This is a genomic window from Cellulomonas sp. URHD0024 (genome assembly GCF_000426185.1).
Taxonomy (GTDB): Bacteria; Actinomycetota; Actinomycetes; order Actinomycetales; family Cellulomonadaceae; genus Cellulomonas.
The window spans coordinates 1,741-116,113 of record NZ_KE384505.1; the positions used below are offsets into that span (position 1 = coordinate 1,741).

At 71.9% G+C, this 114,373-nt stretch carries 107 protein-coding genes, 1 tRNA gene and 1 pseudogene (1 of these 109 cut by a window edge); 52 read left to right on the forward strand and 57 right to left on the reverse strand.

Annotated elements, in window-relative coordinates; translation table 11 throughout:
• From I847_RS27470 to I847_RS0116225, 4 genes and pseudogenes are all read right to left on the reverse strand, one after another.
• Positions 1–184: pseudogene (locus I847_RS27470) on the reverse strand (hypothetical protein); the annotation flags it as partial.
• Between the two features lie 454 nt (positions 185–638).
• Positions 639–1,037 carry an Imm7 family immunity protein gene (locus tag I847_RS0116215; RefSeq protein WP_028050521.1) on the reverse strand — a complete coding sequence of 133 codons (399 nt, stop codon included), beginning with the start codon at positions 1,035–1,037 and terminating at the stop codon, positions 639–641.
• A 65-nt stretch (positions 1,038–1,102) separates the two neighbouring features.
• Entirely contained in the window at positions 1,103–2,047 is a 945-nt protein-coding gene (locus I847_RS24305) for a YhjD/YihY/BrkB family envelope integrity protein (RefSeq protein ID WP_051274996.1), read from the reverse strand.
• Complete coding sequence (locus I847_RS0116225; RefSeq protein WP_028050522.1) at positions 2,044–3,000, reverse strand: alpha/beta hydrolase; 957 nt, start codon at positions 2,998–3,000, stop codon at positions 2,044–2,046. The genes I847_RS24305 and I847_RS0116225 overlap by 4 nt, the downstream gene beginning before the upstream one ends.
• Before the next feature lie 52 nt (positions 3,001–3,052).
• On the opposite strand from I847_RS0116225, the gene I847_RS0116230 reads away from it, so the two are divergent.
• From I847_RS0116230 to clpB, 3 genes are all read left to right on the forward strand, one after another.
• Complete coding sequence (locus I847_RS0116230; RefSeq protein ID WP_028050523.1) at positions 3,053–3,565, forward strand: RNA polymerase sigma factor; 513 nt, start codon at positions 3,053–3,055, stop codon at positions 3,563–3,565.
• Entirely contained in the window at positions 3,562–4,050 is a 489-nt protein-coding gene (locus tag I847_RS0116235; RefSeq protein ID WP_028050524.1) for a hypothetical protein, read from the forward strand. Before I847_RS0116230 ends, I847_RS0116235 begins: the two co-directional genes overlap by 4 nt.
• A gap of 76 nt (positions 4,051–4,126) precedes the next feature.
• Entirely contained in the window at positions 4,127–6,724 is a 2,598-nt protein-coding gene (clpB, locus tag I847_RS0116240; RefSeq protein ID WP_028050525.1) for an ATP-dependent chaperone ClpB, read from the forward strand.
• 58 nt (positions 6,725–6,782) lie between these two features.
• Here clpB and I847_RS0116245 read toward each other — a convergent pair whose 3' ends face one another.
• Positions 6,783–8,555: a glycoside hydrolase family 3 protein gene (locus tag I847_RS0116245; protein ID WP_028050526.1), complete on the reverse strand. Its 1,773-nt coding sequence runs from the start codon at positions 8,553–8,555 to the stop codon at positions 6,783–6,785.
• A gap of 149 nt (positions 8,556–8,704) precedes the next feature.
• On the opposite strand from I847_RS0116245, the gene I847_RS24310 reads away from it, so the two are divergent.
• Complete coding sequence (locus I847_RS24310) at positions 8,705–9,322, forward strand: TetR/AcrR family transcriptional regulator (protein ID WP_034610765.1); 618 nt, start codon at positions 8,705–8,707, stop codon at positions 9,320–9,322.
• A 114-nt stretch (positions 9,323–9,436) separates the two neighbouring features.
• Here I847_RS24310 and I847_RS0116255 read toward each other — a convergent pair whose 3' ends face one another.
• The 4 genes from I847_RS0116255 to I847_RS0116270 all read right to left on the reverse strand — a co-directional run bounded on the left by I847_RS0116255 (position 9,437) and on the right by I847_RS0116270 (position 14,525).
• Positions 9,437–11,662, reverse strand: a complete 2,226-nt coding sequence (locus I847_RS0116255; RefSeq protein WP_034610955.1) for a glycoside hydrolase family 3 N-terminal domain-containing protein — start codon at positions 11,660–11,662, stop codon at positions 9,437–9,439.
• An 85-nt stretch (positions 11,663–11,747) separates the two neighbouring features.
• Positions 11,748–12,335: a DUF4190 domain-containing protein gene (locus tag I847_RS0116260; RefSeq protein WP_231384255.1), complete on the reverse strand. Its 588-nt coding sequence runs from the start codon at positions 12,333–12,335 to the stop codon at positions 11,748–11,750.
• Positions 12,336–12,409: 74 nt separating this feature from the next.
• Positions 12,410–13,666, reverse strand: a complete 1,257-nt coding sequence (locus tag I847_RS25870) for a DUF4190 domain-containing protein (protein WP_155856195.1) — start codon at positions 13,664–13,666, stop codon at positions 12,410–12,412.
• 67 nt (positions 13,667–13,733) lie between these two features.
• Positions 13,734–14,525 (reverse strand): exodeoxyribonuclease III, encoded by a 792-nt coding sequence (locus I847_RS0116270; RefSeq protein ID WP_028050529.1) that lies wholly within the window; start codon positions 14,523–14,525, stop codon positions 13,734–13,736.
• Positions 14,526–14,712: 187 nt separating this feature from the next.
• On the opposite strand from I847_RS0116270, the gene I847_RS0116275 reads away from it, so the two are divergent.
• Positions 14,713–15,468, forward strand: coding sequence for an SDR family NAD(P)-dependent oxidoreductase (locus I847_RS0116275; RefSeq protein WP_028050530.1), 756 nt, complete (start codon positions 14,713–14,715; stop codon positions 15,466–15,468).
• 1 nt (position 15,469) lies between these two features.
• On the opposite strand, the gene I847_RS24320 is transcribed toward I847_RS0116275, so the two are convergent.
• From I847_RS24320 to I847_RS0116300, 5 genes are all read right to left on the reverse strand, one after another.
• Positions 15,470–16,090: a TetR/AcrR family transcriptional regulator gene (locus I847_RS24320; RefSeq protein ID WP_051274999.1), complete on the reverse strand. Its 621-nt coding sequence runs from the start codon at positions 16,088–16,090 to the stop codon at positions 15,470–15,472.
• Between the two features lie 103 nt (positions 16,091–16,193).
• Positions 16,194–16,610 carry a hypothetical protein gene (locus I847_RS0116285; protein WP_028050531.1) on the reverse strand — a complete coding sequence of 139 codons (417 nt, stop codon included), beginning with the start codon at positions 16,608–16,610 and terminating at the stop codon, positions 16,194–16,196.
• A 171-nt stretch (positions 16,611–16,781) separates the two neighbouring features.
• Positions 16,782–18,305 carry a glycerol kinase GlpK gene (gene glpK, locus I847_RS0116290; RefSeq protein WP_028050532.1) on the reverse strand — a complete coding sequence of 508 codons (1,524 nt, stop codon included), beginning with the start codon at positions 18,303–18,305 and terminating at the stop codon, positions 16,782–16,784.
• 103 nt (positions 18,306–18,408) lie between these two features.
• The gene (locus I847_RS0116295) at positions 18,409–19,170 is read right to left on the reverse strand and encodes an MIP/aquaporin family protein (RefSeq protein ID WP_028050533.1); all 762 of its coding nucleotides are present in this window, start codon (positions 19,168–19,170) and stop codon (positions 18,409–18,411) included.
• Between the two features lie 73 nt (positions 19,171–19,243).
• Positions 19,244–21,064: a glycerol-3-phosphate dehydrogenase/oxidase gene (locus tag I847_RS0116300; RefSeq protein ID WP_028050534.1), complete on the reverse strand. Its 1,821-nt coding sequence runs from the start codon at positions 21,062–21,064 to the stop codon at positions 19,244–19,246.
• Between the two features lie 148 nt (positions 21,065–21,212).
• Between I847_RS0116300 and I847_RS0116305 the strand changes: the two genes are divergently transcribed.
• The 3 genes from I847_RS0116305 to I847_RS0116315 all read left to right on the forward strand — a co-directional run bounded on the left by I847_RS0116305 (position 21,213) and on the right by I847_RS0116315 (position 23,438).
• The gene (locus I847_RS0116305) at positions 21,213–22,202 is read left to right on the forward strand and encodes a sugar-binding transcriptional regulator (RefSeq protein ID WP_028050535.1); all 990 of its coding nucleotides are present in this window, start codon (positions 21,213–21,215) and stop codon (positions 22,200–22,202) included.
• A 162-nt stretch (positions 22,203–22,364) separates the two neighbouring features.
• Positions 22,365–22,877, forward strand: coding sequence for a MarR family winged helix-turn-helix transcriptional regulator (locus I847_RS24325; protein ID WP_051275000.1), 513 nt, complete (start codon positions 22,365–22,367; stop codon positions 22,875–22,877).
• Between the two features lie 51 nt (positions 22,878–22,928).
• Positions 22,929–23,438, forward strand: coding sequence for an amino-acid N-acetyltransferase (locus I847_RS0116315; protein WP_028050536.1), 510 nt, complete (start codon positions 22,929–22,931; stop codon positions 23,436–23,438).
• A gap of 64 nt (positions 23,439–23,502) precedes the next feature.
• Here I847_RS0116315 and I847_RS0116320 read toward each other — a convergent pair whose 3' ends face one another.
• Positions 23,503–24,405 carry an A/G-specific adenine glycosylase gene (locus I847_RS0116320; protein ID WP_028050537.1) on the reverse strand — a complete coding sequence of 301 codons (903 nt, stop codon included), beginning with the start codon at positions 24,403–24,405 and terminating at the stop codon, positions 23,503–23,505.
• Between the two features lie 156 nt (positions 24,406–24,561).
• Here I847_RS0116320 and I847_RS0116330 point away from each other — a divergent pair, with 156 nt between their 5' ends.
• On the forward strand, positions 24,562–25,197 hold the full coding sequence (locus I847_RS0116330; protein WP_028050538.1) for a hypothetical protein: 636 nt from the start codon (positions 24,562–24,564) through the stop codon (positions 25,195–25,197).
• 27 nt (positions 25,198–25,224) lie between these two features.
• On the opposite strand, the gene disA is transcribed toward I847_RS0116330, so the two are convergent.
• Entirely contained in the window at positions 25,225–26,301 is a 1,077-nt protein-coding gene (gene disA, locus I847_RS0116335; RefSeq protein WP_028050539.1) for a DNA integrity scanning diadenylate cyclase DisA, read from the reverse strand.
• A gap of 217 nt (positions 26,302–26,518) precedes the next feature.
• On the opposite strand from disA, the gene I847_RS0116340 reads away from it, so the two are divergent.
• The 6 genes from I847_RS0116340 to I847_RS0116365 all read left to right on the forward strand — a co-directional run bounded on the left by I847_RS0116340 (position 26,519) and on the right by I847_RS0116365 (position 33,094).
• Positions 26,519–27,670, forward strand: a complete 1,152-nt coding sequence (locus I847_RS0116340; protein WP_028050540.1) for an ROK family transcriptional regulator — start codon at positions 26,519–26,521, stop codon at positions 27,668–27,670.
• 79 nt (positions 27,671–27,749) lie between these two features.
• Positions 27,750–29,087, forward strand: coding sequence for an ABC transporter substrate-binding protein (locus I847_RS0116345; RefSeq protein ID WP_028050541.1), 1,338 nt, complete (start codon positions 27,750–27,752; stop codon positions 29,085–29,087).
• Positions 29,088–29,092: 5 nt separating this feature from the next.
• A complete protein-coding gene (locus tag I847_RS27200; RefSeq protein WP_034610769.1) occupies positions 29,093–30,028 on the forward strand; it encodes a carbohydrate ABC transporter permease in 936 nt (311 codons plus the stop codon).
• Positions 30,029–30,057: 29 nt separating this feature from the next.
• The gene (locus I847_RS27205; RefSeq protein WP_231384256.1) at positions 30,058–30,858 is read left to right on the forward strand and encodes a carbohydrate ABC transporter permease; all 801 of its coding nucleotides are present in this window, start codon (positions 30,058–30,060) and stop codon (positions 30,856–30,858) included.
• The gene (locus I847_RS0116360; protein WP_028050544.1) at positions 30,855–32,120 is read left to right on the forward strand and encodes a 6-phospho-beta-glucosidase; all 1,266 of its coding nucleotides are present in this window, start codon (positions 30,855–30,857) and stop codon (positions 32,118–32,120) included. The genes I847_RS27205 and I847_RS0116360 overlap by 4 nt, the downstream gene beginning before the upstream one ends.
• The gene (locus I847_RS0116365; RefSeq protein WP_034610963.1) at positions 32,117–33,094 is read left to right on the forward strand and encodes an N-acetylglucosamine kinase; all 978 of its coding nucleotides are present in this window, start codon (positions 32,117–32,119) and stop codon (positions 33,092–33,094) included. Before I847_RS0116360 ends, I847_RS0116365 begins: the two co-directional genes overlap by 4 nt.
• 3 nt (positions 33,095–33,097) lie before the next feature.
• Here the strand turns inward: I847_RS0116365 and I847_RS24330 are convergent, their stop codons facing one another.
• A complete protein-coding gene (locus I847_RS24330; RefSeq protein ID WP_034610771.1) occupies positions 33,098–33,466 on the reverse strand; it encodes a hypothetical protein in 369 nt (122 codons plus the stop codon).
• A gap of 122 nt (positions 33,467–33,588) precedes the next feature.
• Between I847_RS24330 and I847_RS0116375 the strand changes: the two genes are divergently transcribed.
• The 4 genes from I847_RS0116375 to I847_RS0116390 are packed head-to-tail and all read left to right on the forward strand — an operon-like array spanning position 33,589 to position 35,957.
• Positions 33,589–34,548 (forward strand): NAD(P)-dependent alcohol dehydrogenase, encoded by a 960-nt coding sequence (locus tag I847_RS0116375; RefSeq protein ID WP_028050546.1) that lies wholly within the window; start codon positions 33,589–33,591, stop codon positions 34,546–34,548.
• Positions 34,545–35,000 carry a hypothetical protein gene (locus I847_RS0116380; protein WP_231384257.1) on the forward strand — a complete coding sequence of 152 codons (456 nt, stop codon included), beginning with the start codon at positions 34,545–34,547 and terminating at the stop codon, positions 34,998–35,000. Before I847_RS0116375 ends, I847_RS0116380 begins: the two co-directional genes overlap by 4 nt.
• Entirely contained in the window at positions 34,994–35,221 is a 228-nt protein-coding gene (locus I847_RS0116385; RefSeq protein ID WP_028050548.1) for a helix-turn-helix transcriptional regulator, read from the forward strand. Before I847_RS0116380 ends, I847_RS0116385 begins: the two co-directional genes overlap by 7 nt.
• Position 35,222: 1 nt before the next feature.
• Complete coding sequence (locus I847_RS0116390; protein ID WP_028050549.1) at positions 35,223–35,957, forward strand: DUF4386 domain-containing protein; 735 nt, start codon at positions 35,223–35,225, stop codon at positions 35,955–35,957.
• Positions 35,958–35,984: 27 nt separating this feature from the next.
• On the opposite strand, the gene I847_RS0116395 is transcribed toward I847_RS0116390, so the two are convergent.
• Positions 35,985–36,734 carry a guanylate kinase gene (locus I847_RS0116395; protein WP_196804599.1) on the reverse strand — a complete coding sequence of 250 codons (750 nt, stop codon included), beginning with the start codon at positions 36,732–36,734 and terminating at the stop codon, positions 35,985–35,987.
• A 129-nt stretch (positions 36,735–36,863) separates the two neighbouring features.
• Positions 36,864–38,288: a DNA repair protein RadA gene (gene radA, locus I847_RS0116400; RefSeq protein ID WP_028050551.1), complete on the reverse strand. Its 1,425-nt coding sequence runs from the start codon at positions 38,286–38,288 to the stop codon at positions 36,864–36,866.
• Positions 38,289–38,478: 190 nt separating this feature from the next.
• Between radA and I847_RS26870 the strand changes: the two genes are divergently transcribed.
• Positions 38,479–39,393, forward strand: coding sequence for a hypothetical protein (locus I847_RS26870; RefSeq protein ID WP_155856196.1), 915 nt, complete (start codon positions 38,479–38,481; stop codon positions 39,391–39,393).
• Positions 39,394–39,415: 22 nt separating this feature from the next.
• Here the strand turns inward: I847_RS26870 and I847_RS0116415 are convergent, their stop codons facing one another.
• Positions 39,416–39,781, reverse strand: a complete 366-nt coding sequence (locus tag I847_RS0116415; RefSeq protein ID WP_028050554.1) for a GntR family transcriptional regulator — start codon at positions 39,779–39,781, stop codon at positions 39,416–39,418.
• Complete coding sequence (locus I847_RS0116420; RefSeq protein ID WP_028050555.1) at positions 39,778–40,608, reverse strand: hypothetical protein; 831 nt, start codon at positions 40,606–40,608, stop codon at positions 39,778–39,780. The genes I847_RS0116415 and I847_RS0116420 overlap by 4 nt, the downstream gene beginning before the upstream one ends.
• Positions 40,609–40,656: 48 nt before the next feature.
• On the opposite strand from I847_RS0116420, the gene I847_RS0116425 reads away from it, so the two are divergent.
• Positions 40,657–41,235, forward strand: a complete 579-nt coding sequence (locus tag I847_RS0116425; RefSeq protein WP_155856197.1) for a hypothetical protein — start codon at positions 40,657–40,659, stop codon at positions 41,233–41,235.
• Between the two features lie 50 nt (positions 41,236–41,285).
• Here I847_RS0116425 and I847_RS0116430 read toward each other — a convergent pair whose 3' ends face one another.
• From I847_RS0116430 to I847_RS0116455, 6 genes are all read right to left on the reverse strand, one after another.
• Positions 41,286–43,352, reverse strand: a complete 2,067-nt coding sequence (locus I847_RS0116430) for a glycosyltransferase family 39 protein (RefSeq protein WP_051275001.1) — start codon at positions 43,350–43,352, stop codon at positions 41,286–41,288.
• Positions 43,349–44,608 (reverse strand): bifunctional glycosyltransferase family 2/GtrA family protein, encoded by a 1,260-nt coding sequence (locus I847_RS0116435; RefSeq protein WP_051275002.1) that lies wholly within the window; start codon positions 44,606–44,608, stop codon positions 43,349–43,351. The genes I847_RS0116430 and I847_RS0116435 overlap by 4 nt, the downstream gene beginning before the upstream one ends.
• Before the next feature lie 150 nt (positions 44,609–44,758).
• Positions 44,759–45,139: a VOC family protein gene (locus tag I847_RS0116440; RefSeq protein WP_028050559.1), complete on the reverse strand. Its 381-nt coding sequence runs from the start codon at positions 45,137–45,139 to the stop codon at positions 44,759–44,761.
• 64 nt (positions 45,140–45,203) lie between these two features.
• Positions 45,204–46,838 carry a cell wall metabolism sensor histidine kinase WalK gene (locus tag I847_RS24340; protein ID WP_081681058.1) on the reverse strand — a complete coding sequence of 545 codons (1,635 nt, stop codon included), beginning with the start codon at positions 46,836–46,838 and terminating at the stop codon, positions 45,204–45,206.
• The gene (locus I847_RS0116450; RefSeq protein ID WP_304412692.1) at positions 46,838–47,575 is read right to left on the reverse strand and encodes a response regulator transcription factor; all 738 of its coding nucleotides are present in this window, start codon (positions 47,573–47,575) and stop codon (positions 46,838–46,840) included. Before I847_RS0116450 ends, I847_RS24340 begins: the two co-directional genes overlap by 1 nt.
• Before the next feature lie 67 nt (positions 47,576–47,642).
• Positions 47,643–48,296: a TetR/AcrR family transcriptional regulator gene (locus I847_RS0116455; RefSeq protein ID WP_028050561.1), complete on the reverse strand. Its 654-nt coding sequence runs from the start codon at positions 48,294–48,296 to the stop codon at positions 47,643–47,645.
• Positions 48,297–48,397: 101 nt separating this feature from the next.
• Between I847_RS0116455 and I847_RS0116460 the strand changes: the two genes are divergently transcribed.
• The 6 genes from I847_RS0116460 to I847_RS24350 all read left to right on the forward strand — a co-directional run bounded on the left by I847_RS0116460 (position 48,398) and on the right by I847_RS24350 (position 57,239).
• A complete protein-coding gene (locus tag I847_RS0116460; protein ID WP_028050562.1) occupies positions 48,398–50,956 on the forward strand; it encodes a beta-glucosidase in 2,559 nt (852 codons plus the stop codon).
• Between the two features lie 120 nt (positions 50,957–51,076).
• The gene (locus I847_RS0116465) at positions 51,077–52,762 is read left to right on the forward strand and encodes an ABC transporter substrate-binding protein (RefSeq protein WP_028050563.1); all 1,686 of its coding nucleotides are present in this window, start codon (positions 51,077–51,079) and stop codon (positions 52,760–52,762) included.
• Positions 52,763–52,914: 152 nt separating this feature from the next.
• Positions 52,915–54,078, forward strand: coding sequence for an ABC transporter ATP-binding protein (locus I847_RS0116470; protein ID WP_028050564.1), 1,164 nt, complete (start codon positions 52,915–52,917; stop codon positions 54,076–54,078).
• The gene (locus I847_RS0116475; RefSeq protein WP_028050565.1) at positions 54,075–55,055 is read left to right on the forward strand and encodes an ABC transporter permease; all 981 of its coding nucleotides are present in this window, start codon (positions 54,075–54,077) and stop codon (positions 55,053–55,055) included. Before I847_RS0116470 ends, I847_RS0116475 begins: the two co-directional genes overlap by 4 nt.
• Before the next feature lies 1 nt (position 55,056).
• The gene (locus tag I847_RS24345) at positions 55,057–56,136 is read left to right on the forward strand and encodes an ABC transporter permease (RefSeq protein ID WP_051275003.1); all 1,080 of its coding nucleotides are present in this window, start codon (positions 55,057–55,059) and stop codon (positions 56,134–56,136) included.
• Positions 56,133–57,239 (forward strand): ABC transporter ATP-binding protein, encoded by a 1,107-nt coding sequence (locus tag I847_RS24350; protein WP_034610780.1) that lies wholly within the window; start codon positions 56,133–56,135, stop codon positions 57,237–57,239. Before I847_RS24345 ends, I847_RS24350 begins: the two co-directional genes overlap by 4 nt.
• Before the next feature lie 222 nt (positions 57,240–57,461).
• Here I847_RS24350 and I847_RS0116495 read toward each other — a convergent pair whose 3' ends face one another.
• Positions 57,462–58,040, reverse strand: coding sequence for a helix-turn-helix domain-containing protein (locus I847_RS0116495; RefSeq protein ID WP_028050567.1), 579 nt, complete (start codon positions 58,038–58,040; stop codon positions 57,462–57,464).
• A gap of 173 nt (positions 58,041–58,213) precedes the next feature.
• Between I847_RS0116495 and I847_RS0116500 the strand changes: the two genes are divergently transcribed.
• The 10 genes from I847_RS0116500 (at position 58,214) to I847_RS0116545 (ending at position 68,887) form a co-directional block, all read left to right on the forward strand.
• Entirely contained in the window at positions 58,214–58,612 is a 399-nt protein-coding gene (locus I847_RS0116500) for a hypothetical protein (protein WP_028050568.1), read from the forward strand.
• Between the two features lie 46 nt (positions 58,613–58,658).
• Positions 58,659–59,627: a phosphatase PAP2 family protein gene (locus tag I847_RS0116505; protein WP_231384259.1), complete on the forward strand. Its 969-nt coding sequence runs from the start codon at positions 58,659–58,661 to the stop codon at positions 59,625–59,627.
• A 138-nt stretch (positions 59,628–59,765) separates the two neighbouring features.
• Positions 59,766–62,492: a type I DNA topoisomerase gene (gene topA / locus I847_RS0116510; protein WP_028050570.1), complete on the forward strand. Its 2,727-nt coding sequence runs from the start codon at positions 59,766–59,768 to the stop codon at positions 62,490–62,492.
• 45 nt (positions 62,493–62,537) lie between these two features.
• Positions 62,538–63,542, forward strand: coding sequence for a Gfo/Idh/MocA family protein (locus I847_RS0116515; protein ID WP_028050571.1), 1,005 nt, complete (start codon positions 62,538–62,540; stop codon positions 63,540–63,542).
• 47 nt (positions 63,543–63,589) lie between these two features.
• Positions 63,590–64,258 carry a dTMP kinase gene (gene tmk / locus I847_RS24355; RefSeq protein WP_034610976.1) on the forward strand — a complete coding sequence of 223 codons (669 nt, stop codon included), beginning with the start codon at positions 63,590–63,592 and terminating at the stop codon, positions 64,256–64,258.
• Positions 64,255–65,394, forward strand: coding sequence for a DNA polymerase III subunit delta' (locus I847_RS0116525; protein ID WP_028050572.1), 1,140 nt, complete (start codon positions 64,255–64,257; stop codon positions 65,392–65,394). The genes tmk and I847_RS0116525 overlap by 4 nt, the downstream gene beginning before the upstream one ends.
• A gap of 83 nt (positions 65,395–65,477) precedes the next feature.
• Complete coding sequence (locus I847_RS0116530; RefSeq protein WP_034610782.1) at positions 65,478–67,055, forward strand: alpha/beta hydrolase; 1,578 nt, start codon at positions 65,478–65,480, stop codon at positions 67,053–67,055.
• A 47-nt stretch (positions 67,056–67,102) separates the two neighbouring features.
• Positions 67,103–67,603 (forward strand): hypothetical protein, encoded by a 501-nt coding sequence (locus I847_RS24360; protein WP_051275004.1) that lies wholly within the window; start codon positions 67,103–67,105, stop codon positions 67,601–67,603.
• A gap of 74 nt (positions 67,604–67,677) precedes the next feature.
• Positions 67,678–67,750, forward strand: a tRNA-Thr gene (locus tag I847_RS0116540).
• A gap of 312 nt (positions 67,751–68,062) precedes the next feature.
• Complete coding sequence (locus I847_RS0116545) at positions 68,063–68,887, forward strand: VOC family protein (RefSeq protein ID WP_028050574.1); 825 nt, start codon at positions 68,063–68,065, stop codon at positions 68,885–68,887.
• Between the two features lie 52 nt (positions 68,888–68,939).
• Here the strand turns inward: I847_RS0116545 and I847_RS0116550 are convergent, their stop codons facing one another.
• The 4 genes from I847_RS0116550 to I847_RS0116565 are packed head-to-tail and all read right to left on the reverse strand — an operon-like array spanning position 68,940 to position 76,498.
• Positions 68,940–71,681 carry an FtsX-like permease family protein gene (locus I847_RS0116550; protein WP_028050575.1) on the reverse strand — a complete coding sequence of 914 codons (2,742 nt, stop codon included), beginning with the start codon at positions 71,679–71,681 and terminating at the stop codon, positions 68,940–68,942.
• Positions 71,678–74,851: a hypothetical protein gene (locus tag I847_RS24365; protein ID WP_051275005.1), complete on the reverse strand. Its 3,174-nt coding sequence runs from the start codon at positions 74,849–74,851 to the stop codon at positions 71,678–71,680. Before I847_RS24365 ends, I847_RS0116550 begins: the two co-directional genes overlap by 4 nt.
• A complete protein-coding gene (locus I847_RS0116560) occupies positions 74,844–75,569 on the reverse strand; it encodes an ABC transporter ATP-binding protein (RefSeq protein ID WP_155856233.1) in 726 nt (241 codons plus the stop codon). Before I847_RS0116560 ends, I847_RS24365 begins: the two co-directional genes overlap by 8 nt.
• Positions 75,570–75,589: 20 nt before the next feature.
• On the reverse strand, positions 75,590–76,498 hold the full coding sequence (locus I847_RS0116565) for an ABC transporter ATP-binding protein (protein ID WP_028050577.1): 909 nt from the start codon (positions 76,496–76,498) through the stop codon (positions 75,590–75,592).
• A 151-nt stretch (positions 76,499–76,649) separates the two neighbouring features.
• Between I847_RS0116565 and I847_RS0116570 the strand changes: the two genes are divergently transcribed.
• Positions 76,650–77,300: a DUF4203 domain-containing protein gene (locus I847_RS0116570; protein WP_028050578.1), complete on the forward strand. Its 651-nt coding sequence runs from the start codon at positions 76,650–76,652 to the stop codon at positions 77,298–77,300.
• Between the two features lie 3 nt (positions 77,301–77,303).
• On the opposite strand, the gene I847_RS25880 is transcribed toward I847_RS0116570, so the two are convergent.
• The 4 genes from I847_RS25880 to I847_RS0116590 form a co-directional block, all read right to left on the reverse strand.
• Entirely contained in the window at positions 77,304–77,852 is a 549-nt protein-coding gene (locus tag I847_RS25880) for a hypothetical protein (RefSeq protein WP_051275006.1), read from the reverse strand.
• 38 nt (positions 77,853–77,890) lie between these two features.
• Positions 77,891–78,703: an ABC transporter permease gene (locus I847_RS0116580; RefSeq protein ID WP_028050579.1), complete on the reverse strand. Its 813-nt coding sequence runs from the start codon at positions 78,701–78,703 to the stop codon at positions 77,891–77,893.
• On the reverse strand, positions 78,703–79,659 hold the full coding sequence (locus I847_RS0116585) for an ABC transporter ATP-binding protein (protein WP_034610784.1): 957 nt from the start codon (positions 79,657–79,659) through the stop codon (positions 78,703–78,705). Before I847_RS0116585 ends, I847_RS0116580 begins: the two co-directional genes overlap by 1 nt.
• Positions 79,660–79,807: 148 nt before the next feature.
• Positions 79,808–81,295, reverse strand: coding sequence for an MFS transporter (locus tag I847_RS0116590; RefSeq protein ID WP_028050581.1), 1,488 nt, complete (start codon positions 81,293–81,295; stop codon positions 79,808–79,810).
• Between the two features lie 110 nt (positions 81,296–81,405).
• Between I847_RS0116590 and I847_RS0116595 the strand changes: the two genes are divergently transcribed.
• A complete protein-coding gene (locus I847_RS0116595; protein ID WP_028050582.1) occupies positions 81,406–82,032 on the forward strand; it encodes a TetR/AcrR family transcriptional regulator in 627 nt (208 codons plus the stop codon).
• A 15-nt stretch (positions 82,033–82,047) separates the two neighbouring features.
• Here I847_RS0116595 and I847_RS0116600 read toward each other — a convergent pair whose 3' ends face one another.
• The 4 genes from I847_RS0116600 to I847_RS24380 are packed head-to-tail and all read right to left on the reverse strand — an operon-like array spanning position 82,048 to position 84,580.
• Positions 82,048–83,169 carry a HAMP domain-containing sensor histidine kinase gene (locus I847_RS0116600; RefSeq protein WP_028050583.1) on the reverse strand — a complete coding sequence of 374 codons (1,122 nt, stop codon included), beginning with the start codon at positions 83,167–83,169 and terminating at the stop codon, positions 82,048–82,050.
• Positions 83,166–83,846: a response regulator transcription factor gene (locus I847_RS0116605; RefSeq protein ID WP_028050584.1), complete on the reverse strand. Its 681-nt coding sequence runs from the start codon at positions 83,844–83,846 to the stop codon at positions 83,166–83,168. Before I847_RS0116605 ends, I847_RS0116600 begins: the two co-directional genes overlap by 4 nt.
• A gap of 18 nt (positions 83,847–83,864) precedes the next feature.
• Entirely contained in the window at positions 83,865–84,164 is a 300-nt protein-coding gene (locus tag I847_RS0116610) for a hypothetical protein (protein ID WP_028050585.1), read from the reverse strand.
• A complete protein-coding gene (locus I847_RS24380) occupies positions 84,161–84,580 on the reverse strand; it encodes a hypothetical protein (protein ID WP_051275007.1) in 420 nt (139 codons plus the stop codon). The genes I847_RS0116610 and I847_RS24380 overlap by 4 nt, the downstream gene beginning before the upstream one ends.
• Positions 84,581–84,747: 167 nt before the next feature.
• Between I847_RS24380 and I847_RS0116620 the strand changes: the two genes are divergently transcribed.
• The gene (locus tag I847_RS0116620) at positions 84,748–85,194 is read left to right on the forward strand and encodes a hypothetical protein (RefSeq protein ID WP_028050586.1); all 447 of its coding nucleotides are present in this window, start codon (positions 84,748–84,750) and stop codon (positions 85,192–85,194) included.
• Positions 85,195–85,262: 68 nt separating this feature from the next.
• Positions 85,263–85,739 (forward strand): excalibur calcium-binding domain-containing protein, encoded by a 477-nt coding sequence (locus tag I847_RS27210; RefSeq protein ID WP_028050587.1) that lies wholly within the window; start codon positions 85,263–85,265, stop codon positions 85,737–85,739.
• 43 nt (positions 85,740–85,782) lie between these two features.
• Here I847_RS27210 and I847_RS0116630 read toward each other — a convergent pair whose 3' ends face one another.
• A complete protein-coding gene (locus tag I847_RS0116630; protein ID WP_028050588.1) occupies positions 85,783–86,961 on the reverse strand; it encodes an RtcB family protein in 1,179 nt (392 codons plus the stop codon).
• A 60-nt stretch (positions 86,962–87,021) separates the two neighbouring features.
• On the opposite strand from I847_RS0116630, the gene I847_RS0116635 reads away from it, so the two are divergent.
• Positions 87,022–87,324, forward strand: coding sequence for a hypothetical protein (locus tag I847_RS0116635; RefSeq protein WP_028050589.1), 303 nt, complete (start codon positions 87,022–87,024; stop codon positions 87,322–87,324).
• A 7-nt stretch (positions 87,325–87,331) separates the two neighbouring features.
• Here the strand turns inward: I847_RS0116635 and I847_RS0116640 are convergent, their stop codons facing one another.
• The 10 genes from I847_RS0116640 to I847_RS0116685 form a co-directional block, all read right to left on the reverse strand.
• Positions 87,332–87,805, reverse strand: coding sequence for a hypothetical protein (locus I847_RS0116640; protein ID WP_028050590.1), 474 nt, complete (start codon positions 87,803–87,805; stop codon positions 87,332–87,334).
• Between the two features lie 125 nt (positions 87,806–87,930).
• Positions 87,931–89,250 (reverse strand): hypothetical protein, encoded by a 1,320-nt coding sequence (locus I847_RS0116645; protein ID WP_028050591.1) that lies wholly within the window; start codon positions 89,248–89,250, stop codon positions 87,931–87,933.
• On the reverse strand, positions 89,247–89,990 hold the full coding sequence (locus tag I847_RS24390) for an ABC transporter ATP-binding protein (protein WP_051275008.1): 744 nt from the start codon (positions 89,988–89,990) through the stop codon (positions 89,247–89,249). Before I847_RS24390 ends, I847_RS0116645 begins: the two co-directional genes overlap by 4 nt.
• A gap of 5 nt (positions 89,991–89,995) precedes the next feature.
• Entirely contained in the window at positions 89,996–90,388 is a 393-nt protein-coding gene (locus I847_RS0116655; RefSeq protein WP_028050592.1) for a hypothetical protein, read from the reverse strand.
• 387 nt (positions 90,389–90,775) lie between these two features.
• Positions 90,776–91,204, reverse strand: coding sequence for a YdeI/OmpD-associated family protein (locus I847_RS0116660; protein WP_028050593.1), 429 nt, complete (start codon positions 91,202–91,204; stop codon positions 90,776–90,778).
• 10 nt (positions 91,205–91,214) lie between these two features.
• On the reverse strand, positions 91,215–91,916 hold the full coding sequence (locus I847_RS0116665; protein ID WP_051275009.1) for a DUF5701 family protein: 702 nt from the start codon (positions 91,914–91,916) through the stop codon (positions 91,215–91,217).
• A gap of 119 nt (positions 91,917–92,035) precedes the next feature.
• Positions 92,036–92,758 carry a hypothetical protein gene (locus I847_RS0116670; RefSeq protein ID WP_034610787.1) on the reverse strand — a complete coding sequence of 241 codons (723 nt, stop codon included), beginning with the start codon at positions 92,756–92,758 and terminating at the stop codon, positions 92,036–92,038.
• A 30-nt stretch (positions 92,759–92,788) separates the two neighbouring features.
• The gene (locus I847_RS0116675; RefSeq protein WP_155856198.1) at positions 92,789–93,373 is read right to left on the reverse strand and encodes a hypothetical protein; all 585 of its coding nucleotides are present in this window, start codon (positions 93,371–93,373) and stop codon (positions 92,789–92,791) included.
• A 72-nt stretch (positions 93,374–93,445) separates the two neighbouring features.
• Positions 93,446–94,087 (reverse strand): helix-turn-helix transcriptional regulator, encoded by a 642-nt coding sequence (locus I847_RS25890; RefSeq protein ID WP_155856199.1) that lies wholly within the window; start codon positions 94,085–94,087, stop codon positions 93,446–93,448.
• Between the two features lie 132 nt (positions 94,088–94,219).
• Positions 94,220–95,305 (reverse strand): hypothetical protein, encoded by a 1,086-nt coding sequence (locus tag I847_RS0116685; protein WP_028050598.1) that lies wholly within the window; start codon positions 95,303–95,305, stop codon positions 94,220–94,222.
• Between I847_RS0116685 and I847_RS24400 the strand changes: the two genes are divergently transcribed.
• Both I847_RS24400 and I847_RS25895 read left to right on the forward strand, forming a co-directional pair.
• A complete protein-coding gene (locus tag I847_RS24400) occupies positions 95,304–96,182 on the forward strand; it encodes an alpha/beta hydrolase (protein ID WP_051275010.1) in 879 nt (292 codons plus the stop codon). The two genes, I847_RS0116685 and I847_RS24400, sit on opposite strands and share 2 nt — an antisense overlap.
• Before the next feature lie 83 nt (positions 96,183–96,265).
• Positions 96,266–97,360 carry a D-alanyl-D-alanine carboxypeptidase family protein gene (locus I847_RS25895; protein ID WP_051275011.1) on the forward strand — a complete coding sequence of 365 codons (1,095 nt, stop codon included), beginning with the start codon at positions 96,266–96,268 and terminating at the stop codon, positions 97,358–97,360.
• A gap of 25 nt (positions 97,361–97,385) precedes the next feature.
• Here I847_RS25895 and I847_RS24410 read toward each other — a convergent pair whose 3' ends face one another.
• From I847_RS24410 to I847_RS27620, 3 genes are read right to left on the reverse strand one after another with little or no spacing between them, the layout of a single operon-like run.
• The gene (locus tag I847_RS24410) at positions 97,386–98,849 is read right to left on the reverse strand and encodes an MFS transporter (RefSeq protein WP_034610790.1); all 1,464 of its coding nucleotides are present in this window, start codon (positions 98,847–98,849) and stop codon (positions 97,386–97,388) included.
• Positions 98,833–99,903: a DNA polymerase domain-containing protein gene (locus I847_RS0116705; RefSeq protein ID WP_028050599.1), complete on the reverse strand. Its 1,071-nt coding sequence runs from the start codon at positions 99,901–99,903 to the stop codon at positions 98,833–98,835. Before I847_RS0116705 ends, I847_RS24410 begins: the two co-directional genes overlap by 17 nt.
• A 33-nt stretch (positions 99,904–99,936) precedes the next feature.
• Entirely contained in the window at positions 99,937–102,834 is a 2,898-nt protein-coding gene (locus tag I847_RS27620) for a helix-turn-helix transcriptional regulator (RefSeq protein WP_028050600.1), read from the reverse strand.
• 376 nt (positions 102,835–103,210) lie between these two features.
• On the opposite strand from I847_RS27620, the gene I847_RS0116715 reads away from it, so the two are divergent.
• The 7 genes from I847_RS0116715 to I847_RS24420 all read left to right on the forward strand — a co-directional run bounded on the left by I847_RS0116715 (position 103,211) and on the right by I847_RS24420 (position 110,234).
• Entirely contained in the window at positions 103,211–103,576 is a 366-nt protein-coding gene (locus I847_RS0116715) for a VOC family protein (protein WP_028050601.1), read from the forward strand.
• A gap of 102 nt (positions 103,577–103,678) precedes the next feature.
• Positions 103,679–104,119 (forward strand): ATP-binding protein, encoded by a 441-nt coding sequence (locus I847_RS0116720; RefSeq protein WP_028050602.1) that lies wholly within the window; start codon positions 103,679–103,681, stop codon positions 104,117–104,119.
• Positions 104,120–104,318: 199 nt separating this feature from the next.
• A complete protein-coding gene (locus I847_RS0116725) occupies positions 104,319–105,764 on the forward strand; it encodes a chromosome partitioning protein (protein ID WP_028050603.1) in 1,446 nt (481 codons plus the stop codon).
• Between the two features lie 121 nt (positions 105,765–105,885).
• Positions 105,886–106,572 carry an RNA polymerase sigma factor gene (locus I847_RS24415; protein ID WP_231384260.1) on the forward strand — a complete coding sequence of 229 codons (687 nt, stop codon included), beginning with the start codon at positions 105,886–105,888 and terminating at the stop codon, positions 106,570–106,572.
• A 69-nt stretch (positions 106,573–106,641) separates the two neighbouring features.
• Entirely contained in the window at positions 106,642–108,183 is a 1,542-nt protein-coding gene (locus I847_RS0116735) for a hypothetical protein (protein ID WP_028050604.1), read from the forward strand.
• A gap of 333 nt (positions 108,184–108,516) precedes the next feature.
• Positions 108,517–109,470, forward strand: coding sequence for a 5'-3' exonuclease (locus I847_RS0116740; protein ID WP_081681067.1), 954 nt, complete (start codon positions 108,517–108,519; stop codon positions 109,468–109,470).
• 203 nt (positions 109,471–109,673) lie between these two features.
• A complete protein-coding gene (locus I847_RS24420) occupies positions 109,674–110,234 on the forward strand; it encodes a DoxX family protein (protein WP_081681068.1) in 561 nt (186 codons plus the stop codon).
• A gap of 125 nt (positions 110,235–110,359) precedes the next feature.
• Here the strand turns inward: I847_RS24420 and I847_RS26880 are convergent, their stop codons facing one another.
• Positions 110,360–110,875: a hypothetical protein gene (locus I847_RS26880; protein WP_155856200.1), complete on the reverse strand. Its 516-nt coding sequence runs from the start codon at positions 110,873–110,875 to the stop codon at positions 110,360–110,362.
• A 124-nt stretch (positions 110,876–110,999) separates the two neighbouring features.
• Between I847_RS26880 and I847_RS24425 the strand changes: the two genes are divergently transcribed.
• A complete protein-coding gene (locus I847_RS24425; RefSeq protein ID WP_051275088.1) occupies positions 111,000–111,545 on the forward strand; it encodes a ribonuclease H in 546 nt (181 codons plus the stop codon).
• A 2-nt stretch (positions 111,546–111,547) separates the two neighbouring features.
• Here the strand turns inward: I847_RS24425 and I847_RS0116760 are convergent, their stop codons facing one another.
• Both I847_RS0116760 and I847_RS27625 read right to left on the reverse strand, forming a co-directional pair.
• Complete coding sequence (locus tag I847_RS0116760) at positions 111,548–112,054, reverse strand: DUF3806 domain-containing protein (protein ID WP_028050607.1); 507 nt, start codon at positions 112,052–112,054, stop codon at positions 111,548–111,550.
• Positions 112,055–112,160: 106 nt separating this feature from the next.
• Positions 112,161–114,373 carry the 3' portion of a S8 family serine peptidase gene (locus tag I847_RS27625; protein WP_028050608.1) on the reverse strand. It continues 1,951 nt past the right edge of the window, so 2,213 of the gene's 4,164 nt are visible here — the last part of the coding sequence; the start codon falls outside the window, past its right edge; its stop codon occupies positions 112,161–112,163.

The window sequence follows — 114,373 nt, forward strand, 5'->3', positions numbered from 1 at the left end:
CCGGGAACTTCGGCGGCTCCGTACCGGCCACCGGGAACTCCGGCAGCACCACATCGGCCACCGGGAACTCCGGCGGCTGCGTACCGGCCACCGGGGACTGGGCCGGCCCCGGTGGGGTCGCCGGGGGCGGGGGCGTGGGCGTCGCCGTGGGCGTGGGCGGGGTCGCGGCGCGGTGCAGGCGCACCTCGGTCGGACGGGAGGCTCGACGCGGTCGCGGCGCGCAGTCTGCACGACGTGGGGGACGCCGTGGTGTCGCGTTCTCGTCGTCCATCGTCGCCACCCCCTCTTGTCCTGGCCGAGCGTCCGTTCGAACAAGTGTACGATCGAGCACCGACACGCCACCGTCCACCAGCACGATCTGTGGACAGCAACCCAGCACGGCCTTCGGAGAACGCAGCACGGCCCTGCGGACAACCCGGCATGGCCGGTGGGGAAGGCAGGCAGGGTGGAGATGCAGGAGTGACAAGCCACGCAGAGGCCGCCGCCAAGCCGCTAGTCAGTGCAGGCGATCGACGCGATCCACACGGCCCGCCAAGCGGTTCCGAGCGGCCTGGCAGGCGCAGATCCGGCGTCGTCTGCTAGGCGAGGACGCCCGCCTACGCACAGCGAGGACGAGGCACGGACCTGCGGCTGTGCCGTCACTCGAAGTCGTCTTCGACCTCGCCTACATGGGGAGAAAGCAACGAATCGGGGTGTGGCGTGACGGCACCGCGCTTCATTACCCACGTGACCCAGCGGTTCTGCTCGCCCGGGGCCTCGTCGTCGTGGACATGGAGGACGCCGTAGGACCACGGGGCAGCGGCCGCGATGTCTCGAAAGGCGGCGATCACGGATTCCTGTCGGTGATTGCGAAAGCCCGCCAGCCACAGGTGGTACGAGCCGTTGACCACCCGCAGGTCGGCGACCTGAAGCTCGTTGCGGACGGGAGGCAGTGCGGCCGCAACTGCGTCGTAGCCGCGCTGGGTCAGGCAGTAGCAGTCCTCGGTGTCCTCGTCGAGCGAGTCGAGCACGGTGGCCCAGCCGTGATATTCGAACATGCGCCGAGTGTCGCAGCCTGAGGTAACCGAGGGGTGCCAGCACGCACTGCCGAGGCGCGAGCCCGCTAGCTGATCCCGCCCCAACGGCGCCACGCGTCGGCACTCAGGTTGGGGACGTTGGCGTCCTCGGGCGAGGGCCCCCGCACCAGGCGCCCGAGGACCCCTTCATCCTGCGCGCAGGCGCGGCCGACCACCGTCGCGAGGACGATGCCGAAGCTGAGCACGAACAGCCAGCTGATGTAGGTGAAGACGAGGCCCAGCACACCGAACTCCTCGGCGCCGGTGGTGAGCACGATCGGCAGGTAGATCCTGCCCACGCCGGCGAGCGCCGTCAGCGCGATCGACGTGAGGGCACCGGTGAATGCGAGGGCCCGCAGCGAGATCGTGGCGCGCATGAGTACCCACGGGACATAGGTCCAGACGACGAACCAGATGCCGAGCCGGATCGCCACCTCGAGCGCGGTTCCCGCCGGTCGGTCGGCGAGGATGTTCTGGGTGAGCGCGAGGAGCGCGATCGCGACCATCACCGCGGCGATCGTCGCGATCCAGCGCCAGGCGGTGCGCAGGGGCGGCTTGGGCACCCGCCAGATCTTCAGGTACATGCGCTCGAGCGCGCGCGAGTACGCGGTCGCGCTGAAGAAGGCGACGAGGAAGCCGAAGAACCCGACGCTGCTCGTCACCGTCGCCGAGTCCGGCAGGCTCCCGGCGAGCGTCGCCAGCACGTCGTCGGTCAGGCCGATCGCGTCGCCCAGGGTGCTGGCGAAGCTGTCCTTGTGAGGGCGCAGTGCGGTGACGACGATCATGATCGGCACCACGGACGTGAAGGCCTGGGCAGCGAGCGTCATGGCGCGGTCGAACGGCTCGATCGCCGTGGTACCGGTGACGATCCGGTCGATCAGGGTGCCCAGGGGTGTTCCGCGCATCCCGGCCCAGACTCTCTGGGCGCGGATCTTCAGCCGTGCGGCCAGGCGGAGCGCACGCAGCTTCCAGCGGTCGGACCGCGACGTCACGACAGTCGGGCGTCGAGGAAGGCGAGGACCTGTGAGGTGTAGAAGTCGCGTGCGGGGGCGGGGGACAGGGCCAGGTCGTGAGCACCGCCAGGAACCTCGACGAAGGTGACGTCCGCACCGAGCAGGGGCGCACGATCCTTGATCTGCTGGACATCGAGCACGGAGTCGGTGGTGAGCAGGTCCGCGTGCCAGCGCGTATCGGGTCCTGACCGGTCGGATGCGAGCACCAGGACGGGCACGTCGATGGACAGCCCCGCCGCGACCCTCTTGTGGCCCCGTCGGACGGTGCGGCCAAGCCCGGCCCGTGCCGGGAACCCGCCGTGCGGCTTCCACGCCAGGTCGAACTCCCACTCGCCGCCGGACTCGTGGTGCAGGGCCTCCGTGTAGTGCCGGCTCAGCCTGCCGACGACGAGCTGCGGGGCGAGCTTTCCGACGACGTCGATCACCGAGGTCAGCACGGTCCGCTCGAACCAGTTCCCCCGCAGGTCCAGCCACGGACTGTTGAGCACGAGCGCGTCGATCCGCCCCTTCCCTGCGCGGGCGTCGGCCCACAACGAGGTGACGAGGCCGCCCATCGAGTGGCCGAGCAGCACGACCTGCTCGTGGTCCGACCGCAGGAGTGCGATCGACGCGTCGATCTCCTCGGCGTAGACCGCGAGGCTCGTCGTGAAGTTGACGGGCCTGCCTTCCTGGATGGACCGCCCGAAGTCGCGCAGGTCGAGCGCGTACAGGTCGTAGCCGGCGTCCGCGAGCGCGTGCGCGAACCCGGTCTGGAAGAAGTAGTCGACGAACCCGTGGACGTAGAGCACGGCCCGGCGTGGGGTCGGCCCGTCCGGGACGCGGTGCACGAGCGTGGCGACCGGCCCGGGCGTGCGCCCGTCGGGCCGCAGCTCCAGGGTCCGGGCCGTCCAGCCGTCTCCGAGGACGTCCGGGTGCTCCTGCGGCGAGGTCATGGCTGATGGTGCCACGCCGGTCGCGTGAACTGCCTCACATCATGGGCACTGCGTGCCGATCAGAACGGGTATGGACGCGCGCACCGACCGGGACCTCTGGTTGTCAGAGGATCGAGACGACGCGTCCGCGTTCGGGACGCTCTACGACAGGCACCACGAGGCGGTCCACCTCTACTGCTTCCGCCTGACCGGGTCCTGGGTCGCGGCTGAGGACCTGCTGCTCGCGACGTTCGTGCAGGTGTGGCGCCGACGGGCCGACCTGACACCGGCCGAGGAGAGCGCGCTGCCGATCCTGCTGCACCTGGCGACCACCACCATGTCCCGCGGGCGACGGCTGATCCCCACGCAGCGGTCCGCCCAGGACAAGGGTGAGGCGGCCATGGGCGACGTGCTTCGTCGGATCGCACACGTGCGGGGCCGGCAGCGGGAGATCCTCGAGCTGCATACGTTCGGCCGGCTGTCGGACGCCCAGATCGCGCACCTGCTCAGCATCCAGGAGTCGTCGGTCCGCTGGTCGTTGGACCGCACGCGGGGCCCGCTCGAGGAGCCGGTGATCTCGTCGTGATCGACCTGCCGGAGGCTCGTGCACTGACCGCGGAAGAGAACCTGGCGGTGCGCGAGCAGCTGATGGCGATCATGCTCGCCGACCCGCCCCTGAGTGAGTCGCGGACGACCCGGCGACGCACGAGGCCGCTCGTCGCCGGCGCCCTGCTGGTGTGCCTCCTGGTCGGCGTGGGGCTGGCCGCCGCGGTGGCGATCACCTTCACCGCGGCTGGGCAGAGCGACTCGGCCGCGGTGGTCGTCGGCTCCGACATGCCCGACGTCCTCTACGGCGGGCGCCGCATCACGCAGGATGACCTCGTGGCACTGACCAAGGTCGGCCTCGGCACGTTCACCGTGGCCGACGTCGACACCCAGCGCGACCTGCACGCCACCCGCGCGTTCGACACGCTTCAGGAGCTCGACGCGTACTCGGCGGCCTACGTCGCCTGGCAGAAGGCGAAGGCCGACGGCGAGCGCGTCGAGGCGTGGGGCACGCTCCACCCGTAGGCACCACAGAGTTGAGCGGAATAGACTCAACTTTCGACGTGGTTGCAACAGACGTCTCGACTCATCAGGAGGTCATGTGGACGCCAAGTTCACCACCCGGTCCCAGGAGGCCCTGGGCGACGCCATCCAGTCCGCCTCGGCAGCCGGCAACCCGCAGCTCGAGCCCGTGCACCTGCTCGCTGCTCTGCTCGGGCAGCAGGGCGGCGTGGCCAACGGCCTGCTCGACGCGGTCGGCGCCGACCGCGCGGTGCTCGGCCGCTCCGTGCGCGGCATGCTCGTCAACCTGCCCAAGGCCAGCGGCTCCTCCATGGCGCAGCCGTCGGCCTCGCGTGCGATGTCCACCGCCCTGGAGGCCGCCTCGTCCGAGGCCCGTGCCCTGGGCGACGACTTCGTCTCCACCGAGCACCTGCTGCTCGGCCTGGCCACCGGGCAGTCCGGTGTCGCCGACGCCCTGCGGGCGCAGGGCGCGTCCCGCGAGGCGCTCGCGGCCGCTCTGCCGACCGTCCGCGGCGCCGCACGCGTCACCACGCCGAACCCGGAGGGCACCTACAAGGCCCTCGAGAAGTACGGCGTCGACCTGACGCAGCTCGCGCGCGACGGCAAGCTCGACCCGGTCATCGGCCGCGACTCGGAGATCCGTCGCGTCGTGCAGGTGCTGTCCCGCCGCACCAAGAACAACCCCGTCCTCATCGGCGAGCCCGGCGTCGGCAAGACCGCGGTCGTCGAAGGGCTGGCCCAGCGCATCGTCGCGGGGGACGTGCCCGAGAGCCTGCGCGGCAAGAAGCTCGTCGCGCTGGACCTGGCCGCGATGGTGGCCGGCGCCAAGTACCGCGGTGAGTTCGAGGAGCGCCTGAAGGCCGTCCTCGAGGAGATCACCGGGTCCAACGGTGAGGTCGTCACCTTCATCGACGAGATCCACACGGTCGTCGGTGCGGGCGCCGGCGGCGAGGGTGCGATGGACGCGGGCAACATGCTCAAGCCCATGCTGGCCCGAGGCGAGCTCCGGCTGGTCGGTGCCACGACGCTCGACGAGTACCGCGAGCGCATCGAGAAGGACCCCGCCCTGGAACGGCGGTTCCAGCAGGTGTTCGTCGGCGAGCCGTCCGTGGAGGACACCGTCGCGATCCTGCGCGGGCTCAAGGAGCGCTACGAGGCGCACCACAAGGTCACGATCGCCGACTCCGCGCTCGTCGCGGCGGCCGCCCTGTCCGACCGGTACATCACCGGCCGTCAGCTCCCGGACAAGGCCATCGACCTCGTCGACGAGGCGGCCTCGCGGTTGCGGATGGAGCTGGACTCGTCGCCGATCGAGGTGGACGAGCTGCAGCGCGCCGTCACGCGCCTGGAGATGGAGGAGGTCGTGCTGTCCGAGTCCGACGACCCTGCGTCGAAGGACCGGCTGGCGAAGCTGCGCAAGGACCTGGCCGACCGGCGCGAGGACCTCGCGTCGCTGACGGCCCGGTGGGAGAAGGAGAAGGCCGGCCACAACCTCGTCGGCGACCTGAAGGCGAAGCTCGATGCGCTGCGCACCGACGCCGAGCGGCTGCTGCTCGAGGGCGAGAACGAGAAGGCCGCCCGGATCCTGTACGGCGAGATCCCGGCGCTGCAGGCGTCGATCAGCGCGGCAGAGGCCTCGGAACAGGCCGGGGAGGTCGTCGACGACGGCCCGCCGATGATCGCGGACCGGGTCGGTCCCGACGAGGTCGCCGACGTCGTCTCGCAGTGGACCGGCATCCCCGCGGGTCGGCTGCTGGAGGCCGAGCAGGCCAAGCTCCTGCGCATGGAGGAGGTGCTGGGCGAGCGGCTGATCGGGCAGAAGAAGGCCGTCGCCGCGGTGTCCGACGCCGTCCGACGGGCTCGCGCCGGAATCTCCGACCCGGACCGACCCACCGGAAGCTTCCTGTTCCTCGGGCCGACCGGCGTGGGCAAGACCGAGCTGGCCAAGGCGCTCGCGGACTTCCTGTTCGACGACGAGCGCGCCATGGTCCGCATCGACATGTCCGAGTACTCCGAGAAGCACTCGGTCGCACGGCTCGTCGGCGCCCCTCCCGGGTACGTCGGCTACGAGGAGGGCGGTCAGCTCACGGAGGCCGTGCGGCGCCGTCCGTACTCGGTCGTGCTTCTTGACGAGGTCGAGAAGGCCCACCCGGAGGTCTTCGACCTGCTGCTGCAGGTGCTCGACGACGGTCGGCTGACCGACGGGCAGGGGCGGACGGTCGACTTCCGGAACGTGATCCTCGTGATGACGTCGAACCTGGGTTCCCAGTACCTCGTCGACCCGCTCCTGAGCGACCGCGACAAGCGCGACGCCGTCATGGGTGCGGTGCGGACGGCGTTCAAGCCGGAGCTGCTCAACCGGCTCGACGACGTGGTCCTGTTCGACCCGCTCTCGCTCGACGAGATCGGGCACATCGTCGGCCTGCAGGTGGAGTCCCTGGCTCGTCGGCTGGCGGACCGCCGGTTGACGCTCGACGTGTCGCCGGCCGCGGCCGAGTGGCTGGCGCTCGAGGGCTACGACCCGGCCTACGGTGCGCGGCCGCTGCGCCGGCTGGTGCAGCGCGAGATCGGCGACCGACTCGCCAAGCGCCTGCTGGCGGGAGAGATCGCCGACGGGGACACTGTCATGGTCGACCGCGGCGAGCAGGGTCTCGCCGTCACGTCGCGCCGGTCGTAGGGGTCCTCCTACGCCGAAGGCCCGGCCCACCTGACGGGGGCCGGGCCTTCGCGCGTGCTCAGAGGGTCAGGCCGTGCCCGAACCTGAACAGCGGGTCCGCCGTGTCGAACGGGACGTCCTCTCGCGACGCCTCGACGGCCGCCATCGACCGCGGCAGGTCGAACGGCAGGCGCCCTCGGGACACCCCGGGGATGCTGAGGGCGTCGAGCAGCGGCGCGTCCGCGGCACCGAAGTCCACGACGACGGCGGCGGCCGTGTCCACGAACGGCGTGAGGATCGCGGGTCGGTCGAGGTAGATCTCGACGATCGTCGGCACCTGCGCGCAGATCGCGTTGACCCGGTCGACCTCGGACGCCGGGAAGTCGAGCGAGCCGGCGTGGAACAACGCCTCGAACCCGTTGGACCGCTGCTCCCAGGGCGCCTTGAGCCGCAGGATCGCGACGTCCGCGTCGGCCGGGTCGTCCACGACGGTGCCGTGTCGGGAGACGTCGACACCCTCGGCGTAGATCCGCTGGCCGGCCCGCAGCGGCAGGACGCCGCCGTTGGTCAGCACCGTGATGCTGGCCGCCTGGGCAGCGAGGCCCGCGGCGACGAACGTCGGCTGGCCGACGATGGTCGAGGCGGCCTCGACGTCGACGTACCGGCGCTCGTCGAAGAGCCCCAGGACGAACTTCTCCCGCAGCAGTCGACGGACCGAGACGTCGATGCGCTCCTCCGATACGCGGCCGCTGCGCACCAGGGCCACGACGACCTCGGGGCATGACTCGCCGCCAAGCTGGTCGACGCCGGCGTCGAGGATCATCGCGACGCGGTCCTCGACGGACAGGTCCTCGACACCCCAGGCCCGGGCCGGGAACGGGGCGCCGAAGATCTCGGAGTCCGTCACCAGGCCCCAGTCGGTGCAGACGATCCCGTCGAAGCCGAGCTCGCCGCGCAGGAGCCCCTGGATGATCGGCGTGTTGAAGCCGAAACCGACCTCGGGCACGCCTTCGAGGCCGATCGGCATGCCGTAGTACGGCATCATCTGCCGCGTCCCGGCTCGGAGCAGCTCCTTGAACGGCTCCAGGTGCTCCTCGAAGCGTCCGCCCGGGTAGACCTGCTCGCGGCCGTACGGGAAGTGCAGGTCCTCGCCGTCCTTCTGCGGCCCGCCGCCGGGGAAGTGCTTGGTCATCGTCGAGACGCTGTCCGGACCGAACGTGCCGCCCGCGAGCTCGCCCGTGCCCTGGAAGCCGTGCACGTACGCGGCCCCCATGCGTCCCGTGAGCGAGGCGTCCTCCCCGAACGTGCCGTTGGCCCGGGCCCAGCGCGGCTCGGTGGCCAGGTCGACCTGCGGGTGCAGCGCCGTGCGCAGGCCGACGGCCAGGTACTCCTGGCGCGCGATGTCGGCGTGCTGCTCCATGAGCCGCTCGTCGCGGGTGGCGGCCAGCCCCAGCGTCTCGGGCCACTGGCTGAAGGGGCCGGAGAGCAGCGAGGCCGCGGGGTTGTCGGTGAAGGCGTGCCGCGGGTCGGTCGCGACGGTGACCGGGATGCCGAGGCGGGTCCGCGCTGCCAGCTCCTGCAGGAGGTTGTGCCACCGCGCCATCTCCCGCGGCTCGCTCGGCACGCTCAGCACGTTGAAGTGCGTCATGTGCTTGACGGCCAGGTACTCGTCCGTGGACGGCGTGCCGAACCTGTTCTGGGCGTCGGCCAGCGCGCCGCCCTCGCCGATCGTGATCATCCCCTGGAACATCTGCCCGGCCTTCTCCTCCAGCGTCATGCGCTCGAGGAGGTCCTCGACCCGGTCGTCGAGCGTGCGGGCCGTGTCGAAGTAGGGCTCGTCCGCGGGGGTCATGATGCGGTCGCTTCTGCTCGGGTCGGCTCCTGTGAGACGGACATGCGTCGACTCCTGTGTCGGACGGGGTCGGCGGTTGGATCCCGACCATGCGGTAAGGCCAGGTTACCACCTGGTCGGGATTCGCGAACGGTGCGATCCTGTCCGTCATGACGACCACCACCGGTGCGCGCGGCAGCTACGCCAAGGGCCGCGCGACGCGCGAGGAGATCCTCGACTCCGCGATGCAGCTGTTCGGAGAGGTCGGCTACAACACCGCGTCGCTGCGTGAGGTCTCCGCTCGCGTCGGCATCTCGCACCCCGGCCTGCTGCACCACTTCCCCAGCAAGGCCGCGCTGCTGGAGGCCGTGCTCGTTCGTCGCGACGAGATCGACGGTGCCGCGCTCCAGGCCGACCTCGACGCGGGGATGGACTTCTTCGACGCCCTGGTCCGGATCGTCGAACGCAACGCCGCCCGACCCGGGATCGTCGAGCTCTTCGCGACCCTCTCCGCCGAGGCCACGTCCGCCGAGCACCCGGCGCACCGCTACTTCCAGGACCGCTACCGGGCGATCGTCGCCAACGCGGTCGGTGCCTTCGAGCAGCGGCGCGACGAGGGCCGGCTCCAGGAGGGCGTCGAGCCCGCCACGGCCGCACGACTCCTCGTGGCCGTGATGGACGGCCTGCAGGTCCAGTTCCTCCTGGAGAGCGACACCCCGCAGACCCGCGTCGACATGGCCGCCGCACTCCGCCAACAGATCACGGCGCTCGTCCGGCCGAAGCCCTGACCGCCACCTCAGCACCCGCCCGGCCCGCGAGTTCGTGCGTCTGAGCTGAGTTCGTACGTTGGAACGCACGAACTCGACTCAGACGCACGAACTCGGCGACAGGTGGGGGCGAGGTCAGCCGGCGGCGACCTTGGCGACCAGGGCGTCCAGCTCCTGGAGGGTGAAGTCCGTCATGCCGAAGGTGACCAGGACCTTGGCGGGCATGGACGCCAGCATCGCCTGCACCGTCTCGTCCGTGGGCGGCATGTCGTCGGGCAGCGTCAGCACGCTCTGCAGGAGCGGACCTCCGACCGGGTGCGCGAACCACTCGGCGATCGTCGACATCGCCGTGAGCTCGCCCCACAGCGGGTCGCCCTCGACCTGGAGGGACACGGAGCCGCGGATGTCGCGCGACGAGGCGCCGACCTCGACGACGAACTCGCCGCCCTCGACGACCCAACGGTGCAGACCCGGGTGCCAGTAGGACAGGTCGCGACGAGTGAGCTCGAAGGTCAGCGTGCGTGACTCGCCGGGTGCCAGCGACGCCTTGCCGAAGGCCTTGAGCTCGCGGGTGGGCCGCAGCACGGAGGACTCGGGGTCGCGGACGTAGACCTGCACCACCTCGGCGCCCGCCACCGGGCCGGTGTTGGTGACGGTCACGGACACCGACGTCTCGGTGGCGCTGATGTCGTCGTAGGCGAACGTCGTGTACGACAGGCCGTGCCCGAACGGGAACGCCACGTCCATCGCGCGGGTGTCGTACCAGCGGTAGCCCACGAGCACGCCCTCGCCGTAGCGCACGTGCCCCACCTCGCCCGGGAAGTTGCCGAACGCCGGGGTGTCCTCGATGCGGTGCGGGATGGTCTCGGTCAGCTTGCCGGACGGGGTGCGCACGCCGCGCAGCAGGTCGGCGACGGCCGAGCCGCCCGCCTGGCCACCCAGCCAGGTCTCGAGGATCGCCGGCGCGAGGTGCTGCCAGTCGCTGACCGCGACGGCCGACCCGTTGGCCAGCACGACGACGACGCGCGGGTTGGCCGCCGCGATGGCGCGCAGCGCGGCCACCTGGTTGTCGGGCAGCCCGAGCCGGGGACGGTCATAGCCCTCGGACTCGTCGGGAGCGGGCAGGCCGAGGAAGAGCACGACGGTCTGCGCCGAGCCCGCGAGGTCGACCGCCTCTGCGAGCAGCGCGTCGTCGTCACCGGTCGGCCCGCCGGCGATCGTGAAGCCCGGAGCGAAGGGGACGTCGGAGCCGAGAGACGACAGGGCGTCGTCGAGCTTGGTCGGGTTCACCTGCGACGAGCCCGCGCCCTGGTAGCGCGGCGTGCGCGCGAACTCCCCGATCACGGCGAAGGGCCCGGTCAGCGGCAGCAGGGGGGTGTCCTTGACCGGCTCGTTCTTGAGCAGCACGGACCCGGCGGCGGCGGCCTCCCGGGCGAGCGCGTGGTGGGCGTCGACGTCGAAGGTCCCGCCCTCGGCGAGCGTTGGCTGCGAGCGCTCGATCAGGCGGAGCACGCGGCGCACGGCGACGTCGAGCACGGCCTCGTCGAGCGACCCGTCCCGGACCGCTGCCACGACAGCCTCGTCGGAACCCGCACCCGACGCCGGCATCTGCAGGTCCAGCCCCGCCGCGAGGGCCGGCACCCGGTCGTGCACGGCACCCCAGTCCGACACGACGAGCCCCTCGAAGGCCCACTCGTCGCGCAGCAGCTCGGTGAGCAGCCAGTGGTGCTCGGAGGCGTAGGTGCCGTTGAGCCTGTTGTAGGCGCACATCACGGTCCACGGCTGGGCCTGCGTGACGACCCGCTCGAAGGCCGGCAGGTAGATCTCCCGCAACGTCCGCTCGTCGATGTCCGCCGAGACACGCATGCGGTCGGACTCCTGGTTGTTCGCCGCGAAGTGCTTGAGCGACGTGCCGACTCCCTGGCTCTGGATGCCGCCGACCATCGCGGTGGCGAGCTCGCCCGCGACCACCGGGTCCTCGGAGACGTACTCGAAGTTGCGCCCGCACAGCGGGGTGCGCTTGATGTTGACCCCCGGCCCGAGCAGCACGGCGACGCCGTTGGCGCGCGTCTCGCGGCCGAGCGCCTCGCCCACCCGGCGCACGAGGTCGACGTCCCACGACGAGCCGAGCGCGGCGGCGGGCGGGAAGCAGGTGGCGGGGACCGAGCTGCCGAGACCGAGGTGGTCGGCGGTCTCGGCCTGCTTGCGCAAGCCGTGCGGTCCGTCGGCGACCATGATGGCCGGGACACCCACGCGCTCGACCGGCTCCGTGTGCCAGAAGTCGGAGCCCGACGTCAGCGACGCCTTCTCCTCGAGGGTGAGCTGAGCCAGGACGTGCTCGACGTCGAAGACCTGCGTCATCGCGGGCATTCCCTTGTGCGGGTTTATCGGTACAGAGCGGTGGTGTGTGACCGACAGTAGCCCGTTCCCTACCAGGTGGTAAGGGTCAGGAGACCGTGGCGGTGTCGTCCAGGAACGAGCCGGTGACGCTGCCGCCCTCGACGACGGCCAGGCACAGGCCGATTCTGTCGCCGCGCGCCCACGACTGCTCGGTGGGGGACCACGCCACGCTGGTGACGCCCTCGTCGACCTCGCTCTGGTCCAGCACGCACGAGCGCGCCACCCGGGCGTCGGCGGCCCGCTGACCCGGCCAGACGGCGTCGCCGGAGAACTCGTAGACCGTGACCACCTGGGCGGCGTGCGGGTCCGCGCACGGGACCACACGGACCGTGTCGACACTCCCGTCCGACGGCAGCGTGGCCACGCAGTTGCCGGTGACCAGCTGCCCGGCGTGCGCGTCGCGTGCGGAGCCCACATCGGCGGGCAGTGGCCGCGTCCCGACGGCGGTCAGCGCCACGACCGTGACTCCGGCCACAAGAGCGAGGGTCGCGACGACACCCAGCACACCACCCGCGATCGCCATTCCCTTTCCGCGGGTACGCCGACGCGCGATCCGTCGCAGCGCGAGCACGGCGAGCACGAGGGCGACTGGTCCTACGAGCAGGATCCCGGCGACGAGCGACCAGATCGCCAACGGTTCGACCTTGGCGCGCGGCGGCGACCAGCCCGCCGCGTAGTAGGGCTCCGGGTAGCCGTACGCGTCGGCGCTCAGGTCGCGCTCTCCTTGCTCACGGTCAGCGTGTGCGTCACGGCCGAACCTGTCAGCAGGTCCGAGTACGTGAAGAACGTGCAGTACGCGCCGTCGCCGCCCGCCTCGCTGAAGTCGTCGGGGTGCGGCATGTACACGTCGAGCTCGCCGTAGGCGTCGTAGTCGGCCGGAAGCATCAGCGAGGCCTGGGCGACGCACTCGTCCCAGGCCGCATCCCACACCGGGTCGTCGGCGGTGGCGTGAAGACTCGGGGGGCCGGACAGCGGGGTGATCGCGAGAACTTCGCCTCCGTGCCCGACGGTGCAGTCCACCACCGACGTGTCGCTCATGTCCGGCTGGGTGGCGTAGAAGTCGAGGCAGTCGCCCGTGCGAAGGTCGGTGCGCAACGTGTAGCCCGGCGAGGTGTCGTCGGTCAACCCGTCCCTGCTACCGCCGTTCGTGGTCCCCGACGAGTACACGCCCCTGTCGTCGGACGTGTCGAGCGCGCCCGAGAAGGCTGCGATGAACAACGCCGCGATCGCGAGCATGTAGACGGTGCCGATCGCACCGACGACGACCCCGGCGACCGCCATGCCGCGTCCCTGCTTGCCGTTGGCACGGATCCGCCGGAGGGCGGCGATCCCGAGCCCGAGCCCGACCGGGTAGGTGACCCCGCTGAGGATGCCCACCAGGCTGGTCACCAGCGACGCGATGGCGAGTGGTTCGGTGAGGACGGGCTGCTGGTACCCCTGGCCGTACGAGGCCTGCCCGTAGGGCGTCTGACCGTAGGGCGTCTGGCCGTACGGCGGTGCCTGGCCGTAGGCGGGCGACTGGCCGTAGGTCGATGCCTGGCCATAGGGCGACGCCTGGCCGTAGGGCGATGCCTGGCCGTAGGCGGGCGCTTGGCCGTAGGGCGATGCCTGGCCGTAGGCGGGCGCTTGGCCGTAGGGCGAAGCCTGGCCGTAGACGGGCACCTGGCCCGGGGCTGAGCCCGACGACGGCGAACCGTATGACGGCACCGGTGCGCCCGGAGCAGCCATCGCGTCCGAGACCGGCGGGGCGAACGGGTTGCCCGCCGCGTTCTGCCGGTCAGCGGGCCGAGGGTCCGGAGTGCCGTACACGGGAGCCGGCTTCGGCGACGAGTACGGCGACGGGGGTGGAAGCACGGCCTCGTACCCGCTCGGCGGTGGAGGGACGGGGCCGTGGGCGCTCCCGTGACCGCCTGGTGTGGTGTACGGGTCGGGCAGCGGAGCCGGCCCCCCAGGCTCGTTGCTCATGCGCGCAACCTAGTGCAGACCGCCTCGGACGTCATCGATCTGCCCACAGATCACCCGCATGCGACGGTCACTCGGCGATCTCGAGCACGACGGGCACGTGGTCGGACGGTGCCTTGCCCTTGCGCTCGTTGCGTTCGATGCGCACACCGGTCACCCGGGCGGCCAGTGCCGGGGTCGCGTAGGTCAGGTCGATGCGCATGCCCTCGTTCCGCGGGAACCGCAGCTGCTGGTAGTCCCAGTACGTATAGGTGTGCTCGGAGGGAAGGTGGACGCGGGACACCTCGGTGTACCCGGCGTGCGCGATGGAGGCGAACGCCTCGCGCTCCGCAGGCGTCACGTGCGTGCGGCCGGCGAACCGGGCCATGTCCCAGACATCGGTGTCCAGCGGGGCGATGTTCCAGTCGCCGACGAGGGCGACCTGCGCCGACGGATCCGCCTCCAGCCAGGCACCTGCGGCGTCGCGGAGCCTCCCGAGCCAGTCGAGCTTGTAGACGAAGTGGGGGTCGTCGACCTCGCGTCCGTTGGGGACGTACAGGCTCCACAGCCGTACGCCGCCGCAGGTGGCGCCGAGGGCGCGGGCCTCCGCGGCGGCCGGGTCGCCCCACGTGGGCATCCCGGGGAACCCGACCTCGACGTCCTCGATCCCCACCTTGGAGACGATCGCGACGCCGTTCCACTGGCTGAACCCGCTGGTGGCCACCTCGTAGCCCAGGGCCTCGAACGCCTCGCGCGGGAACTGCTCGTCCTTGCACTTCGTCTCCTGCAACGCGAGGACCTCGACCCCCGTGCGTTCGAGGAAGGCGACGGCGCGGTCGGTGCGGGCTCGGATCGAGTTGATGTTCCAGGTGGCCAGACGCATGGGGCAGGACGCTACCCGGCTCCGCCGACATGTGGGCCGACGGGATGAATCCGCCGCAGATCGGAGCGGAAACGGCCGAAAACCCACCACAACGGACGAACGACTGTTGAGCGGGACGAACCGGTCCCGTACGGTGCGGTTCCGACGGATCCTGGACCCTCGACCAGGCCGCGAACCGGGAGGTCTGGTGCTCGACGGACTCGCTGGCCGACGTGCCCTGGTCACGGGCGGTGCCGCTGGGATCGGCCGCGCGGTCGCGCTGATGCTCGCCCGGGCAGGCGCCGATGTCGCGGTCACGCACCTGGCCCACGACGCGACCGACGTCGTCGCCGGCATCAAGGAGGCAGGCAGCGCCGGCTCGGCCTTCCAGGTGGACCTGCGACACAGCTGGGACGTCGACGAGGTGGTGGCTGCTGCGGCCGAGTCGCTCGGTGGCGGCATCGACATCCTGGTCAACAACGTCGGTGGGCTGGTCGAGCGGCGGACGCTCGCGACGATGGACGACGCCCACTGGCACGGCGCGCTCGACCTCAACCTGTCCTCCACGTTCTACACCACCCGTGCGGCGCTGAAGGTGATGCCCGACGGCGGTCGGATCATCTCGGTCGGCGCGCAGGCCGCCCACAGCGGTGGGGGCACGGGCATGGTCGCCTACACGACCGCGAAGGCGGCGCTCGAGGGTTTCTCCCGGGCGCTCGCGCGTGAGCTCGGACCACGCGGCATCACGGTCAACGTCGTCGCGCCAGGGTTCGTCGCCGGCACACCGCTGCACGCGGCCCACACCCCAGAACCGGCGCAGCGCGCAGCGGTCGCGGCAACGCCGATCGGTCGTGCCGGCGCCGTGGACGATGTCGCCGAGGCGGTCCGCTACCTGGCGTCCGACGGTGCAGCATTCGTGACGGGCGCGGTGCTCGACGTGAACGGCGGCGCCTGGTTCTCGTAGCTCAGCCGTAGGCGTCGTGCGTGTGGTCGACGGGCACCGGCATCGTCCGCCCGGTGACCTGGGACCACGCCCAGCGTGCTGCGTCCTCGGGGGGTGGCAGCGGGTCCATCTCGAGCCAGGCGCCGAACACGGCCATCACCATCCCGGACACCCCGGCGGCGAAGACGTCGAGCGGGATGTCGGCCTGGGTCGGCACCGTGCCCTGCGCCCGCATCGACTCGAGCGCCAGCCCACGGAAGCGTTCGTGCAGCCGGCTCACGGCGACCATCGACCCGTGCGTCCCGAGCGCGTCGCGGTAGAGCTCGGCGTTCTTCGCGAGCAGACCGGCGTAGCGCACCAACGCGGGCGGTGGCTGGTCGGCAGGCGCGTCGGGGGTCACCGGGTCGCTCTCCATCCCGTACTGCGTCGCCTGCATGTCGAGGGCGTCGGCCAGCAACGTGTCCGTGTCGGGGTAGTGCTGGTAGAAGGTGCTGCGGTTGACGGTGGCGCGGTCCGTGACGTCGGCGACGGTGATCTCCGTGAAGGCCCTCTCGCGAGCGAGCGCCAGGAGTGCGTCCTGGAGCAGCCTGCGCGTGCGCAGCACCCGTGGGTCCACCCGTGCACGGCCGTCATCGCCCGTCATGCGATCCACTGTAGCTACGGGACGCCTGGCGGCTTCGGTCCACATGCCGAGAAGACGTGGTTCGCGACGACGCCCGAACCCGCGGTCCCGGGGACGGCGGGCGTCACGCCTTGTCGCCGGACCGCGCTCGGCGTTCGAGCTGGGCCCCGATCCTCGGGTCGGTCTGCAGGGCCAGCAGCCAGCGTGGGCGCAGGAACCTCGGGAGCCAGCAGAGTCCGACGAGCCCGACCAGCCCGCAGATCGCCCCGAGAACCGCTGCCACGGCGCCCAGCGTCGAGGGCAGCGGAGCGGAGGCCACGCCGAGCAGGAGGGCGGCGCCGAGCCACCCGACGGCGAGGACCGTGTACTGGGTGACGAACGTGTGCTGCCGGACGTTGCGTGGGTCGGCCATCCACCAGCGGTAGCCGCGGTAGTGCGCGATGCCGATCGCGAGCAGGATCGCACCGAGGATCGCCCCGGCCACCCCCGTGGGCAGGGTGAGACCGGTCGGGTCCGCCGAGCTCGTGATCCGGACGAGCATGTGGTCCCCTCACCGTCACGTTGGTCGGGTCGAGGCACACCCTACGCACGCGGCGAGACCCGGGCTGTCCCCTCCGACCGCCCGGGTCTCGTCGTGACGGGCGGGCTGCAGGGGCCCGGCTCCGTCCCTGCTGTGGCCGTGCTCCCGCACACGGCCGCAGCTCAGCTCCTCTCAGACGACGTCCTCGTCCATCCAGTCGAAGGTCTTGGTGACGGCCTTCTTCCAGAGCCGGTACTGGCGGTCGCGCTCGCCGTCGTCCATGTTCGGCTCCCAGCGCTTGTCCTCGGCCCAGTTGTCGATGACGTCCTGCTCGCCGTTCCAGAAGCCGACGGCGATGCCCGCCGCGTAGGCGGCGCCGAGCGCGGTGGTCTCCGCGACCTTCGGCCGCACCACGGTCACACCGAGGATGTCGGCCTGGAACTGCATGAGCGTCTCGTTGGCGATCATGCCGCCGTCCACCTTGAGCTCGGTCAGCTCGACGCCCGAGTCGGCGTTCATCGCGTCCAGGACCTCACGGGTCTGGAACGCGGTGGCCTCGAGCGCCGCACGCGCGATGTGGCCCTTGTTGACGTATCGCGTCATGCCGACCAGGGCGCCGCGGGCGTCGGAACGCCAGTAGGGCGCGAACAGGCCGGAGAACGCGGGCACGAAGTAGACGCCGCCGTTGTCCTCGACCGTCGCAGCGAGCGTCTCCACCTCGGGTGCCGACGAGATCAGGCCGAGGTTGTCGCGGAGCCACTGGACCAGCGATCCCGAGACGGCGATCGAGCCCTCGAGCGCGTAGACGGTCGGCTGGTCGCCGATCTTGTAGCAGACGGTCGTGAGCAGGCCGTTCTTCGACGGGACCGGCGACGTCCCCGTGTTGATGAGCATGAAGTTGCCGGTGCCGTACGTGTTCTTGGCCATGCCGACCTCGAAGCAGGCCTGCCCGAAGGTCGCTGCCTGCTGGTCTCCGAGGATGCCGGCGATCGGCACCCCGGGCACCATCCCGCCCTCGCGTCCGTGCCCGTAGACCTCGGACGACGAGCGGATCTCCGGGAGCATCGACAGCGGGATGCCCATGTCGTTGGCGATGTCCTCGTTCCACGTGAGGGTGTCGAGGTTCATCAGCATGGTGCGTGAGGCGTTCGTCGGGTCGGTGACGTGCACACCGCCGTCGACGCCGCCGGTCATGTTCCAGAGCACCCACGAGTCGGTGTTGCCGAACGCGAGGTCACCGGCCTCGGCCTTGGCGCGGGCGCCCTCGACGTTGTCGAGGATCCACTTGATCTTCGGGCCCGAGAAGTAGGTCGCCAGCGGCAGGCCGACCTTGTCCTTGTACCGGTCCGCGCCGCCGCCGAGAGCCCCCAGCTCGTCGGCGATCTTCTGCGTGCGCGTGTCCTGCCAGACGATCGCGTTGTAGACGGGCTTGCCGGTGGTGCGGTCCCACACGACCGCCGTCTCGCGCTGGTTGGTGATGCCGACCGCGGCGATGTCCTTGTAGGTCAGGTTGGCGCGGGTCAGCGCGAGGCCGACCACCTCGCGGGTGTTCTTCCAGATCTCCTCCGCGTCGTGCTCGACCCAGCCCGCACGCGGGAAGATCTGCTCGTGCTCGATCTGGCCGGACTCGACGATCTGCCCGGAGTGGTCGAAGACGATGGCCCGGGAGCTCGTGGTGCCTTGGTCGATGGCGAGGATGTACTGGGTGTCGGGCATGGTGGGGATTCCTCCGAAGGTCGTGCGGGGTGCGAGGTGGAGGCCCGGACGACGCCGACCAGGGGGCCAGTGGCGCCGTCCGGGCGCTTGTGGATGACCGAGGTCAGAGGTTGATCGGGAACACGACGTAGGCCTTCGCCAGCAGACCGGCGAGGACTCCGCCGACGATCGGGCCGAGGACCGGGACCCAGGCGTAGCTCCAGTCGCTCGAGCCCTTGCCCCTGATGGGCAGCAGCGCGTGCGCGATTCGAGGACCGAGGTCACGAGCCGGGTTGATCGCGTAGCCGGTCGGGCCACCGAGGCTGGCACCGATGCCGACCACGAGGAACGCGACCGGTAGTGGACCGAGCTGCGCGGGGTTCCTGCCGAAGGAGAGGATCACGAACACGAGCACGAAGGTCGCGATGACCTCGGTGACGAAGTTCCAGGCGTAGGAGCGGATCGCGGGGCCGGTGGAGAAGACGGCGAGCTTGGTTGCGCCCGGGGCGTCCTCGTCGAAGTGCTTCTTGTACGCGAGGTAAGCGATCACGGCGCCGATCAGGGCGCCGACCATCTGAGCGCCGATGTAGGCGAGCGTGTTCCCCGTGTCGACAGGTATGCCACCGGAGCCGTCCTTCGACGGATTCACGAAGTAGTCCTGGCCGCTCGCCACGATGCCCAACGTCACTGCAGGGTTCAGTGCCGCGCCGGACTTGAAGGCTGCGAAGACGCCCGCCATGACGGCGAAGCCCCATCCGAAGTTGATGAGGAGCCAGCCACCGTCGAAACCCTTGTTCCTCGGGAGGATGACGTTTGCTACGACACCGGCACCCAAGAGGACCAGCAGCCCGGTTCCGATCACCTCGGACCAGAAGGCATCTGTCATTGTGTAGTCCACAGTCGACCCTTTCTGACGGACGTCGTTGTCACGTTCACCTCGCGGAGGACCGCGAGGAGTCTCAGGTCCCGACGGGACCGGATGAGCCCCTGCCCGCGGGCGAGCCGGGCTTGGTGCCCGCCCCGACCTTGTCCTTGGCGTCCTCGACGGACAGCATCGGCGCGAGGTCCGCCGCGCGTAGTCGAACCTTCTCGGCGGAGACGTCGTCGGTCTCCTGGGCGGCCGCGTCCTCGGCCTCCGCCCGGGCGACGTACGCGGCGATCTCACGGCTGCGGGTCGCGTCGTCCCAGCCCAGGACAGGTCCGACGAGGTCCGCGATCTCGTCCAGGGCGCCGACTCCCTTGTCGGCCTGCTCGTAGTTGAGCCGGGTCCGGTGCATGAGGACGTCGTCCAGGTGGAGCGCGCCCTCGTGGCTGGCCGCGTAGACGATCTCGGCCCGGATGTACGCGTCGGCGTTCGCCAGCGGCTCCGCGAGCGACGGGTCGTCGTCGACCAGGTCGATCAGCTCGCCGATCAGCGAGCCGTAGCGGTGCAGCAGGTGGTCCATCCGGGGCCGGCTCCAGCCGTACTTCTGCCCGATCGCCCGCGCCTGCCGCTGGAACACCACCAGGCCCTCGGCGCCCACGAGCGGGAGGTCGTTGGTGATCGACGGCAGCGTCGTGGCCCGCGACCCGATCGCGAAGTCGACCGCGTCCTTGGCCATCACGCGGTACGTCGTCAGCTTGCCGCCGGCGATGACGGTGAATCCTGGTGCGGGCGAGGCGACCGTGTGCTCTCGGGACACCTTCGCGCTCGTCGTGCCGGCCTTGACCTGCGGCTGCAGCAGCGGCCGCAGCCCCGCCCAGGTGCCGATGATGTCCTCGCGCGTGATCGGCCGGGACAGGACCGCGTTGGCGTGCTCGATCACGTAGTCGATGTCGGCGCTCGTCGCGACGGGGTGCGTCAGCTCCTGGACCCACGGGGTGTCGGTGGTGCCGATCACCCAGTACCGGGACCACGGGATGATGAACAGCACCGACTTCTCGGTCTGCAGGATCAGGCCGACCTCGCCGGCGATGCGGCTGCGCGGCACCACGATATGGATGCCCTTGCTCGCCAGCACCCGCAGACCGCCCTCGGAACCGGCCAGCGACTCGGTCTGCTCGGTCCACACGCCGGTCGCGTTGATGACGTGCCGGGCGCGCACGTCGATGTGGTCGCCCGTCTCCAGGTCCACCACCTCGGCGCCGGTGACCGCTCCGCCGGTCGTCGTCTGCAGCGCGTGGACCTGCGTGCGGCTCGCGGCGCGCGCACCGTAGGAGACCGCGGTGCGGACGAGGGTCTCGACGAGGCGGGCGTCGTCGACGGCGGCGTCCCAGTAGCGGACCGCGCCGATCGCCGCGTCGTGCCGCAGGTCCGGGAACAGCCGCTCCATGCCCTTGCGGGTCAGGTGCCGGTGGATCGGGAGGGCGCGCTTGGCGCCGTTGACGGAGGCGAGCGTGTCGTAGAGCGCGACACCGGCGCCGACGTAGGCCCGTTCCCAGATGCGGTTCTCGAGCGGGTACAGGAAGCTGACCGGCTTGACGAGGTGCGGGGCCAGGTGGTTGATCAGCAGGTCGCGTTCGGTGAGCGCCTCGCGGACCAGGTGGAAGTCGAGCATCTGCAGGTACCGCAGGCCGCCGTGCACGAGCTTGCTCGACCGGCTCGACGTGCCGCTGGCCCAGTCCTGCGCCTCGACGATCGCGGTGGACAGTCCGCGACTGACCGCGTCCAGCGCGATCCCGGCCCCGGTGACGCCGCCTCCGATCACGAGCACGTCGAGCTCGTTCCCGCGCTCGGCACTCGCGCGTAGAGCGTCGAGTGCGTCCTGTCGTGCCTGGGCCGTCAACGGCGCTGTTCGCATAAAGGTTGCCCCTTGATTCAGTGCTGCGGATCTTCGTCGTCCCGTTCGCCCGTTTCGGGGCACTTGGCTATGGTCATCACGAGGCGAACGAACGCGCAACCGGGCTGCACATATGTGCAGATCTCGTTGGCGGGCGGGAGGGGGTCGGATGTACGTCGAACGCGAGCAGGACGTTCTCCGCGCTGCGTCCATGTATTACCTCCAGGACATCAAGATGGAGGTCATCGCGCGCCACCTGGGCACGTCACGGTCCACCGTCTCGCGGCTCATCAAGCGCGCACGGGAGTCCGGCCTGGTGGAGATCACGCTGCGCCCGGCGAGCACCCGTGCACCGGGGCTCGGGCGCACGATCGCGGCGACGTTCGGCATCGAGACCTATGTGGTCTCGGTCCCGGACTCCGCCAGCCACATCGAGCGGCTCGACCAGGTCTCCATCACGGCGGCGCGGCTGCTGTCGTCGTGGTTCGACTCCGACATGGTGCTCGGCGTGGCGTGGGGGACCACGCTGGCCTCGGTGTCCCGCTACCTGGCCCCGAAGCCCACGCGCGGCTCCGCGGTCGTGCAGCTGAACGGCGCCGCCAACATGCGCACCAGCGGCATCGAGTACGCGAGCGACCTCATCTCGACGTTCGGCACCGCGTTCGCGGCGGCCGTGCACCACTTCTCCGTGCCCGCGTTCTTCGACTACCCGGACACCAAGGCGGCGATGTGGCGCGAGCGTTCGGTGCGCCGCGTGCTCGACATGCAACGACGTGCGGACATCGCCGTGTTCTCCGTCGGGGCGGTCGCCGGTGCGGTCCCGTCGCACGTGTACTCGGCCGGCTACCTCGACGACGCGGACGTGAAGAACCTGCACGACGAGGGTGTCGTCGGCGACGTGTGCACCGTCTTTCTGCGTGCGGACGGTTCCTGGCAGGACGTGCACCTGAACGAACGGGCCACCGGTCCCACCCCGGTCGAGCTCCAACGCATCCCGCGGCGCGTGTGCGTCGTCGCCGGTGACAACAAGGTGGCACCGCTGCTGGCGGCACTGCGCGCCGGGGTGGTCAGCGACCTCGTCGTCGACGAGATCACGGCCACGGGACTGCTCGAGGCAGCGGAACCGCCGCACCGGCGTCGGGCTCGAGCACGGAATTAGCCCGCGGTGTGAGGAAAAAGTTCGGCTCTTGGACTACCTGGTCAGCCCGGCATCAGGGAGTATCAAGGCCTACGCAGGGGGCGTGGGTGCCGCCGGACGTCGTCGGCACCCGTAAGGACGGGTCCCCCATGACGGAGCGGCCCCGACGACCGATGGGGACGCGTGACCGAGGACAGTCTGACCGGCACTACTTCGGGCCTGGCGCCCACCGAGCTGCGATACCTGGTCCTGGCGACGCAGCGAGAAGGACACCGGCTGTTCGCCCGGCTGCTCGCGGACACCGGGCTCACCCCGTCGCAGTCCGAGATCGTCGTGGTCCTCGCCGAGTTCGGACCGCTGAGCCTGCGCGACCTCGGCGGCATGATCGTCTGCGAGGCCGGGAGCCCGAGCCGCGTCGTCGACGCGCTCGTACAGCGCGGGCTCGTCGCGAGGAAGCCGGATCCACGCGACCGTCGTGCGGTCCTGCTCGACCTGACGGCGAGGGCCCGCGAGCTGGTGCCCACGTTGCACGAGGTCGAGAGCGAGATGGATGCTGCGACCGCCGACAGGCTCGACCCGGAGCAGCGCGTCCTGCTCGCGGCCGTGCTGCGCAGCTTCCTGGACGGCACGCGCGACGGCCTGGCCCTGGACCGCAGGTTCGCCGCGTGGCGGTCCGCGCCGCCCGCCATTTCCTGAGCCGTCCGGCCTGAGACGTCCGGCCAGCCGGTGAACGTCTACCCTCTCCACGTGCCTTCCGACATCCGCGTCCGCTCGGCGCTGCCCGCCGACGTGCGTGCCATCCGTTCCCTCGTCGAGCCGTACGCCGAGCAGCGGATCCTGCTGGCCAAGGAGTGGGTCGGCTACTACGAGGCCGTGCAGGAGTTCCTCGTCGCGGAGGCCCTCTCCGACGGTTCGGTCGTCGGCTGCGGAGCGCTGCACGTCATGTGGCAGGACCTGGCCGAGATCCGCACCCTGGCAGCCTCGCGCGACTGGCGCGGTGCCGGCGTCGGGCACGCGCTCCTCGACGGGCTGCTGCAACGCGCCCGCGACCTCGGCCTGCGCCGCGTGTTCTGCCTGACCTTCGAGGTCGCGTTCTTCGAGGCGCACGGGTTCCACGTGATCGAGGGGACGCCCGTCACGCCCGACGTCTACCTCGAGCTGCTGCGCTCGCACGACGACGGGGTCGCCGAGTTCCTGGACCTCGCGCGCGTGAAGCCGAACACCCTGGGCAACACCCGCATGCTCATCGAGCTCTGACCCGCTTCCCTCCAGACAACGTCCGCACTCGTGTGGCCCCTGACGCCCACGAGCGCGGACGTCGTCAGTGGGGGAGGCAGTAGGTGGGCTCCGCGTCGTCGCTGAGTGGGGGGATCTTCGCGACGAGGCCGTCGGTCAGCAGGGACTCCAGGCAGCGGGTCAGCTGGATGGCGTCCGGCCACACGGCGGCCACCGCCTGGGCCGGGACCGGGCCGATCGCCTCGCGCAGCAGGGCCATCACGCGGCCGCGCACCTGGCGGTCGGTTCCGACGAAACCCTGGGTCCTGCGTCGGGCGGCGTGCTCGTCCGCAGGCCGACCTGCCGCGTACCAGGCGCAGAGGTCCACGACCGGGCACGTGTCGCAGCGCGGCGCGCGGGCCGTGCACACGAGCGCGCCCAGCTCCATCGACGCGGCGGCCCAGCGCGCTGCCGTCGCGTCGTCGGCGGGCGCGTACGCGTCCGCGAGCCGCACCTCGGCGGCCGACTGGGTGGGGCCGGGGAGCGCCACCCCTTCCGCGCTGCGCGCCAGGACGCGTCGCACGTTGGTGTCCAGCACGACCGAGCGGCGCCCGAACGCGAACGCCCGGACCGCGGCGGCGGTGTACGACCCGACGCCGGGGAGTGCCATGAGCTCCGGTTCCGACGAGGGCACGACCCCGCCGTGCCGCTCGACGACCACCCGCGCGCACTCCTGGAGCCGCAGCGCGCGACGGGGGTAGCCGAGCCGGTCCCACGCGCGCAGCACGTCGCCGGTCGGTGCGTCGGCGAGGTCCCGCGGCAAGGGCCATCGGGACATCCACGCACGCCAGGCGGGCTCGACCCGCGCGACCGGCGTCTGCTGGAGCATGACCTCGCTGACCAGGACGCCCCACGGGTTGCGGTCGGGCGCACGCCACGGAAGGTCGCGCGCGTGCACGTCGAACCAGTCCAGGATCGGCTCGCGCAGCTCGGCGGGGGAGGGCGGCACCGCAGCATCCTGCCTCAATCCGCAGGCGCCCGGGCGATCGCAGCCTGGTTGGGCCACCTGCGGTGCGTCGGTGGCGTCGTCGTCGGGTTCGCCCTCTACCGTGGTCGCGCCACGTGGGACCGCGACGGCGACGAGAGGTGAGATGGGGTGGGGTCGATGGGTGCACAGCAGCCGCCCCCGAGGCTGCCCGCCCGTGTCTACTGGGTGCGGCGACTGGTCGTGCTGGGGATCCCGCTGCTGGTCGTGGTCCTGCTGGTCGTCTGGATCACTGGACGCGGTGGCGGTGACGAGCCCACGCCGGCGGCCCTCACGACGACGACGGCTGCGACACGCCCGGCCGCCCACCCGACCGTGACGACACCCGCCCCGTCGACGTCACCTTCCCAGGAGCCCGGCGGCGTCCCGGACTGCGACGCCGACATGCTCGCCCTCGCGATGACGGCCACCGCCGAGACGTTCGGGCCCGGCGTGAAGCCGACGTTCGACGTCACGATCACCAACACCGGCGACGAGACCTGCCTGGTGAACGCGGGCGAGACGGGCCGCGAGATCGTGATCACGTCCGGGGACGACCGGGTCTGGGACAGCCGGGACTGCATCGTGGACGGGACGCAGACCCGCGACCTGCTGCTTGCGGCGGCGGCCGTCGACTCCACCGAGCTCACCTGGGACCGCGTCCGCTCCGCTCCGAGCTGCCCGCCGAACCTGCCAGCGCCGGGGCCCGGGACCTACTCCGCGCAGTTCACCCTCGCGGGTGCGGCCGCGCCCCCGGCGGTGTTCGGGCTGGGCTGACGTCCGTCCCGTACAAGAGGGAGAGGGTCAGACGTACCGCTCGAGGATGCTTGACTCGGCGAGCCGGGACAGCCCCTCGCGAACGGCGCGGGCGCGCTGCTCGCCGACACCCTCGACGGCCATGAGGTCGTCGATCCCCGCGGCCAGCAGCTTCTGCAGGCCTCCGAAGTGGGAGACGAGCCGGTCGACGATGGCGCCCGGCAGGCGGGGGACCTTGGACAGCAGGCGGTACCCACGCGGGCCCGCGGCCGCGTCGAGCGCGTCTCCGCCGCCCGGGAAGCCGAGGACCGTCGCGATGCGACCGATGTCGAGCAGCTCGGTCGAGTCGAGGTACGACAGCTCGTCGAGCACCGAGTCGACCTCCCGTCGCACGGTGTCGACGTAGTCGCGGATGATCAGCGTGCGGTCGGAGCTGATGCCGCCGACGAGCTCGTCCAGCTGCAGGGTCAGCAGGCGGCCGTCGGTGCCCAGCTCGACGACGTAACCCTCGATCTCCTCGGAGATGCGGCGCACCATCTCGAGGCGCTGCACGACGGCGGAGACGTCCCGGACGGTGACCAGGTCCTCGATCTCGAGGGCGGACAGGGTGCCGCTGACCTCGTCGAGACGCGACTTGTACCGCTCGAGCGTGGCCAGCGCCTGGTTGGCGCGGGACAGGATGGTGGTCGAGTCCTCGATGACGTGCCGGTTACCACCGACGTACAGCGCGATGATCCGCATGGATGCCGACACCGAGATGACGGGCAGGCCGGTCTGCTTGGCCACGCGCTCGGCGGTGCGGTGGCGGGTGCCGGACTCGGAGGTCTCGATCGTCACGTCCGGCAGCAGCTGGACGGCCGCGCGCACGATGCGCGAGATGTTCGCGTCCACGACGACCGCGCCGTCCATCTTGGCCAGCTCGCGCAGGCGGGTGGCCGAGAACTCGACGTCCAGGACGAAGCCGCCGGAGCAGATGCTCTCCACCGTGCTGTCGAACCCGAGCACGATCAGCGCGCCGGTCCGGCCGCGCAGGATCCGCTCCAGGCCGTCGCGAAGCTCACCGCCGGGGGCGACGGCAGCGAGCGTGGATCTGAGCAGGTCGTCCGGGACGTGCGATGGGGGCACGGGTGCATCGTAACGACGGCGGCTGATCGCGGCTCCGTCAAAACACCCGGCAGCCCGACCGGGGCTGACGGTTCACCCGACCGGCCAGTCGTGACACCGCGTCCGAGACGAGATCCGAGGTCGCCGAAAGTGTTGTCTATTAGGAAACCTACCTGTTAGTTTGGCCCGGTTCGGGAACGAGCCCATACGGCGGTCGACGACGATCGGAGCGCACCACATGGACGGCACGCCCAGCCAGCCGGGGACCCCCGGACTGCTGCGCGCCATGAACGATCGAGCGGCGCTGGCGCTCCTGCTCGAGCACGGCCCGCTGACCCGGGCCCAGATCGGTGAGCTGACCGGTCTGTCGAAGCCGACCGCGTCGCAGGTGGTCGCGCGGCTCGAGCAGCTGGACCTGATCGACGTCGTCGGGTCCGTTGCCGCCGTCCGCGGACCGAGTGCCGTCACCTACGGCGTGCGCACCCACCGGGCGCACGCCGTCGCGGTCGACCTGCGGCCGCACCGGGTCTTGTCGACGCTCGTCGACGCGACCGGCGGTGAGCACCCGGTCGCCGAGGTGTCGTTGGCGCGCACCGCGTCGGAGCGGTCGGCGGTCGGCGACATCAGCGCGGCGATCCAGGCGGCGTGCGAGGCCGCCGGTACCACTCCCGACACGGTCGTGGCGGCGGCCGTCGGGGTGCAGGGTGCCGTCGACCCGCGCACCGACGACCTCGCCTTCGTCGGCCTCATGCCCGGCTGGCCGCGCAAGGCCGTCCGCCCACAGCTCGAGGACGGGCTGGGCCTCAACGTCCGCATCGACAACGACGTGAAGCTGGCCGCCGTCGCGGAGCGTGTCGAGGGCGCGGGGCACGAGGTCGACGCATTCGCGCTGCTCTGGATCGGCGACGGCCTGGGCCTCGCGGTCGACCTCGGCGGGACGCTGCACCGCGGCGCAGCCGGTGGGGCCGGCGAGATCGGCTACCTGCCGGTCACCGGTGCCAAAGACCTGCAGGATCTCGTCGGCGGCATCGCCATGGGCAAGCTGGCCCGCGCCCACGGCGTTCGCGGCCGCACCCTGGACTCCGTCCTGGCCGAGCTGGCCACGCACCCCGCCAAGCACGCCGTCCTCGGCGAGCTCGCGGAGCGCGTGGCCGTCGGTGTCATCCCCGTGCTCGCCGTGCTCGACCCGCCCGTGGTCGTGCTCGGTGGACCGACCGGCGCCGCCGGTGGTCAGACCCTCGCCGACCTCGTGCGAGGGCACATCCGCAGGACCACCCGGTGGTCCCCGCACATCTCCGTGAGCACCGTGGCTGATCACCCGGTGCTGCGCGGTGCCCGATCCGTCGTCGGCGCGGACCTGCGCTCCCGACTGCTGGACCTCGTCCCCTAGAAAGCCCCTCGCACGACCACCCGCCCGGAGCACGCGAGTCCGGGTGGCGGTCGGTCGTGCCTCGCGTAAGGAGCCTCTCGTGACTACACGCAAGACCTGGCTCGTCGTCCCCGCCCTCGTGGCGGTCGCGGCGCTGGCGGCCTGCAGCGGCGGGTCCGGCGCCGACGGACCCACGGCCGCCGCCTCGGCGCCCTCGGAGGTGACCGGAACCGTCGAGTTCTGGCACTTCTTCACCGACCGCGAGGCCGACACCATCCAGTCCGTGGTCGACGACTTCGAGAAGGCCAACCCGGGCGTCACCGTCCACGTGAAGTCCGGCCAGGACGACCAGAAGATGCGCCAAGCCATCTCGGCCGGCAAGGCCATCGACGTCGGCATGTCCTACTCGACCGACCAGGTGGGACCGCTGTGCTCGTCGGGCGACTTCGTCGACCTGTCGAGCTTCATCCAGCGCGACAAGGTGGACCTGACGCAGATCCCCGACACCGTGCTCGGCTACACGTCGTACAAGGACGTCCGCTGCACGATGCCGGCGCTCGCCGACGTCTACGGGCTCTACTACAACAAGGACCTGCTCTCCGCGGCGGGGTATACCGAGCCCCCCAAGACTCTCGACGAGCTGTCCGACATGGCCGTCAAGCTGACCACGTTCAACGACGACGGGTCGATCAAGCAGCTCGGGTTCATGCCCCTGCTCGGCTACTACGAGAACGCCGAGGCGCACTGGGCGCCGGCCGCCGACGCGCAGTGGCTCAACGACGACGGCACGTCCGCGATCGGCTCGTCGCCGGGCTGGAACGCGATCCTCGAGTGGCAGAAGGACCTGATCGACCGGCTCGGCGGGTACAAGAAGCTCGCCGACTTCCAGGCCGCTCTCGGGCAGGAGTTCTCGGCCGAGAACGACTTCCAGACCGGCAAGGTCGCAATGAACCTCGACGGCGAGTACCGCACCGCCTTCATCGCGGACCAGGCGCCCGACCTGGACTACGGCACGGCGCCTTTCCCGTCGGCCAAGGGGTACGAGGACAGCTACGGCGCCGGCTACATCACCGGCAACATCATGGGCATCGGCAAGGGCGCCAAGAACCCCGAGGCGGCGTGGGCACTCATCAAGTACCTGACGATGAATGCGGACGCGCAGGTGAAGCTGGCCAACGGGATCAAGAACGCGCCGACGATGCACGACGCGATCGTGTCGCCGGACCTCGAGGTCTCGCCGCAGTTCAAGACGTTCCTCGACATCTTCGAGAACCCGAAGTCGTCCACCACCCCACCCAGCGGCATCGGCGCGGAGTACCAGACGATCTTCGGCACCCACACGGCGAAGTGGCAGCAGGGTGACGTCACCGACCTGCCGGGCATGCTGACGACGGTCGACGACGAGATCGACGCGGCCGTCAAGCTCCAGGCCGGCTGACCCGCATGGCCTCGACGATCCAGCGCCGACGGAACAGGGCGGCTCTCGGCCTCCTGACGCCGGCACTGCTCGGCATGATCGTGTTCTTCGTCTTCCCGCTGGTGGTCACGGTCTACCTCTCGTTCACGGCGTTCGACCTGTCGAACCCGCCGAGATGGAACGACTTCGCCAACTGGAGGTTCCTGGTCAGCGGCGACCCGCTGATCGGCACGGCGATCGTCAACACGCTGTGGTTCGTCGCGATCCTCGTGCCGGCCCGGATCGTCGGGGCCCTGTTCGTCGGCTGGGTGCTCACGCGGGCCCGGCGCTCGTCGGGCGCCCTGCGGACCGTCTACTACCTGCCGGCCCTCATCCCGCCGGTGGCGGCGACGATCGCGTTCGTCTTCGTGCTCAACCCCGCCACCGGCCCGGTCAACGAGATGCTCGGCTGGTTCGGGATCGACGGACCGGGCTGGTTCACCGACCCGGCCTGGGCCAAGCCGTCGCTCGTGCTCCTGGGCCTGTGGGTGCTCGGCGACATCATGGTGATCTTCCTGGCGAGCCTGCTGGACGTCCCGACCGAGCAGTACGAGGCGGCCGAGCTCGACGGCGCGAGCACGCGCCAGCAGTTCTGGTTCGTCACGGTGCCCAACATGACGCCGGTCCTGCTGTTCGCGCTGATCACCGGGATCATCGGGGCGCTGCAGTACTTCACCGAACCCGCGGTGGCGTCCTCGACGGCGATGGGCAAGTCGATGGTCGGGGAGGGCGCCTCGGGTGCGCTCGGCTGGCCCGACCAGTCGACGCTCACCTACGGGCAGCTCCTGTACTCCAAGGCGTTCGGCGCCAACCTCATGGGGTACGCGTCCGCCATGGCCGTGGTGCTGTTCGTCGTCGCGGCACTCGTCATGGCCGTGCTGCTGCGTCGGTTCAGGTCGTTCACGCCGGATGTGGCCAGTTGAACCGCCGCAGCTCGTCGACCCTGGTCTGGGTGGCCGACCACGCCGTCTTCCTCGCGTTGGCCGTCGTGTTCCTCGCGCCGTTCGCGTTCATCCTGCTCACCTCCGTCATGTCGCCGGCGCGGGCGGGGACGTCGTTCGGCTGGCCGACGTCGTTCCACTGGGACAACTACGCGGAGGTGTTCCACCGGCTCCCGATGCTGAAGTACACGGGCAACTCGTTCCTGTACGCGGGCCTGGCGACCCTCTTCATGCTGGTCTCGTCGGTCCCCGCGGCCTACGCCATGGCGCGCATCCAGTTCCGCGGCTCGGGCGTCCTGCTCGTCGCCGTGATCGGCATGATGCTGCTCCCGCCGCAGGTCACGAGCGTCCCGCTGTACGTCATGTGGTCCAAGCTCGGCCTCACGGGAACCCTCTGGCCGCTCATCCTGCCCAACCTCCTGGGTGATGCGTTCTCGATCTTCCTGCTGCGCCAGTTCTTCCTGACGATCCCGAAGGAGTACAGCGAGGCCGCCCGGCTGGACGGCTGCGGCGAGCTGCGCACGTTGCTTCGAGTGATCGTCCCGATGGCCAAGCCCGGCATCGCGGCGACGGCGATCTTCATGTTCTTCGCCTCGTGGAACGACTACTACGGGCCGCTGCTCTACACGTCCGAGAACGAGTCGGCCTGGCCGGTCTCGTACGCGCTCGCGCAGTTCCGCGGCGCGCACTCGGTCGACTGGAACCTCACGATGGCCGCGACCGTGATCGCGATGGTCCCGGTCCTGATCATCTTCTTCCTCGCCCAACGCATCTTCGTGCAGGGCGTCACGCTGACCGGAGTCAAGGGATGAAGCTCACCGTCCTCGGTGGCGGGTCCACCTACACGCCCGAGCTCGTCGACGGGTTCGCGCGCCTGCGTGCCCTGCTGCCGCTCACCGAGCTGTGCCTGGTGGACCCGGACGCCACTCGGCTCGGCCTGGTCGCCGGGGTCTCGCGCCGGATGTTCGCGCGGTACGGGTACGACGTCACCGTCACGGCCACGGCCGACGTCGTCGCCGGGGTGTCCGACGCCTCCGCGGTGCTGTTCCAGCTGCGGGTCGGGGGCCAGGCGGCCCGGCACACGGACGAGACGTTCCCGCACGCGTGCGGGTGCATCGGCCAGGAGACCACAGGTCCCGGCGGCTTCGCGAAGGCGCTGCGAACGGTGCCGGTGGTCCTGTCGTTGGCCTCGCTGGTACGCCGGTACGCCCGGCCGGACGCGTGGATCGTCGACTTCACCAACCCGGTCGGCATCGTGACGCGGGCGCTGCTGTCGGAGGGGCACCGAGCCGTCGGGCTGTGCAACGTGGCGATCGGGTTCCAGCGCCGGTTCGCGGCGATGCTCGACGTACCTGCGTCGTCCGTCGCCCTGGATCACGTCGGCCTCAACCACCTGACCTGGGTCCGCGGTGCCTCCGTGGACGGCGTCGACCGCCTGCCCGGACTGCTTGCCGCCCACCTGCCCGAGATCGCCGACGAGGTCGAGCTGCCCCCGAGCCTGGTGTCGCTGCTCGGCGTCGTGCCGTCGTACTACCTGCGCTACTACTACGCGCACGATGCCGTCCTCGCCGAGCAGACGGCGCCCGGCGCGGTGACGCGCGCACACGCCGTGACTGCGGTGGAGGACGAGCTGCTCGCGCTCTACGCCGACCCCTCCGTGGACAGCAAGCCGGCCGCGCTGGAGAAGCGCGGCGGCGCGTTCTACTCCGAGGCAGCGGTCGACCTGCTCGCCTCGCTCACCGCCGACCGCGGTGACGTCCAGGTGGTCAACGTCCGCAACGACGGAACGCTGCCCTTCCTGCCCGACGAGCACGTGATCGAGGTACCGGCGACCATCTCGGCGTCCGGCGTCACGCCGCTCGCCGCCCGTCCGCTCCCCGACGACCTCGCCGGACTGGTCGCTCAGGTGGCGGGCTACGAGCGACTCGCACTCGAGGCCGCGGTCCATGGCGGCCGCGACCGCGTGGAACGCGCCCTGCTCGCGCACCCGCTGGTCGGCCAGTACGACCGGGCGTCGCGGCTCACTGACCTCCTGCTCGCGGAGAACCGTGCGCACCTCGCGTGGGCCCGATGAGTGTCCTGGTCGCCGTCGACGGCGGCGGCAGCAAGACCGACGTGCTGGTGCTGGATCCCGACGGCACGGTGCTCGCGCACGCCCGCGGTCCCGGGTCCTGCCCGCAGATCATCGGGGTGCAGCCGGCGCTCGAGATCATCGACGGTCTCGTGCGCACCGCACTCGCGGGTCGCTCGGACGTCGGCCGGGTGGGGATCTACCTGTCCGGGTTGGACCTGCCCGTCGAGATCGACACGTTCACGTCCGCCCTGCGGTCCCTCGACTGGTTCACGGCGGCCTCGGCCGTCGTCGACAACGACACGTTCGCTCTCCTGCGTGCCGGGACGGACTCCCACGAGGCGGTCGTCGTCGTGTGCGGGACGGGGATCAACTGCGTCGGTCGGCGCTCCGACGGTGCCACCGCCCGCTTCCCGGCCCTCGGCCGCATCTCCGGCGACTGGGGTGGGGGCTTCGAGCTGGGCGAGCAGGCGATCTGGCACGCGGCCCGAGCGGTCGACGGGCGCGGTCCGGCGACGACGCTCGCGCACCTCGTGCCGGCGGCCCTGGGTCGTCCGACGATGGCCGCGGTGATCGAGGACCTGCACTTCCGCGTCCTCGGGCACGACGACGTCGTCGGCCTCGCCCCCGCACTCCTGGGTGCCGCGGCAGACGGGGACGCGGTCTGCGCGCAGATCGTCGAACGACAGGCCGACGAGGTGGCGACCCTCGCCCTGACGGCGCTGCGCCGGCTCGACCTCGTCGACCAGGCCGTGCCCGTCGTGCTCGGCGGGGGAGTCCTCGCCGCGCGCGACCCGGGTCTCACCGAGGGGATCCGCGGACGCCTCGCGTCCGGAGCGCCGCGGGCTCACCTGACGTTCGTCAGCGACCGCCCGGTCCTCGGTGCGGCGTTCCTGGTGCTCGAGGCGTACGGGTCGTCCGCGAATGCCGTCGAGCGCGCACGGGAGACGTACCCAGCGTTCGGGGCGCTCGTCTGATCGTCAGGACATCCCGGGGTGCCACTCGAGGACGTCCGGGCGATCGAGCTCGTGGGCCCAGGTCGTCAGGTCCTCGTGGGCGAGGCGCAGGTCGTCGGTCGCCGCGAACTCGTGCGTCGCGGCCGAACCCGCACGACGTTCGACGATGTAGCCGCCCGCCTTGGCGATGGTGGCCTGGATGTAGACCTCCCCGGTCGGTTCGCCGAGCCGCTCCACGATGACGTAGTCGTCGGACGTCGACAGGTCCTCGAGGAGCATGAAGAGGGCGTCCTCGGACGGGTCGTCGTAGACGTCGTCGTCGGAGGTGCTCGCCCGCAGGACCGGGCCTCGCGCCGGCGCCGGTCCGGGCGGGCGTCGTCGGAACCAGCTCACGGACGCCGAGCCTAGGGGCGATGTGTTTTCGTCGTCGATGTCAAGAACTCTTGACATGATGTCTGGCAGGCTTTACGTTCGTCGATGTCAGGAATTCTTGACATCGAGCGCGGAGGCGCACCATGAAAGCGATCGTCCAACGCGGCTACGGGACCGACGAGGTCGTCTCGTTCGAAGACGTCGCCGTGCCTGTCGTGGGTGACCACGACGTGCTCGTCCGGGTACGGGCGGCGTCCCTGAATGCCGCCGACTGGTTCACGATGATCGGCAAGCCGTACCTGATCCGCGCGGTCTCCGGCCTGCGGACCCCGCGAGTGCCGGTGGCCGGCAAGGCGCTCTCCGGGGAGGTCGTCGCGCTCGGCGCGCAGGTGAGCGGGTTCGTCGTCGGCGACGAGATCTGGGCCGAGCCGAACGGGGGAGCGTTCGCCGAGTACGCGAGCATCCCCGCCGAGCGGGTGGCCCACAAGCCGCCGAGCTTGACGTTCGAGCAGGCCGCAGCCGTCCCGCTGGCCGGAACGACCGCACTGCAGGGCCTGCGTGATGTGGGTCGGCTGCACTCCGGGCAGTCGTTGCTCGTCAACGGCGCCTCGGGCGGGGTCGGCACCTTCGCGGTCCAGCTCGGCAAGGCGTTCGGCGCCGAGGTCACCGGCGTCTGCAGCACCCGCAACGTGGAGCTCGTCCGATCCGTCGGCGCCGACCACGTCCTCGACTACACCCGCGACGAGTTCACCGGTCGGTACGACGTCATCTTCGACCTCGTCGGCAACCACTCGCTGTCCCGCCTGCGCTCCGCCCTGACCGAGCGGGGAACACTGGTCCTGTCCGCGGGTGAGGGCAGTCGCGTCTTCGGGCCGATCGGGCGGATCATCCGTGGCGGCATCCTGTCGCTGATCACGCGGCACCGGCTGGAGCCGCTCGTCGCCAAGCACAGCGTGGCCGACCTCGACCTCCTCGCCGAATTCGTCGCCGCCGGGTCGATCACCCCGGCGATCGACCGCACCTATCCGCTGAGCGCCTGCCGCGATGCCGTCCGGCGCCTCGGCGTCGAGCACGCGCGCGGCAAGATCGTCCTGGTCCCGTGAGCGCCGCCCACGAGCCCGGTGACGGCATGACGTTCACGGAGCGCAACGTCTGGGTCTTCGCGATCGTGTCGCTCGTGGCGTTCCTGGCCTATGTCGGCGTGATCGTGTCTCGGGCGCAGGACGTGCCGATCGAGGGCGTCGACTACATCGCTCCGATGCTCTGGAGCATCGGCCTGGCGATCGTCGCGTCGATCGTCGGCACCATCGTCGTCTCGATCATCTGGCGGGACGGCGGCACGAAGGACCAGCGCGACAAGGAGATCGACCGGATCGGCGAGTACACCGGGCAGTCGTTCCTCGTGATGGGCGGCTTGGCGGGGCTGATCCTCGCCATGCTCGAGGCCGACTGGTTCTGGATCGCCAACGCGCTCTACCTCGGCTTCGTCCTCTCCGCCCTGCTCAGCTCCGCCACGAAGATCGGGCTCTATCGCCGGGGTCTGCCCACGTGGTGAAGCCGACCCGTGTCACCAACACGATCCGCGCCCTTCGGTTCGCCCACGACGAGATGACCCAGGCCGAGCTCGCGGACCGCATCGGAGTCACCCGGCAGACCGTCATCGCCATCGAGCAGGGGCGGTACTCGCCGTCGCTCGAGATGGCCTTCCAGATCGCGCGCGTCTTCGGCGTCCCGCTGGACGACGTGTTCCAGTACCCCGACTCGACCGGAGCCTGAGATGTCTCAGTCGTCGAACCTCTCGAACTCACCGAACGCCCTCGCGAATCCCCGGCTCGTCGCCCGGGTCGCCGCCGTCTTCTACCTCGTGGTCGCGATCGCTGCCGGCTGGTCGCAGATCATCGTCCGCGCCGGTCTGAGCACCGACGGCTCACCGGCGCAGACCGCCCAGAGCATCCGTGACGCCCGCGACTCCATGCGGCTCGCCTTCGCCGCCGACCTGACCGCGTTCACGTGCTTCATGGTGACGGTCGTCCTGCTGTTCGTCCTCTTCCGTCGCGTGAACCTCGATCTCGCCGTCGGCTTCCTGGTGCCGGGCATCGCGGCGGTCGTGATCCAGAGCCTGAGCATGATCCTGCACGGCGGCGCACTGCTGGTGGCCACCGGGAAGTGGCCGGGGTCCGACGAGACCGCGACCCTCCTGCTCGACATGCACACCCTGTCCAACAACATCGCGCAGATCTTCTTCGGCCTCTGGCTGCTGCCGTTGGGACTCGTGGTGATCCGCTCCGGCTACGTGCCCCGTGTCCTCGGCTACCTGCTGATGGTCGGAGGCCTGGGCTACCTGATCGACATCCTGTTGCAGTTCGCGGTGGGAGCCGACCCCGACTCGACCATCGTCTTCAGCTCGGTCGGAGGCGTTGCCGAGGTCGTGTTCCTGCTCTGGCTGCTGATCCGCGGCGTGTCGGTCGCCGCTGTGCCCGCCCGGTCCGAGCCGGTGCCCGTCGCGGCGTGATGGCCCGACCTTGACTGTCGCTCGACGTCACGGCTCGGTGATCGCGGAGATCCGGCGCTGGCCGGGGTCGTAGTAGAAGAGCATCTGCCGCGGGTCCCGCATCGCACCGTAGATCTGCGCGAGGTTCGGTGATCGCCGCAGGCGTGCCTTCTCGGCACGCAGGATGCTCCTGAGCGTGTCCAGCGTCGACTCGAGGTCGACGTTGGTCACGTGGTAGTCGTGCAGGTCGACGTAGGCCAGGTCCTGCGCCCCCATGGCGAACTTCAGCTCCAGCTTGGCGCCGTCCTCCGACCCGCGACCGGCGAGTCGGTCCCGGAGGACCTCCAGGCTGGGCGGTGCGACGAAGACCCCCACGACCTGGTCCGGGAAGGCGCGCTGCAGGTTGAGGTACAGCTGCGGGGTGTAGTCGAAGATCAGGTCCCGACCCTCCGCGACCGCGTCCAGCAGCGGCCCCAGCGGTGTGCCGCTGTAGTAGCCCTCCTGCGGGTTGACCCACTGGGCAAGCTGTCCGTCCTCCACCAGCCGGTGGAACTCACGGCGCGTGACGAACTCGAAGAACTCGTCGTCGTCCACGCCCGAGATCGGGTCGGGGCTACGGCGCGCACGCGTCGTCACGTTCTTGACGTACCCGACAGCCGGGTCGGCGTCCCGCCACCTCCGGATGAGCGAGCTCTTGCCCGTCCCCCCGGGCCCCGACAGCACCAGGAAGACTGAGCCGGGCTTGCCGACGAGCTCCGTGCTCATGTGGGCAGCGACGCTCGCGGGCGGCTCGATCATGGACCCTGCTCTCCGTGGTGGCGGTGGGCGTGCTCGGGAAGCCGCGCGGGCGCAAGGACATCGTCTCGCCCCCCGATCGCCTAGAAAACCACGACGATCCGCTCGGGTCGGTTTGCGGTGAGCGGCGTGCTACCGCCGCGGGTCGTCCGCGGCCAGGCCGGCGTTCAGCACCGCCTCGCCCAGGTCGCCCGCGGTCGTGACGGACAGGCCCGCGGGCGGTGTCGCCCCGTCCAACGCTCCTGCGGGCACGATCGCCCGCGTGAACCCGAGGCGAGCGGCTTCCGCCAGACGTCGGCTCACGCCCGAGACGGTGCGGATCTCGCCGGCCAACCCGACCTCGCCGATCGCGACCAGCCCGCGCGGCAGCGGCACGTTCTCCCGCGAGCTGACGGCGGCGAGGGCGAGCGCGAGATCCGCGGCAGGCTCGATCACGCGGGCGCCGCCGATCGTCGACACGTAGACGTCCTGGTCGGCGAGCCGCACGCCCAGGCGGCGCTGGAGCACGGCGAGCACCATGGCCAGGCGGCTGCTGTCCACGCCGCTGGTGGTCCGCCTCGGGTTGGGGACGGAGGAGAGGGCGACGAGCGACTGCACCTCGGCGACCAGCGGGCGGCGACCCTCCAGGGTCACCGTCAGGCAGGTGCCGGGGACGGGGTGCAGGGCCTGGGAGACGAACAGCCCGGACGGGTCGGTCAGGCCGACGATGCCGGACTCGGACAGGTCGAAGCAGCCGACCTCGTCGGTGGGGCCGTACCGGTTCTTGGTGGCCCGCAGCATGCGCAGCCGCGAGTGCCGGTCGCCCTCGAACTGGCAGACGACGTCCACCAGGTGCTCGAGCGTGCGCGGTCCGGCGACGGACCCGTCCTTGGTGACGTGCCCGATCAGCACCACGGGCATGTCCCGAGCCTTGGCCGCCTGGATCACCGCGGCGCTGACCTCGCGCACCTGTGACACGCCACCGGCGGTGCCGTCCACCTGCGTCGACGCGATGGTCTGCACGCTGTCGACCACCAGCAGGTCCGGGTCCTCCTTCTCGATGTGCCCGAGGACGGTGGCCAGGTCGGTCTCCGAGACGAGCAGCAGCGTGGGTGCGAGCGCGTGGATGCGACCGGCGCGCAGACGCACCTGCGCAGCCGACTCCTCGCCGGTCACGTACAGCACCCGACGGCCGGTGCGCGCCGCGCGGGCCGCCACGTCGAGCAGGAGAGTCGACTTCCCGACGCCGGGCTCGCCGGCAAGAAGCACCACGGCTCCGGGCACGAGGCCGCCGCCGAGCACCCGGTCGAGCTCGTCGACCCCCGTGGACTGTGCCCGCGCGGTCTCGACGTCGATCTGGTCGATGGGCAGCGCCGTCGACCTCGTCGGCGTCGTCGCGGTCGTTTTCGGTGCGCCGCCACCGGGACCGGTGTCCTCCAGGACGGATCCCCAGGCCTGGCACTCGCCACATCGGCCGACCCACTTGGTGGCGGACCAGCCGCACTCCGAGCAGCGGAAGGCAGGGCGGAGGGCCGCCTTGGCGGTGCTGCCGGGGCGCTTCACGCTCGTCGAGGCCACGAGCAGGACGCTAGACGGAGGGTCCGACACGATCGGCGACGGCGCGCCAGAACGGAGGGGAGCCGGCCGTGCGACGTCGTCGACGGAGGTCGCGGCGCTCCGACGCGCTGCTCCGGTCCGGTCGCCATGCGTCGGTAGGCTGCGGGGGGTCCGGCAAGGGTTCGGGCACCACGAACCAAGGGGGACCCCGATGAGCGACACCGGCCGGCCCGGAGCCGAACCTGCCCAGCCCGGCGGCGTTCCTGCATGGGGTCACACAGGCTCGACACCGCCCGCGGGAGGCTCGCCTGCCACACCGCCGCCTGCCACGCCGCCGCCGGCCACCAGCTGGCAGGCCGCGCAGCCCGCCCGGCCGACGGGCGCCGGCACCACTGCGCCCGCGTCGGCCCAGCCGACTGCTGCGACGCCCGTGGCGGTCCCGCCGACGGTCGCAACCCCGGCGTCGGTCCCGCCCGGCGGCACCCCGCCCACGACAGAGCAGAAGAGCCGGCCGGCCTGGCTCATCCCGGCGATCATCGGCGTGGCCGTCCTCGTGGTCGCCGCCGTGATCATCGGCATCGTCGTCCTCGGCGGGGACGACGAAGGGCAGGCTCCGGCGCCTGCCGTTGCGTCGACGATCGTGGCGCCCTCGCCGACGCCGACCGTCGACCCCGTCGCCCGCAAGGCCAGCACGGCGTTCGCGAAGGCGCTGCCCGCCTCGGTGCTGCAGTACGCGCTCGCGACGTCCGCGGACAACGCGACGTGGACCGCGGCGGGTGCGATCGAGGCCTACACGGAGACGTACACCGACGGCGCCGCGGGCACCGTGACCGTGAACGCCGGCCAGTGGGAGACCCCGGGCGAGGCGACCGCGTTCGCCGCGACCCTCGTCGACGCGCTGCCGTCCTCCTCGGCGCCGAAACCGACCGCGACCGCCCAGCCCGGAGCGGCGACGCTTCCCCAGTCCGGTGACGTCACGGCGGCCGGCGCGACGGTCGGTACCTACACGATCGTCGATTCGGGCAAAGGCACCGGCACGGCGGTCTGGACCAACGGCAGCTCGGTCTTCCAGGTGACCGCGCCCCTGGCCGACATCGTCAACTTCTACTCGGCGTACCCGCTCTGACCGACCCGCCGGCGCTCGCGGTCTAGAGGCGCCGCGTCGCCTCGTCGAGCGCGCGGTGGGCGGCGGTTGCGTCGAGCCCCAGCTGCTTCGCGACGAGAGCGAGCGTGTCCGCCGCGGCCGCGAGGTCCGCAGGGGCGGACGTCGACCGTGCGGCGTCCAGCACGATCGTGCCGTGCCGGCCTGCGGTCTCGACCAGACCGTCGCGTGCGAGGGCGTCGTAGACCTTGTTGACCGTGCCGCGCGCGAGACCGAGATCGGTGGCGAGGTGTCGGATCGGCGGCAGCTTGGTGCCCGCGCGCAGCTGCCCGGACGCGATCAGCCGCTCGATCTGGGCGCGCAGCTGCTCGAAGACCGGGATGGGTGAGCGGTGGTCGAGGGAGACGATCACGTCGCCGGGGCCACCCACGAGCGCCGCGGCCGGGGCGCACCGCGGTGCAGCAGGACGACCGCGCCGACGAGGCCGCCGAGCACGAGGACCGTCTGCGTCCACGACGCCAGGGCGCCGTCGACCTCGCCGATCCCGGAGACCACCCACGCCGCGACGAGCACCGCGAACGCCAGCTGGAGCCACGCGACGGACCGGCTCGCGAACGCACGGATGCGCGTGTCGACGACGCGGGCGCGGTCGGACAGGACCGGGCGGCGCCGTCCGGCGATCGCGCGCTGCGTGGCCTCGGCGACGAGTGCGACGGGGACGCCGAGGATCGCGACCCACAGCGAGGTGAGGCCGCGTCCGGACACCGCGACGAGGCCGCCCACGACGACGCCGGCGATCGTGAGCACGCGCGCGACGCGCGTGAGCCGCGGGTGCGCTGCTGCCGGACGAGCCGTGAGCGACGCGCTGACCGTGTCGGTGAGCGGCTCGCTGAGCCGGAAGGTCTCGGCCGACAGGGCGCCGATGATGATGCCGGCCGTCGTGCACAGGAGCAGGTCGGCCAACGGGTGGCCGCCGCCGATGGTGATGCTGCCGTACCAGGTGAGGCCGACGACCGTGGCGAAGGCGGCCCCGAACAGCCCGCCCACCAGGCGGTGCAGACGGTGACGCTGGAGGTAGCGGGTGTAGACCTCGGCCTCCTGGTGACCCGGCGTGGGCGTCCCGGCGATCCATTCGACGTCGCGCGGGCGCACGTGCACCAGGTAGACGCGGAGGAGCACGACGACGACCAGCACCAGCGCGAGCACCACCGCGAACATGATCGCGAACGGACTGGACATCTGAGCAACCGCCTCCCGTTTGACCTATTGGCATAGTACGTTGGGCCAATGGCTGAAGCAACCAGTACCGATCCGACCCTGGCAGCGCTCGTCCCGCGCCGATCGGTGGTGCGCAATCTCGTGCTCACGCTCGTGGGCGTCGCCGTCCTCGTGCTGGCGGCGGTCTCGACCTCGTTCCTTCGCCCGACCGTCTCGTCGAACGCGGGCGGGACGACGTCGCTCGCATCCGTCGACCAGCACATCACCGTCAGCCGCGTGACGAGCGCGGGAAGACCGTGGCTGACGATGGAGCAGGTCCACGACGTACCCGGCGCCAGGGTGCTGGGCGCCTGGTACGCCAGGTCCGACCTCCTGTCGGCGGCCGGCCCCGCCTCGCCGGACCAGGACGGTCTCGCGTACCTGCACGCCACGGTTCCCGACCTCGACACCCATGCGCTCCCGCAGCGAACCGACCACGGGGAGGTCGGGTCGCTCGTCGTGCTCTGGGACGTCGACTGCGCGGTGCTCGACGAGGACGACGCGTCGGTCGAGCTCCGTCTGCGGTCGGCGCTCGGGACGACGAGCTGGCAGACCTTCGGCCCCGACAGCGTCCCCGCGATGACCCTGGCGGGCGCCTGCCAGCCCTGAGCAGGACGATGGCGCTCACGGCGGGGGCCGCGAGCGCCATCGTGCCTGGGTCAGCTACCGGTGCTGGGTGCGGTCAGGTCGTAGATCGTCGTGCCATCGACGGTCTGCGCGGTGAAGTTCGCCGCGACCCAGGCGCTGATGTCCGACGACGCGCTCGACCCGCCGTTCTGCGCACCGAGCCCGCCGCCGGCGATGAACCAGTGGATGTCGCCCGCACTGACGTAGTCCTGGAACTGCGCCAGAGTCGGGGACGGGTCGGAGCCGTTGAACCCGCCGACCGGCATGACCGACTCCTGCGTGGCCAGCTGGTAGCTCGCCGCGTTCTGCGAGCCGATCGCCGCTGCGACCCATCGGTACCGGTCGGAGTCCTCGAGCAGGAGGGCCTCGACCTGCGTGCTCACGGTCGCGCCGCCCAGCAGGCCGCCCGCGCCGCCGCCCCGGAAGCCACCGGTCGGCGCCTGGCCCGTCTGGCCCGTCGGGCGCCCGAATGCCGGCCCTCCGGCCTGCGCGCCCGGCGGGGGCCCACCGAACCCGCCCTGCGGGCCGCCACCGTGCGGTCCACCACCCTGCGGCCCACCGCGGCCGCCGGGCCCCGCCATCCCGCCGCCGGCGACGGCCGGTCCGGCGCTGACGATCGACCCGGTCTTCGCGGAGGTGACGGTGTCGAGCGTGTAGGCCGCCGGCCCGGCCAGCCCTGCCACCAGAGCGAGGGCCGCGCCGGTGCGCAGCATGCGCCGTCCCGACCAGTGCCCGGCGACCAGCAGCGCCGCGGCCGTGAACCCGGCGCCGAGGATCACGAGCCGCAGCCAGGGGAGCCAGTCCGCCGACCGACCGAGCAGGGTGAACGACCACACGGCGGTCAGCACCGTCACACCGGCGAGCGTGCCCAGAGCCCACAGCGAGGCTCGTCGGACCCACAGCGCCCACGACCCGATGCCGACGAGCGCCGCGACGGCCGGGGCCAGCGCGACCGTGTAGTAGGCGTGGAAGATGCCGGCCATGAAGGAGAACGTCAGGCCGGTGACCAGCAGCCACGCACCCCAGACGACGATCTCGGCGCGCTGGGTGGAGGTCCGCGGCGCGCGACGGTAGAGCCAGAACGCGACCGCGCCGAGGACGAGGGCCGCGGGGACCAGCCAGGCGATCTGACCGCCGATGTCCGAGGCGAACAGCCGCCCGAGACCGGTCGACCCCCACATCGAGGTGCCGCCCCCCGGGCCGCCGCCGCCCACCGACCCGGTCTCGTCACCGGTGAGGCGTCCGAGCCCGTTGTAGCCGAACGTCAGCTCGAGGAACGAGTTGGTCTGCGACCCGCCGATGTACGGGCGCATGCTCGCGGGCACCAGCTCGACGACGGCGACCCACCAGCCGGCGGCGACGACCATCGCGCCGACAGCCAGGAGCCCGTCGCGGACCCGTCGCCCGAGCGAGACGGGTGCGGCCCACAGGAAGGCGGCCGCGAGCCCCGGCAGGACGAGGAACGCCTGCAGCTGTTTGGTGAGGAACGCGAAACCGACGAGCGCGCCGGCCAGCAGCATCCACCGCGTCGTGCGCGGGCCGCCGACCGCCTTCATGGTCGCCCAGACGGAGAGCGTGAGGAGCAGGACCAGGAGGGCGTCCGGGTTGTTGAACCGGAACATCAGTGCGGCCACGGGTGTGATCGCGAGGGTCGCACCGGCCAGCAGAGCAGCTCCGGCCGAGAACCGTCGCCGGACGCCGGCGTACAGCACGCCGACCGTGGCGACGCCCATCAGCGCCTGCGGCACCAGGATCGACCAGGACGACAGCCCGAACAGCCGCACGGACAGCGCCATGACCCACAGCGAGGCGGGCGGCTTGTCGACGGTGATCGACGCCGCCGCGTCCGACGCCCCGTACAGGAAGGCCTTCCAGGACTCCGAGCCAGCCTGCACCGCCGCGGAGTAGAACGCGTTGCCCCAGCCGGACGCGGACAGGTCCCACAGGTAGAGGAGCCCGGTGGCGAGCAGGAGTGCCGCGAGCGCCGGGCGCTCCCAACGGGCGCGCGCCGAGGCGACGGCGGGCGGGGCGATCTCGTCGGGACGGTCGGGGCTGTCCGGACGGTCCGGGATCGCGAGCGAGGCGGTGGTGACGGTCATCGGACGGTCCCTTCGATCGGGGTGGCGGAGTGTGCGCGCCGGAACACCCAGCCGCGCAGGAGGACGAACCGCAGGACGGTCGCGCCGAGGTTCGCGACGACCAGCACGGCCAGCTCGACCGTGCGTGGCGCACCGGGGGCGGCGACGTGCAGGAGGGCGAGCGAGCCCGCGGTGAGCACCCAGGCGAGCCCGAAGACCAGCAGCCCCTGGCCCTGCTGGAGCGCGGCCCGGTCGCGACCTCGGATGCCGAACGTGACGCGCCGGTTCGCGGCCGTGTTGGCCACGGCGGTCAGCAGCAGCGCGACGACGTTCGCCGCCTGGGCACCGACCGGACCGGCGAGCACCAGGTACAGCAGGGCGTAGGCCACGGTGCTCGCGAGGCCTACCAGCGCGAACCGGACGACCTGCCGGAGCAGGAGGTTGGTCGGCCGGCTCGACGTGCGGCCGTCGCCGACGAGGGGCAGGTGTGCCCGCACCTCGTCGAGGGGGATGCGGCCGGCGGTCAGGTCGCGGGCGAGCCGGGCCACCCCGCGCAGGTCCGCGAGGGCGGTCGCGACGATGTCGACGCGGGAGTCGGGGTCGTCCACCCAGTCGACGGGCACCTCGTGGATGCGCAGCCCGGCCCGCTCGGCGAGCACGAGGAGCTCGGTGTCGAAGAACCAGCCGGTGTCCGCGACGAGCGGCAGCAGCTGCCGGGCGGCGTCGGCGCGGATCGCCTTGAACCCGCACTGGGCGTCGGAGAACCGGGCGTGCAGGGCTCCTCGCAGCACCAGGTTGTACCCGCGGGAGATCACCTCCCTCCTGGGCCCGCGCACCACTCGCGCCGTCCGGCTCAGCCGCGTCCCGATGGCCAGGTGCGAGTGTCCTGACACGAGCGGCGCGACGAGCGGCAGCAGCGCGCTGAGGTCCGTCGAGAGGTCCACGTCCATGTAGGCGAGGACGTCGGCGTCGGAACCCGACCACGCCGTGTGCAGCGCCCGCCCGCGACCCTTGGCGTCGAGGTGGACCAGGGTCACGCCGTCGAGCTCGTCGGCAAGCCGCCGTGCGATGGCTGCCGTGCCGTCCGTGGAGGCGTTGTCCGCGATGGTCAGCCGGGCGGCGTAGGGGAACTGGGTGTCGAGGAACCGCCGTGCGGCTCGGACGGCCCGCTCGAGACCGGCCTCCTCGTTGTAGACGGGGATGACCAGGTCGAGCACGGTCCCGGTCCGGACGCCGTCGGCCGCAGCGGGCTCGCGGGCTGTCGTCGTGATGTCCATGCCCCGACGATCCGGCGGGACCCTATCCGAGCACTGTGCCGACCCTGTGCCCACCCCATGAGCCGTGGCGGCCTCGCCCCCGCGTCGAGCTTGTGGATACGCACGTCATCGGACCGGATGACGTGCGTAAGCACCGGTTCGGCGACGGGGTCAGTCGGCGGCGATGATCGACAGGATGTTGCCGCCCGGGTCGGTGAACCAGGCGATCAGCGGGCCGCCGCCGCGGAACACGAAGTCGTCGTCGGTCTCGACCGGTGTCCCCGTGTACCTCTCGAACTCCACGCCCCGGCCGCGCAGCTCCGCGACGGTACCGGCGACGTCCTGCACCGGGAAGTTCAGCACCGTGTAGGTCGCGGGCGTGTGGGCCGGCCCCTTGGGGTAGATGACCACGCGCTTGTCGCCGGCGAGGTGCAGCGTGAGGATGCCGTTCGCCTCGGAGACGTCGAGCCCGAGCTTCTCGGAGTAGAACGCCTGCGCTGCCGGGATGTCGTCGGTCGAGAACCCGCTGAACGCGTCGCTGAGATCCGCCATGGAAGCCTCCGTCGTCGAGACCACCACTGTGCCGCGCCCGCAGCTGACCGGCCACCTCGCGGCGTCAGACGCGGGCCGGAGTCCTGGTGCGGGCCGAACCCGTCGTTCGCGGCGGCGGAGGTGGGTCTGCAGCCGGGAGCGTGACCGTGAACGTGGTTCCGGTGGTGGGCACCGCGCCTTCGCGACGAGCGCCCGAGGGCATCGACGAGCCGCGGTCGACGGCCCGCGTGCCCGCTCCGACCGCGATGGTGCCGCCGTGGGCGGTGACGACCGCATGGACGATGGCCAGTCCCAGGCCGGTCGACCCCGTGTTCCGGTTGCGCGACGCGTCGCCGCGGGTGAACCGCTGGAACAGGCTGTCGCGCAGGGCGGGCGGGATCCCCGGGCCGTCGTCGGCGACCTCCAGGATCACGCAGGACGCGTCCCGCCGGAGCCGCACGGTCACCTCGGTGCCGGCGGGGGTGTGCAGCCGGGCGTTCGAGAGCAGGTTGGCCAGCACCTGGCGGAGCCGGTCGGTGTCCCCGGCGACGAGCACGTCGTCGGGCGTCGCGTCCTCGACGAGGTCCAGGGACCAGGTGTGGTCCGGACCGGCCGCATGCGCGTCGGTCAGCGCGTCGATCGAGAGCAGGGCCAGGTCGACGGGGTCCGTGGCCAGCGGCCGGCCGGCGTCGAGACGCGCGAGCAGCAGCATGTCCTCCAGGAGCCCGGTCATCCGCACGGACTCGGACTCGACGCGCGACATGGCCTGCAGGGCGCCCGCGGGCAGCTCCTCGGGGGAGCGGCGCACCAGCTCGGCGTACCCGCGGATCGAGGCCAGCGGCGTGCGGAGCTCGTGCGAGGCGTCGGCGACGAACTGCCGCACCTGCGACTCGGACTCGTGTCGGGCGGCGAGGGCCTGCTCGACGTGGCCGAGCAGCTGGTTCAGCGCGGCACCCACCTGGCCGACCTCGGTCGCGGGATCGGTGTCCGCGACCGGCACCCGGTCCGCGAGCACGACCTCGCCGCGGTCCAGCGGCAGCCGCGCGACGCGGTTGGCGGTCGTCACGACCCGGTCCAGCGGTCGCAGCTCGCGACGGACCAGCACCATCCCGGTGGCCGCGGCCACCATGAGCGCGAACGCCGCGACGACACCCTCGACCGCGACGTACTCGGTGACGATGCTCGTCACCGGCGCGAGCGGCATCGCCGTCGCCGAGACCGCGCCGTTCGGCTGGATGGTCGAGACGGCCCGGTAGTCGTCCATCCCGGTCAGCTCGACGGTGGTCGGCACGCCGTTGTCGGGGACCGCGAGCAGCTCGGCGATCTGCTCGTCGGTGAGCCGCACGAAGCCCCCGGCGGCGATGCGGGAGCCGGCGTTGCGGGCGTCGAGGCTGGCGGGATCCGTGCCCCGGGGCAGGTAGACGTTCACGGTCCCCGTGTCCTGGTAGGCGGGGGTCGTGCCGTTCTCGCCCGACGCGATCGGACCGGGCGGCGTGCGGTCGTCGTCGCCCCCGAGCGGGCTGCCCGGGGGCTGCAGGTGCACGTTCGCGCGGCCGTGGGCCATCAGGAGCTTCTCGTCCAGCTGGCCCACCAGGGAGCTGCGCAGGGCGAGCGTGGTGACCGTGCCCATGACGGCTGCGACCACGGCGACGAGCGCGACGACGGTGACCACCAGTCGCCGACGCAACGTCCACCGCGGTCGCGACCCGAGCACGGGCATCAGACGGACGGCTTCAGCACATATCCCACGCCGCGCAGCGTGTGCAGCATCGGGGTGCGACCCTTGTCGATCTTGCGTCGCAGGTAGGACACGTACAGCTCGACGATGTTCGCCTGGCCGCCGAAGTCGTACTGCCAGACGCGGTCGAGGATCTGCGCCTTGGACAGCACCCGCTTCGGGTTGCGCATGAAGTAGCGCAGCAGCTCGAACTCGGTGGCGGTCAGGCGGACGTCCTCGCCACCGCGCGAGACCTCGTGGCTGTCCTCGTCCATCGTCAGGTCGCCGACCACGAGCACGGCCTCCTCGCGCGACGCCACAGACCCCGTCCGGCGCAGCAGGGCACGCAGCCGCGCGACGACCTCCTCGAGGCTGAACGGCTTGGTGACGTAGTCGTCGCCGCCCGCCGTGAGGCCGACGATGCGGTCCTCGACCGCGTCCTTCGCCGTCAGGAAGAGGACGGGCACGTTGGGGTGCGTGGCGCGCACCCGCCGCAGCACGTCGATTCCGGACAGATCGGGCAGCATCACGTCCAGGACGATGACGTCAGGGTCGAGCGTCTTCGCGGCCTTGACCGCGGCGTGGCCCGTCAGGGCGTGGTCCACCTGCCAGCCCTCGTAGCGCAGGGCGGTGGACAACAGCTCGGCAAGAGTCGGCTCGTCGTCGACGACGAGCGCTCGAACGGGTGAACCGTCGGCTCGTGTCAACACGTCCGGGCGGCGGCTGATCGTGGTCGTCATGCTCCGACGATCGGACCGTCACCTGAGGTGCGCCTGGGGCGTGCCTGTGAACAGTCTGAGAAATCCGTCAGCCCAGGGGGTGCGGCCGAACGTTCCCGGCGAGGGCCGCGGCAAGGATCGCCTCGATCGCGAACTGGGTCGCGACGGGCAGGTCGACCTTCTCGTCGTCGAGGAGCCACTGGATCTGCAGACCGTCCATCACGCCGATGATCGAGCTGGCCGCGCAGTCGGCCAGCTCCTCGGTGACGGCGCCCTCTCCGACGGCCAGGAGAGCGGTCTTGATCTCGTCGCGCAGGACCCGGAAACGGTCCGTCACCCAGGCCCTCGCGGGGTGGTTCTCGGTGACAGACTCGCCGGTCAGGACGGTATAGCCCTGCACGATGCCCCGTCGGTCGACGTTCATCCGCGCGGTGCGCAGCAGGTGGTAGAACAGCTCGATGCCGCCGGGGATGTGCTGACCCTCGAGGTCGCGGACGTCCTCCTTGTCGCGGTACTCGAGCACCTCGACGAGCAGCTGTTCCTTGGACCCGAAGTGGTGCAGGACGCCGGCGTGCGTGATGCCGACCTGCTCCGCGACGTCGGTCAGCGAGCCGCTCATGTAGCCCTTGGACCCGAAGGTGTTCGCGGCGGCGCGGAGGATCTCGGCCCTGCGCTCGGCGGTCGCCTGGCGGGGCTGGCGCGGCCTGCGGGTGCCTGCTGTCGGGGGAACGTCGTCGTCCATGACCGAAACCATACTGTGATCTTTGTACTTACTGACAAGTCAGTAAGTTGTGCTTTGATGCTCGGCAGTAGACATCGTCGTCCCGATCGGAGATTGCCGCAGTGTCACTCGACACGGCCACCCAGCCGCCTACGGCTGAACGGCCCACCACCGGAGATGCCGCGCTGAGCGACCTGCTCTCGCGCCTCTCGCTCGAGGAGAAGGTACGCCTCGTCGTCGGTGCCGGCCTGTGGTCCACCACGGCAGTTCCGCACATCGGCCTTCGCGCCATGCACGTCTCGGACGGCCCCGCCGGTGTTCGCGGGATCTCGGACAGCGCCGACGAGACGTCCGCCTCCTTCCCAGCTCCCAGCGCGCTCGCCGCGACGTGGGACGTGGACCTGGCCGACGAGGTCGGTGCGGTGTTCGCCGCCGAGGCCCGCCGGCACGGCGTCGACGTGGTGCTCGCCCCGCAGGTCAACCTGCAGCGCACCCCGGTCGGCGGCCGGCACTTCGAGTGCTACTCCGAGGACCCGCTGCTCACCGGCGCGATCGCGGTGCACGTCGTGAAGTCCGCTCAGGACCGCGGCGTGGGCATGTGCATCAAGCACTTCGTCGCCAACGACTCCGAGACGGAGCGCACCAGCTACCTGGCCCGCGTCGACGAGCGCACGCTGCGCGAGGTCTACCTGGCCCCGTTCGAGCAGCTCGTGCTGGACGCGCAGGCCTGGTCCGTCATGGGCGCCTACTCGGGCGTCGACGACGGCGTCACCGCCGCCCCCGTGCTGGAGCACCGACCGCTGCTCACCGGCGTCCTCAAGGACGAGTGGGGCTTCGACGGTGTCGTGGTCAGCGACTGGGTGGCCACCAAGTCCGTGGTCGGCGCCGCCGAGGGCGGACTCGACCTGCAGATGCCCGGACCGGACGGCCCCTGGGGCGACGGCCTGCTGGACGCGGTCCGCTCCGGCGACGTGAGCGAGTCCCTCCTGGACGACAAGGTCCTGCGGCTCCTGCGCATGGCGCAGCGGGTCGGCGCGCTCGACAGCCTCGAGCCTTCCGGCCACCTGCGCGACGAGGTCGGTGACGTCGACGTCCGTGAGGTGCTCCGTCGCCTCGTCTCGCACTCGATGGTCGTGCTCCGCGACGACGAGCACGCGCTCCCGGTCGCACCCGAGGGCGTCTCCCGTATCGCACTTCTGGGCCCGAACGCGGTCCATCCCTTCCAGCAAGGGGGCGGCTCCGGCTTTGTCAGGCCGGACCGCTCGTCCACCCCTCAGGACGCGTTGGCGGCGGCTTTCAGCCGCGCCGATGTCGCGGTCGAGGTCGACATGCACGCCGGTGCGGTCTCCCGCCTGCTGCCCCCTGCGCTGGATCTTGCCGGTCGTTGCACCACCCCGGAGGGCCGCGTCGGCGCCCAGGGTGAGCTGCTCGACGCGGACGGTGCCGTGCTCGCCACGGCGGACGTGACCGAGTGGAACGGCTGGCTGCGGGAGGTGCCCGGACCCGCTGCCGCGCTCCGCATCCGCACCACCGTCAGGCTCGACGAGCCCGGCCGGCACGAGGTCGGTGTCGGCACCGTGGGCAAGCACGTCATCACGATCGCCGGGCAGGTCCTCTCGACCAGCGACGTCGTCGTCGGCGCCGAGGTCATCCTCGACTCGAGCGTGAACCAGCCGGTTCCGGTCACGCTCGTGATCGACGTGACCGAGCCGACCACGGTCGAGGTCGACGCACTGGTGCAGGCCGTCCACCCCGTGGGCTACGGGAGCTTCGCGCGGGCCGAGCTGGTGCACCGCACCCCGGGCACCTCGCCGGACGAGCTGCTGGCCGTCGCTGTCGAGGCCGCCGCCGCCGCTGACCTGGCGATCGTCGTCATCGGGACGAACGAGGAGATCGAGTCCGAGGGCTACGACCGCACGAGCCTGGCTCTGCCCGGCACGCAGAACGCGCTCGTCAAGGCCACGCTCGCCGCGAACCCGAACACCATCGTCGTGGTGAACGCCGGCGCGCCCGTGATCCTGCCCTGGCTCGACGAGGTCCCCTGCGTCATCTGGGCGTGGCTCGGCGGCCAGGAATGGCCCGAGGCGCTCGCAGACGTGCTCACCGGCGTCACCGAGCCGTCGGGACGCCTGCCGTGGACGCTGCCCGCGCACGAGACCGATGTTCCCGTGCCGAATGCTCAACCGGTCGACGGGGCCGTCGATTACTTCGAGGGTGTGCACGTCGGCTACCGCTCCTGGCTCTCCCTCGGTCGCACGCCCGCAGCACAGTTCGGTCACGGTCTCGGCTGGACCACGTGGGAGTACGAAACCGTGACGCATACTTTCGACGGCAAGGGGGGGATCGTGCTGGACGTTGTCGTCCACAACACAGGAACCCGCGCCGGTCGCGAGGTCGTCCAGGCTTACGTCGAGCCGCCCGAGAACTCGCCTGCTGGCGAGCGTCCGGTGCGGTGGCTCGGCGGATTCAGTGTCGTGCACGCCGCTCCCGGCGCGCACGAACGAGTCCAGGTTCGGGTGGACGCTCGTGCGTTCCGTACCTGGGACACGGCACAGCCCGGTTGGGTCACCCCGGCCGGTACCTACCCGATCCGCGTCGGTCGTTCGTCAGGCGACCTACGCATCGCGGTGGACGTGGACCTCGCGGGGTCCTCGCCCACCGGGCCAGACCCACACCTGTAGTACTTGCTTCTCCCGCACCACCGCACGACGGACGATCCGCAGTCGTTCGGCACGACCCCCTGCCAGTCCGTTCCACAGCACGACACCCGTATGTACCCCAGCAGTGCAAGGAGGCACTCCGTGAGAACACGTAAGCTCGCAACAATGATGGCCGGCATGGCCACGATCGCCCTGCTCGCCACCGCCTGCAGCTCGGGCGACGACAGCGGCGACAAGTCCAGCTCGACCACCGGTCCGGCCGCGTCCAACGCTGTCCTGACCATCGGCATGCCGAACAACACGCAGACGAACAACCAGAACCCGTTCGCCACCGGCGCGTCGATCACGTCGCTCGGCTACGCGACGGTCATCTACGAACCCCTCATGCTGCCCAACGAGGCTCAGCCCTCCGCGGCGCCGGAGCCGTGGCTCGCCGACTCGATCACCTGGAACGACGACTTCACGTCGGCCGTCGTCAAGATCCACCCGGGTATCAAGTGGTCGGACGGCGAGGCCTTCACGGCCGACGACGTCGCCTTCTCGCTGAACCTGCGCAAGACGAACGACGCCATCAACTCTGAGGGTCTGCCGTACGCCGACGTCACGAAGACGGACGACTCGACGGTCACGGTCACCTTCAAGAGCGGCCAGTTCGTCAACCAGGCGAAGTTCGCCAAGATCATCATGGTGCCGGAGCACATCTGGTCCAAGATCGCGGACCCGACGAAGGACCCCAACCTCAAGCCCGTCGGCACCGGCCCGTACACGCTGACGTCCTGGACGCCGCAGGCGGCCACCCTGGACATCAACAAGGACTACTGGGGCACCAAGCCGCAGGTCCACCAGCTGCGCTACTCGTCGTACGCGAACAACACGGCGCTCACCACGGCCCTCACCACCGGTGAGGTCCAGTGGGGCTGGACCTTCATCGCTGACTACGAGAAGGTCTACATCGCCAAGGACCCGACGAACTACCACCAGTGGGCGGCCGCCGGCCTCGGCATCGACGCGCTGTTCATGAACCAGACCAAGAAGCCGTTCAACAACCTGGCGTTCCGTCAGGCGCTGAACACGGCGCTGGACCGTGAGAACATCACCAAGATCGCGACGTCGGGCGTCAACCCGGTTCTCGAGAACGTCACCGGTCTGCCGCTCCCCGCGGGCAAGGACTTCGTGTCCCCTGCCTACGAGGGCAAGAACTACGCGTCCAGCGTGGACGACGCCAAGGCCATCCTCACGGCCGCCGGCTACACCTGGAACGGCGACGCGCTCATCGACCCCGATGGTGAGCCCGTCAAGTTCGCGATCACGGACCCGACCGGTTGGAACGACTACAACACGGCTCAGGACCTCCTCGTCGCCACGGCCAAGGAGCTCGGCGCGGACGCGTCGGCCCTGAAGCCGCCGTCGGACAACTGGTTCCAGGATGTCCCGCTGGGCAACTTCGACGCGGCCTACCACTGGACCGACAGTGGCGCCACGCCGTACGACACCTACGCGGACATCTTCGACCCGTCCTACAACGTGGCGATCGGCGAGACGGCCAACTGGAACTTCGGGCGCTACTCGAACGACGCCGTTGCGGCCGACTTCAAGACGTACGCCAGCAGCGCCGACGCCAGTGCGCGTGACGCGGCGCTCGCGAACATCCAGAAGACCTTCGTCGAGGACGTCCCCGGTATCGCGCTCTGGTCGCGTCCGCAGACGGCGCAGTACTCGTCGAAGAACTACGTCGGCTGGCCTGACGCGGACAACCCGTACGCCGCGCCGCAGCCGACGCGGTTCGGTGCCGAGAAGGTCATCCTGTCGCTCAAGCCCGCGAGCTGAACCGACTGATGATCGAGCGGGTTGTCGTCCCGGTTCGTACGCGATGATGGCCTGACGACATGACGACCGCGGGTGCGGTGGGGGTGTCCCTCCACCGCACCCGCGGCCCGCAACCCCCCGTACCACGACGAACGTCCTCCCCAGGTGAGCTGATGACTGCCCCCACGCACGACCGCGGCGACGGCGCCGTGGCATCCGCTGAGACGCCGGTACTCCAGGCCGTCAGGATGCGAAAGCACTTCCCCGTCCGCGGGTTCCGGTCCAAGAAGGTCGTGCACGCCGTCGACGACGTCGACCTCGAGCTCTACCGCGGTCGCGTGGTTGCCCTCGTCGGCGAGTCCGGCTCCGGGAAGTCCACGATCGCGCGGCTGCTCGCACAGCTCATGCACGTGACGGACGGGCAGATCCTGCTGCACGGCGAGGACGCCACGACGAAGAGTCGTGCCGGGTTCCGGCGCTACGTGTCGAAGGTCCAGATGATCTTCCAGGACCCGTTCGCCTCGCTGAACCCCGTGCACACGGTGCGCTACACCCTCACCCGTAGCGTGAAGATCCACCGCGGCCGACTGCGCGGCGACGAGCTGGAGAAGGCGCTCGACGAGCTCCTCGACCGCGTCAACCTGCGCCCCACGGCCCGGTACATCGACAAGTTTCCGCACGAGCTCTCGGGCGGTCAGCGCCAGCGGGTCGCCATCGCGCGTGCCCTGGCTGCGAACCCCGAGGTGCTCCTTGCCGACGAGCCGATCTCGATGCTCGACGTGTCGATCCGCCTCGGCATCCTGAACCTGCTTCGCGACCTGCGCGACCGGCTGCAGATCGCGATCCTCTACATCACGCACGACATCGCGTCAGCCCGCTACTTCGCCGACCGCACGATGGTGATGTACGCCGGCCGCGTCGTCGAGAGCGGCGACAGCGAGTCCGTGACGCAGGACCCGAAGCACCCCTACACCCAGCTGCTCGTGCGGTCGGCCCCCGACCCCGACGACCTGGACGCGCGTGCCCGTGGCGCCCGCGGCGAGGCCCCCAGCCTCGTGACGCCGCCGGATGGCTGCCGCTTCAACCCGCGTTGCCCGTTCGCGACCGAGATGTGCCGCGTCGAGCTGCCCCCGCTGTTCGACGTCGGTGTCGGTCGCAAGGCTGCGTGCTGGGGCTACTCGGAGCGTCCGGGGCGCCCGAGGCTCGGGTCCGTGCTCGACGCCTACGGACAGCGTCCGCCCATCGATGTGAACGTCGTCGTCCGCGCCGACGCCGATCTCGCCGCCGCGGCCGACGCCGCAGCGACCGGCACGCCTGGTCAGGAGGACCTGCGATGAGATTCTTCGTTCGCCGCATCGTCTTCTACGCCGTCACGTTCTGGGCGGCAGTGACGCTGAACTTCTTCATCCCGCGCATGCTGCCGGGCGACCCGGTCAGCGCGCTCATGGCGCGCTTCCAGGGGCAGATCGACTCGCACGCCAAGCACGCGCTGGAGGTCCTCCTCGGCCTGGACAAGCAGACCTCGCTCTGGCAGCAGTACGTCGACTACTGGCAGCTGCTCCTGCACGGCGACCTGGGTCGTTCGTTCACCTACTTCCCGACGCCCGTTGCGCAGATCGTGTCGCAGGCACTCCCGTGGACCATCGGCCTCGTGGGCTTCGCGACGATCATCGCGTTCTCGCTCGGCACGATCATCGGCCGGTCGATCGGCTGGAAGCGTGGCACCTGGGCCGACTCGGCGCTGCCCATCTCGGCCTTCTTCTCGGCGGTCCCGTACTTCTGGCTGGCCCTGATCTGCATCTCGTTCTTCGCGGTCCGGCTCGGCTGGTTCCCGACGAACGGGAGCTACGACCGGTCGATGGTCCCCAACTGGTCATGGGAGTTCATCGGGTCCGTCATCTACTACGGCTTCCTCCCTGCGGCGACGATCGTCATCGCCTCGATCTCCGGGTGGATCCTCGGTATGCGCAACATGATGGTCACGGTGTCCTCCGAGGACTACGTGACGGTCGCGCAGGCCAAGGGCCTCAAGGAGCGGAAGGTGAAGACGCAGTACGCCTCGCGGAACGCGATCCTCCCGCAGGTGTCCAGCTTCGCGCTCTCGCTCGGCTTCGTCGTCGGTGGCACCCTGATCATGGAGTCGGTGTTCTCCTACCAGGGCATCGGCGCGACGCTCTTCACCGCGGTGTCGTCGCACGACTACCCGCTCATGCAGGGGTGCTTCCTGGTCATCACCCTCGCCGTCCTCGTCATGAACATCATCGCCGACTTCGTCTACGCCGCGCTCGACCCGCGGACCCGGCAGGAGGGCTGACATGGCCATCGACCTCACTCTGCTGGAAGACACGCCGGACGTCACCACGGCGGAGACCACCACCTCCGGCAAGCGGCGGTTCGTCTTCCTGCGCAACTCGAAGTCGTTCACGGGCTTCGCGATCATCGCGTTCTTCGTGTTCCTTGCCATCTTCGGCAAGATGATCGCGCCCTACGACCCGAACGCGCTGAGCACGGACCTGCTGATGGCCCCGTCGTCCTCGCACTGGTTCGGCACCAACCAGCTGGGCCAGGACATCCTGTCGCAGATCATCATCGGCACCCGCAGCGTCGTGATCGTCGGCCTCGTCGCCGGCGTCGGCGCGACAGCGATCGGTGTGCTGGTCGGTGTGACGTCGGGCTACATCGGCGGGATCGGCGACGAAGGTCTGTCGATGCTGGCCAACGTCTTCCTCGTGATCCCCCAGCTGCCGCTGATCATCATCATCGCGGGCCAGCTGCCCTCGGCCGGTGGCCTCACGGTCGCCGCGGTCATCGCGCTCACCGGTTGGGCCTGGGGTGCGCGCGTGCTCCGTGCCCAGACGCTGTCGTTGCGACGACGGGACTTCGTCGAGGCCTCGCGCGCCAGCGGAGAGAGCACCTGGCGCATCATCACCGCGGAGATCATGCCGAACCTCACGGCGATCATCGCCTCGGGCTTCGTCGCGACCGTGGTGTTCGCCGTGCTTACCCAGACCACCCTCGCGTTCATCGGCATCGGTGACCCGTACGACTGGAACTGGGGCACGATCCTCTACGGGGCGCAGAACAACGGCGCGCTGGACCGCGGCGCCTGGTGGTGGTTCGTGCCGGCCGGTCTGTGCATCGCCCTCGTCGGCATGGCCCTCACGCTCGTGAACTTCGGGATCGACGAGTTCGTCAACCCGCGGCTTCGCAGCATCGGCATGAACGCCCGCACCCTGCGCAAGCGCGGCATCCGTCCTCGCATCGGCTTCACGCCGGTCGTGTACGAGGCGCCGGGCGCATCGGCGCGGAAGACAGAACTCAACCACTCCGAAGAGCTCGCGGTGCAGGGCATCGACTCCGCGAACGGTCGGCACAGCAAGGAGAACCGGGCATGAGCGCCGTCCCTACGCGGTCTGTCTGGACCCCTGGCCAGGTCGGGCGGGTCGCTGAGCCCGTCCTCGAGATCAAGAACCTCTCCGTCGACTACGGGTTCGACGCCAACCCGACGCACGTGCTGCGGGACGTCTCGCTGACGCTGAACCGCGGCGAGGTGCTCGGTCTGGCCGGCGAGTCCGGTTGCGGCAAGTCCACGCTGGCCTACGCGGCCACCCGGTTGCTGCCGCCCCCCGGCATGATCACCGGCGGCGAGGTCATCTTCACCGACCGCTCGGGCGACCAGGTGGACGTGCTCTCGCAGTCGGACCAGGACCTGCGCGCCTCGCGGTGGCAGGACATGGCGATCGTGTTCCAGGGCGCCATGAACTCGCTGAACCCGGTGCACCGCGTCGGTCGGCAGATCTCGGACGCGCTGCTGGCCCACTTGCCGAACATGACCAAGAAGCAGGCGATGGAGCGGTCTGCCGACCTGCTCGACATGGTCGGCATCTCGCCCGACCGGCTGCGGTCCTACCCGCACCAGCTGTCCGGCGGTATGCGTCAGCGCGTGATGATCGCCATGGCGCTGGCGCTGGACCCGCAGGTGCTCATCATGGACGAGCCGACGACCGCCCTCGACGTCGTGATGCAGCGCCAGATCGTGGAGCAGATCGCCGAGCTGCGCGACCGGCTCGGGTTCTCCGTCATCTTCATCACGCACGACGTCTCGCTGCTGATCGAGATCGCGGACCGCATCGCGATCATGTACGCCGGCGAGATCGTCGAGGAGGCCGCGGCCCAGGACGTCTACCGGCGTCCGCGGCACCCGTACTCCGACGCCCTGCTGCACTCGTTCCCGCCGTTGCGTGGGCCGCGTCGTGAGCTGGGCGGCATCCCCGGGTCACCCCCCGACCTGGCCAACCGTCCGACGGGCTGCCCGTTCCGCGACCGGTGTGCCCACGTCTTCGACGCGTGCGCGACCGTCCATCCGGAGCTGGTCACGCCGGCCGTCCCGGGAGACGACCCACGTCGGCAGGTCGCCTGCCTGCGGCACGACCCGGCGAGGGTCGCCGCAGGTGGTTACGAGCCCGTCTCCGTCCCGCTGGAGCTGTCGATCCGCTGATCGATCGGGAGAGCGTGCCTTCGGCCCCTGACCGGGGCCGAAGGGTCGTGCTCACCCGTGGAGCCCGCTGATCCCCGGTCCGTCCTCGGTGGCATCCGCCGCGGTCGTCGCTCGTCGACGACCGTGTCGCCACCGGGGGCGGACCGGTCCTGTTCTGCGACGCACCGGCCTGTGGACCCTGGCCGGTGTTCCGTGCGAAGGCTGGCGGCCGGTCCGTGCTGCCTAGGACGGTCGTGCGCGGACGTGCATGCGGGCGCCCTGGCGGCCGAAGATGCTGAGCACCTCGGCGGGCGCCGTGCCTTCGTTGGCGAACCAGTGCGGGACCCGCGTGTCGAACTCTGCTGCTTCCCCGGGCGGCAGCTCCAGGTCGTGCTCGCCCAGCACGAGCCGTAGCCGGCCCTCGATCACGTACAGCCACTCGTAGCCCTGGTGCGTTCCGAGCACGGGTTCGGGCACGTGCGCAGTGGGCGGGAGGACGAGCTTGAACACCTGGACGTCGCCGGTGCTGCGCGAGAGCGGGATCACGGTGCGGCCGTGGTGCGTGACCGGGCGCGGGTGGACCCGTGGGTCGCCGGTGGCGGGGGCGCCGACCAGCTCGTCCAGCGGGACCCGGTAGAGGGCCGCCAGGGGGACGAGAAGCTCGAGCTGCGGGCGTCGCGTGCCCGACTCCAGACGGGACAGGGTGCTCACCGAGATGCCGGTGGTGGCAGACGCCTGCGCGAGCGTCAGACCGCGCTGCTGGCGAACGAGGCGCAGCCGCGGTCCGACGGTCTGCAGGACGAGCTCGATGCCTTCCGCCATGGCGACCAGGTTGCCACTCCGGCAACCCTGGTTGCCGGGTGGGACCGCTCTCCACCCAGTGTGTCGCTCATAGGAAGCGAGCCGCCCACGTCCAGGCTGCGCACAGCCCAGATGGGTGAAGTGGCTTCCGAGCGCGTGGACGACCACCGCTCGCCGGCGCCGGGAGGCACGCGATGAGCACCATGACGGCAGCACAGCTCGGACCCGACCAGGTGTTCGGTCCGTCGGGCGGCCTCGGTGACGGCCGAGACGGCCACCGTCCGCGGCCGTGGATGACCGTCAACGTGCGACCGGCGGGCTCGTTCGGTCGGGCCGACGTGGTGCGGCTGCGCGCGCTGCTCGACGCGCTCTCGGTGACGGCGTCGCTGGTGGTGCTCGACCTCGCGGCCGTCAGCCTGCGCAGCCAGCGGGCGGCGGAGGCGATCGACGAGGCCGCGGTCGAGCTCGAACGCCGTGGCGGGTGCCTGCTGTGCGTCAATGCCGACGACGACGTGCGGGCTCAGCTCGAGGGGTGCACGCACGCGGTCGTCGTCGCGGCCGGTGCTCCCGCCCCCGGCGGCGTGACCTTCTGACCTGGAGGGGCGCGGTGCGTGTGCCTGGGTGACCTACCTTTGTGCGGTGAGCGACACACCCGTCCTGCGCGCGCCCGCGCCGCCCCCCGCGCCGGTCGTCCGCGACCGGCGGCGGGTGGTCGTCGTCGTGGCGCTGGGCGTTGCCGTGCTGTCGTTCGTGGGCGTGTGGGTGCTCTGGCAGGTGTTCGTCGACACGCTCGGTGGGCAGGAGGTCGAGAACGCGGCGTTCCAGGGTGCGCGCTACGGGCAGACACAGCTGTGGCGGGTCGGCGAGCGGGTGCTGTCGGTCGTCTCGGCAGGGTTCATCATCGGCGTCCTGATCGCCGCCATGGCCATCGCCGCCCTGCGCCGACGGTGGTCGCTGGCAGTGCAGGTGGCCGTGCTGATGATCGGCGCCAACCTCACGACGCAGGTGCTCAAGCACGTCGTCTTCGGCCGCCCGGAGCTCGGTGTCGAGGCGAGCTACGGCAACACGCTGCCGAGCGGTCACACGACGGCGGCCGCCTCGGTCGCTGCGGCCCTCGTGCTCGTCGTGCCCCCGCGGGTGCGGCCGTGGGCGGCGGTGCTCGGTGCCGGCTACACGACCGCGACCGGCATCTCGACGCTCATCGGGCAGTGGCACCGCCCCTCGGACGTCGTCGCGGCGATCTTGGTGGTGCTCGCCTGGACCGCCATCGCCTGCGCGCTCGTCGCACTGACCCCCACCCGGGTCCCGACGACGACCGGTGCGCTGCGGCTGAACCCGGACGTGGACCGCGACCCGGCGCCCGCGACGATGCGGCTCGTCGTGTCCGTCCTGGTCATCGCCGGGGTCGCTGCCGCCGGCTGTGCGTCGGTCGCTCTGATGCACACGTGGGACAACCGGGACGACCTGTCGTCGCGCGCCGAACAGGTCACGGCGTACCTCGGAGGGGCTGCTGGGACCGTCATGGCGTCGTGCCTTGCGTTCGCGGTCATGCTTGTTCTGAGGCAGGCCGCGGCCGCTCGTCCGCAGATCTCCGGAACCCCTACGTGATCTGCGCAGTTACCCCTCCGTAGGGCCTGCCGCCTGCCGAACCGATTGCCGGAGGCTTGACGGAACGCCGTAGAGTCCCCAGCGGTGCACTACGTACGGGCTCGCTCGAGCCCGCACAGTCTGAGGAAGGCCGGACGGATGTCTGCAGGTCGCAAGCTCGTCATCGTGGAGTCGCCGGCGAAGGCGCGCACGATCGCGGGGTACCTGGGCGACGAGTACGACGTCGAGGCGAGCGTCGGGCACATCCGCGACCTCCCGCAGCCCTCCGAGCTGCCTGCGGACATGAAGAAGGGCCCGTTCGGGAAGTTCGCGGTCGACGTCGACAACGGGTTCGCCCCGTACTACGTGGTCGACCAGGACAAGAAGAAGAAGGTCAGCGAGCTCAAGAAGCTGCTGAAGGACTCCGACGAGCTCTTCCTGGCCACCGACGAGGACCGCGAGGGCGAGGCGATCGCCTGGCACCTGCTGCAGGAGCTCAAGCCGAAGGTCCCGGTCAAGCGCATGGTGTTCCACGAGATCACCCGCGAGGCCATCCAGCGGGCGCTGGCCAACACGCGGGAGCTGGACGACCGGTTGGTCGACGCCCAGGAGACGCGCCGCATCCTCGACCGGCTCTACGGCTACGAGGTCAGCCCGGTGCTGTGGCGCAAGGTCCGTCAGGGTCTGTCGGCGGGGCGCGTGCAGTCCGTCGCGACGCGGCTCGTGGTCGAGCGCGAGCGGGAGCGGATGGCGTTCGTCGCCGCGGACTACTGGGACGTCACGGGGTCGTTCGCGGTCGCCGACGACTCCGAGCCCGCCTTCTCTGCGCGGCTCTCCTCGGTCGACGGGCGCCGGGTGGCCAGCGGTCGCGACTTCGCCGACAACGGCACCCTGAAGTCCGCCGACGTCGTCCACGTGGACGAGGCGGTCGCGACGAGCCTCGTCGCCAACCTCGCGTCGTCGTCGTTCTCCGTGGCCTCGCTGGAGACCAAGCCGTACACGCGCAAGCCTGCCGCGCCGTTCACCACCTCGACGCTGCAGCAGGAGGCCTCGCGCAAGCTGCGGATGGCCTCCCGCCAGACGATGCGCACGGCCCAGGGGCTGTACGAGAACGGCTACATCACCTACATGCGTACGGACTCCTCCTCGCTGAGCGAGCAGGCCGTCACGGCCGCTCGTCGGCAGGCGTCGGAGCTGTACGGGCCCGAGTACGTGCCCGACGCACCGCGCGTGTACGCGAACAAGGCGAAGGGCGCCCAGGAGGCCCACGAGGCCATCCGGCCCGCCGGCGACCAGTTCCGTACGCCGGCCCAGGTGGCCAACCAGCTGTCGGGGGACCAGTTCCGGCTGTACGAGCTGATCTGGAAGCGCACGGTCGCCTCGCAGATGGCCGACGCCCGCGGGCAGACCGCCTCCGTCCGCCTCGGCGCGACCGCGTCCGACGGCACCGAGGTGCTGTTCTCCGCCTCGGGCACCGTCATCACGTTCCGCGGGTTCCTCGCGGCGTACGAGGAGGGTCGCGACGTCTCGCGGTACGACACCGACTCCTCGACCGCCGACGAGTCGAAGGGCGATGCACGGTTGCCTGCCATGCGTGAAGGCGACCCCCTGACGGCGTCGGAGCTCACCGCCGACGGGCACCGCACGTCACCGCCGCCGCGCTTCACCGAGGCGTCGTTGGTCAAGGCGCTGGAGGAGCGCGGGATCGGGCGGCCGTCGACCTACGCCGCGACCATCTCCGTGATCCAGGACCGCGGGTACGTGACCGGTCGTGGGCAGGCGCTCGTGCCGTCGTGGCTCGCGTTCGCGGTGACCCGGCTGCTCGAGGAGAACTTCGACTGGCTGGTTGACTACGACTTCACCGCCGAGATGGAGGAGGACCTCGACGCGATCGCGGCGGGGGACAAGGACCGGGTGGCCTGGCTGTCGCGGTTCTACTTCGGCGACGGGTCGGGCGACGAGGAGGGCGAGGGTCTGCGCGACCTCGTCGCGAACCTCGGGGAGATCGACGCCCGCGAGGTCAACTCGATCGCGATCGGCGAGGGCATCGTCCTGCGCGTCGGCCGGTACGGCCCCTACCTCGAGGACTCCCTGGCCGAGCCTGCCGAGGACGGGACGACGCGGCGCGCGTCCGTGCCCGAGGAGCTCGCGCCCGACGAGCTGACCGTGGAGAAGGCCCGCGAGCTGCTGGAGACGCAGCCGGACGGCGACCAGGTGCTGGGGACGGACCCCGTCGCGGGGACGCCGATCGTGGCGCGCAACGGGCGGTACGGGCCCTACGTCACCGAGATCCTGCCCGAGCCAGAGGTCGACACCTCGCTCTCGGCGGCGGCGCAGAAGCGCGCGCTGGCGGCCGCTCCGAAGCCGCGCACCGCGTCGCTGTTCAAGTCGATGTCGCTGCAGTCGGTGACTCTCGACGACGCGCTGCTGCTGCTGTCCCTGCCCCGCGTCGTCGGCGTCGACCCCGAGTCGGGCGCCGAGATCACGGCGCAGAACGGGCGCTACGGGCCGTACCTGAAGAAGGGCACGGACTCACGGACGCTCGCCTCCGAGGAAGCCCTCTTCACGACGACCCTCGACGAGGCGCTCGCCATCTACGCCCAGCCGAAGCGCGGGCGGGGGGCGACCTCGGCACCGCCGCTGCGAGAGCTCGGCGACGACCCGACGTCGGAGAAGCCGATCGTCGTGAAGGAAGGCCGTTTCGGCGCCTACGTGACGGACGGGGTCACCAACCGGACCCTGCCGCGCGACCTGACACCCGAGACGATCACCCGCGAGCAGGCCATCGAGCTGCTCGTCGAGAAGCGTGCGTCGGCGCCGGCGAAGAAGAAGGCACCGGCGAAGAAGGCGACGACGACGCGCGCGAAGGCCGCGACGAAGAAGTAGGTCCCGCGTCGCCCGACCGACGGCACTGCGCGCTAGGTTGGCGCCATGGCTCGCACCGAAGACCCCCGTACCGCACCGCCGATCCGCTGGGGCATCCTCGGCGCCGGTGGCATCGCCGCCGTGTTCGCCTCCGCCGTCAACGCGCACACGCGGGCGCAGCTCGTCGCCGTGGGGTCGAGGAACCGTGACCGGGCGGAGCGGTTCGCGACGGCACACGGCATCCCGACCGTGCACGTGGGTTACCGCGGCCTGGTCGAGGACGAGCGGGTGGACGCCGTCTACGTCGCGACACCGCACTCCGAGCACAAGGAGCACGCGCTGCTGGCGATCGCGGCGGGCAAGCACGTGCTCGTCGAGAAGGCCTTCACGCGCAACGCCGCCGAGGCCGAGGAGATCTTCGCGGCGGCCCGCGCGGCCGGTGTCTTCGTCATGGAGGCGATGTGGACGCGGTTCCTGCCGCACGTCGACGCGCTCCACCAGGTCATCGACGCCGGTGAGATCGGCGAGATCATCAACGTCTCGGCCGACCACGGGCAGTACATGGCCTTCGACCCGAAGAGTCGCCTGTACGACCCGAACCTGGCGGGCGGCGCCCTGCTCGACCTCGGCGTGTACCCGGTGTCGTTCGCGCACGACTTCCTCGGGGTGCCCGACTCGATCCAGGCCGTCGGGCAGCTCACGCCGACCGGTGTCGACGGGCAGATCTCGATCGCCCTCACGTACGGCGAGCGGACTCAGGCGACGCTGATGACGACGCTGTGGGCGAAGTCGCCGACCACCGCCGAGATCTCCGGCACCGAGGGGCGCATCAGCGTGGCCGGCGACTTCTACGGCACGACGTCCTTCCGGGTGCAGCGCCTCGACGGCCGCGTGTGGACGTTCGAGAAGCCCGGCACCAAGGGTCTGCAGTTCGAGGCCGCGGAGGTCGCGCGGCGAGTCGCGCTCGGTGAGGTCGAGAGCCCGCGCATGACCTGGGAGAACACGCTCGAGGTCATGCGGACCATGGACACCGTCCGCGCGCAGGTCGGGGTCGTCTACCCCGGAGAGTGAGGCTGCGCCGCGGGACCGTGTCCCCGGCGACGGCTACCCTGACGCACGTGACCGAGTCCTCGTCGACCCCTGGCCCGCACGGGCTGTTCGTCTCGTTCGAGGGTGGCGACGGTGCGGGCAAGTCGACGCAGGCGCGCCTGCTCGGTGACTGGTTGCGGTCGCTGGGGCGCGAGGTCGTCCTGACCCGTGAGCCGGGCGGGACCGAGCTCGGCGTCGAGCTGCGCAGCGCGGTGCTGCACGGCGACCACGTCGACGCCCGCACCGAGGCACTGATCTACGCGACGGACCGTGCGCACCACGTGGCCACGGTGGTGCGGCCCGCGCTCGCGCGCGGTGCCGTCGTCGTCACGGACCGGTACCTCGACTCGTCGGTGGCCTACCAGGGCAGCGGCCGGGACCTGGGGGCCGACGAGGTCGAACGCCTCTCGCTGTGGGCGGTCGACGGTCTGCTCCCGGCGCTGACGGTCCTGCTCGACCTCGACCCGGTCGCCGGGCGTGCACGCCTGACGGGGGAGCCCGACCGGCTCGAACGGGCCGGTGACGAGTTCCACCGCAGGACACGCGAGGCGTTCCTCGGGCGTGCGGCGGCCGAGCCGGGCCGCTGGCTGGTGCTCGACGCGACGCGGCCCGTGGAGGAGCTGTCGCTGGCGATCCGGGAGCGGGTCGAGGCGTTGGTCGGCACGGCGCGCTCGACCGCGGCGGGCGGTGCGGCGTGACCAGCGTCTGGGACGACGTGGTGGGGCAGGATCCCGTGGTCGAGATCCTGCGGACCGCGATCGCGGACCCGTCGGCGATGACCCACGCCTGGCTGCTCACGGGGCCGCCCGGGTCGGGGCGCTCCAACGCCGCGCGGGCCTTCGCGGCCGCCCTGCAGTGCGCCACCGGCGGTTGCGGTGTCTGTCACGACTGCACGACGACGCTGCGGGGTCTGCACCCGGACGTCACGGTGGTCGCGACGGAGGGCGTGTTCATCCGTGCCGAGACCGCGCGCCCGCTGGTCGAGCTCGCGCAGCGCAGCCCGGCGCAGGGGCGGTTCCGCGTGATCATCATCGAGGACGCCGACCGGCTCAACGACACCAGCGGCAACGCCCTGCTCAAGGCCATCGAGGAGCCCGCCGGGCGCACCGTGTGGCTGCTGTGCGCGCCGAGCCAGGAGGACGTGCTCGTCACCATCCGCTCGCGGTGCCGCTCGCTGGCGTTGCGCGTTCCCCCGGTCGACGCCGTGGCGGCGCTGCTCGTGTCGCGCGACGGTGTCGACCCCGAGGTCGCCCAGATCGCGGCACGCGCGGCCCAGAGCCATGTCGGCATCGCACGTCGGCTCGCGCGTGACCCGCAGGCGCGCGCCCGCCGGGCCGCCGTGCTGGGCATCGCGGCGAAGATCCGCGGCGTGGGCGATGCGGTGCTGGCCGCGGGGGAGCTCGTCGAGACGGCGCAGGCCGACGCCAAGGCCGCGACCGAGGAACGGGACGCGCAGGAGCGCACGGAGCTGCTCCGGGCGATGGGGGCGGAAGGTGCCGCCACACTGCCCCCGTCCCTGCGGACGCAGGTCAAGCAGCTCGAGGAGGACCAGAAGCGTCGTGCGACACGTGCCCAGCGCGACGTGCTCGACCGCGCGATGGTGGACCTGCTCTCGCTCTATCGCGACGTCCTCGTCGTCCAGCTCGGTGCCGACGTCGAGCTCGTGAACGTGGAGCAGGACGCGTCGATCCGGGCGCTCGCGGAGTCGAGCACCGCCGAGCAGACGTTGCGCCGGATGGATGCGGTCGGACAGGCGCGCACCCGGCTGGCCGGGAACGTCGCGCCGCTGCTCGCGGTCGAGGCGATGGCGGTCGCGCTGCGCCCGCAGGGCTGAGGGCGGCGGGCCTACAGCGCTCTCCCAGCAATCTCCCCGAGACACTCACGGACCGTCCAGGCTCGGCGGCTACGGTGTGGGGCATGCTGCCGACCGATCACCCCGCCGCGCCCGGACGCGACGCGAGCGACCGTCGGCGCCGCCGTCGCCCCGCCGCTCTCGTCGCGACTCTCGTCGGCCTCGCACTGCTCCTCGCGGGATGCCTGGCACCGAAGAACCAGACGACGGTCGAGTCCCCCCGCGCCCACGCGTCGGGGTCCGCCGGGCCGCTCGCGGCCTTCTACGACCAGGCGCTCGAGTGGAGGTCGTGCCACCAGGGTGAGTGCGCCACCGCGCAGGTGCCGCTGGACTACGCCGACCCGTCGGCGGGTTCGATCGACCTGGCCCTCGCGCGGTCGACGGCGTCGGGCGGCGACCCGCTGGGCTCCCTGCTCCTCAACCCGGGCGGCCCCGGTGCGTCGGGCATCGACTTCCTCGAGCAGGCCAAGGGCATGATCAGCGACGACGTCCAGGAGCGCTACGACCTCGTCGCGTTCGACCCGCGTGGCGTCCAGCGGTCGAACCCGGTGCACTGCGTCAGCGACGCCGAGCTGGATCGCCTCATCGCGTTCGACCCGGACTACTCGACGGATGCGGGCATCCAGCACGTGATCGACGTGTACGGCGACTACGGGAACGCCTGCAAGAAGAACACCGGCGCGGCCCTCGGGCACATCGACACGGTCAGCGCGGCCCGTGACCTCGACGTCCTGCGGTCGGCGCTGGGCGACGACCAGCTGCACTACCTGGGCTTCTCGTACGGCACCGAGCTCGGTGCCACCTACGCCGCACTCTTCCCGACGACCGTCGGGCGCATGGTCCTCGACGGTGCGCTCCCGCCGACGCTGACGTCGGCGGAGCTGGCCGAGGGCCAGGCCGCCGGCTTCGAGGGCGCCCTGCGCGCCTACGTCGCGGACTGCCAGAAGGGCAGGAGCTGCCCCCTGACCGGGACGGTCGACGACGGCATGTCGCAGGTCCGGCGCCTGCTCGACCGGGCCCGCGCGAACCCGTTGCCCACCACGAGCGACCGCGATCTGACGGCCAGCCTCGCGTTCTACGGGATCGCGCTGCCGCTCTACTCGCAGGACAGCTGGACGTACCTCACGCAGGCGCTCGACGCGGCCATCCGCAAGGGCGACGGCTCGGGGCTGCTCCAGCTCGCCGACATCTACTCGGACCGCGAGGCCGACGGCACCTACTCGACGAACTCGTTGGACGCGTTCAACGCGATCAACTGCGTGGACACCCCCCACGACGCCCAACCCGACTTCGAGGCGATGCGGGCGGAGGCCGCCCAGATCAACACCGTCGCGCCGACGGTCGGCTCGTTCTTCGGGTTCGGAGACACGGTGTGCGCGAAGTGGCCGGTCCCGGCGATCGACCCCCTCCCCGACTACTCCGCGCCGGGCGCGCCCCCGATCGTCGTCGTCGGCACGACGAACGACCCGGCCACCCCGTACACGTGGGCCGAGAAGCTGGCCGACCTGCTGTCCACCGGCGTGCTGCTGACGTACGAAGGCGAGGGCCACACCGCCTACGGCTCCTCCAACGACTGCATCGCCGACGCCGTCGACACCTACCTGCTCGGCGGCGACGCGCCGGCGGCCGGGACGCGCTGCTGAGTTGCGCTCGGGTTGCCGTCCGGGTCGCTCTGGGTGACCGTTGCCGCATGGCAGCCAGCTCCAGCGGCCCGACCGCTATCCGTCTCGACGGGACCGCCGCGCGCGACCGCCCCGGCGTCGGGCTGCTCGTGCGGTCCTTCCTGCTCGGCTGGGCCGCGGGTGCCCGCTCGTCGCTCGGACCGGGCGCCCCGACCGTGACCGGCGGCGGGGGTCCGGCGGTCCGCATCGGTGCGGCGGCGGCGATCGTGGGCGAGCTCATCGCCGACAAGCTGCCGATCGCGCCGAGCAGGCTCGCCTTCGGGGGCGACCGGCTGCGCGCGGCGTCCGGCGCGATCGGCGCGTCGATGCTGGCCGGCCGGGCGGACGCCCAGCGACTGCTGCCGGTGCTCGCGGGTGCAGTCGGCGGGTTCGTCGCCGCGCATGCGGGGGCGTCCTGGCGGGCCTGGGCCGCCGGCCGGATGCCGGACCTGCGGGCCGCGCTGCTCGAGGACGCCGTGGCCCTCGCCGCCGCTGCGTCGGCGTGCCTGCCCGGTCGTCGGAGCGCGTGACCGCTCGCTTTGGAGCGGGCGGGGTCCTGCGGGTACAGTTGGCGCGCTCGCCGAGGTCCCCGGACCGCGACGACGCCGCCTTAGCTCAGTCGGCAGAGCGTCTCACTCGTAATGAGAAGGTCAAGAGTTCGATTCTCTTAGGCGGCTCCGAGACCGAAGGCCCCGCGACCAGCGAACCTGCTGGTGCGGGGCCTTTGTCGTGCGGCTCGGACGTCCACGCTGCCCGCCGCCATGGCGCCAGTCCCCCGGATGCCCTGCCCGCCCACCTACCGGGTGCCCGTCAGTAACGATTCGGCCCGGTCTTCGCGGACCTCGACGCCGCGCGAGAGGCCGCCCGCCGGGTCGCGCCTGAGGTCTTCGACGCGACCTCGCGCTGAGCGGCCGGGCCGCGACCCGGAGCGGCGGCGATGGTTCGGTGCTCCTCGTGCACGGTCGGTGCGTGATGCCTAGGTTGTGACGATGGCTGAGAAGCAACGGACCTACCCGCAGGGAGTGACGTGCTGGGTGGACGTCGAGCAGCGGGACGTGGACCGGGCCCTGGCGTTCTACGGTGCCGTCCTGGGGTGGACGTTCCACGAGGCTGCGCCGCCGGGAGCGCCGACTCGGTACGTGATCGCCCAGGTGAACGGCCTCGATGTCGGGGGCGTCGGCAGCTCCGAGGTCGACGACCCCGCGTGGAAGACCTACGTCGCGGTGGAGGACATCGATGCCGCACTGGACCGCGTCGCCGCGGCCGGCGGGAACGTCACGGCCGGCCCGAACGTCGCCGGTGAGGGCGGCGCGTGGGCCGAGGTCACCGACCCGTCCGGCGCACGCCTGCGGCTGTGGCAGCCGAAGCGCAGGCTCGGCGCGCAGATCGTCAACGCACCCGGCGCGTGGAACTTCAGCGACCTGCACGCGGACGACCCGGCGACGGGGTTCTACAGCGACGCGTTCGGGTGGCGGTTCGACGACGTCGGATTCGCGACGATGATCCGCGTGCCCGGCTACGGCGACCACCTCGCGGCCACCACCGATCCCGACATCCACGAGCGGCAGGCCGGCGTCTCGGTGCCTCGTGGGTTCGCGGATGCGATCGGCTGGGTGGCACCCCCCGAGGAGGGCGAGCCGGCCCACTGGCACGTGACGTTCGCGGTCGCCGACCGGGACGAGACCGCTGCGCTCGCGGCCGCGCACGGCGGGGAGGTGCTGGCCGTCGAGGACAGCGACTGGGCACGCACGGCGAGGATCCGAGACCCGCAGGGCGCGGTGTTCACCGCGAGCCAGTTCACGCCTCCGCACTGAGCGCGTCCGGCCCCGACTGTCGCATCGCCCGGAGGCCCAGCCGCGGCTTCGATCAACGGACGCGCAGCACCTGACCCAGGCGCTCGCGGCGGCGGGTGGAGGACTCGACGGCGACCACCGCCAGGACGGTCAGCCCCAGCAGCGCGATCGGCACGACGGCCCACCAGGGCAGGACCACCCCGGGATCGGTCGCCTGCCCGGTGACGAGACGCAGCGCGAGGGGGGCCACGAGCACGCCGACCAGCATCACGCCGAGCAGCACGCCACCCAGGCCGGCCACGAGGGTCGTCGGCAACAGCTCACCGGCGGCGACCCGAGCCGCGTCCCGCCCGCGCAGCCCGAGCACCCTGGCCGACGCGAGCGCGGTGGCGCGCCCGGGAGCGGAGGCGGCGGCTGCCAGGACGACGACGATCGTCGCGTAGGCGGCGCACATCGCGGCGACCAGGGCGACGAGTGCGAGGAGGCCGCCGGCCAGTGGGTCCGACCGCCGGTCCGCGAGCCACTGGGCGCGGGACAGCACGGCGCCCCCGACCGCCGGCGCGGTTGCGCCGGCCACGGCGGACGCCTGCGGGCCGACCGCCCACACGGTGTCCAGACCGACCACCTCCTGCTCGGCGTCTGCCGGCTCCGAGCCGGTCTCGTCCGCTCGTGCTGCAGCAACGGCCGTCACCACGGCGGCCAGTGCGGCGCGGTCCACGACGACGGTGGGACCGGCGGGTGTGCCGTCGGGCTGCTGCGCCGGCAGCGCGGGGACCGGTCCGACGGGATCGAGGTCGACCGTCACGTTTCCCCAGGTGAGCGACGGCCGGGTGCCCAGCAGCTGGTCCGGGACCAGCGCGGGCAGGCGGCCGGCTGTCGTGCGGGTCGTCGCTTCCGCGGACGCGTGCGCGAGCACCGCCAGGGACGGGGCGGACCCGAACGGGGTGCGCGCGAGGAGCCTCCCGTACGGCTCCGGGTCGACAGCGAGCACCCGCACGGTCGTGACGTCGTGCACGCCGGAGAGGTGGCTGGGGGCCCGAACCCTGCCGACGGCGACCGCGTCGACGCCGTCTGCCGCATCCAGCCGGCTCGCGACGTCCTGCAGTGCGGTGTCGGGCAACGTCGTGCGCACCACCACGTCGGCACCGACCCTGTCCCACGAGCCGTCAGCCTGACCGGTGCGTGCGGTGCTCGCCAAGGCGGCACACAGCGCGACGAGGGTGCTGACCACGACGAGCGCCACGAACGGCAGCACGGCGACCGTGGAACCGGCCCGCGCCACGGCGAGCAGCGGCCCGGCCGTGCGGGACCTGCGGGCGACACGCAGCGCACCGCCCAGCAGCAGGGGCACCGTCCGCCACAGCAGGAGCGCGCCCGCCGCCGCGATGAGCGCCGGCGCGGCCGCGAGCACCAGGTCGGCCGCACCGGACATCGACACGGCGCCGCGTCGACGGAGGGCCCCCAGCGCCGCCAGCGCAAGCACGAGCAGCGCGGCCTCGAGCGAGGCGCGCCGCACCGTGCGCACGCGCTGCGCGAGTCGGCGACGGTGCCGGTCGGTCGGGATGCGACGGGCGTCGCTGCGCGCCGCGGTGATCGTCGCGAACGCGGGTGGCGCGATCACCCCCACGGCCACCATGACGACGACCCAGGGCCACGTCGGCGCGCCCGGTGCGGCGACCTGGCCGAGCGTCAGGCCGACCGCGGTGCCCACGCCGACGACCACGGCCGCCTCGGCACCGGCCGCCCGGGCGATGCCCGGGAGGGACGCGCCGCGCGAGCGCACCGTGCGCAGTGCCGTCGACCGGCGGCGCGCGAGGAGGTCGGCGGCCACCAGCAGCACCAGCGCGGCGGCACCCGCCAGCCCGGCGAGCACCACGGTCGCCTGCGACCACGTCGCCGACACGCGTGCCCGCGCCTGGTCGAGCACGAGGTCGAGCCCGGACGTCACGCTCGGTTCGGGCAACGGCGCTCGCAGCAGGTCCGGTGAGGCCTCCAGGGAGGCGATCCGCTTCACCAGAGCGCCGGAGCCGGCGTAGTCCAACGCCTGCGGGTCGACCGGGAACCGGAACGTGCGCGTCACGCCGTCAGGCTCCAGCGCGGCGCGGGCGGCCGGGAGCGAGGCCGCGGACAGCAGCCCGCCCACGACCGTCGTCGCCGAGTCGCGCGGCCCCACCACGCGCGGCCGCAGGATCTCGGGCTGCGCCGACCACACGTCGTTGCCGGGGTTCTTGGGCTCGAAGACGCCGGTGACCAGCACCGGCACGGCCGTGTGGTCGGGCTTCATGGCCTTGAAGGTGTCGCCCGCGCTCACGCCGAGGACCCCAGCCACCGCGTCGGACAACGCGAGCTGCACGGCCCCGTCGGGGCCGGGGCGGTCGGGCGCGCCCCCGGACAGCCAGCGAACCGCGGGGTCCTGCCCGGCCCACAGGTACGTCATCCACAGCACGCCCCCGGTCGGCATCCCGGGTGTGCTCAGGGTGAGGTCGGTGCTGGTGGCGGCGGCCACGGGGGGCCCGAGGACGGGTTGCAGCAAGGCCGGCAGGGCGCGGTCGATCGCGCGCGCCGCACCGTCGACGCCCGACCGGGTCTCCGGCGCCCCGGCGGTCGCGTCCGACGCGCCGGGTCCGTACGTGCTGGTGACCACGAACTCGGCGGGTGGATCGGCCTGCGCGACCGCCGCACGGACGGCGGTGTCGGCGCGGTCGCTCAGCAGGCGGGGCACCGCGTCGGTGAGGCCCACCGTGAGCGCCACGACGACGAGGGTGACGACCAGTGGCCACAGATCGGCGCGGGCCCGCCGCCAGGCGGTTCTCATGCGCCCGGCTCCATCCGCAGCCGGGCGATCGTCGCACCGCGCACCGCGCGCGCCGCGAGGGGCACGACGAGCGCGGCACAGCCGGCGAGCAGAACGAGGATCGTCGACACCTGGATTACCCAGGGCCAGCGGACGGCGGCGGTCGGCACGGGCGGCAGGCCGCTGACGGAAACCGCCAGCAGAGGGCCGACGGACCAGCAGGCGAGTGCGCCCAGCAACCCACCGGCCAGCACCGGGACGCCGATGAGGACGGCCTGCTCGGCGAGCAGCGACCTGAGCACCGAGCGGCGCGGCGCGCCCAGACCGTGCAGGCGGGCCACGTCGACCTCACGGGCCTCCAGCGCGGTCGTGGTGTGGAGCGCGGTCCCGACGAGAGTGAGCAGGACCGCGGCGACGACCAGGAGCGCGGCGGCCGCACGCTGCGCCGCGCGCAGGGGACCGTCCGCGTTCTCGTGCGCCACGGCAGCGCGGTCGCGCACCGAGCCGAGCCCCTGCGCCTCGAGCGTCGCGGCGGCATCGGAGGGGATGGCGCCCCCGACCCACCACGCGTCCGTCAGGGTGTCCAGGTCGCCCTGGCTGAGCGCCGCGCGGGACAACGTGTCCACGTCGGCCAGCAGGGCGGGCGCACGTGGTTGTGACGGGATGTAGTCGGTGACGCCGTGGACCACCGCCTGCACCGGGGTCACACCGAGCATCGCCTGGACGCCGTCGCCGACCTTGAGCCCGAGCTCGTCCGCGAGCTGTTGCGAGACCACCACGGGAACCTCGTCGACGGGGTGGAAGGCGACCGCGACGAGGGTGCCCTCGGACCAGTAGAGCCCCGGCAAGAAGGCGGTGCCGTCGAGCGTCAGCCGCACGCCGTCGGGCGCGTCCGCAGCCGTGATGCGGTTGAGCGAGGCGACGACGTAGTCGCTGGTCGGTGCGTGCGCCGCGGACCACGTGCCCCCGGCGGGCAGGGTCGCGTCGCGCAGCACGACGTCGATGTCGAACCCGGCGGCGCTCTCCTGATCGGGGTCGGCGACGTCACCCACCGCCGTGAGCTGGGCGTCGAGGGCCACCAGCCGGACGTCCGCCGGGACGGCGACGGAAAGCTCGTGGGGAGCGCCGTCGAGCGCCACGACTCCTGCGGGCAGCGCGGCGCGCGCACCGTCACGGTCCTGCACGACGAGGTTCAGGGCGGCGGTGATCACCAGCGAGTCCTGGACGTGACCCGTCACGACGAGTGCGGCGTTCGTGCCGGCCAGGACCACCCCTCCGACAGCCCCGGTCGGCGCCAGACCCGACGTCGCGTCAGCCCAGCCGCCGGACGGTAGGCGGCCACGCAGCAGCGCGTCGGCCTCCCGCGTGTCGACCGCGACGAGGTGCACGGCCTCGGCGCCACGCTGCGCTCGCGAGCCGAGCGTGACGGTCCGGCTGGTGACGGGACTGACCCGGCCACCCGTGGCCTCGCGCAGCGTGCCGCCCGCGCCCAGCGCGTTCAGCTGTACCGACAGGTCGGTGCCGACGGCGGCCGCGGCCTGGTCGCGCTGGGACTGCGCCCACGTCGCGGCGAACCCGGCGCCGAACGTCGCGCACGCCGTCGCGAGCACCACCAGGAACGCCGCAGCAGCGCCCTGCGGTCGACGTGCCACCCCCCACGCCGCGAGCGGCAAGGTCAGCGAGCGGGCGGAGACGGCGCTCGCGTCGGCGCGGCGGGCGAGCAGCGGGAGGGGGCGCAGGACGAGCGCCGCCCCGGCGACCAGGCAGAGCACCGGGGCGACGACGAGCACCGGGTCGGCCGTGTCCCCAGCCGCGACCCGGTGGGACCGCAGCTGGAGGTAGGCGACCGCCGCGAGCGCGAGGAGCAGCAGATCGGCGCCGGAGCGGGCGACCACACCGACCCGGTCCTCACGGGAGCCGCGCGGCATTCCGGTGCGCAGCCACGGCAGCACGAGCAGGCAGCCGAGGGAGAGGGTGACGGCGGCGATGCTCACGACGAGCGGGAGCAGCTCGCCCTCGGGGAGCCCCGTGGGATCGAGGCCGACCGCACCCGCGAGCACTCGGTACAGGGCGAGCGCCAGGGCCGTCGCCGGGGCGATCGCCAGGAGGGCGAGGGCACCGGCCTCGGCAGCGGCCTGGCCGACCAGGCGGCCCCGGCTGGCCCCGCGGGCGACGAGCAGTGCCGCCTCGGCCGCGCGCCGGCCGGCGACCAACCGGGCGGCCAGCACCACGGTGGTCGCGGCGAGCGCGCAGCCCAGCAGCGCGACCGCGAGCACGCCCGAGTCGGTCACACCTCCCTGGACGCGCGCGGAGTGGAAGCTGTTCGCGAACGGCAGGTCCACCACGACGTTCTCGGTGCGGTCGCCCAGGGCACTGTCGAGCTCCTGGCCCAGCGCGTCGAAGCCCTTCCCGGCCCAGGTCAGGTCGGCGGCGCTGGCCCCCGCCAGGTCGGGCTGTGCGTGCAGGGTGACCCGACGCAGCGGGATCCCGCTCGTCGCGACGGCGCCGGGCGCGACGACGAACGGGCCGTAGGCCGAGACGTACCCGCGGTAGTTCGGGCTCACCCCGCTCGCGTGCAGCGGGTCCTCGTCCCATGCGGAGGCCGGTCGCGGCTGGAACGTCCCGACGACGTCGAGCCGGCCGGTGTTCGGTCCACCTGGTTCGGCGGAGAGCGTGGTCGAGCTGCCGATGTCGAGGCCGAGCGCTCGTGCTGTCGACGTCGGCATGGCGACCTCGCCCGCGACGGCCGGCCACCGTCCGGACGCGAGCGTCCCGCGCGCATCTTGGTCGTCGAGCTCGGCGAGGTACGCGAGGCGCAGCGGGCCTCCGTCGGGTGGCAGGTACCGCATGACGGTCGAGACCCACGCGGTCTCGGTCGTCGGGAGGTCGCCGAACGGTGCGGTGAGCAGGGCGGACGCCTTGGCCACCGCTTCGGAGGCGTCTCGCGCGGTCGCCGCGACCCGCGCGTTCACGTCGGGGTCGTCGGGGTCCTGCGGGAAGCCCAGCGCGACGTCGACGCCGACGTCGCCCCGGGGCGCACCGACCATCGCAAGCTGCAGCGCCCGCTGCGGGGAGGCCGTGGTGAGCAGCACGCACGCCCCGACCAGTGCCGAGCCGGCGATCATGACCGCCAGCACCGCCGCCAGTACGGCCGCCTGGGCGCGCCCGCGTCGCCACCAGAGCTCACCCACGCTCGGCAGCCCCGACCAGCCGACCGTCGACCAGGCGCACCGCGCGGTCCGCGAGCGCGATCATCACGGGGTCGTGCGTGGCGACCAGCGCCGTCATGCCCTCGGCCTCGACGACGCCGCGGATCAGGGCCATCACGGACAGTCCGGTCTCGCTGTCGAGCTGCCCGGTCGGCTCGTCGGCGACCAGCAGCCGGGGCGAGCCGGCCAGCGCCCGCGCGATCGCGACCCTCTGCTGCTGACCACCGGAGAGCTCGTCGGGCCGCTGCAGCGCGTGATCGGCCAGCCCGACGAGCCCGAGGAGCATCTCGACGCGGCGCTCGCGCTCGGCTACGGGCGTCTCGCGCAGCCGCATCGGGACGCCGACGTTCTCCGCCGCCGTCAGCACCGGGATCAGGCCGAACGTCTGGAAGACGAAGGCGACCCGGTCGCGGCGCAGCTGGGCCTGACCGTCGTCGTTCAGCGCGCCCACGTCGATGTCGTCGACGAGCACGCTGCCCTCGTCGGGACGGTCGAGGCCGCCGACGATGTTCAGCAGCGTCGTCTTGCCCGACCCGGAACGCCCGACGAGGGCCACGAGCTCGCCCGGCGCCAGGTCGAGGTCGACGCCACGCAGAGCGTGCACCGCCGACCGGCCGCTCCCGAAGGTCCGGTGCACATCCCGGACCCGCACCGCCGCGCCGGGCTCCGCGCTGGTCGACACGCTCACCGCGGCGCCCACCGCGGCGTGCTCCGAGGCGCTCACCGCGCGCTGCCGTCGGGCCAGACGGCCAGGTGGTCGGCCTCGAGGGCCAGCCGGACGCGTCGGGTCATCGCGAGCGCCTCGCGGTACTCCCGCGGCACCTGCACGCGGCCCGCCCGGTCCATCACCGCGTACTCCTCGTGCGTGACGTCCCCCCCGGCGTCCCGACGGAGCACCTCGCTGCTCGTGCGCCCGTCGCGGATCGCGACCGTGCGCTCGACCAGCCCGCTGACGGCCGGGTCGTGCGTGACGACGACGACGGTGGTTCCGGACTCCCGGTTCGCGGTCTGCAGCGCGTCGAACACCTCCCGCGCGGTGGTGGTGTCCAGCTCGCCCGTCGGCTCGTCGGCCAGCAGCAGCTGCGGGTCGTTGGCCAGTGCCGTCGCGATGGCGACGCGCTGCTGCTCGCCGCCCGACATCTCCCGCGGCCGTCGGTCGGCCACGTGCCCGACGCTGACGAGGTCGAGCAGCTCGTCCACCCGTGCCGCACGGTGCCGCCGGGACGCGGTCATCGGCAGTGCGACGTTCTGCCGCGCCGTCAGGTACGGCAGCAGGTTGCGGGAGGTCTGCTGCCACACGAACCCGACCATCTGCCGGCGGTAGGCGAGCCGGTCCCGCGCCTGCATCGCCATGAGGTCCCAGCGACCCACGCGCACGCGGCCCGCCGTCGGCGCGTCCATCCCGGACAGCACCGAGAGCAGCGTCGACTTGCCCGAACCGCTGGCCCCGACGACCGCGACCATCTCGCCCTCGTCGACGAGCAGGTCCAGACCTTGGAGGGCCTGCACCTCGACACTGCCCGACTGGAAGATCCGCACGAGGTTGTCGCAGACGACGAGCGCGTCGTGACCGAACTGCGCGGCAGGCTTGGCGTCTCCGCGCAAGGCCTCGAGCGTGCTCTCGGACACGGGCGGCTCCCATCGTCGGGCGGATGTCCACCCAGAAGGCTAGGCCGATCCGCGCCGATCCGGGGGCGAACAGGCGGTTCGCGGGCGCGCATGCGTTCAGTCCTTCGTGTCGTCGCGCGACTCCGGGCTGGCGAACCCCTACATTGCGGTCATGGCAGACATCTTGTTGGGCATCCTCGCGATCCTCGCCGGGGGCGTGATGCTGTTCGCCGGGCAGCTCGTCCTGCGGCTCGTCCTGCCCATCTGGGGCTTCTTCGCCGGCTTCGCCTTCGGGGCCGGCCTCTTTGCCGAGCTCGCGGACGAGCGGGTGCTCGGCACGTTGCTCGGCTGGGTCTCGGGCCTGGTGGCCGGCCTGGTCCTCGCGGTGCTCGCGTACTTCTTCTACGCGGTGGCCGTGGTCCTCGCCATGGCGGCCTTCGGCTACGTCATCGGTGCCGGCCTGGTCGTCGCGCTGGGGATCGACTGGAACTGGGTCGCGGTCCTCGTGGGAGTAGGTATCGGCGTGGTGCTCGGTCTGGTGGCGGTCGTCGGGAACATGCCGATGGTCGTGCTCGCCGTGGCCAGCTCCCTCGCGGGTGCCGTCAGCGTCGTCGGCGGCCTGATGCTGCTGGTGGGCAAGCTGAACTCGGACGACTTCACGCAGGGCAGCTTCAGCAGCGCGGTGGACACGAGCTGGCTCTGGTGGCTGCTGCTGGTGGTGCTGGCCCTGATCGGGATCGTCGCCCAGACCCGGCAGCGGATCGTCATGCGCCGCACGATCAACGAGGCCTGGTCCGCCCGGACGGCTGCTACGACCGCGTGAGCGTCATGCGACCGGTGGCGCGGACGGGTTCGTCCACGCCACCGGTCGCAGGAACCACCAGGACGAGATCGCGAGCACGACCGCCGACGCGACCACCGCTGTGGCCACCGGCCCCAGCCAGGGCACGGGGATGAGGAAGAACACGTCGGTGTCCGCCAGGCTCGTCGGCCACCCGGTCAGGACCCGCAAGAACAGGTAGTACGTCAGGTCCCAGACCGTGAACGCGACGAAGAACGCTGCGACCCCGTGCCAGAACCCGCGCCCGGCCAGCACGGCGACCGCGGCGAGCATCAGGAGGGTCGCGGCTTCCCGGGCGGTCTCGGCGCGAGCCAGAGCCGGGTCGACGAGCAGCGTGTGCCCCGGGTCGACGAACCGGATGACGCCGAGGTCCAGGTAGACGCGTCGCACGGGTGCGTCGTAGTCCAGCTGCGTGCCCAGCGCCAGGCGCAGGTAGTGGACGACCGCCGCCTCGACGTACCCGAACCCGATCCCGAACGCCACGACCGCGCCGTAGCGCAGCCAGCGAACCCGCGACGTGCTGGTCGTCCCCATCCGCGCATCGTGCCCCACGCGCGCGTGCGGTGCTGCGCTCAGGTGATGTCTCGTCGGAACGTCGTCACGCGACCGATCGCGGCGAGCCCGACGCCGTAGGCGAGCATGACCAGGACGCCCTGCCACGGCTCGAGGAGGGTGCCGACCCCCGTCTCGGAGTAGAAGCTGCCGCCTGAGATGGCCTCGCCCGCGGCACCCGGGAGGTAGGCAGCGATCCCTGCGCCCCAGTCGGTCAGGGACAGGACGAACCGCAGGACGGGTTCGATGAACTGGGTGAAGGCCAGGACGACGACGATCACCGCGACCTGGTTGGTCAGCACCGAGCCGAACCCGACGCCCACCACGGCCCAGAGCGTGAGCGCGAGAGCGGACAGGGCGATCGTCCGCCAGGTCGAGGCGTCGTCGAGGAAGGTGGGCTTGCCGAGCGCCGTGAGGACGACGGCGCCCGCGCCGACGGCGGAGAGCGTGCCGACGACCCCGTACACGAGCCCGATGGCGGCGCCCGCGACGAGCTTGGCGGACAGCACCACCGTGCGGCGGGGCTCGGCGAGCAGGGTCGGCGTGATGGTCTGGTGACGGAACTCGGCCGCGACGGCGAGTGCGCCGATCACCAGCGGGAACACGTAGCCGAACGTCACCGCGATCGTGTAGACCGCGCGCACCACGGCGTCCGGAGCCAGGGGGACGTCGCTGCCGGTGCCCGACGTGCCGCTGACCCCGCCGTCCTGCGAGATGCTCCAGCCGAGCACGGCGGACAGGAACGCCATGTAGAGCACCATCGCGAGCAGCAGGATCCACCAGAGGCGGGTGGTGACGAGCTTGCGGTACTCGGTGACGAGGGCGGCGCGCATCAGGCGCTCACCTCCACGGAGCCCGGCGGGACGGAGCCCGGCTCGACGGGGCCGGCCTCGGTGGAGCCGACGAGCTTCAGGAACAACCCCTCGAGCCCCGGGTCCTGCGCGGCGAGCTCGTGGAGCTCGACGCCTGCCGCGAAGGCTGCGGCGCCGACGGTCGCGGCGGTGACGTCGAGCAGCTGCGCCACGCGCGGGTCTCCGGCGTCCGTCCGTCGCCAGCCTGAGCGCTCGACCAGCGCCGCCAGCCCGTCGGGGTCGGGGGAGACCACCCGCACCCGGGGTGCTGCCATGCCGGCCAGCTCGGCGAGCGACGAGGCGTGCGCGAGCCGGCCTCGGGCGATGATCACGACGTCGTCGACCGTCTGCTCGACCTCGGAGAGCACGTGGCTGGACACGAGGATCGTGCGACCCTCACCAGCCAGCGCGCGCAGGAAGCCGCGCAGCCAGCGGATGCCCTCGGGGTCGAGGCCGTTCGCGGGCTCGTCGAGCAGCAGCACCCGGGGGTCGCCCAGCAGCGTCGTGGCGAGAGCCAGCCGCTGCCGCATGCCGAGCGAGAAGACCCCGACGCGGCGGTCTCTCGCATCGGACAGCCCGACCAGGTCGATCACCTCGTCGGCCCGCGCGTCCGGGACCCCCACCTGCGGTGCGAAGAGCCGCAGATGGTCCCTCGCGGTGCGGCCCGGGTGGAAGCTCGAGGCCTCCAGGGCCGCGCCGACGGTCTTCAGGGGCCGGGTGATCTGTCCGTAGGTCCGACCCCCGATGGTCGCGGCGCCCGAGGTCGGACGGACCAGCCCGAGCAGCATCCGCAGGGTGGTGGTCTTTCCGGCGCCGTTGGGCCCCAGGAACCCGGTCACCCGGCCCGGGGTGACCTGGAACGACAGGTCGTCGACCGCGCGTACGGTGCCGAACGACTTGGAGAGGTGCTCGACCAGGATGGTTCCGTCGGACGTCATGCGATCGATGCTAGCTGTTCTAGTTGCGATAGAACAAGCGCCTTATTGAGCGCGCCGTGCTCGGTCGGGCGACAGCCGGTGCGCCTGGGCGCGAGCTGACACGGCCCGGGACCGTCTCGGCGGTCCCGGGCCCTCGTCATGCGGTCGGTCAGGGGTGGTGCGGGCCCGGCCCGGGCGGCAGGTCGGTGACGCCGACGCTCTGGGCCTCCTGAAGACGACGGCGTGCCGACGGCACGGCGAGCGACGCGAGAACCGCGAGGACCGCGACGCCGGCGCAGGCCCAGAACCCGTAGGTGAAGGCCTGGTCGGTGGGCACGCCCTGGGCGGTGGTGTGCGACGTGATGATGGCCGCGACGACGGCCGTGCCGATGCTGCTGCCGACCGTCCGGGAGATCGCGTTCACGCCGGTCGCCTCACCGGTCTGTGCGGGCGGCACGCTCTCGATGATGGCGTTGGCCATGGCGGCGAACGCCAGGCCGATGCCCGCACCCGTGAGCACGCCGGAACCGACCACCTGCCAGAGGTGGTCGTGGACGATCGCCGGCAGCGCGAACGCGGCGACCACCAGGGACGTGCCGAGAGCCATCGGCACCTTGGGGCCGAACCTGCGGTCGAGGAGCCCCGAGAGCGGTCCGAAGACGACCATCATGAGGACGGTCGGCAGCAGGAAGAGGCCCGCCTGGGACACCGACTTGCCGAAGCCGACGCCCGTCGCGGCGGGCAGCTCCAGCAGCATCGGGACGAGCAGGAACGTGCCGAACATCGCGAAACCGAGAGCCAGGGCGACGATGTCGGTCGCCCAGACACCGCGGTGGGCCATGAGCCGGATGTCGATCAGGGGCTGGGCGACGCGCAGCTCGACGAAGGCGAACACCACGAGCGCGACGACACCGAGGCCGAACAGCGCAACCGTCTTGCCCTCGAACCAGCCCCACGACTCGCCCTTGCTGATCGCGAGCAGCAGGGAGACCAGGCCGACGGTGAGGATGCTCGTGCCGAGCACGTCGAGGCGGCCGGGCGTGCGGACGTGCGACTCCTTCATCCCGAAGATCGCCCCGGCGAGGGCGACGGCAACGAGGACGAGCGGCAGCCAGAACAGCCAGTGCCACGACAGGTGCTCGACGATCGGACCCGCGGCGACGATGCCGACGCCGGCGCCGACCCCGAAGATCGCGGACAGCAGACCGACGGTGACGCTGACCTTCTCGCGGGGGAGCTCGTCGCGCACGATGCCGATCGACAGAGGCAGGATCGCGCCGGCCGAGCCCTGGAGCACGCGGGCGAGGACCAGCACGGGCAGGGAGGGTGCGACCGCGGCGACGAACGTGCCCACGGCGAGTGCGGTCAGCACGCCGATGAGCACCCGACGCTTCCCGGACATGTCGCCGAGCCGTCCGAGGACAGGTGTGAGGACCGAGGCGGACAGCAGGTACGCCGTCAGGATCCAGCTGGCGTCGGCCGCCGTCGCGCCGAGGTCCTCCGCGATGACGGGCAGCGTGGGCGCGACGAGCGACTGCAGGACCGCGAACGCCAGACCACCGAGGGACAGGTACAGGACGAGGAACCGGCCCGCAGGCGGCTTCTCGACGGAGGGTGCGGCGCCGGCGTCGCCGGCCTTCGCGAGGGAGTGCGACATGACGTCCTCACAGGTCGATGTAAACAGTTGTTGACCCATGGATAGCGCACCGAGGCAACTGAAGTCAACAGACGTTTACATGCGTCGGACCGCACATTAGGTTGGGCCTCGTGAGCGAGGACGCGGGTGCGGTGGCGCCGAGGCGCCGTGATGCGGACGGCACGCGGCGGCTGCTGCTCGCCGCGGGGCGCCGCCGCTTCGCCAGCGACGGGTACGCCGCGACGACCGTGCGGCACATCGCCGACGACGCCGGGGTCAACGTCGCGCTGATCAGCCGCTACTTCACCTCGAAGGAGGGCCTTTTCGAGGCGTGTCTCACGGGCGCCGCCGACGAGCTCGAGCGCTCGGTGGAGCAGGACCTGACGCTCGAGGAGCTGGCGGGGCGGATGGTGCGGCAGATCACGGGCCCGGACCCGGTCGATCGCCCGACGCAGCTGCTGCTGCTCATGCGCACGTCGGGGGACGAGCATGCCGAGCTGATCCGGCTGCGGACCCTGCGGACGTTCGCCGAACGCCTCGCGGCGATCGCCGGCAGCCGCCCCGACGACCCCGACCGCGAGCGGATGCTGCTCCGTGCGCAGCTGGTCGTCGCCGCAGGCTTCGGGATCTCGATCATGCGGTCGTGGACCCAGGCGAGCGCGGGCTCGGGGGCGATGGAGCCGCTGACGTCGGCCGGCGAGGCGGAGCTGGCCGGCCCGGTCCACGACCTGCTCATCGCGCTCCTCGGGGGGCTCTAGGCCGCGCGGACCACGTCAGCGCGTCGCGTCCGGCACCGCGACGGTGAACCGGGCTCCCCCCTCGGGCGCCTCGCCCACGTCGATCCTGCCGCCCAGTCGTCCGACCAGCCCGTGCACCAGCGACAGGCCGATGCCGACGCCGACGGGCCGCTCGTCGCGGTAGCGCGCGCCGAGTGCGCCCGGCTCGAACGCGACCCGGCGGTCGTCCGGCGACAGCCCGGGGCCGCCGTCGCGGACCTCGAGCACCGCACGCGTCCCGGGCGGGTCGTCGGGTCCTGCCGGCCGCGCCGCGAGCACCACGGGACGCCCGGCAGGAGTCATGCGGACCGCGTTGTCCGCGAGACCGTCCAGCACCTGCCTCAGTCGGGCGGCGTCGGTGTGCACGGGCAGCGGCACACCCGGGGGCTCGACGCTGATTGCCGCCGCCCGGTTCGACCAGACGCGCGCGGCCTCGTCGAGGAGCGTTCCGACGTCGACGAGCGCCACGTCGAGCCGGAAGTCGTCGGCGCCGAGGCGGGCGAGCTCCAGGAGGTCGCGCACCAGGTGCTCGAGCCGCCCCGACTCGGCCAGGATCACCGCACCCGCCGCGCGCGCCTCGTCGCCGGTGACGACGCCGTCGGCCACGGACTCGGCGAACCCGTGCACGGCGGTGAGGGGGTTGCGCAGCTCGTGCGAGACGGCCAGCAGGAACCGACGCTGGCGGCCTTCGCTCGTCGCCAACGCCTCGGCGAGCGCGTTCAGGCTCGTGGCCACCTCGGCGATCTCGGGCGGCCCCTCGACCGGCACGCGCACGTCCCGACGACCCGCCCCCATGGCCTGGGCCGCGTCCGCGGTGTGCCGCAGCGGTCGGGTCAGGACGCGCGCGGTCGCGCCACCGGCGAGCGCGCCGACTGCGAGGCTGAGAAGGAGCGAGAGCGCCACCGCCCGGGGGACGCGCCGTTCGGCGCGCTTCTGAGCGCGCTCCACCCGCTGCACGCGTCGCGTCTCGTTCCCGTCGGCCTTCGAGATCGTCTGGGCGGTCCGGGCCTCCGCCGCGACGTACCGTGCCGCGGCAAGCCCCGAGAGCAGGGCGGTGGCGAGGGCGACGGCGACGCACAGCAGCGTGATCCGCGCGGTCAGGGAGACGCGGGGGCTCACTTCTCGACCTCGGCGGCGTACCCCACGCCGCGCACCGTACGGATCGGTGCGTCCGGCCCGAGCTTCGCGCGCACCTGCGCGACGTGGACGTCGACCGTGCGGGTGCCTGCCGCGGCGCCGTAGCCCCAGACCGCACCGAGCAGCGACTCCCGGCTGTGCACTCTGCCCGGCGAACGCAACAGGTGCACGAGCAGGTCGAACTCCGTGGCCGTGAGGTGCACGGGGCGGCCGTCGACACGGGTCCGGCGAGCAGTGACGTCCACCTCGACCGGCCCGAGGGCGAGCCGCTCCTGGTCGTGCGGCTGCGCACGCCGCAGGACGGCGTGCACGCGGGCGACCAGCTCCCGCGGGCTGAACGGCTTCGTGATGTAGTCGTCGCCGCCCAGCTCGAGGCCGAGCACGCGGTCGACCTCGTCGTCGCGGGCGGTGACGAACAGCAGCGGGGTGCGGTCGCCGTCGGCGCGCAGCCGTCGGCACACCTCGATCCCGTCGATGCCCGGCAAGCCGATGTCGAGCACCACCGCGACCGGGCGGTGCGCGCGGATCGCCGCCAGCGCGGTCAGGCCGTCGCCGTACGTCTGCACGCCGAACCCGTCGCGACCCAGGTACAGCCGCAGCAGGTCGACCACGGCAGGGTCGTCCTCGACGACGACGACCAGGCCCTGACCTGTCGTCATGTGCCTCCGTCCATGCGCTCAGCCGTCCGCGGCGGCGAGGTCCGCCTCGGCGAGGTCCGCCAGGTGCTCGGCGTCGTCGATCGCCGCCGTGAGCTCACCGTCGTCGTCGCCCTGCGCGACATCCTGCGGCATGGCGGGCCGTGCTGGGGTGGGTTGTGCGGGTGTCGTCGCGGGTGTCGTCGCGGTTGTCGGTGCTCCGTGAGCCGACGACGACACCGGCGCGCCCGCGCTCGTCGCGGCCCCACCGCATCCGGAGACACCGGCCGCGATCACGGTCGCGACGACGACCGCGACGACTTGTGCGGCCGGCCGCGTCACGACGCGGCCGTCGGCGTCGGCGTCGGGCAGTGCTTGGCGGTCATGGCCGCGAGACGCGCCTGGGCGTCGGTGAGCGTGCGGGCGCGGCTCTCACGCCGGTCGGCCCGGGCGCGCAGGGCGGCGGCTCGCTCCGTCTTGCCGGCCTGGTCCGCCTCGGCAGCCCTGGCCTCCAGCCACGCGACAGACCCCTTCTGCTGAGCGTCGCCCTGGATGCGGGCCAGCGCGCGCTCGAGGCGCCTCTCGACGTGCGCGGCTCGCGTGCACGGGTGGCGGTGGCCGTCCCCGGGGAGGGACGCCTGGCTGGTGGCGGTCGGCTGGGGTGCTTCCGCCGCGAAGGACGCTGCGGCCGGTCCTGCGACGAGGGTGCAGGTCAATGCGACGACGGCGCCGACTCGGGTGAGACGTGTGCGGGTCATGGTGGCTCCTCGGACGGGATGCCCCGGCGGGGCCTCGTGGGAGTGAGCCTCGCGCTGGTGGGTGAGCGGCAGGTCAGGTGAATGTTCGGGTTGTGCAAGGGCGACCGCGCGGGCTGCCACTACGGTGTCGACCAAGACCGGCGTCGTGGCCGGCACAGGGAGGTCGGATGGAGCGGCAGCCGGACGACGCGATGCTGGACCTCGACGCGTACGGGCGCAGGATGTCGCTGCTGCGCCTCGCGGTCGGTGCGCTCGGGGGAGTGCTCCTTCTCGCCCTCGCGATGGTGTGGATCGGGTCGAGCCCGTTCGTCGCGATCATCGTCGCGGTGTGGGGTGCGCTCGTCCTGTCGATCTGCTACCACTCCGGGGCCCGGAAGGCGCGGGAGCGGAGCAAGCGCGCGCCGGTCAGCGAGTGGAGCGCGGTCCCACCGACCTTGGGTGCAGCCAGCGCGCAGACGACGCTCGCGGCCGCGAGCGCGATGGTGGACCTCGACGTGCGCCTGGTGCGCGCGACGCGGGCCCGCAGTGGCGAGCATGCGGCGCTCGTCGAGCTCCACCGCCAGCGTCCGACGCTTTCCCCAGCGGTCGTGACGGAGATGCTCCGAATGCTCTGACCTGCCCGATCGCGTCATCCGATCGTGGACGGGCTCAAGTCGGACCCGCGCCGGCCGATGGACCGGACATGCGCCTCGCTTCCAGAACCCTCGCTGCTGCCCTCCTCGCCGTCGTGGTGCTCGCGGGCTGCCAGGACACGGCGACGTCGTCGGGAGCCGCCGCGAAGCCGTCGAGCTCGGCCACGGCTGCCGCCCACGTCACCGCGAAGGCCACACCCACGGCTACCGCCGCCGCGCCGAAGGTGACCGTGGCGCCCACCCCGACGCACTCACAGCCGGCTCCGGTAGCCGCCGCTCCGACCAAGGCCGCACCTGCGCCTGTCGCCCCCGCACCTGTCGCCCCCGCACCCGTGGCCCCCGCTCCGGCCCCCGCCGCGCCCGTCGCCCCCGCACCGGCCCCGGCCCCCGCGGCGGACACCGACCCCAGGTTCGGAACCTGCAAGGAGGCGAAGGCCGCCGGCTACGGCCCGTACGTCCAGGGCGTCGACCCGGAGTACGACTGGTACCGCGACTCCGACCACGACGGCACGGACTGCGAGAAGTAGACCCGGTCGGCCCCGCTCTCTCGTCGGAGAGCGGGGCCGTCGGTCAGTCGCCCTTCACGTTGACGATCTGACGCAGCACGTGGCGGACCTCGACGAGGTCGGCCGCGTCGGCCATGACCTGGTCGATGTCCTTGTACGCCGCCGGGATCTCGTCGATGAACGCGTCCGTGTCGCGGTACTCGATGCCGACCATCGCCTCGCGGAGCTGGTCGTGCGTGAACTGACGACGCGCGGCCGACCGCGAGAAGTTGCGGCCCGCACCGTGCGGCGACGAGCTGAGCGAGAGCGCGTCACCCTTGCCGGTGACGACGTAGGACGCGGTGCCCATCGAGCCCGGGATCAGGCCGGCGTCACCGACACCGGCCTTGATCGCGCCCTTGCGGGACACCCAGACCGTCTTCCCGAAGTGCGTCTCCTGCTCCGTGAAGTTGTGGTGGCAGTTGACCCGCTCGGCCTCGGCGACGTCCTCGCCCATGTGCTCGGCGATGGCGTCGACGACCCGGTCCATCATCTCCTCGCGGTTCAGCAGGGCGTAGTCCTGGGCCCACCGCAGCTCGCGGATGTACGCCCAGAACTCGTCGGTGCCCTCCACCAGGTACGCGAGGTCCTTGTCCGGCAGCGGGATCCACCACCGCTCGCAGAGCTCGCGCGCCACCTTGATGTGCCGCTGCGCGATCCGGTTGCCGACGCCGCGGCTCCCCGAGTGCAGGAACAGCCAGACCGTGTCCGTCTCGTCGACGGTGACCTCGATGAAGTGGTTCCCGGACCCGAGCGAACCCAGCTGCAGGCGCCACCTGCCGGCGTCTGCGGTCGGGTCGAACCCGGCCGCGGCCGCCTTCTCCTCGAGGATCTCGACCCTCGACGCCGCCGTGCTCGTCAGCCTCTGGTTCACGCCGCCCGCCGACAGGGGCACGGCCTTCTCGATCGCCACGCGCAGCGCCGACAGCGACCCGCGCGAGCGCACCTGCTCCGACGTCCACTGCGTGCGGACGGCGATCATGCCGCAGCCGATGTCCACGCCGACGGCGGCGGGGATGATCGCGCCGAGGGTCGGGATGACGCTGCCGACGGTCGCGCCGAGCCCCAGGTGGGCGTCGGGCATGAGGGCCAGGTGCGGGTAGATGAACGGCATGGTGGACGTGGCGACTGCCTGGGCGCGGGTGTTCTCCTCGAGGATCGATGCCCAGCTGATCAGTCGCGGGCTGAGGTGCTCGCGTGTCATGGGGCGGCAGCCTGGCACGCGGGTGGTGGGGACGTCGCCCTGATTGGCTAGCCTCGCCCCGTGCCGTCGTACCGCGTGAGTGCCGCCGTGGGCCTGCTGCAGCCGGGTGTCGACGCCCCCGACGTGCTCCCGGCAGCGGTCGAGGTGGCGGAGTCGTTCACCACCGTCGAGGCGTTCGACGTGAGCGTCGTGCGAGGTCAGGCCCGGGTGACGGTCCGGTTCGAGGCCGCCGACGACCAGTACGCGAGGCGCGTCGGCTGGGCGGTGCTGGCCCGGCTCGACGAGCTGGCGGAGATCAGCGGACGGTCTGTGACGCGACGGTTCGGGTCGCGGTGGTACCCCGTTCGGCCGCAGACGCCCTGAGCGTTCGTCATTCGTGACGTCGGGCGCGGCCGTCGCCCAGGACGGCGTAGCCGAGGAGCCCACTGGCGAGCACGACGACTGCCGTCCACCCGGCCGGTTCGGCCAGCTGGACGTTGTACAGCACGTTGATGCCGAACGGCAGAATCCGCCCGAGGCTCAGGGGGACGACGACGACCAGAGGGACGAGTCCCGCGAGGTCAGCCCGGAAGAGCACGGCAGACCATGTCGCGCATCCGTAGGCCAGGCTCCATCCGGCCAACGACTGCCCGCGGGGGACGCCTGGTGGAAGTGTCGCGACCCAGCCGAGGCCGGCCACCGTCGCGGCGATCGCGAGAGTCGCCGCCCAACGGAGGCGTAGTCCAGCAGCAGCTCGGGCCGCGGTCGTCGTGAGCCATGGTGCTTCGTCTGCCAACAAGGCGGCGAACAGCGACACGGGCAGCAGCATCGCGACGAAGCCGAGCGTCTCGAGCGGCCGAAGCATGTGGTCCAACGCTTGGTCGACCCGAGGGATGCCCACCCGGGAGGCCCCGACCGACACCAGCCAGCCGGCTCCGATGACGCCCCACGACGCCGGCCGGACTCCGTGTGCTGTCGCAAGCCTGCGCGTCACGACGACCCCGGCAGCGTGGACGCGTTGCAGCCCCGGATCGCGTCCACGTTGGCGGCGAACCACTCCTCCCGGCGCCGCGGGTTCAACGAGGCCAGAGCCTGGGCCTGCCGTACGTGGTGCTCGTGCTCAGGGTCGGACCAGGCGGCACCCGTGTCGCCGGCGAACGCGGAGCTTTCGGTGGCCACGTCGTGCTCGACGCGCCACCACTGCACGAGGACACGCGCGGTGTCCACACCGCCGGTGCTGTCCGTGCAGTGCGCCATGAACAGCGCATCCCCGAGCCGCGCGGCGAACATCGTCTGGTCGACGACGCGCGCCGGGTCCGCGTATCCGGCGACCGGCGGAGCGATCAGGACGCTTCCAGCGCCCCCGACGTCGAGCAGGTCGTCCGAGACCAGGGTGTCCGGGCGTAGGGCGACGGGCACGGACGGCCACACCCGCGACACTGCCGAGCGATAGCGTTTCATCGCGGTGACGTGTGACGCGTCCAGGCAGGTCCGGGGTGCGTGACCCTCGCACCTCGTCGCCTCTGCCCCAGCGATCGGGACGTAGGCCGGTCCCACGAACAAGGCGAACGCCGCAGAGAAGCTGACCGCCCACGCACCCGTCTGCGCCAGACGGCGACGTCCGAGCAGCGCCGCGCCTGCCACGGCGGCCGCGAACAGCCAGAAGACGAGCCGCGCGATCAAGGGTCCGGTGGCCGGCATGACGTAGTCGTACGAGCGGGTGGTATTGACGGCCAGGACGTTCAGCGGACTGTCGCCGGCGTACAGCTCTAGTGCGGCGTACAGGGCGTAGGGGACCAGTGCGGTCACCGGCAGGGCAACGGCCCGAGGTAGGGCGATCCCCATCGCCGACCCGGCGAACGCCCAGAAGAGGAGGTAGGCGGACATCGTCGGCACGGAGATCGTGAGCGCGAACCCGGACAGGCCCCCGGCCGAGAGGCCCGCCTCAGCCGAGACCACCAGCACCACAGCAAGAGCGATTCCCTGCGCGACGAGCCCCACGAGCCCCGCCATCAGGACGGGGACCTTGAGGCGGTCGGCCGCGGACCGGGGCGAGGTCGACACCCAATCAGCAAGGCCATGCGCTCGCGGCTGCCCGCTCACCCATGCGGCCGCCACAGCCACGATGGACGGCACCCACACGGTCGCCTGCTCCATCACCCCGACGGTCGTCGGCAGCCAGCCGACCCACTCCTCGCGACGCACCATCGCCATCACCAGGCTCAGCGCGGCCGCGGCGGTGGTGACGAGCGCGACGAACCGCCTGGGACTCGGAATGCAGGCACCCCGCAGGGCGGACCGGCCGCTCATCGGTCGATCCGCGGTTCGAGGCCCAAGGCGCGCCGGATGTCGTCACGGGTGGTGACGAGGCTTGCGGGGCTCGAGCGGTCGACGTCGCGGGCGGCCACCACCCGGCCTTCGTCGAGTGCCAACCACCGGTCGGCGACGAGCTCCACATCCTCCATCAGGTGTGTGGCGACGAGGATGGCCCTGCCTGGAGCGAGCGCACGCACGACCTCGAGGAAGTGGCTGCGCTGGACCGGGTCGAGCCCGAGCGTCGGCTCGTCGAGCAGCAGCAGATCGGGGCCGCCGACGACGGCCGCCGCCAAGGCGGCCCGCCGACGTTGACCCCCGGAAAGCACACCCAGCCGCTTGTCGCGCAGACCGCCGAGATCCACGGCGTCGAATGCTGCCTCGATCGCCACGTCCGCCGCTCGTGTCGGCATCTTCTTGAGCCAGGCCGCGTAGGCGAGAAACTCTTCGACCCGCATCCGGGGTGGCAGCCGCGGTTCCTGCGGCTGCCACCCCAGATGCTGCCGGTGCCTGACCATCGCTGACGTCGACTCGTGGATGTCCGAGCCGCCCGACAGCACCACGCCGTCGGTCGGCCGCAACGAGCCCGTGAGGACGCGGATCAACGTGGTCTTGCCTGCACCGTTGCGCCCGACGAGAGCCGTCACGCCCTCCGCGAGCTCGAGGTCGACGTTACGCAGAACCTCGTGGCCGGAGAGCCGGACGCAGACATCGTCCAGATGGATCGTCGGACGCATGGTGGTCAGTACCTGCTCGAGTCAGGCCCGCACGAGTCGGGGAGGCCTGTGAGGGTGTGGCACACCCTCGACTTGACGCCCTGGAAGCCGCAGAGCCCGGACAGCGACGCAAAGATCTCGCCGCCGCGCGTCACAGCCGAGGTGCTGTTGGTGTTGTCGGAGTAGCGCCCGACGTTCTTGTCCGAGCACCCCCCCAGGGCGACCTTGCCCGAGTAGTACACCGTCTTGCCGCTCGTGGACTTCAGAGACCCGGTGACCCGGGCGCCGTTCGCGTACGTCAGGGTCCTGTGCTGCTCCCCGCTGCCGTCGTTGTCGGAGACGTTCACGGCGTAGGCCGCAACAGGAACCATCATCATGAACGTGGCCGCCGCGACAATTTTTACTACCGTCCGAAGCATTGTGAAATCCCTTCGTAGCTGAATTGAGCGTGCGCATCTTGGCACAGTTCTGACGAGCGGGACGAATGGGACGGAGCGGGAAGCGGGTGGCGCCAGGGCCGGACAGTACCGGCGCGCGATTTGTCGTCGCACCGAACTAAAAAGAACGCTTCCATTCGGACGTTAATGCCGCCTTGGAATACCACATGGCGGCCGTCGTTCGCTTTGGAGTGTCAGAATGAGCCGCCTGGCTCGGCGGCCGCGGCGCACTGGCTCGCATGGCACGACTCGCATGGCACGACGAGCCCGCCGCGTCGGCGGGCGGTGGCGAGGAGTCGGTTCACCCTCGCGCTGGTGCCCGTTCGGTCGCAGACGACGTGGGCGTTCTGGCGGCATCGAGCGCGGGCCCTACCCCAGCGCTTCGACGGCCTTGGCGATTCTCCGCGCGCGCGTCTCCGGGGTCTTCGCGGCCTCGATCGGCTCGATGATCGCGCGCTTGCGACTGAACGAGAGGGCGTCCAGAGCGGCCCTGCCGGCCTCCGAGAGGGCTGCCGTCAGGTCGTCCGGAACCGCGATGGTGCGCGGGGCGTCGTCGAGCTCGATGTCGACGTCCACGTCCTCGCCGGCCGTGATCCCGGCGCCCGCACGGTTCTCCGCGCTGACCGGGATGAGCGTCCTGCCGCCGTAGGGCGTCACGGTGCTCCGGTAGGAGTACCCGTTGATGGTCACGACGACGGGGAAGCGCGCGCCGCGGCCCATCGCCTCGACCACCTCCGCGGGGACGGGCATGCCGGTCGCGGACTTGCCGCTGAGCTCGAGAACGGTGCGGAAGCGCATGGACCCGAGCCTAGAGGGGGCGCCTGCCGGACGCGGAGGCGGCGCCGAGCCAGGTGTGCGGGTTGCGGTCCCAGCACCACCCGAGCTTCGCGCGGCGCTCGCTGATCCACACCGCCGGGACGCGCTGGTTCGTGCCCGTCCGCGAGCCCATGAGCGAGTAGCACTTGTTCGGCCGCAGCATGTCCGGCCGCACGACCGTCAGCGCGACGCCCTCGTCGATCGTCAACGGGGTGCGCCTACGTGCGGTGAGCGTGGCCAGCGCGGTCTCCGGGGTGACGTTGCAGAACTCCGAGCCGGTGTCGATGCCCCACAGGAGGTACGGCTCGGTGGGGACGTCGACGATCGGCTGGTACGTGGGCGCCTCGACCCGGTCGATCACGCTCACGCCGAGCTTCGCACCACGACGCATCGCGGGGGCCAGGTCGTTGACGTCCAGGCCGGGGACGACGAGGACGAACGGCACGGCGTCGCCGTCCACGGCGGACTGTGGTGCCGGGGTGAGGCTCGCAGAGGCCGGCGGGGCGAGGCGTGCGTGGAACTCCGACGCGTCGAGGCCAAGGAGCGCCGGGATGCCGAGCTCGACGTACGCGGTGACCTGGCGGTGCAGCTCGTCGGCGAACCCCGTCTCCGGGTCGAACGACCCCGCCGCCGCCGACGGAGGAGCGGCCACGGTGGGCAACGACGGATCGACGAACGTGACGGGGACACCCATGCCTCATCTTCGGCTCGTGATGTCGAGTCCGCCCGACAGTCGCCCCGGCCGCGCGGGACCGGGGTGCACGCACCGGGCCGGTGGTGCGGGACCACGCGGGCCCCGCACCACCGGCAGCGTCAGGTGAGCACGATCCTGTCCGCTGGTGCGCAGTACCCCGTGATGCGGTCGAGGACGCCGCGCAGCACCTCCGCACCGTCGTCGTCGCCGCCCTCCTCGAGCCGCTGGACCGACGCCTCGATGCCGGCAACGAGCTCGGCCGCGCTCGTCCCCTGCTCGTTCGCCGCGCGGAGCGCCGCGACCAGCTCCGTCGGATCCTCCCCGCCGGCGACGCCGGTGAGCAGGCCGACCAGGTGAGCGTCCACGGGTGCTCCTCGGGTGAGATCGGCCGCAGCGGCACAGGCCGGGACCGGTGCCGGTGACAGCTGCCAGGAGGGTGCGGTGGCAGCGATGTAGCCACGGTAGAGCGCCAGGGACATCAGCTGTGCCGGGCTGATGACCTCGTGCTGCGGTTGCCCGGGCACGGGTGCCGGGACCGCCTGCAGCTGAGCAGGCACCAGCACCGCGGTGTCGAGCTGCCACATCTGCAGCCCGACTGCACCTGTGCCGTTCCACGGCGCGCCCCTCGGCCGTCGGTGCGACGGCAGGTTGCACCCCGAGCCTGCGGCGACCGAGATGCCCTGCGGATCGCCTGCAGGGTCGAGTGGACTGACCCAGGGCACCCCGCCCTGCAGGTACGTCACCACGTCGGCGGCGGCCGACGGTGGTGTGACCCGGACGCCGAGGGCGTTCGCGTTGTCGTCCTGGACGAGCGGGCCGTTGTTCGCCACGTTGGGCCGCATGCCCCGAAACACGTTCGGCATGGCCGGGGCTCAGGCGCTCTTGTGGTTGTAGGCGACGAAGCAGTAGCTCGCGACACCAGCAGGATTGTTCTTCGAGTCCCGCGCCGGCGAGGTCACCATGTACACGTCGACGATGAGGCCGTCGGTGAAGTTGTACCGCTTCGAGAACGGCTCCCAGCCGAGCGCCTCCTCACCGAAGCGCTGCAGGAAGATCGAGCCGAGGTTGTTCGCGATCGTGATCGAGTCCGCCACCGCGATCGACCCTTGGAACACCGTCTGCAGGTACTTCGTGATGTCCGCGATACCGTTCTTCTGTTCCCAGACGATGATGTCCTCCTGCGCCGCGACCGGCATGGCCCCGGTGGTCGGCTGCGAGGTGAGACCCGCGTAGTAGTAGCCGTACTGGGTGGCGAAGTTGGTCTCGTTGTACGACCAGGTGTCCGTCGTGATGATCGAGCCCCAGTCGTCGTCCGCCGGAGCGGGCTTCTGCTGCGGGAGGGCAGCGACGGCCGCCTTCGAGGCCTCCCCTGCAAGCAGTGCCTCAGCCGCCTTCGCGAGAGCCTCGAGCGCGATCGGTGCGATGATCTCCACAACTTTCACCACTGTCGTTCCCATGGTCCGCTCCTTCGCTAGATGTGGGTGAGAAGCCCCGTTCGTGGTGGGGCTTGACCAGTGTCATCGCGCACATCACCGCGCCTCATCACCACAATTGGTGAACTGCGCGCGGGCGAGCTGGACCGTCAACGGCACGCCTGAGCGCTCCGCGACGGCTGTGGCCGCGGTCTGCGACCTGACGCCGAGCTTCGCCAGCACCGCCTTGATCTGACTGCGCACGGTGTGCACCGATCGAGACGTGCGCGTCGCGATCTCGGCGGCCGTCTCGCCCAGCATCAGCGCCTGGAGCGTCTGCGACTCCTGCGGCGTGAGCCGCTCGAGCGCCTCCACCTCGGCCGCCCGTCGGCGCAGCGCGCCGGGATCCGGGCGGCGCTCCTCTCGGAGCGCCTCGTCGACGAGCCGCACGAGCAGGGTGAACGGCGCATCGGCGTCCAGGACCCGCGCGCCCCGTTCGGCGAACGGCAGGAGCAGCGGCAGAGCACGCACCGGGACGACGCAGACGGACGGGTCGAGATACCGGACCGCGCGGCCGATGCGCACGCCGTCCGCCACCGCCACCCGCACCGTCGACGAGCCCGCGTCACCGGGCCTGCGGTCGAGCCCGTCCAGCAGGGTCGTAGCCCAGCCGGTGGCGTGCAAGGCGCCGGCGAGCCCGACGGCGAGCGGGACGATTCCGGGCGCGACAACGAGCACGGCACCGCCCCCGCCCCCCATGAACCGATCTTGGTGCCGTCGCGCCCACTTCGCGGCACGGACGCAGCCGGCCCGACGAACGAGGACCTGGTGCGCAGCCGACGGGTTCGGACGAACAGCCGAGATGTGGATCCGGGCGTCGAGCACCGGCTCTCAGAGCAGCGCGTCGCCCTGACCCAGGATGATCGGCTCGCCGATCGCGCGGGCCGGGCGGGCGCGGCCCTGACCGGCCGGTATGGCGAGCGCGTAGCGGTGGGCGACGACCAGGCTCGGCTCGTGCGCGTCGGAGGCTTCGACAAGGACGGCGGGCGCGTCGCCGGCCTCGGGCGTGGGCAACGAGCCGTACCAGGCGACCGCACCGCGGACCGCACCCGAGGCTCGGACCCACTCGCGGGCGACGTGCTGGGCGTGTGACGGCTCGCCGTCGAAGCTGTGCACCTGCGGGCCGGAGCCACCGTCGACGAGCGCGAACGGGTGCGGGTCGGCAGGGGTGGTCAGGACGGCGTCGAGTGCGTGCTCCAGGGCACCGAGTGCGAGGTCCTGGACCGCGGACGAGGGTGGGTGCGGCAGGTCGGCCGGGGTGCGGGGCAGGTCGTCGCCGGCCAGCCGCGGGCTCGGGAGCGCGGCGGGCTCGGGAGGGTTCGGGAGCGCGGCGGGCACAGCGATGTCCGCACCGACCACGAGATGCGCGGCGGCTGCGGCGACGTACTCGCCCACCCACGTGGGCGTGCAACCGGTCATCCACTTCGACCGCACGTCCGTCAGCGGGAGCGCAGCGTCGAGCCCGGACGACGAGACGACCGTCGGCGTCGGGTGGGCGGAGCCGTTGTGCAGCGCCCACCGTGCGCCGGGGACCCGCGCGATCAGCAGGTCGCCGACGCCGACGCCGAGCGCCAGGATCATCGCCGCCGGAGGTGCCGAGGAGGGGCCGGTCGCCCACGAGGTCCGGGCCCGGTGCAGGAGCGCGCCGATCGCGGCGGAGTCGGTGACGTCGATGGCGGCGGACCGCAGGTGGGCGCGCGCGCGGTCCAGGTGTGCCACCTCCGCGGGCGTCAACGTGCGGATCCCGGGCGCGATGTCGACGGCGCCGGCCGCCGAGCTGGGCACCGTCGAGCGCACATCGTCCATGAGGGCGGGATCGACCCCGCTGACCTGCGGCTTGAGCGAAGTGGTCGCGATTCCACCCGATGCCGCGAAACCCTGGTGCACCGCCGGTCCGAAGTGCACGATGTGCCCCATGACTGCCCTGACCGAGCACGAGCGACGTGACATCGACACGGCCAACGCGAGCGGGCGCACCCCCGTCGTGTTCGTCCACGGGCTGTGGTTGCTGCCCTCCAGCTGGCACCGTTGGCGCACCCTCTTCGAGGCCGCCGGCTACGCGACGATCGCACCGGGTTGGCCGGACGATCCCGAGACCGTCGCCGAGGGGAACGCCCACCCCTCGACGTTCGCGAAGAAGGGCATCACCGACATCGCCGACCACGTCGCCGAGGCGGTCGGCGCGCTCACGACGAAGCCGGCGGTCGTCGGGCACTCGTTCGGTGGGCTGCTCGCGCAGATCATCGCCGGCCGGGGCCTGTCCGCCGTGACGGTCGCCGTCGACCCGGCTCCCTTCCAGGGGGTCCTGCCCCTACCCATCTCGGCACTCAGGTCGGCGTCCCCCGTGCTCACCAATCCCGCCAACTACCAGCGCGCGGTCCCGCTGACCTACGACCAGTTCCGGTACGCGTTCGCCAACGCGGTCGACGAGGCCGAGGCCAAGGACCTCTACGAGACGTATGCGGTCCCGGGCGCCGGAGAGCCGCTGTTCCAGGCCGCCGTCGCGAACTTCAACCCGTGGAGCGAGGCCAGGGTCAAGACCAAGAACCCGGAGCGTGGACCGCTGCTGATCATCTCCGGCGAGCTCGACCACACCGTCCCACCGGCCATCTCGAACGCGTCCTTCAAGCGCCAGAAGCGCAACGCGGGGGTCACCGAGATCGTCGAGATCGCGGGGGTCGGGCACTCGCTCGTCATCGACCACGGGTGGGAGGCGGTCGCCGGGGCCGCCCTCGACTTCGTGCAGCGGTTCGTCTCGCCCGGAGGTACCGGAGGGACGACGTCGCTAGCCTGACCTGACGCGGGGCTTTGCCCTACCTCGTCCCACGTCTCCGGAGAGCCGATATCCGCCGACCATCGCGCAGCATCGTCGCCGCCGTGACCGCCGCCCTGGTCGTCGGCGCGGCTGGGGGCGCCTGGGCGTGGGACTCCCACCAGGGCGATGTCGCGACGCGTCAGGCGAACGCCGCCGACCGGGCCGTCGCCGTCGCCGAAGCGCAGGCCTCGGACGTCGACGTCACGGTCGGGCACGACGCCGCGCTCGACCGCGCACGGGTGGCCGTCGTGCTGGTCGAGGCTCGCGGCGGCCTGCAGGAGACCGCCGACACGGCCCGGAGCGCCCTGGCCGCGACCGAGGGGAAGATCGCCGACGACACGGTCCGGCAGACTCTTGCCGCTCAGCTCGTGGTGGCCGACGCCGCCCTCGCGGCGGTGCCGGCGACGTCGCCGGACACGGCTGTTGCGACGTCGTCAGGTCCGACGGCCGCGCCGTCGTCGGACCCGTCGGACCCGTCGGACCCGTCGGACCCAGCGGCCGGGTACAGCGCCGCCGACCTGCGGGCGATCACGGCGACCCTGTCGACCGGGACGGCGGCCGTCATGGCCGCCCACGACGCCTGGACGGCTCAGCAGGCCGCGGTCGCAGCGCCGGCAGCCAAGCGGCCCACCCCGAGACCCGCGGCCGTCGCGCCCAGGCCCGCGCCGACCAGGGCGCCCTCGTGCGAGACCACCTACACCGGTCCGCCGTTCTACACGTCGCCCCCGACCGTCGGCGGAGACGGCTCCAACGGCAAGCTCCCGCCGAGCGCCCTGACCGCGATCTCCTGGGCCAAGGACCCGCACGGCACCCCGTACTACCTGCGCACCAACGCCGCCGCGGCCCTGGAGCGGCTCGACTCGGCGTTCCGTGCGGCGTTCGGGCACCACCTCGGCCTGGACCTGACGTACCGCGACTACGACACCCAGGTCGAGATGCGGGCGGCACTCGGGACGGTCGCGGCAAGGCCCGGGACGTCGACGCACGGCACCGGCCTCGCTCTCGACGTCCCCGAGCTGCCCTGTCAGTACGGCTGGGACACCCCGCAGCGGGACTGGCTCGTGACGCATGGGCCGTCGTACGGCTGGACGTCCCCGGCGTGGGCCCATCGGGACGGCTCGAACCCCGAGTACTGGCACTTCGACTACGTCGGCTGAATCCGTCGGGTCCCCGACAGATCGGTCATCGATCCCTGGGTGTGGGCGGTCGGACGCTCTCGGCGTTGTTCGGCACGGTGAGCAACGAGATCACGGCGCCGCCGGCGAGCAGGCCGGCGCACACCAGCATCGCGATCCGGTACGCGGGTTCGAGGGTCGTCGGGTCGGTGAGCGACGAGCCGACGCCTGCGGCCAGCGGGAGCACGGCGATGGCGAGCAGTCCGGCGACGCGCGCGACCGCGTTGTTCACGCCGCTGGCGGCACCGGCCAGGTGGTCGGGGGCCGCCGCGAGGGCGGTCGTGGTCAGCGGCGCGACGGTCGCGGACAGCCCGAGCCCGAACACGACGATGCCCGGCAGCACGTGGGTCAGGTACGGGGTGTCCGGCGTGACGCCGAGCAGGAGGACCACACCGACCGCGCACACCAACGGACCGGCCGTCATCGGGATCTTCGGGCCGATGATCGTGCTGAGCGCACCGGCCCGCGGGGAGAGCAGCAGCATGAGGACCGTGACCGGCAGGGGTGCGACCCCGGCCGCGAGCGGGGAGTAGCCGGCCACCACCTGCAGGGTCACGACGAGGAAGAAGAAGATCCCCGAGATGGCTGCGTAGATGAGCAGTGTGGCGGCGTTGGTGCCGGCGAACGGCCGCCACCGGAAGAGGGCCGGCGGCAGGATCGGCGCCGCAGTCCGGGACTCGACCCACAGGAACGCACCCATCGTCGCCACCCCGAACGCCAGGGTCCCGATGACGACGGCGTCCGGACGGCCGTTCTCGGTCCACGCGGTGAACCCGTACGTCAGACCGGCCAGACCGAGGGCACCCAGGACGGTGCCGGCGACGTCGAGCTTCTTGGACGCGTTGACGTCGGAGCTCTCCGGGACGTGCCGCAGGGTCACGGCGACGACGACGGCCGCGATCGGCAGGTTGATCCCGAACACCCACCGCCACGACGTGACCTGGACGATCCACCCGCCGAGGAACGGCGCGATCGCGCCTGCGATGCCGCCGAGCCCCGACCAGGCGCCGATGGCGCGGCCGCGGTCCGAGCCGGTGAAGGTCGACTGGAGGATGGCCAACGACCCGGGCGTGAGCAGCGCGCCGCCCACCCCTTGCACGGCACGCGCGGCGACGAGCAGGCCGACGGTCGGTGCGACCGCGCAGACCAGCGACGCGACCGCGAACCAGACGACGCCGACCAGGAAGAGGCGTCGCCGGCCGAACCGGTCGCCCAGCGACCCGCCCAGCAGCAGGAACGCCGCGAGCGTCAGACCGTAGGCGTTGACGGTCCACTGCAGGTCGGCCGTGGTGGCGTCCAGGTCGTCGGCGATGTGCGGCAGGGCGATGGTGACGACCGTCGCGTCGATGAACGCGATCGCCGACCCCAGCACGGTGGCGAACAGGACCCACCGGCCACGCGTGGACGCATAGGTGAGGGCGGCGGCGCCCGCGCCGGGTGCCGCACCGGGAGGTTCAGCGGGGGCGGTCACGGTCCTTGCTCGGCTGAACGCGCTTCGGCTCGCCCGGCATCTTCGGGTACTCGGGCGGGTAGGGGAGGTCACCCTCGCCCTCGTCGGTCTCCTGCCGGTCGGCCAGCTCGAGCAGCGACTCGAGGGAGTAGCGGGGGGCCGCACGGGCGACCAGCGGCGCGAACAGGTCGCCCACCTCGGCGAACCGCGCGGGCATCGTCGTGACCGTGAAGTCGTCCGGGGCCACGTCCGCGACCTCGTCCCAGCGCAGCGGTGCCGACACGGTCGCGCGCGGGTTGGTGCGGATCGAGTAGGCCGACGCGATCGTGCGGTCGCGGGCCATCTGGTTGTAGTCGACGAAGATCTTCTGGCCGCGCTCTTCCTTCCACCACTTCATGGTCACCTCGGACGGCATGCGTCGCTCGAGCTCTCGACCGAACGCGATGGTCGCCCGCCGGGCTTCGACGAACGACCAGCGCGGCTCGATGGGCACGAAGATGTGGATGCCGCGTCCGCCCGACGTCTTGGGCGTCCCTTCCATGCCGTGCTCGGCCAGCAGCTCGCGGGCGCGAGGGGCCACGCGGGCGGCATTCGTGAAGTCCGTACCGGGCTGCGGGTCGAGGTCGATGCGGATCTGGTCCGGGGAGTCGACGTCGTCGCCGACCACCGGCCACGGGTGGAACGTCAGCGTCCCCAGGTTGGCGGCCCACGCCACGACAGCCAGCTCGCTGGGCGCGACCTCGTCCGCCGTGCGTCCGCTGGGGAACGCGATGCGCGCCGTCCGCACGTACTCCGGCGCTCCCTGCGGTACCCGCTTCTGGTAGAACGCGTCGCCCGTCGAGTCCATCCGGGTGGCCAGCTTGGCGCCCTCGAAGACCCCCTTGGGCCACCGCTCCAGCGTCGTCGGCCGGTCGAGCAGCGCGCCCAGGATCCCGTCGCCGACCGAGAGGAAGTACTGCACCACGTCGAGCTTGGTCAGGCCCCGCTCGGGGAAGTAGACCTTGTCGGGGCTGCTCACGCGCACGGTCCGGCCGTTGACCTCGAGCTCGACCGCGGGAACCTTCGACGGGGACATGCGCCCAACCTAGGGTCTGGGACCGACAGGCGCTCAGCCCGCGCCGATCAGTCCGCGCTGGTGCGCGACCGACACGGCCTCGGCCCGTCCGGAGACGCCGAGCTTGGCCAGCAGGTTCGAGATGTGCACCGAGACCGTCTTCCCGGAGATGTACAGCTTCTCGCCGATCTGCCGGTTGGACAGCCCTTGCGCGACGAGCGCGAGCACCTCCGCCTCCCGCGCGGTCAGCACGTCAGCACCCGACGCTCGCACCCCGGGCAGGTCGAGCCGCCCGCGCCGCGCGAGCCCACGGACCGCCGTGGTCAGGGGCACGGCGCCCATGGCCTCGGCCTCACTCAGCGCAGTCCCGGCCGCGGCGAGCGCGCCCTCGCGGTCCCCTGCCTCCAGCAGCGCCTCGGCCAGCCGGAACCTGCTGCGCGCCAGCTCGTACCGGTACCCGTAGTCGAACTCGTCGATGGTCGTCCGCCACAGCGCAGCGTCGTTCGTGCCGACGAGCCGTGAGTGCTCGGCGTGCGCCCGCGCCAGCCAGGCGCGCCCCTCCGGTCCGAGCTGCCCCCCTCGAGGCCGGCCGCGGACGGCCGTCTCGACGGCACGTTGCAGCAGTCGGTTCCCGGTGGTCAGCGCCGCCGACACGTCCTTGCCCAGGAGCCGGTCCTGCTGTGCGCGGTCGGCCAGCGCCGCGAGCGCCAGCGCGACGAGCCAGATGCCGCCGAGGAAGTAGTCGGACCACGTGCGCCACAGGTACTCGAGCAGCCGGTTCGCCAGCGCGACCGCGCCCTCGAGGTCGCCACGCCACGTCAGCGCGTCTACGGTGCAGCCGCCCGCAACGAGCGCGATGAACCCGTCGCGGTGCCAGACGGACTCCAGAGCCAGCCCACGCTCGACCGCGTCGGCGTCGCCGCGAGCCACCGCCGCGTACAGCGCCTGGGACTTGAGGATGTCCGCCAGCTCCTCGGGAACCCCACCCAGGTCGGCGGGGCTCAGATCGCCCGAGACGTACCGGACCAGGTTGACGAACATGTGCAGCTCCAGGCCGTACGCGCTCCACGTCATCCCCAGAGCCGCAGCGCGCTGGACCCCGTCGGTCGCCTGCAGGGCCGCCCCGGGCAGGTCGCCCGCGTAGTACCGGTTGGACGTCAGGTTGAACAGGGTCCGCAGCTCGGTCACGTAGTCGCAGGCCTCCCGCGAACGGGTCAGGGCCGCGTCGAGGAGCTCGGCGGCGCGGTCCGCGTCGTCGACGACGAGCACCGCGAGCGTGGTCAACGCGTCCGACTCGGCGTCCGCTGCGCCGGCCGCCCGGGCGACCTCCACGGCTTCCTGGGCGCTCGCCGCCGCCTGTTCGTCGAGGTCGGCATTGAGCGCTGCGCGGGCGTAGCTGGCCAGCGCCCACGCGCGTGCGGAGGTGTTGCCGGTGGGCAGGGCCTCCAGGGCGCGGGACGCTTCGCGCATCGCCTCGTCGATGTCGTCGATGGCCAGGACGTACCGTGCGAGCACGGTCCGGAGCATGGCCTGCCGCTCGACGTCGGCTGCGGTCTCCTCGACCGCCGCACGCGCCAGCTGTACGGCGCGATCGGCCTGGCCGGCTCGGCTCGCGGCGGCCGCGGCGGCGACCAGGACGTCGGGGTGGTCCTGGTCGAGGCTCGTCGTGACCTCCGGCACCGCTCCCCACAGGCGCAGCACGACCTCCAGGTGGCGGACCTCCTCGGCGGGCGCGAGCACCTCGCGCGCCTGGCGTGCGGCCTCGAGAGAGGCCAGCAGGGCGGTCGGCAGGTCGGGGGCGCGCAGTGCGTGCGAGGCGAGCTGTGAGGACGGTCCCAGCGTCGGGTCGTCGCGCAGCACCCCCAGGTAGGTGCGGTGCAAGGCCGACTGCTCGCCCGGCAGCAGGTCGGTGTACACGGCCTCGGCCAGCAGGGCGTGCCGGAACGCGATTCGTCCCTCCTCGCCGCCGAGGACGTGGTGCGCCACCGCCTCGCGCAGCCCGGCGTCGAACGCGTTCGGTGCCGCCAGCAGCGGGTCGCCGTCCGCGGTCACGACGGCCCGGAGCAGCGGCTCGGACACCCGCCGGCCGGCTGCCGACGCGACACGCGCGAGTCGCTGCACCGACGGGTCGAGCTGTTCGAGGCGCGAGCGCAGGACGTCGGCGAGCGACCACGGCAGCTCGTCGGCCTCGGCGCCGGCCTCCAGCAGCTCCTCCGCGAAGTACGCGTTGCCCTCCGAACGGTCGATGACGCGGCGCAGCGTGCGCTCCTCCAACGGGGCCCCGGCCAGCGCAGTGGTGAACTCGCGGATCTCGCCGTCGGTGAACGGTGCAAGGTCCAGCCGCTCCACGCGGGGGTGCCGGGCCAGCTCGGCGGCGACGGACCGCCACGGGTGCCGGCGGTGCAGGTCGTCCGTGCGATAGCTCGCGACGACCACGAGGTGCTGGTCGCGCAGCCGCGACACGAGGAACCGCAGCACGTCGCGACTCGACGCGTCAGCCCAGTGCAGGTCCTCGAGCACGAGAAGCAGCGGGTGCCCCGGCACGCCGACGGCACCGATGGCCTCGACCAGGCCGTCGAACAGCTGCAGCCGGCTCGACTGGTCGTCCGGCGGGCCGGTCGCTCCGGTCGGTCCCGGCAGCAGGCGAGCCAGCGCCGGCCGTTCCGCGACGACGGCCTCCACAGCGTCCGGGTCGAGGGCGCGCAGCTGGGCCAGCGCCTCGGCGAACGGCAGGTAAGGAAGCCCGATCTCGCCCAGGTCTACGCAGTGCGCGACGACGACGCGGGCCCCCGAGGCCTCTGCCAGCTCGGCGACATGCCGCAGGAGCCGGGTCTTGCCGACTCCTGCGTCCGCCGCGATGAGCACCGCGGTGGGCTCGCCGGCATCAGCGCGCCGCAGGGCCGACGTGAGCTGGTCGACCTGCGGCGCGCGTGCCACGAACGGTGTGCTCATCGAGCCACGTGCCATGCTCCTGATGCTCGCAGGAGCCACCCACGCGCCGCACGCATCCGCGGGTGCGCGGCCCGTGCGGACCCGCCGGGCCGGGCGGCGCGCCCTGACCTCCGAGGGTTCTGGAGCGCGGTGGACATGCGGTCCCGGCGGTAGGCGAGCTCGCCGTCGAGGGCGGTTCCCCAGAATTCAGCCATGGTGTTCCTCCTCAGTACCGCCGGAATCTCCGACGCCTCTCCTGACATCCATGACTCTGCTCGTGAGGGGTGGGCTGCCGGATCGGTCGGTCGACGGGTCCTGGTGCCGCCCTCGTCGGGAAAACGGTCTGAGGTGCCTCTGAGGCCCTCTGAGGTACCTCAGAGGAGGGCACGATGGAGCCATGGAACTCGTGCAGGTCGCCCAGCGCGCGACCGACCTCGACCGGGCTGCGGCGTTCTACACGGAGCTGCTCGGCACCCCGCCGGCGGCGCGGTTCGACCCGCCCGGGCTGCTCTTCTTCCCGCTCGCCGGGGTCCGGCTGCTGCTCGACGTGAACGCGCCGAGCGCTCTGCTCTACCTCCGGGTCGACGACCTCGATCAGACGGTCGAACGGCTGCGGGCGGCGGGCGTGACGATCGAGTCGGAGCCGCACGTCATCTTCAGGCACGCCGACGACACGCTCGGGCCGGCCGGGACCGACGAGTGGCACGCGTTCGTGCGCGACTCCGAGGACAACCTCGTAGGGCTCGTCAGCCAACGGCGCTGAAGCCGGGTCGGCCGACCCCGCCACGGGGTTACCGGTGGGTCTTCACCCGTACGCGTACGGGCACCCCGGGCGCGAGCCCTCCGACTCGGGCACCCTAGACAGGTGGGCGACGTACGGGACCTTCGGAGCGCAGCGAGCGCACGGCACCGTGACGCGCACGTGGTGGACGCCCAGCTCGTCGTCGAGGCGGAGCGGTCGGCCCCCCGTGCCGCGCGGCACTGGGTCATGCGCGCCGTCGCCGAGGCGGGCATCGGTGGCTCCACCAATCAGGTGGTCGAGCTGCTGACCGGCGAGCTCGTCGCCAACGCCGTGGTGCACGGCCCCTCCGACCAGTCCGTGACCGTCCGTGTGCGCATCGACGGTCACGTGGTCCAGGTGTTCGTCAGCGACGCCGGGGGTGGCGTCCCGACGGTCCGGCACCCGGAGCCGACGGCTCCGAGCGGGCGCGGGCTGGCGCTCGTCGAGGCCCTCTCGTCGGACTGGGGAACGACGAACCGGCCCGACGGGAAGACCGTCTGGTTCGAGGTCCACGCGGACGAGTGAGGGTCCGTCGGGCGACACATTCGCGACCGGGAGACGTTCCGGAGGCCGTACCGGGGCGATCGGGACGAAGAGGATGGGCCCTGGCCTGCGGTTCGACGGTGCACGTGGCGCCCGTCCGGCGTAGTTTCGGGGCGTAGTCGCTGGGAGAACAGCACGAAGACGAGCGGCAACAGTCACCGCCGACGAGGGGTATCACCACATGAGCGACGACGGTCAGAAGGGGTCGACGGCGACCCGTCTGCCAGAGATCAGTGCCGAGGTCCGCGAGGACGGCACGGGGGAGATCTCGATCGACGGCGTGATCGAGCGCGTCACCAAGGCCAACCTGGCCGAGGCCGGTGCCGCGATCACGTCGCGGATCGCCGAGCTCGCCGTGTCCGTCGGCCAGCCCGTCCCCGTGCAGGTGCGTGACCCTGAGGGGCTCTGGTCCCTGATGATCCACCCGGACGGCGTCGTCGACGAGGCCCAGACGGACCCTGTGGTGGCTGAGCAGCCGAACGGCGCCGTCGCGGCGCCGACCGTGAGCGAGCGCGACTCGGTGGCCGCAGTAGCGGGCCTGCCCGACGACGCGGTCGCCACGCCGGCGGCACCGGCGACGTCGTCCCGTGGTCCGGCCGCGAAGCGAGCCGACGTGCCCGAACCGGCGCCGGTCGTGACCCCCGCCGCAGCCCCGGCCCCTGCGTCGCCGCCCGCGACGCCGACCGGACCGCTCCCCACGCTCGACGACCTGCTCGCGGCGCGGCACCCGGTCGAGCACGGCGGCCCGGCGGAGCACGGCTGGCAGGCCGGCCTGCGTCGGATGACGTTCGGTGCGATCAAGCCCGGGCCCGGCAAGGTCGAGCGTCGTCGACGCGCCGCGTCGGCGTCGGTGCGGCGGACCCTCGACGGGCCCAAGACCATCGTCGTCATCAACCCCAAGGGCGGCGCCCACAAGACCACCGCGACGATGCTGATGGCAGCGACGTTCGGCCTGCAGCGCGGCGGCTACACGCTTGCGTGGGACAACAACGAGACCCGCGGGACGCTCGGCTGGCGCTCGTCGCACGCCGACCACACGCGTACCGCCGTCGACCTGCTCGACGCCCTGCCGCGGCTGACGGAGCAGGGGACCGTGCGGATCGGGGACCTTGACGGGTTCGTCCGGACCCAGCCCACCGAGCAGTTCGACGTGCTGGCCTCCGACGAGAACTCGGCGTCGGCGTCGTCGGTGGACGCCAAGTCGTTCTCCGACCTGCACCAGGTGCTCTCGCGGTTCTACCGGGTGATCCTCATCGACACGGGCAACAACATGCGCGCCTCGAACTGGCGGGCCGCGATCGGCGCCGCCGACCAGATCGTCGTCGTCTCGACGATCCGCGAGGACACTGCCCAGTCCGCCGCCTGGGCGCTGGACGCGTTGCGATCGACGGGTCAGGAGGAGGCGGTCCGGCGGGCGGTCACCGTGCTCTCCGCCCCTGAGCCCAAGGTGGACAAGGACCTGCACAAACGGCTCCGCAGCCACTTCGGTGCCTTGACCCGCACGGTCGTCGACGTCCCGCACGACAAGGCCCTCGTCGCCGGTGGACCCATCGACTACGAGGCCCTGGCGCAGCGGACCCGCGACGCCTGGTTGCATGTGACCGCGACCGTCGCCGACGGTCTCTGACGCGTCGTCTGCTCCACACCTGATCGGTCGTCTGCTCCGAAACTGATCGTCAGGCCGGTGCAAGATCGCACAGGCTGACGACAGAGGGGGGATGTAGGCCATCGCCGACCCTGGGAGCACCGTGCCACCGCGCAACACGTCCACGTCCGAGAACGCGACCGACGCCGCGACGATCGGCGCGCAGGACGGTGGCGCGACGGGCGAGCGCACCGTGGACCGGGCGACGGCTGACGTCGCGGTCGACGTGGTGGCGACGCGCCCCCCGACGCTCGTCCCGGTCGGTAGCAGTGGGGAAGACACGGCTCCCCCGGGCGACCCCCTCCACGACGCCCGCTGGTTCGAGGCGCTCGTGCGGGCGCACTCGACCGCTGTGCACCGGTTCCTGGTCCGCCGCACGGGTCGCGACGACGCCGACGACCTCACCGCCGACGTGCTGACCATCGCGTGGCGGCGGCGCGACGACATCCCGGACGGCGCGGAGCTGCCCTGGCTGTACCGGACGGCCGGTTTCCTCGTCGCGAACCACCGCCGCAAGGCGCGCCCACTGCCGGTGGCGGACGTCCCGGACGAGGCAGACCCGTTCGGATCCAGCGACCCGGCGCACCTGTTCGTCGAGGACGAGCAGGTGCGCACGGTGCTCGGTGCGCTCGGGGCGCGCGACCGGCAGATCCTCTTGCTGAACGCCTGGGAGGGTCTGGTCGGCGAGGGCCTGGCGGCGGTGCTGGGCATCTCGCGGGGCGGTGCCGACGCCGCTCTGAGCCGCGCTCGCGCCCGGTTGCGGGAGGCCTGGGCCGCAGCCGACGCCTGACTGCGTGCAAGGCCAGGTCTCGTCGGAACACAAGCGGGGTAGAGGACAACCCCGTACAGGAGGCACCCGATGGACGACGACCAGACTCGCGCGCACGACGACCCGTCGAAGGACGACCTCGCGCACGACGACCTCGCGCACGACGACCTCGCGCACGACGACTCCGCGCACGACGACCCTGCGTTCGCCCGGCTGCGGGCCGCCGACCCGGCCGGCGGACCCGCACCGGATCTCGCGCCGGTCTACGCGGCCGTGACCGCTGCGACGGGCGTCGATGTCGGCGGGGAGGTGATCCTCGTCGACCAGCTCTCGAGCCGCCGTGCTCGACGCGCACCGCGGTGGCTGCAGGCCGCGGCCATCGTCGCCGGGATGGCGGTGATCGGCGGCGGGAGCTACGCGGTCGGCGGTGCCCGCGCGGACACGAAGGCCGTGGCCGAGCCCGCGATGAGCCTCGAGAACGGTGGATCCGGCACGCGGGACGACGCTGCGAGCTCGGCAGTCTCCGGCGCGCCGGAGGCCGCTGTGGGCTCCGCGGTGCCTCCACTCGCGGGGCGTGTCGATGCGGGCACTGGCGTCGCGACCGACGGCAAGCTGGCCGGCGGGGGCTTCGGGTTCGGACGGACGGTGTTCGCGTCCCACGGGCTCTCGACGCAGGCCGGCAGCGCGCCGGCGTACGGCTTCGACGCCGTGTCGACCTACACGCAGGCGACGGTGGAGCACGCGGCGGCGGCGCTCGGGGTCACGGGGACGGCGCACCAGGAGTACGGGCAGTGGCTGGTCGGACCCAACGACGGAACGGGCCCCAGCGTGACAGTCTCGTCGGACGGGAGCGTCTCCTACTACGACCCGACCCGCGACCCGTGGTCGTGCCTCAAGGCCGAGAAGATGGACGCGCTGCCGCCCGAAGCCGGTGGCGGATCCACCGGTTCCGGCGGGTCGGCAACCGGGACCGACGACGTCGCCCCCGCACCCTCGTCGGCGCCCGACATCTGCCAGTCGAACACCGACCGCGCGCCGAGCGGCAAGGCGGCGGTCCGGCAGGCCAAGGACACGATGTCGGCGCTCGGCGTCGACCCCGCAGGCTTCGAGTTCGAGTCGGCGACCGACGAGTCGGGCGGCCAGTCCGTGAGCGTCGCGGCCTTCCAGGTGGTCGACGGTCAGCGCTCGGGGCTGTCCTGGAACTTCACGGTCGTGGCGTCCGGCGTCCAGTCGCTGTACGGCACGCTCGCGCCGACGGTCTCGCTCGGGGACTACGACGTCGTCAGCCCGACCGAGGCTGTCACCCGGCTCGGTGACCCGCGCTTCGGAGCCGGCTACGGCGGCGTCATGCCGATGGCTGCCGATGCCCGGTTCTCCACCGGTGGGGCGACGCCGGACGTCGCGCCCGGACCGTCCGACGAACCCACCGTGCCCGCGACCCCGGAGGCCGGGAGCCCCCTCGCCTGGCCGGTCGAGCACGTGACGATCGTGTCGGCGCGCCTCGGGCTCGCGCTCACCACCCTGGCTGACGGCGCCTCCGTCCTCGTCCCGACCTACGAGCTCGCCGACGCCGACGGCACCACGTGGACGGTCGTCGCCGTCGCGGACACGGACCTCGACTTCTCGTCCTGACGATCCACCGCTCGGCCGGCCCGCACCTGGAGGGGATGCGGGCCGGCCGCCGGTCCATGTGCACCGCCCCGGGCCCACCAGCCGCCGGACCCGCCAACCACCCGCCCACCCAGCCACCCACCCGCCCAGCCACCCACCCGCCAGCCAGCCGACCCCATCCGGCCGACCCCAGCCGGCCGGCCCAGCCGGGCCGCCCGCTCGTCGTCGAGAACAACCTGAACGACGTCATAGAACGTCAAGGCGTCGACAACGTTGTTCTCGACGGGCGTCGGGACCCAGTCGACGGCTGTCCCGGGCGCGTCCGCGGGCCGTGGGGGCTGACAGGATGGCCGCATGGCCGAACGTCCCCAGAAGCTGCTGCTGCTCGACACCGCGTCGTTGTACTTCCGCGCCTACTTCGGGGTGCCCGAGTCGATGACCGCGCCCGACGGCACACCGGTGAACGCGGTGCGCGGGCTGCTCGACATGATCGCGCGGCTGGTCACCGACCTGCGTCCCACCCGGCTGGTGTGCTGCTGGGACGACGACTGGCGACCGGCGTTCCGGGTCGACGCGATCCCGTCCTACAAGGCGCACCGGGTGGCCGTCGAGGTGCCGGGGACCACCGGCCTGGAGGTCGTCCCGGACACGCTGTCACCGCAGGTGCCCGTCATCGTCGACGTGCTCGCGGCGCTGGGCATCGCGCGGGTCGGCGTGCCGGGCTACGAGGCCGACGACGTCATCGGGACGCTCGTCGCGCGGGAGGTCGCGAAGTCGGCGGACCGCGCGGTCGTCGAGGTCGTCACCGGCGACCGGGACCTGTTCCAGCTGGTCGACGACCAGGTCCCCGTTCGGGTGCTCTACACGGCGCGCGGCATCCGGGACCTGGAGACGGTGGACCAGGCGCGGCTCCAGGAGAAGTACGGCGTCGCGACCGGCTCCGGCTACGCCGACATGGCCGTCCTGCGGGGCGACCCGAGCGACGGGCTGCCCGGCGTGCCGGGGATCGGTGAGAAGACCGCTGCCGCGCTCGTGCACCGGTTCGGGTCGCTGGTGGAGGTGCTGGTCGCCCGCGACGCCGGTGCGGCGGGACTGAGTCCGACGCAGCGTCGGCGGCTGACCGAGTCCGCGGCCTACCTCGCCGTGGCGCCGGCCGTCGTCCGGGTGGCGCCGGACGCGCCGGTCGGGGACGTCGACGACCGGCTGCCGAACGTCGTCGCCGATGCCGAGGCGCTCGTCGCGCTGGCGGAGCGGTGGGGCCTGTCGTCGAGCGTCAAGCGCGTGGTCGACGCGCTCGCGCTCGGCTGAGAATCGTTGCCTGGTGCCGTCAGGACGACGGTATTCGCACCGATGATCGTCGGGCTCGGGTGAACTACCCCGAACCGGACGTATCAGACACAAACCGGTGCCCTCCTGTCGAGACGTGTGCACCAACAGGTGGACGCGTTGCTGCCGGAGTTTCCCGGCAACCTGACCCCGTGCCGGGGTCTCGACCCGGAAAGGTACGTCCCATGTCTGTCCTCACCTCGCCCACGAAGTCCGCGGGCCCGACGAACGTCCCGGACAACTCGCTTGCCCGCCCGACGACCCACGCTCGCCCGACGGGCCCCGCGCTGCTGGCGCGCCTGCTCGACGGTCTCGCCCAGCTGCTCACCCGGTACTCGATCACCGCACTGCGCATCAGCCTCGGCGTGGTCTTCCTCGGGTTCGGGGTCCTGAAGTTCTTCCCGGGCATGAGCCCGGCGGCCGAGCTGGCCGAGCGCACGATCGGTGCCCTGACGCTCGGTCACGTCGGACCCACCGCGGCCCTGCTGCTCACCGCGACCATGGAGACGTTCATCGGCCTCGCGCTGATCACGGGCTGGTTCCTGCGGGCCGGTCTGGTCGTCCTCGCCGGGGCCCTGGTCGGCATCATGTCGCCGCTGGTGCTCTTCTTCCACGAGCTGTTCCCGGCCGGCGGTCCGACCTTGACGGCGCAGTACGTGGTCAAGGACATCGTGCTCGCGTGCGCCGCTGCCGTCATCGGCGCCACGGCGCTCGGTGCTCGCCTGCGCCTCACCGATCGCCCGTGACCGAACCGATCGCCCGTGACCGAACCGATCACCCGTGACCGAACCGATCACCCGGGACCGAACCGATCGCCCGTGACCGAACGGTCGCCCGTGACCAGGCCCGGTCGACTGCGTCACCGACCGCGTCAGCTCCTGACGAAGACGTTCGCCGCCGCCTCGTGCCACCCGGCCGGGGCGGTGGCGCCCGCCGGGACGAGCATCACGTTCTCGAGCCGCAGGACGTGCGGCGTGCCGGCGGTGGAGGCGCAGGACGTCTGGGCGAGGTCGCCGACAGGCATGGCCAGCAGGCAGAGCTTGTCGTCCGGCGCGGTCGCGACGAAGTAGGTGGTGGTGTCGTCGGACGTCAGGTAGCGCGTGGACTCCGGGTAGATGAGCAGGTCGGCGAGGTCGCTCGACGCGATGACGTCCCCGGCCCGCTGGCTCTCGGCCAGCACGGGCACCAGGTCGGCAGGATCGATCGCGTCGACCGCGGGAGTCTGCCGGGCCAGGCTGGACCAGACCAGCCCACCGACCACGAGCAGGAGGGCAGCGACCAGCGTGAGGGCGGTCAGCAGGCGCGAGTGCCGTGTCGACGCCCCCACCCCGCGGAAGCCCGTGAAAACGTCGCTGAAAAGATCTGCGTCGTCGAACGTCGTCGTCATACCGAGGATCATCGGCCTGTCGGGACCCCGACCTGAGGACCACACGCACGATGTACCCGATTCGTCGCTCGATCGGGCGATGCGCTCGCCGTGGCAAGCCCCACGGGGCGGCAGAATGCTCGGTGTGATCACGGTCAGCACGGACGGTTCCTGCCTGCGCAACCCCGGCGGAGCCATCGGCTGGGCCTGGGCCAACCACGACGGCTCGTACGACAGCGGCGGCCACGCCTCGGGGACCAACCAGATCGCCGAGCTCATGGCCGTCCTCGAGGCCGTCCGCGCGCACCCCGGCGACGAGCCGCTGACCATCCAGGCCGACTCGCAGTACGCGATCAAGTGCTCGTCGGAGTGGATCCACGGGTGGCGGCGCAAGGGATGGCGGACGGCGTCCGGCGGTCCCGTGCAGAACCTCGAGCTCATCAAGTCGATCGACGCCGCGATCGCGTCGCGGCCGGGCGGCGTCGTGTTCGAGTGGGTGCGGGGGCATCGCGGCGACCAGTTCAACGAGCGGGCCGACGAGCTCGCCGGCATCGCCGCCCGGGCGGTGCGGGACGGCGTCGACCCGGCGCCGCCGTCGTTCCACGCAGGCGCGACGCCGGTTCCTGCCGTCACGCTCGCGCCGGTCGCGGCCCTCGCCGGACTCTACGAGGACCCCGACGTCCTGTTCTGACCTCAGTGGGTCGAGCGGTGCCCCGCCAGGATGGCCAGCGCACCGCCGACGGCCTCGTGCACGTGCCCGGCGAGCCAGCCCACGGGGGCGTGACCCCAGTGCTCACCGACGGACCCGATCGGGAAGATCACCAGGTCGTGCGTGGGGTGGCTGAGCACGAGCTCGGGCTCCCCGTGACCGTGTGCCGTGGCCCAGGACAGCCCGGGGACGCGTTCGGCCACCAGGTCGCCGAGCGCCACACCGAACGCGTGGACCAGGGGAGCGGAGTCGGCGCGGTCGTCGCTCTGCAGCCAGATCGCCTGGACCCGGTCGAACAGGTCGCTGACCGTCTGGGCGTCGGCGGAACCCCGGCACAGGTCCGCGACGATCTCCCGGTGCTGAGCGGCCCAGACCACCTCGGCGGCATTGAGCGGCACGACGCGGACGTCACGGCTGTCGTCGGCCGGAGCGTGCGGGTGCGGCACCTCCAGGCCGTCTTCCGGCCTCGCCGTACGTCGGAACAGTCCCATGCCGCCCTATCGGCGTCGCGGGCGGCCCGATTGAGCGCGCGCAGCGTGCGTCACCCGAGCGGAGGGCCGCGCGTCGTGGTGACCGCGCGGCCCTCGTCGCGACACCTCAGCCCTGGCGCATCACCGTCAGGGTGTGGCTGGCGGAGGACCCCCTGTAGCCGCGGTCGCCGCCGTAGGTCGCGACGACCACGCCCGACCTCTGGACCGCCGGCAGGGTGATCGTGCCGACGCCGCCCGACAGGTGGACGGTGCCGATCCGCGTGTTGTTCAGCGTGACGACCGCGGTGCCGGTCGGGGTCGGTGCGCCGGCCGGACTGCGGACCGTGACGGTGACGGTCGGGGTGCTGCCCCTGGGGACCGACCACGACACCGCCGAGACCCTCGTCGTGGACTGCGCCTTGGTCACGACGTAGTACGCACCCCCCTGCGACCCGGACACGTCCGCGCTGCCCCCGAAGACGGCGGTCAGGTGGTGCGTGCCGACGGCGAGGTCCTTCGGCAGGGTGATCGTCGCCCTGCCGACGCGCCCGGTGACCGTGAGCTTGGCGGTGCCGATCACCAGACCGTGGTCCTTGATCCTCACGGAGCCGCCGGGTGCCGCGCTGGCGCCCGTGACCTTGACGGTCGCGGTCGTCCTGGACCCGAAGGCGGCAGTCCGGTGGGACAGGGTGAGGGTCGTGGTGGACGCCGACTTCTTGATGGTGACGGACACCGGGGGGGACGTGGACGGGGCGTAGAGGCCGTTGCCGGGTGTGAAGGCTGCCGTCAGCGTGTGGGTGCCGGCGTGGAGCTTCACGCTGACGCTCGCCTTGCCCTTGTCGACCGGCGCGGACCCGACGGCTTTCGTGCCGTCCAGGAACGTGACCGTCCCTGCGGCCGCGTACGGCGAGACCGTCGCCGTGAGGGTGAGCGGCTTGCCGGCCGTCTTGTCACCGGAGACGGACAGCGTGGTGGTGGTCGCGGCCGGCGTCGGGACCGTGACGTCGACCACCTGCCACCGGGACGCGACGTCGGGGTTCTGGTTCTTGAGCACCAGCAGCTTGCTCGTGGCGGCGCCGGTGCCCTTGTGCACGGGGAGGATCGTGCCGTTCCCGCCGACCGACGTGAACGAGTCGTCGATGTTGTTCTCGAACCAGAACGGCGGGTCGTACGGGTTCACGGTGAACGCCGGTGCGGTGTCGATCAGGCCGAAGTTGGCGAGGGTCAGCACGCGCACCCGCGGCGTCGAGCCCGCCGGGATACCGGCGTCGCCGAGGTCGATCGGAGCGACGAACACGTTGGCGTCGAAGATGCCGGTGTCCACCGCCCCGGTGAACCCGTTGACCAGCTCGAGGCCCACCTGGTCGCCCGTGGCCTCGTCGAACGTGGCCGCGACGGTCAGGTCGGTGGTGCCGTCGTACTTCACGACGTCGGTCTCGAGGTCCCAGGTCCCGTCGCCGTCGATGTCGGTCTCGATGATCGGGATGACGGCGAGGCCGAGGCTGGCCCACTCGCCGTTCGTCGCGACCCCGATGCCGAGCTGGCCGTCCGTCGGGTCGCCACCGGCCGCAGCGATCACCGGCGCGGTCGAGGCCCAGCCGACGTACCTGATGTCCCCGGACGCCCGCGCCGACGGTGACACCGCGAGGGCCGGTGCAGGCTCCAGCTGCGGGCTGGTGGAGCCCAGGATGAGCGGCGTCGTCAGCGAGTACCAGCCACCGGACGCGACCCCGCGACCCGACAGCGCCAGACCGGCGGTCGTCGCGGTCGGGTCCGCGAACGTGACAGGCGCCGCGGTGAGGTTGGACACGAGCCGCGGTGCCGCCTGCAGCGGCACGCGCAGCTCCTGGCTGCCGGACGTCAGGACGAGCCGTCCGCTGACCTCGGCGACGTAGTCGCGGGAGAGGGTCACGGGCGGGTCTCCCGCGATGGTCGTCTTGGGGTCCATCGTCGGGTCGATCTGGCGTTCGAGCGTGGCGGGGTCGGCCGTGAGCGTGAGCGTCACGATCTGGGTCCGACCGGCGGCGAGCGTGAACGACTCGGGCGACGCCGTGATCGTCGCGCCGCCCGCCTTCGAGGCGCTGCTCACCGAGGCGGTGAACCGCTGGCTCGTCGTGCCGAAGTTCTTCACCGTGACGGTCTTCTTCTGCACGACCGTGGTCGCCCCGACGGGGACGATGCCCCAGGTCACCGACGTCTGCGCCGGCGCCTCGGAGTTGTACGCGACGACGTCCGTGCTGACCGCGTTCAGGGCGTCCACGCGACCCGAGCCGACGCGCTCCGGACCGTAGGTGAGCCCGGTGTGGTTCGGGCCGGCGTACAGGTCGTGCGTCGCGGTGT

Bases quoted from the DNA above. Each gene is read 5' to 3' on its own strand.
- I847_RS0116340 (WP_028050540.1), top strand. From the start codon at position 26,519: ATGGACGGCACGCCCAGCCAGCCGGGGACCCCCGGACTGCTGCGCGCC.
- I847_RS0116500 (WP_028050568.1), top strand. From the start codon at position 58,214: ATGAGCACCATGACGGCAGCACAGCTCGGACCCGACCAGGTGTTCGGT.
- I847_RS0116630 (WP_028050588.1), bottom strand. From the start codon at position 86,961: ATGACACGCGAGCACCTCAGCCCGCGACTGATCAGCTGGGCATCGATC.
- I847_RS0116365 (WP_034610963.1), top strand. From the start codon at position 32,117: ATGAGTGTCCTGGTCGCCGTCGACGGCGGCGGCAGCAAGACCGACGTG.
- I847_RS0116425 (WP_155856197.1), top strand. From the start codon at position 40,657: ATGGCTGAAGCAACCAGTACCGATCCGACCCTGGCAGCGCTCGTCCCG.
- I847_RS0116740 (WP_081681067.1), top strand. From the start codon at position 108,517: ATGGCCGAACGTCCCCAGAAGCTGCTGCTGCTCGACACCGCGTCGTTG.
- I847_RS0116495 (WP_028050567.1), bottom strand. From the start codon at position 58,040: ATGGCGGAAGGCATCGAGCTCGTCCTGCAGACCGTCGGACCGCGGCTG.
- I847_RS0116475 (WP_028050565.1), top strand. From the start codon at position 54,075: ATGAGATTCTTCGTTCGCCGCATCGTCTTCTACGCCGTCACGTTCTGG.
- I847_RS0116300 (WP_028050534.1), bottom strand. From the start codon at position 21,064: ATGCGAACAGCGCCGTTGACGGCCCAGGCACGACAGGACGCACTCGAC.
- I847_RS24360 (WP_051275004.1), top strand. From the start codon at position 67,103: ATGGCAGCCAGCTCCAGCGGCCCGACCGCTATCCGTCTCGACGGGACC.
- I847_RS24310 (WP_034610765.1), top strand. From the start codon at position 8,705: ATGACGACCACCACCGGTGCGCGCGGCAGCTACGCCAAGGGCCGCGCG.
- I847_RS0116295 (WP_028050533.1), bottom strand. From the start codon at position 19,170: ATGACAGATGCCTTCTGGTCCGAGGTGATCGGAACCGGGCTGCTGGTC.
- I847_RS0116420 (WP_028050555.1), bottom strand. From the start codon at position 40,608: ATGTCCAGTCCGTTCGCGATCATGTTCGCGGTGGTGCTCGCGCTGGTG.
- I847_RS0116225 (WP_028050522.1), bottom strand. From the start codon at position 3,000: ATGACCTCGCCGCAGGAGCACCCGGACGTCCTCGGAGACGGCTGGACG.
- I847_RS0116390 (WP_028050549.1), top strand. From the start codon at position 35,223: ATGTCTCAGTCGTCGAACCTCTCGAACTCACCGAACGCCCTCGCGAAT.
- I847_RS26880 (WP_155856200.1), bottom strand. From the start codon at position 110,875: ATGACGACGACGTTCGACGACGCAGATCTTTTCAGCGACGTTTTCACG.
- I847_RS24345 (WP_051275003.1), top strand. From the start codon at position 55,057: ATGGCCATCGACCTCACTCTGCTGGAAGACACGCCGGACGTCACCACG.
- I847_RS0116255 (WP_034610955.1), bottom strand. From the start codon at position 11,662: ATGACGCAGGTCTTCGACGTCGAGCACGTCCTGGCTCAGCTCACCCTC.
- I847_RS0116640 (WP_028050590.1), bottom strand. From the start codon at position 87,805: ATGCTTCGGCCGCTCGAGACGCTCGGCTTCGTCGCGATGCTGCTGCCC.
- I847_RS0116580 (WP_028050579.1), bottom strand. From the start codon at position 78,703: ATGCGCGCCGCCCTCGTCACCGAGTACCGCAAGCTCGTCACCACCCGC.
- I847_RS0116450 (WP_304412692.1), bottom strand. From the start codon at position 47,575: ATGACGACCACGATCAGCCGCCGCCCGGACGTGTTGACACGAGCCGAC.
- I847_RS25880 (WP_051275006.1), bottom strand. From the start codon at position 77,852: ATGGGGACGACCAGCACGTCGCGGGTTCGCTGGCTGCGCTACGGCGCG.
- I847_RS0116455 (WP_028050561.1), bottom strand. From the start codon at position 48,296: ATGGACGACGACGTTCCCCCGACAGCAGGCACCCGCAGGCCGCGCCAG.
- I847_RS0116665 (WP_051275009.1), bottom strand. From the start codon at position 91,916: ATGGGTGTCCCCGTCACGTTCGTCGATCCGTCGTTGCCCACCGTGGCC.
- I847_RS25870 (WP_155856195.1), bottom strand. From the start codon at position 13,666: ATGAGCAACGAGCCTGGGGGGCCGGCTCCGCTGCCCGACCCGTACACC.
- I847_RS0116550 (WP_028050575.1), bottom strand. From the start codon at position 71,681: ATGAGAACCGCCTGGCGGCGGGCCCGCGCCGATCTGTGGCCACTGGTC.
- I847_RS0116215 (WP_028050521.1), bottom strand. From the start codon at position 1,037: ATGTTCGAATATCACGGCTGGGCCACCGTGCTCGACTCGCTCGACGAG.
- I847_RS0116470 (WP_028050564.1), top strand. From the start codon at position 52,915: ATGACTGCCCCCACGCACGACCGCGGCGACGGCGCCGTGGCATCCGCT.
- I847_RS0116285 (WP_028050531.1), bottom strand. From the start codon at position 16,610: ATGCTCGTCCGGATCACGAGCTCGGCGGACCCGACCGGTCTCACCCTG.
- I847_RS0116705 (WP_028050599.1), bottom strand. From the start codon at position 99,903: ATGTCCCCGTCGAAGGTTCCCGCGGTCGAGCTCGAGGTCAACGGCCGG.
- I847_RS24340 (WP_081681058.1), bottom strand. From the start codon at position 46,838: ATGCCCGTGCTCGGGTCGCGACCGCGGTGGACGTTGCGTCGGCGACTG.
- I847_RS0116330 (WP_028050538.1), top strand. From the start codon at position 24,562: ATGGGTGCACAGCAGCCGCCCCCGAGGCTGCCCGCCCGTGTCTACTGG.
- I847_RS24380 (WP_051275007.1), bottom strand. From the start codon at position 84,580: ATGACCCGCACACGTCTCACCCGAGTCGGCGCCGTCGTCGCATTGACC.
- I847_RS0116570 (WP_028050578.1), top strand. From the start codon at position 76,650: ATGGCAGACATCTTGTTGGGCATCCTCGCGATCCTCGCCGGGGGCGTG.
- I847_RS0116735 (WP_028050604.1), top strand. From the start codon at position 106,642: ATGGACGACGACCAGACTCGCGCGCACGACGACCCGTCGAAGGACGAC.
- I847_RS0116685 (WP_028050598.1), bottom strand. From the start codon at position 95,305: ATGGGGCACATCGTGCACTTCGGACCGGCGGTGCACCAGGGTTTCGCG.
- I847_RS24320 (WP_051274999.1), bottom strand. From the start codon at position 16,090: ATGACGGGCGATGACGGCCGTGCACGGGTGGACCCACGGGTGCTGCGC.
- I847_RS0116645 (WP_028050591.1), bottom strand. From the start codon at position 89,250: ATGAGCGGCCGGTCCGCCCTGCGGGGTGCCTGCATTCCGAGTCCCAGG.
- I847_RS0116515 (WP_028050571.1), top strand. From the start codon at position 62,538: ATGGCTCGCACCGAAGACCCCCGTACCGCACCGCCGATCCGCTGGGGC.
- I847_RS24420 (WP_081681068.1), top strand. From the start codon at position 109,674: ATGTCTGTCCTCACCTCGCCCACGAAGTCCGCGGGCCCGACGAACGTC.
- I847_RS25890 (WP_155856199.1), bottom strand. From the start codon at position 94,087: ATGGGGGGCGGGGGCGGTGCCGTGCTCGTTGTCGCGCCCGGAATCGTC.
- I847_RS0116670 (WP_034610787.1), bottom strand. From the start codon at position 92,758: ATGCGGCCCAACGTGGCGAACAACGGCCCGCTCGTCCAGGACGACAAC.
- I847_RS26870 (WP_155856196.1), top strand. From the start codon at position 38,479: ATGAGCGACACCGGCCGGCCCGGAGCCGAACCTGCCCAGCCCGGCGGC.
- topA (WP_028050570.1), top strand. From the start codon at position 59,766: ATGTCTGCAGGTCGCAAGCTCGTCATCGTGGAGTCGCCGGCGAAGGCG.
- I847_RS0116585 (WP_034610784.1), bottom strand. From the start codon at position 79,659: ATGACGTCCGACGGAACCATCCTGGTCGAGCACCTCTCCAAGTCGTTC.
- I847_RS0116530 (WP_034610782.1), top strand. From the start codon at position 65,478: ATGCTGCCGACCGATCACCCCGCCGCGCCCGGACGCGACGCGAGCGAC.
- I847_RS24390 (WP_051275008.1), bottom strand. From the start codon at position 89,990: ATGCGTCCGACGATCCATCTGGACGATGTCTGCGTCCGGCTCTCCGGC.
- I847_RS0116725 (WP_028050603.1), top strand. From the start codon at position 104,319: ATGAGCGACGACGGTCAGAAGGGGTCGACGGCGACCCGTCTGCCAGAG.
- I847_RS0116655 (WP_028050592.1), bottom strand. From the start codon at position 90,388: ATGCTTCGGACGGTAGTAAAAATTGTCGCGGCGGCCACGTTCATGATG.
- I847_RS24400 (WP_051275010.1), top strand. From the start codon at position 95,304: ATGACTGCCCTGACCGAGCACGAGCGACGTGACATCGACACGGCCAAC.
- I847_RS0116605 (WP_028050584.1), bottom strand. From the start codon at position 83,846: ATGACGACAGGTCAGGGCCTGGTCGTCGTCGTCGAGGACGACCCTGCC.
- I847_RS24350 (WP_034610780.1), top strand. From the start codon at position 56,133: ATGAGCGCCGTCCCTACGCGGTCTGTCTGGACCCCTGGCCAGGTCGGG.
- I847_RS0116430 (WP_051275001.1), bottom strand. From the start codon at position 43,352: ATGACCGTCACCACCGCCTCGCTCGCGATCCCGGACCGTCCGGACAGC.
- I847_RS0116675 (WP_155856198.1), bottom strand. From the start codon at position 93,373: ATGGGAACGACAGTGGTGAAAGTTGTGGAGATCATCGCACCGATCGCG.
- I847_RS0116545 (WP_028050574.1), top strand. From the start codon at position 68,063: ATGGCTGAGAAGCAACGGACCTACCCGCAGGGAGTGACGTGCTGGGTG.
- I847_RS0116620 (WP_028050586.1), top strand. From the start codon at position 84,748: ATGGAGCGGCAGCCGGACGACGCGATGCTGGACCTCGACGCGTACGGG.
- I847_RS0116305 (WP_028050535.1), top strand. From the start codon at position 21,213: ATGTACGTCGAACGCGAGCAGGACGTTCTCCGCGCTGCGTCCATGTAT.
- I847_RS0116360 (WP_028050544.1), top strand. From the start codon at position 30,855: ATGAAGCTCACCGTCCTCGGTGGCGGGTCCACCTACACGCCCGAGCTC.
- I847_RS27210 (WP_028050587.1), top strand. From the start codon at position 85,263: ATGCGCCTCGCTTCCAGAACCCTCGCTGCTGCCCTCCTCGCCGTCGTG.
- I847_RS0116270 (WP_028050529.1), bottom strand. From the start codon at position 14,525: ATGCGTCTGGCCACCTGGAACATCAACTCGATCCGAGCCCGCACCGAC.
- I847_RS0116590 (WP_028050581.1), bottom strand. From the start codon at position 81,295: ATGTCGCACTCCCTCGCGAAGGCCGGCGACGCCGGCGCCGCACCCTCC.
- I847_RS0116245 (WP_028050526.1), bottom strand. From the start codon at position 8,555: ATGACCCCCGCGGACGAGCCCTACTTCGACACGGCCCGCACGCTCGAC.
- I847_RS0116375 (WP_028050546.1), top strand. From the start codon at position 33,589: ATGAAAGCGATCGTCCAACGCGGCTACGGGACCGACGAGGTCGTCTCG.
- glpK (WP_028050532.1), bottom strand. From the start codon at position 18,305: ATGCCCGACACCCAGTACATCCTCGCCATCGACCAAGGCACCACGAGC.
- I847_RS0116760 (WP_028050607.1), bottom strand. From the start codon at position 112,054: ATGGGACTGTTCCGACGTACGGCGAGGCCGGAAGACGGCCTGGAGGTG.
- I847_RS27200 (WP_034610769.1), top strand. From the start codon at position 29,093: ATGGCCTCGACGATCCAGCGCCGACGGAACAGGGCGGCTCTCGGCCTC.
- I847_RS27620 (WP_028050600.1), bottom strand. From the start codon at position 102,834: ATGAGCACACCGTTCGTGGCACGCGCGCCGCAGGTCGACCAGCTCACG.
- I847_RS0116660 (WP_028050593.1), bottom strand. From the start codon at position 91,204: ATGCGCTTCCGCACCGTTCTCGAGCTCAGCGGCAAGTCCGCGACCGGC.
- I847_RS0116715 (WP_028050601.1), top strand. From the start codon at position 103,211: ATGGAACTCGTGCAGGTCGCCCAGCGCGCGACCGACCTCGACCGGGCT.
- I847_RS0116435 (WP_051275002.1), bottom strand. From the start codon at position 44,608: ATGGACATCACGACGACAGCCCGCGAGCCCGCTGCGGCCGACGGCGTC.
- I847_RS0116440 (WP_028050559.1), bottom strand. From the start codon at position 45,139: ATGGCGGATCTCAGCGACGCGTTCAGCGGGTTCTCGACCGACGACATC.
- I847_RS0116395 (WP_196804599.1), bottom strand. From the start codon at position 36,734: ATGATCGAGCCGCCCGCGAGCGTCGCTGCCCACATGAGCACGGAGCTC.